This window comes from Pseudoalteromonas sp. P1-25 (assembly GCF_001401805.1).
Lineage (GTDB): Bacteria > Pseudomonadota > Gammaproteobacteria > Enterobacterales > Alteromonadaceae > Pseudoalteromonas.
In genome coordinates this window covers 173015-288357 of sequence record NZ_LKDW01000001.1, presented here as the reverse complement: position 1 = coordinate 288357, position 115343 = coordinate 173015, and the positions used below count along the sequence as shown (strand labels likewise).

At 39.6% G+C, this 115343-nt stretch carries 106 protein-coding genes (2 of these 106 running past the window's edge); 63 read left to right on the top strand and 43 right to left on the bottom strand.

Annotation, left to right across the window (positions count from 1 at the left end):
* The 3 genes from AN393_RS01330 to rluF form a co-directional block, all read left to right on the top strand.
* Positions 1-1049, top strand: partial view of an EAL and HDOD domain-containing protein gene (locus tag AN393_RS01330; protein ID WP_055017120.1) — the 3' portion only. The gene continues 166 nt to the left of window position 1, outside the view; only the last 1049 of its 1215 coding nucleotides appear in the window; its start codon lies beyond the left edge, outside the window; its stop codon occupies positions 1047-1049.
* Between the two features lie 34 nt (positions 1050-1083).
* Positions 1084-2163, top strand: a complete 1080-nt coding sequence (locus AN393_RS01325; RefSeq protein WP_055017119.1) for a DUF418 domain-containing protein — start codon at positions 1084-1086, stop codon at positions 2161-2163.
* Between the two features lie 76 nt (positions 2164-2239).
* Positions 2240-3226, top strand: a complete 987-nt coding sequence (rluF, locus tag AN393_RS01320) for a 23S rRNA pseudouridine(2604) synthase RluF (protein ID WP_055017118.1) — start codon at positions 2240-2242, stop codon at positions 3224-3226.
* Between the two features lie 9 nt (positions 3227-3235).
* Here the strand turns inward: rluF and AN393_RS01315 are convergent, their stop codons facing one another.
* The 4 genes from AN393_RS01315 to AN393_RS01300 all read right to left on the bottom strand — a co-directional run bounded on the left by AN393_RS01315 (position 3236) and on the right by AN393_RS01300 (position 8335).
* The gene (locus AN393_RS01315) at positions 3236-3820 is read right to left on the bottom strand and encodes a hypothetical protein (RefSeq protein ID WP_055017117.1); all 585 of its coding nucleotides are present in this window, start codon (positions 3818-3820) and stop codon (positions 3236-3238) included.
* An 8-nt stretch (positions 3821-3828) separates the two neighbouring features.
* On the bottom strand, positions 3829-4089 hold the full coding sequence (locus AN393_RS01310) for a hypothetical protein (protein ID WP_055017116.1): 261 nt from the start codon (positions 4087-4089) through the stop codon (positions 3829-3831).
* Positions 4090-4169: 80 nt separating this feature from the next.
* Positions 4170-7250 carry an efflux RND transporter permease subunit gene (locus AN393_RS01305; RefSeq protein WP_055017115.1) on the bottom strand — a complete coding sequence of 1027 codons (3081 nt, stop codon included), beginning with the start codon at positions 7248-7250 and terminating at the stop codon, positions 4170-4172.
* 2 nt (positions 7251-7252) lie between these two features.
* Positions 7253-8335 carry an efflux RND transporter periplasmic adaptor subunit gene (locus tag AN393_RS01300; RefSeq protein WP_055013681.1) on the bottom strand — a complete coding sequence of 361 codons (1083 nt, stop codon included), beginning with the start codon at positions 8333-8335 and terminating at the stop codon, positions 7253-7255.
* Between the two features lie 123 nt (positions 8336-8458).
* On the opposite strand from AN393_RS01300, the gene AN393_RS01295 reads away from it, so the two are divergent.
* Complete coding sequence (locus AN393_RS01295) at positions 8459-9355, top strand: LysR family transcriptional regulator (protein WP_055017114.1); 897 nt, start codon at positions 8459-8461, stop codon at positions 9353-9355.
* Positions 9345-9656, top strand: coding sequence for an MGMT family protein (locus AN393_RS01290; protein WP_055017113.1), 312 nt, complete (start codon positions 9345-9347; stop codon positions 9654-9656). The genes AN393_RS01295 and AN393_RS01290 overlap by 11 nt, the downstream gene beginning before the upstream one ends.
* Positions 9657-9910: 254 nt before the next feature.
* Here AN393_RS01290 and AN393_RS01285 read toward each other — a convergent pair whose 3' ends face one another.
* Together AN393_RS01285 and AN393_RS01280 are read right to left on the bottom strand one after the other, a co-directional pair.
* Positions 9911-10240 carry a hypothetical protein gene (locus tag AN393_RS01285; protein WP_055017112.1) on the bottom strand — a complete coding sequence of 110 codons (330 nt, stop codon included), beginning with the start codon at positions 10238-10240 and terminating at the stop codon, positions 9911-9913.
* A 231-nt stretch (positions 10241-10471) separates the two neighbouring features.
* Entirely contained in the window at positions 10472-11101 is a 630-nt protein-coding gene (locus AN393_RS01280) for a hemolysin III family protein (protein ID WP_055017111.1), read from the bottom strand.
* A 167-nt stretch (positions 11102-11268) separates the two neighbouring features.
* On the opposite strand from AN393_RS01280, the gene AN393_RS01275 reads away from it, so the two are divergent.
* The 16 genes from AN393_RS01275 to AN393_RS01200 all read left to right on the top strand — a co-directional run bounded on the left by AN393_RS01275 (position 11269) and on the right by AN393_RS01200 (position 23136).
* Positions 11269-11628: a hypothetical protein gene (locus AN393_RS01275; protein ID WP_055017110.1), complete on the top strand. Its 360-nt coding sequence runs from the start codon at positions 11269-11271 to the stop codon at positions 11626-11628.
* 226 nt (positions 11629-11854) lie between these two features.
* Positions 11855-12133: a hypothetical protein gene (locus AN393_RS01270; protein WP_055013675.1), complete on the top strand. Its 279-nt coding sequence runs from the start codon at positions 11855-11857 to the stop codon at positions 12131-12133.
* Between the two features lie 223 nt (positions 12134-12356).
* Positions 12357-12938 carry an LON peptidase substrate-binding domain-containing protein gene (locus AN393_RS01265; RefSeq protein WP_055013674.1) on the top strand — a complete coding sequence of 194 codons (582 nt, stop codon included), beginning with the start codon at positions 12357-12359 and terminating at the stop codon, positions 12936-12938.
* Positions 12939-13007: 69 nt separating this feature from the next.
* Positions 13008-13631 (top strand): sigma-70 family RNA polymerase sigma factor, encoded by a 624-nt coding sequence (locus AN393_RS01260; RefSeq protein ID WP_055013851.1) that lies wholly within the window; start codon positions 13008-13010, stop codon positions 13629-13631.
* Entirely contained in the window at positions 13624-14304 is a 681-nt protein-coding gene (locus AN393_RS01255) for a ChrR family anti-sigma-E factor (RefSeq protein WP_055017109.1), read from the top strand. Before AN393_RS01260 ends, AN393_RS01255 begins: the two co-directional genes overlap by 8 nt.
* Positions 14305-14312: 8 nt before the next feature.
* Entirely contained in the window at positions 14313-15266 is a 954-nt protein-coding gene (locus AN393_RS01250) for a DUF523 and DUF1722 domain-containing protein (protein ID WP_055013672.1), read from the top strand.
* Positions 15266-16660, top strand: coding sequence for a deoxyribodipyrimidine photo-lyase (phrB, locus tag AN393_RS01245; protein ID WP_055017108.1), 1395 nt, complete (start codon positions 15266-15268; stop codon positions 16658-16660). The genes AN393_RS01250 and phrB overlap by 1 nt, the downstream gene beginning before the upstream one ends.
* A 1-nt stretch (position 16661) precedes the next feature.
* A complete protein-coding gene (locus AN393_RS01240; protein ID WP_055013670.1) occupies positions 16662-17090 on the top strand; it encodes a nuclear transport factor 2 family protein in 429 nt (142 codons plus the stop codon).
* Positions 17091-17092: 2 nt separating this feature from the next.
* Complete coding sequence (locus AN393_RS01235) at positions 17093-17803, top strand: SDR family NAD(P)-dependent oxidoreductase (protein WP_055013669.1); 711 nt, start codon at positions 17093-17095, stop codon at positions 17801-17803.
* A complete protein-coding gene (locus AN393_RS01230; RefSeq protein ID WP_055013668.1) occupies positions 17800-19056 on the top strand; it encodes an NAD(P)/FAD-dependent oxidoreductase in 1257 nt (418 codons plus the stop codon). Before AN393_RS01235 ends, AN393_RS01230 begins: the two co-directional genes overlap by 4 nt.
* Positions 19049-19786: a DUF1365 domain-containing protein gene (locus AN393_RS01225; protein WP_055013667.1), complete on the top strand. Its 738-nt coding sequence runs from the start codon at positions 19049-19051 to the stop codon at positions 19784-19786. Before AN393_RS01230 ends, AN393_RS01225 begins: the two co-directional genes overlap by 8 nt.
* A 53-nt stretch (positions 19787-19839) precedes the next feature.
* Positions 19840-21102 carry a cyclopropane-fatty-acyl-phospholipid synthase family protein gene (locus AN393_RS01220; protein ID WP_055017107.1) on the top strand — a complete coding sequence of 421 codons (1263 nt, stop codon included), beginning with the start codon at positions 19840-19842 and terminating at the stop codon, positions 21100-21102.
* Positions 21077-21589 carry a DUF2878 domain-containing protein gene (locus AN393_RS01215; protein WP_055017106.1) on the top strand — a complete coding sequence of 171 codons (513 nt, stop codon included), beginning with the start codon at positions 21077-21079 and terminating at the stop codon, positions 21587-21589. The genes AN393_RS01220 and AN393_RS01215 overlap by 26 nt, the downstream gene beginning before the upstream one ends.
* A gap of 11 nt (positions 21590-21600) precedes the next feature.
* Complete coding sequence (locus AN393_RS01210; protein WP_082422650.1) at positions 21601-22113, top strand: chalcone isomerase family protein; 513 nt, start codon at positions 21601-21603, stop codon at positions 22111-22113.
* 1 nt (position 22114) lies between these two features.
* On the top strand, positions 22115-22654 hold the full coding sequence (locus tag AN393_RS01205; RefSeq protein WP_055017105.1) for a DUF3833 domain-containing protein: 540 nt from the start codon (positions 22115-22117) through the stop codon (positions 22652-22654).
* A gap of 206 nt (positions 22655-22860) precedes the next feature.
* A complete protein-coding gene (locus tag AN393_RS01200) occupies positions 22861-23136 on the top strand; it encodes an HU family DNA-binding protein (protein ID WP_004586404.1) in 276 nt (91 codons plus the stop codon).
* 109 nt (positions 23137-23245) lie between these two features.
* On the opposite strand, the gene ilvN is transcribed toward AN393_RS01200, so the two are convergent.
* The gene (gene ilvN / locus AN393_RS01195) at positions 23246-23743 is read right to left on the bottom strand and encodes an acetolactate synthase small subunit (RefSeq protein WP_004586403.1); all 498 of its coding nucleotides are present in this window, start codon (positions 23741-23743) and stop codon (positions 23246-23248) included.
* The gene (locus tag AN393_RS01190; protein WP_055017104.1) at positions 23743-25467 is read right to left on the bottom strand and encodes an acetolactate synthase 3 large subunit; all 1725 of its coding nucleotides are present in this window, start codon (positions 25465-25467) and stop codon (positions 23743-23745) included. Before AN393_RS01190 ends, ilvN begins: the two co-directional genes overlap by 1 nt.
* A gap of 444 nt (positions 25468-25911) precedes the next feature.
* Here AN393_RS01190 and AN393_RS01185 point away from each other — a divergent pair, with 444 nt between their 5' ends.
* Positions 25912-28911: an immune inhibitor A domain-containing protein gene (locus AN393_RS01185; RefSeq protein WP_055017103.1), complete on the top strand. Its 3000-nt coding sequence runs from the start codon at positions 25912-25914 to the stop codon at positions 28909-28911.
* Positions 28912-29112: 201 nt separating this feature from the next.
* Here AN393_RS01185 and AN393_RS01180 read toward each other — a convergent pair whose 3' ends face one another.
* The 6 genes from AN393_RS01180 to AN393_RS01155 form a co-directional block, all read right to left on the bottom strand.
* The gene (locus AN393_RS01180) at positions 29113-30120 is read right to left on the bottom strand and encodes an isocitrate dehydrogenase (RefSeq protein WP_055013662.1); all 1008 of its coding nucleotides are present in this window, start codon (positions 30118-30120) and stop codon (positions 29113-29115) included.
* Between the two features lie 189 nt (positions 30121-30309).
* Entirely contained in the window at positions 30310-31998 is a 1689-nt protein-coding gene (locus tag AN393_RS01175) for a hypothetical protein (RefSeq protein ID WP_055017102.1), read from the bottom strand.
* A 6-nt stretch (positions 31999-32004) separates the two neighbouring features.
* Positions 32005-32391, bottom strand: coding sequence for a DUF3192 domain-containing protein (locus AN393_RS01170; RefSeq protein ID WP_055013660.1), 387 nt, complete (start codon positions 32389-32391; stop codon positions 32005-32007).
* Positions 32392-32460: 69 nt separating this feature from the next.
* Positions 32461-33234, bottom strand: coding sequence for a flap endonuclease Xni (xni, locus tag AN393_RS01165; protein WP_055013659.1), 774 nt, complete (start codon positions 33232-33234; stop codon positions 32461-32463).
* Positions 33235-33244: 10 nt separating this feature from the next.
* A complete protein-coding gene (gene ppnN, locus AN393_RS01160) occupies positions 33245-34588 on the bottom strand; it encodes a nucleotide 5'-monophosphate nucleosidase PpnN (protein WP_055013658.1) in 1344 nt (447 codons plus the stop codon).
* A gap of 79 nt (positions 34589-34667) precedes the next feature.
* On the bottom strand, positions 34668-36203 hold the full coding sequence (locus tag AN393_RS01155) for a GGDEF domain-containing protein (RefSeq protein WP_055013657.1): 1536 nt from the start codon (positions 36201-36203) through the stop codon (positions 34668-34670).
* Positions 36204-36406: 203 nt separating this feature from the next.
* Between AN393_RS01155 and AN393_RS01150 the strand changes: the two genes are divergently transcribed.
* The 5 genes from AN393_RS01150 to AN393_RS01130 all read left to right on the top strand — a co-directional run bounded on the left by AN393_RS01150 (position 36407) and on the right by AN393_RS01130 (position 44050).
* The gene (locus AN393_RS01150) at positions 36407-38188 is read left to right on the top strand and encodes a M61 family metallopeptidase (protein ID WP_055017101.1); all 1782 of its coding nucleotides are present in this window, start codon (positions 36407-36409) and stop codon (positions 38186-38188) included.
* Positions 38189-38339: 151 nt separating this feature from the next.
* Positions 38340-40409: a bifunctional diguanylate cyclase/phosphodiesterase gene (locus AN393_RS01145; protein WP_055017100.1), complete on the top strand. Its 2070-nt coding sequence runs from the start codon at positions 38340-38342 to the stop codon at positions 40407-40409.
* 103 nt (positions 40410-40512) lie between these two features.
* Complete coding sequence (locus AN393_RS01140; protein WP_055013654.1) at positions 40513-41784, top strand: O-acetylhomoserine aminocarboxypropyltransferase/cysteine synthase family protein; 1272 nt, start codon at positions 40513-40515, stop codon at positions 41782-41784.
* Positions 41785-42041: 257 nt separating this feature from the next.
* Complete coding sequence (locus AN393_RS01135; protein WP_055013653.1) at positions 42042-42422, top strand: BlaI/MecI/CopY family transcriptional regulator; 381 nt, start codon at positions 42042-42044, stop codon at positions 42420-42422.
* 11 nt (positions 42423-42433) lie between these two features.
* Entirely contained in the window at positions 42434-44050 is a 1617-nt protein-coding gene (locus AN393_RS01130) for a M56 family metallopeptidase (RefSeq protein ID WP_055017099.1), read from the top strand.
* Here AN393_RS01130 and AN393_RS01125 read toward each other — a convergent pair.
* The 11 genes from AN393_RS01125 to hisG form a co-directional block, all read right to left on the bottom strand.
* Positions 44045-44842: a glycosyltransferase family 25 protein gene (locus AN393_RS01125; RefSeq protein ID WP_055017098.1), complete on the bottom strand. Its 798-nt coding sequence runs from the start codon at positions 44840-44842 to the stop codon at positions 44045-44047. The two genes, AN393_RS01130 and AN393_RS01125, sit on opposite strands and share 6 nt — an antisense overlap.
* 63 nt (positions 44843-44905) lie before the next feature.
* Positions 44906-45091: a DUF1289 domain-containing protein gene (locus AN393_RS01120; RefSeq protein ID WP_024031736.1), complete on the bottom strand. Its 186-nt coding sequence runs from the start codon at positions 45089-45091 to the stop codon at positions 44906-44908.
* Positions 45092-45586 (bottom strand): lipoprotein, encoded by a 495-nt coding sequence (locus AN393_RS01115; RefSeq protein WP_055013649.1) that lies wholly within the window; start codon positions 45584-45586, stop codon positions 45092-45094.
* Between the two features lie 123 nt (positions 45587-45709).
* Positions 45710-46324, bottom strand: coding sequence for a bifunctional phosphoribosyl-AMP cyclohydrolase/phosphoribosyl-ATP diphosphatase HisIE (gene hisIE / locus AN393_RS01110; protein WP_055017097.1), 615 nt, complete (start codon positions 46322-46324; stop codon positions 45710-45712).
* Positions 46315-47094 carry an imidazole glycerol phosphate synthase subunit HisF gene (gene hisF / locus AN393_RS01105; protein WP_055013648.1) on the bottom strand — a complete coding sequence of 260 codons (780 nt, stop codon included), beginning with the start codon at positions 47092-47094 and terminating at the stop codon, positions 46315-46317. The genes hisIE and hisF overlap by 10 nt, the downstream gene beginning before the upstream one ends.
* The gene (locus tag AN393_RS01100; RefSeq protein WP_055017096.1) at positions 47076-47810 is read right to left on the bottom strand and encodes a 1-(5-phosphoribosyl)-5-[(5-phosphoribosylamino)methylideneamino] imidazole-4-carboxamide isomerase; all 735 of its coding nucleotides are present in this window, start codon (positions 47808-47810) and stop codon (positions 47076-47078) included. The genes hisF and AN393_RS01100 overlap by 19 nt, the downstream gene beginning before the upstream one ends.
* A gap of 33 nt (positions 47811-47843) precedes the next feature.
* Positions 47844-48434 (bottom strand): imidazole glycerol phosphate synthase subunit HisH, encoded by a 591-nt coding sequence (hisH, locus tag AN393_RS01095; protein WP_004586382.1) that lies wholly within the window; start codon positions 48432-48434, stop codon positions 47844-47846.
* Complete coding sequence (gene hisB, locus AN393_RS01090) at positions 48431-49492, bottom strand: bifunctional histidinol-phosphatase/imidazoleglycerol-phosphate dehydratase HisB (RefSeq protein WP_055013646.1); 1062 nt, start codon at positions 49490-49492, stop codon at positions 48431-48433. Before hisB ends, hisH begins: the two co-directional genes overlap by 4 nt.
* Positions 49489-50598, bottom strand: coding sequence for a histidinol-phosphate transaminase (hisC, locus tag AN393_RS01085; RefSeq protein WP_055017095.1), 1110 nt, complete (start codon positions 50596-50598; stop codon positions 49489-49491). The genes hisB and hisC overlap by 4 nt, the downstream gene beginning before the upstream one ends.
* Positions 50588-51889 (bottom strand): histidinol dehydrogenase, encoded by a 1302-nt coding sequence (gene hisD / locus AN393_RS01080; RefSeq protein ID WP_055017094.1) that lies wholly within the window; start codon positions 51887-51889, stop codon positions 50588-50590. Before hisD ends, hisC begins: the two co-directional genes overlap by 11 nt.
* A 5-nt stretch (positions 51890-51894) precedes the next feature.
* The gene (gene hisG, locus AN393_RS01075; RefSeq protein ID WP_055013643.1) at positions 51895-52794 is read right to left on the bottom strand and encodes an ATP phosphoribosyltransferase; all 900 of its coding nucleotides are present in this window, start codon (positions 52792-52794) and stop codon (positions 51895-51897) included.
* Between the two features lie 434 nt (positions 52795-53228).
* On the opposite strand from hisG, the gene AN393_RS01070 reads away from it, so the two are divergent.
* The gene (locus AN393_RS01070) at positions 53229-53477 is read left to right on the top strand and encodes a hypothetical protein (protein WP_055013642.1); all 249 of its coding nucleotides are present in this window, start codon (positions 53229-53231) and stop codon (positions 53475-53477) included.
* A gap of 79 nt (positions 53478-53556) precedes the next feature.
* Here the strand turns inward: AN393_RS01070 and AN393_RS01065 are convergent, their stop codons facing one another.
* Positions 53557-55494 carry a cytochrome c/FTR1 family iron permease gene (locus tag AN393_RS01065; RefSeq protein WP_082422649.1) on the bottom strand — a complete coding sequence of 646 codons (1938 nt, stop codon included), beginning with the start codon at positions 55492-55494 and terminating at the stop codon, positions 53557-53559.
* Positions 55495-55621: 127 nt separating this feature from the next.
* The gene (locus AN393_RS01060) at positions 55622-56905 is read right to left on the bottom strand and encodes a sodium:proton antiporter (RefSeq protein ID WP_055013641.1); all 1284 of its coding nucleotides are present in this window, start codon (positions 56903-56905) and stop codon (positions 55622-55624) included.
* Between the two features lie 330 nt (positions 56906-57235).
* Here AN393_RS01060 and AN393_RS01055 point away from each other — a divergent pair, with 330 nt between their 5' ends.
* The 3 genes from AN393_RS01055 (at position 57236) to AN393_RS01045 (ending at position 60264) form a co-directional block, all read left to right on the top strand.
* Positions 57236-59152, top strand: a complete 1917-nt coding sequence (locus tag AN393_RS01055; RefSeq protein WP_055017093.1) for an ATP-dependent DNA helicase — start codon at positions 57236-57238, stop codon at positions 59150-59152.
* A gap of 9 nt (positions 59153-59161) precedes the next feature.
* The gene (tsaB, locus tag AN393_RS01050; RefSeq protein WP_055013639.1) at positions 59162-59866 is read left to right on the top strand and encodes a tRNA (adenosine(37)-N6)-threonylcarbamoyltransferase complex dimerization subunit type 1 TsaB; all 705 of its coding nucleotides are present in this window, start codon (positions 59162-59164) and stop codon (positions 59864-59866) included.
* 68 nt (positions 59867-59934) lie between these two features.
* Positions 59935-60264, top strand: coding sequence for a hypothetical protein (locus tag AN393_RS01045; protein ID WP_055013638.1), 330 nt, complete (start codon positions 59935-59937; stop codon positions 60262-60264).
* Positions 60265-60328: 64 nt separating this feature from the next.
* On the opposite strand, the gene AN393_RS01040 is transcribed toward AN393_RS01045, so the two are convergent.
* Positions 60329-61618 (bottom strand): alkaline phosphatase, encoded by a 1290-nt coding sequence (locus AN393_RS01040; RefSeq protein WP_055013637.1) that lies wholly within the window; start codon positions 61616-61618, stop codon positions 60329-60331.
* A gap of 577 nt (positions 61619-62195) precedes the next feature.
* On the opposite strand from AN393_RS01040, the gene AN393_RS01035 reads away from it, so the two are divergent.
* The 3 genes from AN393_RS01035 (at position 62196) to rnd (ending at position 65997) form a co-directional block, all read left to right on the top strand.
* Positions 62196-63047: an alpha/beta hydrolase gene (locus AN393_RS01035; RefSeq protein ID WP_055013636.1), complete on the top strand. Its 852-nt coding sequence runs from the start codon at positions 62196-62198 to the stop codon at positions 63045-63047.
* Between the two features lie 115 nt (positions 63048-63162).
* Entirely contained in the window at positions 63163-64815 is a 1653-nt protein-coding gene (gene fadD / locus AN393_RS01030) for a long-chain-fatty-acid--CoA ligase FadD (protein WP_055013635.1), read from the top strand.
* A gap of 51 nt (positions 64816-64866) precedes the next feature.
* Positions 64867-65997 (top strand): ribonuclease D, encoded by a 1131-nt coding sequence (gene rnd, locus AN393_RS01025; protein WP_055013634.1) that lies wholly within the window; start codon positions 64867-64869, stop codon positions 65995-65997.
* A 26-nt stretch (positions 65998-66023) separates the two neighbouring features.
* Here the strand turns inward: rnd and AN393_RS01020 are convergent, their stop codons facing one another.
* From AN393_RS01020 to minC, 4 genes are all read right to left on the bottom strand, one after another.
* Positions 66024-67697 (bottom strand): RluA family pseudouridine synthase, encoded by a 1674-nt coding sequence (locus AN393_RS01020; RefSeq protein ID WP_055017092.1) that lies wholly within the window; start codon positions 67695-67697, stop codon positions 66024-66026.
* A 180-nt stretch (positions 67698-67877) separates the two neighbouring features.
* Complete coding sequence (gene minE / locus AN393_RS01015) at positions 67878-68141, bottom strand: cell division topological specificity factor MinE (protein WP_004586362.1); 264 nt, start codon at positions 68139-68141, stop codon at positions 67878-67880.
* A 1-nt stretch (position 68142) separates the two neighbouring features.
* Positions 68143-68952, bottom strand: a complete 810-nt coding sequence (minD, locus tag AN393_RS01010; RefSeq protein ID WP_024031716.1) for a septum site-determining protein MinD — start codon at positions 68950-68952, stop codon at positions 68143-68145.
* A gap of 5 nt (positions 68953-68957) precedes the next feature.
* Positions 68958-69668: a septum site-determining protein MinC gene (minC, locus tag AN393_RS01005; protein WP_055013632.1), complete on the bottom strand. Its 711-nt coding sequence runs from the start codon at positions 69666-69668 to the stop codon at positions 68958-68960.
* A 155-nt stretch (positions 69669-69823) separates the two neighbouring features.
* Here minC and AN393_RS01000 point away from each other — a divergent pair, with 155 nt between their 5' ends.
* Together AN393_RS01000 and AN393_RS00995 are read left to right on the top strand one after the other, a co-directional pair.
* Entirely contained in the window at positions 69824-70111 is a 288-nt protein-coding gene (locus tag AN393_RS01000) for a YcgL domain-containing protein (RefSeq protein WP_055013631.1), read from the top strand.
* Positions 70104-71120 (top strand): lytic transglycosylase domain-containing protein, encoded by a 1017-nt coding sequence (locus AN393_RS00995; RefSeq protein WP_055017091.1) that lies wholly within the window; start codon positions 70104-70106, stop codon positions 71118-71120. Before AN393_RS01000 ends, AN393_RS00995 begins: the two co-directional genes overlap by 8 nt.
* Positions 71121-71169: 49 nt before the next feature.
* Here the strand turns inward: AN393_RS00995 and AN393_RS00990 are convergent, their stop codons facing one another.
* From AN393_RS00990 to AN393_RS00980, 3 genes are all read right to left on the bottom strand, one after another.
* Positions 71170-71721, bottom strand: a complete 552-nt coding sequence (locus AN393_RS00990; protein WP_055017090.1) for a GbsR/MarR family transcriptional regulator — start codon at positions 71719-71721, stop codon at positions 71170-71172.
* A 155-nt stretch (positions 71722-71876) separates the two neighbouring features.
* Positions 71877-74294: a TonB-dependent siderophore receptor gene (locus AN393_RS00985; protein ID WP_055017089.1), complete on the bottom strand. Its 2418-nt coding sequence runs from the start codon at positions 74292-74294 to the stop codon at positions 71877-71879.
* A 211-nt stretch (positions 74295-74505) separates the two neighbouring features.
* Positions 74506-75777 (bottom strand): amidohydrolase family protein, encoded by a 1272-nt coding sequence (locus AN393_RS00980; RefSeq protein ID WP_055017088.1) that lies wholly within the window; start codon positions 75775-75777, stop codon positions 74506-74508.
* A gap of 152 nt (positions 75778-75929) precedes the next feature.
* On the opposite strand from AN393_RS00980, the gene AN393_RS00975 reads away from it, so the two are divergent.
* The 16 genes from AN393_RS00975 to asd all read left to right on the top strand — a co-directional run bounded on the left by AN393_RS00975 (position 75930) and on the right by asd (position 95098).
* A complete protein-coding gene (locus AN393_RS00975; protein WP_055017087.1) occupies positions 75930-77771 on the top strand; it encodes a DUF885 family protein in 1842 nt (613 codons plus the stop codon).
* Between the two features lie 96 nt (positions 77772-77867).
* Positions 77868-78380 (top strand): YcgN family cysteine cluster protein, encoded by a 513-nt coding sequence (locus AN393_RS00970; RefSeq protein WP_055013625.1) that lies wholly within the window; start codon positions 77868-77870, stop codon positions 78378-78380.
* Positions 78380-78892, top strand: coding sequence for an RNA methyltransferase (locus AN393_RS00965; protein ID WP_055013624.1), 513 nt, complete (start codon positions 78380-78382; stop codon positions 78890-78892). Before AN393_RS00970 ends, AN393_RS00965 begins: the two co-directional genes overlap by 1 nt.
* Positions 78893-78981: 89 nt before the next feature.
* Positions 78982-79875: an ABC transporter substrate-binding protein gene (locus AN393_RS00960; RefSeq protein ID WP_055017086.1), complete on the top strand. Its 894-nt coding sequence runs from the start codon at positions 78982-78984 to the stop codon at positions 79873-79875.
* Between the two features lie 78 nt (positions 79876-79953).
* Positions 79954-81207, top strand: a complete 1254-nt coding sequence (gene fucP, locus AN393_RS00955) for an L-fucose:H+ symporter permease (RefSeq protein WP_055013622.1) — start codon at positions 79954-79956, stop codon at positions 81205-81207.
* Positions 81208-81834: 627 nt separating this feature from the next.
* On the top strand, positions 81835-82938 hold the full coding sequence (locus AN393_RS00950) for a GGDEF domain-containing protein (protein WP_055017085.1): 1104 nt from the start codon (positions 81835-81837) through the stop codon (positions 82936-82938).
* A complete protein-coding gene (locus AN393_RS00945) occupies positions 82931-83545 on the top strand; it encodes a DsbA family protein (RefSeq protein ID WP_055017084.1) in 615 nt (204 codons plus the stop codon). The genes AN393_RS00950 and AN393_RS00945 overlap by 8 nt, the downstream gene beginning before the upstream one ends.
* 231 nt (positions 83546-83776) lie before the next feature.
* The gene (locus AN393_RS00940; RefSeq protein WP_055017083.1) at positions 83777-84529 is read left to right on the top strand and encodes a DUF3450 domain-containing protein; all 753 of its coding nucleotides are present in this window, start codon (positions 83777-83779) and stop codon (positions 84527-84529) included.
* 10 nt (positions 84530-84539) lie between these two features.
* Positions 84540-85907, top strand: a complete 1368-nt coding sequence (locus AN393_RS00935) for a MotA/TolQ/ExbB proton channel family protein (RefSeq protein WP_055017082.1) — start codon at positions 84540-84542, stop codon at positions 85905-85907.
* Positions 85908-85910: 3 nt separating this feature from the next.
* A complete protein-coding gene (locus tag AN393_RS00930; RefSeq protein ID WP_055017081.1) occupies positions 85911-86438 on the top strand; it encodes a MotA/TolQ/ExbB proton channel family protein in 528 nt (175 codons plus the stop codon).
* A 51-nt stretch (positions 86439-86489) separates the two neighbouring features.
* The gene (locus AN393_RS00925) at positions 86490-86903 is read left to right on the top strand and encodes a biopolymer transporter ExbD (RefSeq protein ID WP_055013616.1); all 414 of its coding nucleotides are present in this window, start codon (positions 86490-86492) and stop codon (positions 86901-86903) included.
* A 12-nt stretch (positions 86904-86915) separates the two neighbouring features.
* Positions 86916-87521, top strand: a complete 606-nt coding sequence (locus tag AN393_RS00920) for an energy transducer TonB (protein ID WP_171042071.1) — start codon at positions 86916-86918, stop codon at positions 87519-87521.
* Between the two features lie 33 nt (positions 87522-87554).
* Positions 87555-88877, top strand: coding sequence for a lipopolysaccharide assembly protein LapB (locus AN393_RS00915; RefSeq protein ID WP_055017080.1), 1323 nt, complete (start codon positions 87555-87557; stop codon positions 88875-88877).
* A gap of 300 nt (positions 88878-89177) precedes the next feature.
* Complete coding sequence (locus AN393_RS00910) at positions 89178-90779, top strand: hypothetical protein (RefSeq protein ID WP_055013613.1); 1602 nt, start codon at positions 89178-89180, stop codon at positions 90777-90779.
* Between the two features lie 95 nt (positions 90780-90874).
* Positions 90875-93592 carry a TonB-dependent receptor plug domain-containing protein gene (locus AN393_RS00905; protein ID WP_055017079.1) on the top strand — a complete coding sequence of 906 codons (2718 nt, stop codon included), beginning with the start codon at positions 90875-90877 and terminating at the stop codon, positions 93590-93592.
* Between the two features lie 366 nt (positions 93593-93958).
* Positions 93959-95098, top strand: a complete 1140-nt coding sequence (gene asd / locus AN393_RS00900) for an aspartate-semialdehyde dehydrogenase (RefSeq protein ID WP_055017078.1) — start codon at positions 93959-93961, stop codon at positions 95096-95098.
* A gap of 57 nt (positions 95099-95155) precedes the next feature.
* Here asd and AN393_RS00895 read toward each other — a convergent pair whose 3' ends face one another.
* Positions 95156-96316 (bottom strand): GGDEF domain-containing protein, encoded by a 1161-nt coding sequence (locus tag AN393_RS00895; RefSeq protein ID WP_055013610.1) that lies wholly within the window; start codon positions 96314-96316, stop codon positions 95156-95158.
* 434 nt (positions 96317-96750) lie between these two features.
* On the opposite strand from AN393_RS00895, the gene AN393_RS00890 reads away from it, so the two are divergent.
* Positions 96751-97866, top strand: coding sequence for a DUF748 domain-containing protein (locus tag AN393_RS00890; RefSeq protein WP_055017077.1), 1116 nt, complete (start codon positions 96751-96753; stop codon positions 97864-97866).
* A 206-nt stretch (positions 97867-98072) separates the two neighbouring features.
* Here the strand turns inward: AN393_RS00890 and AN393_RS00885 are convergent, their stop codons facing one another.
* Positions 98073-98900 carry an ion transporter gene (locus AN393_RS00885; RefSeq protein ID WP_055017076.1) on the bottom strand — a complete coding sequence of 276 codons (828 nt, stop codon included), beginning with the start codon at positions 98898-98900 and terminating at the stop codon, positions 98073-98075.
* Positions 98901-99000: 100 nt separating this feature from the next.
* Between AN393_RS00885 and AN393_RS00880 the strand changes: the two genes are divergently transcribed.
* From AN393_RS00880 to AN393_RS00855, 6 genes are all read left to right on the top strand, one after another.
* Positions 99001-99213, top strand: a complete 213-nt coding sequence (locus tag AN393_RS00880) for a hypothetical protein (RefSeq protein ID WP_055013607.1) — start codon at positions 99001-99003, stop codon at positions 99211-99213.
* A gap of 3 nt (positions 99214-99216) precedes the next feature.
* Entirely contained in the window at positions 99217-99498 is a 282-nt protein-coding gene (locus AN393_RS00875) for a hypothetical protein (protein WP_055017075.1), read from the top strand.
* A gap of 59 nt (positions 99499-99557) precedes the next feature.
* Positions 99558-99752, top strand: coding sequence for a YwbE family protein (locus AN393_RS00870; protein ID WP_055013605.1), 195 nt, complete (start codon positions 99558-99560; stop codon positions 99750-99752).
* Positions 99749-100264, top strand: coding sequence for a DUF4240 domain-containing protein (locus AN393_RS00865; protein ID WP_055013604.1), 516 nt, complete (start codon positions 99749-99751; stop codon positions 100262-100264). Before AN393_RS00870 ends, AN393_RS00865 begins: the two co-directional genes overlap by 4 nt.
* A 189-nt stretch (positions 100265-100453) precedes the next feature.
* Complete coding sequence (locus AN393_RS00860; RefSeq protein ID WP_055017074.1) at positions 100454-106750, top strand: M4 family metallopeptidase; 6297 nt, start codon at positions 100454-100456, stop codon at positions 106748-106750.
* 172 nt (positions 106751-106922) lie between these two features.
* The gene (locus AN393_RS00855; RefSeq protein WP_408003042.1) at positions 106923-107363 is read left to right on the top strand and encodes a hypothetical protein; all 441 of its coding nucleotides are present in this window, start codon (positions 106923-106925) and stop codon (positions 107361-107363) included.
* 1 nt (position 107364) lies between these two features.
* Here the strand turns inward: AN393_RS00855 and AN393_RS00850 are convergent, their stop codons facing one another.
* From AN393_RS00850 to AN393_RS00840, 3 genes are all read right to left on the bottom strand, one after another.
* Positions 107365-108624 carry a Y-family DNA polymerase gene (locus AN393_RS00850; RefSeq protein ID WP_055017072.1) on the bottom strand — a complete coding sequence of 420 codons (1260 nt, stop codon included), beginning with the start codon at positions 108622-108624 and terminating at the stop codon, positions 107365-107367.
* Positions 108612-109025: a LexA family transcriptional regulator gene (locus AN393_RS00845; protein ID WP_055017071.1), complete on the bottom strand. Its 414-nt coding sequence runs from the start codon at positions 109023-109025 to the stop codon at positions 108612-108614. The genes AN393_RS00850 and AN393_RS00845 overlap by 13 nt, the downstream gene beginning before the upstream one ends.
* 81 nt (positions 109026-109106) lie before the next feature.
* On the bottom strand, positions 109107-109526 hold the full coding sequence (locus AN393_RS00840) for a MarR family winged helix-turn-helix transcriptional regulator (protein ID WP_055013600.1): 420 nt from the start codon (positions 109524-109526) through the stop codon (positions 109107-109109).
* 123 nt (positions 109527-109649) lie between these two features.
* Between AN393_RS00840 and AN393_RS00835 the strand changes: the two genes are divergently transcribed.
* From AN393_RS00835 to AN393_RS00825, 3 genes are all read left to right on the top strand, one after another.
* The gene (locus tag AN393_RS00835) at positions 109650-110393 is read left to right on the top strand and encodes a siderophore-interacting protein (RefSeq protein ID WP_055017070.1); all 744 of its coding nucleotides are present in this window, start codon (positions 109650-109652) and stop codon (positions 110391-110393) included.
* A gap of 141 nt (positions 110394-110534) precedes the next feature.
* Complete coding sequence (locus tag AN393_RS00830; protein ID WP_082422648.1) at positions 110535-111524, top strand: LLM class flavin-dependent oxidoreductase; 990 nt, start codon at positions 110535-110537, stop codon at positions 111522-111524.
* Between the two features lie 282 nt (positions 111525-111806).
* Positions 111807-112802, top strand: a complete 996-nt coding sequence (locus AN393_RS00825; protein WP_055013597.1) for a patatin family protein — start codon at positions 111807-111809, stop codon at positions 112800-112802.
* Positions 112803-112868: 66 nt separating this feature from the next.
* On the opposite strand, the gene AN393_RS00820 is transcribed toward AN393_RS00825, so the two are convergent.
* The 3 genes from AN393_RS00820 to AN393_RS00810 all read right to left on the bottom strand — a co-directional run bounded on the left by AN393_RS00820 (position 112869) and on the right by AN393_RS00810 (position 115038).
* On the bottom strand, positions 112869-113726 hold the full coding sequence (locus AN393_RS00820; RefSeq protein ID WP_055017068.1) for a DMT family transporter: 858 nt from the start codon (positions 113724-113726) through the stop codon (positions 112869-112871).
* A gap of 95 nt (positions 113727-113821) precedes the next feature.
* Entirely contained in the window at positions 113822-114532 is a 711-nt protein-coding gene (locus AN393_RS00815) for an AraC family transcriptional regulator (protein ID WP_055017067.1), read from the bottom strand.
* Between the two features lie 74 nt (positions 114533-114606).
* Positions 114607-115038 carry an Lrp/AsnC family transcriptional regulator gene (locus AN393_RS00810; RefSeq protein WP_054201566.1) on the bottom strand — a complete coding sequence of 144 codons (432 nt, stop codon included), beginning with the start codon at positions 115036-115038 and terminating at the stop codon, positions 114607-114609.
* A gap of 167 nt (positions 115039-115205) precedes the next feature.
* Between AN393_RS00810 and AN393_RS00805 the strand changes: the two genes are divergently transcribed.
* Positions 115206-115343, top strand: the start of a protein-coding gene (locus AN393_RS00805) for an ornithine cyclodeaminase (RefSeq protein WP_055013848.1). 945 nt of this gene lie beyond the right edge of the window; the window shows 138 of its 1083 coding nt (coding positions 1-138); the start codon lies at positions 115206-115208; the stop codon falls past the right edge of the window.

The window sequence follows — 115343 nt, the reverse complement described above, 5'->3', positions numbered from 1 at the left end:
ACATCACCTCAGGTAAAACGGCACTGATAAATATAGGCCCAGACTCTTTAAAGCACAATTTATGTGACTTTTTACCCTGTAAAGATGTGGTCATTGAGCTATTAGAAACCATTGAACCCACCGACGATAACTATCAGCTTTGCAGAGAGCTTTTTCATAAAAACTATAAACTCGCATTAGATGACTTTGTTTATAACGAACAATGGGAGCGATTTTTAAAGTTTATTAAGCTAGTAAAGTTTGATATTGCGCAAACGCCTTTATCAGATATTGCTGAGATTGTAGAAAAGTTAAAACAGCATAAAAAAATTAAAATATTAGCTGAAAAAATAGAAACCCAAGCCGATTATCATCAAGCCCATAAAATGGGGTTTGATTATTTCCAAGGCTACTTTTTTGCTAAGCCCACAATGCACGAACAGCAAGACATTGATTATAACTATGCGTTAGTTGTGGCTATTTACGCGCAAGTAATGAAATCAAGCCCAGATATAAAGCAAATTACTGCGTTATTTGAAGCCGATGCAGCCCTGGCTTATAAGCTTATGCGGCTAATTAACAGTGGTGTTTTTCCTATTCAAAGCAAAATATCATCTATTAAACAGGCGTTAGTGTATTTAGGGCATGAGCGTTTAAAAAAGTTTGTTAGTTTAATTGTTACCGCGCACACCGCGGGTAAAAAGCCAGCAGAACTAATGCAAATGTGTGTAGTTAGAGCACGCTTTTGTGAGCTAATAGCAAAGCAGGTGTCTAAATCGCTTGCGGGTGAGGCGTTTTTAACCGGCTTGTTTTCGTTACTCGATGCAATACTTGATCAACCCATGAGTTTATTAGTCGAAAAATTACCTTTTCCTGATGACATTAAAGCGGCATTATTAGACGAAAAAAACACCCTATATTATATCTTAAATGTAGTACAAGCGTACGAAACAGGTAGCTGGTGGACATTAGAAAAAGCCGTTATATTACTTAATGTTAAAAGTGATGTGCTGCCAGGGTTATATAAACAAGCCGTAGATTGGGCAGATAATTATAAAAATAATAGTTAAAGGACAGTAACCGCTCATTATGCGAAATTATAATATGGACTTTATTCGTGGCATTGCTGTGCTTTGCTTAGTGTATATGAATGGCTATGCGTTTGGCTTAATGGACTATAGCTATATTCCTTTATCTACCCCGCCTTTTAGCGACGCCCTTATCCATGCTGTGAGTACTTTTTTTGTGGATGGCCGATTTAGAACGCTGTTTTGCTTATTGTTTGGTGCAGTGCTGTATATTCAATGGCACAAAGTTAAATCAACAGCCCCTTTAAAAGCGCGATTGCATTGGCTTATCATTTTTGGTTTGGTACATGGTTTTTTACTGTGGGCTGGCGACATTTTATTTTTGTACGGTGTATCTGGCTGGTTTACCCTAAAATATTTGCAAAGTAATAACCAACTACTTTTAAAAAGGGCGGGGGAGTTTCTTTTAATTGGTTGTGTAGCCACGGCGTTGGTACTTTTTAGTGTACCAGATGAGGTAATTTATCGTGACACAGCGCAGTATATCGATTTATATAGCCCGCATTACAGCGATTACTTTTTGAGTAATCTAGGTATGAATGTATTAATGCTGGTAGCTGTTCCTATCATGATCATGTGGCTGTGCGTAGGGCTAATGCTGATTGGCATCTATTTATATAAAAATGAGGTTTTTAATAAAGGTTTAACCAAGCCGTACCTTATTGTTTGTATAGCTGGTGCTTTTATTTTTTCGGGCATGAGGCTGTATGCGTCACAGTTTACAGGGGGAGCAGGTTACGCCATACAAGAGTTTATAAATACCTTTGCCGCGTTGTTCATGGCTGTATTTTATATTCATCTTATCGTTAAATTTTGTAATAACCGTGCCCATGTAGGGCGGCTTATTCAGCAGGCTGGACGTTTAGCGTTTACCCTATATATAGGACAAACACTTATGCAGCTGCTGCTTTATAAAGTATTGTATCCGCAGTGGGTATTGAGTTTTAACCGCATAGACTATTGGTTAGTCGCGACCGGCCTGGTTACTTTGCAGCTATTGTTTACAGCTTTATATTGTCGCTATTATGAGCAAGGGCCGCTGGAATATGTTTGGCGTAAGTTAGCTCAAGCAAAAATCGCAAAAATTAATGCATAAAGGTTTAAATTAGGGGCGAAAAATAATTGCGTGTGGTTTACACTAGTCGCCTTTAAAATTAGGACCATTAAGTGCCATGACCGAATTAAAACGTTTAAATAAATTTATTAGTGAAACAGGTTTTTGTTCACGCCGTGAAGCCGATAAATATATTGAGCAAGGTCGTGTAACGGTTAATGGTAATACGCCTGAAATGGGCGTAAAAGTGGCAGATACTGATACTGTTTTAGTAGATGGAAAACCGCTGCGCGAAAAACCAAAGCGTGTTTACATTGCGTATAATAAGCCAGTGGGTATTACCTGTACCACCGAGAGTAAAATTCAAAGTAATATTGTAAAAGCTGTTAATTATCCCACCCGCATATTTCCTATCGGCCGTTTAGATAGACCTTCTGAAGGATTGATTTTTTTAACTAACGAAGGCGACATCGTTAATAAAATTTTGCGAGCAGGTAATAACCACGAAAAAGAATACGTGGTGACAGTTGATAAACCACTAAACCGCCAGTTTGTGAGCAAAATGGCCAACGGTATTCCTATTTTAGATACCGTCACAAAAAAATGTAAAGTGACACAAACAGCGCCGCAAGAATTCAAAATTGTGCTTACGCAGGGGTTAAATCGCCAAATTCGTCGTATGTGTGAATACCTAGGTTATGAAGTGGTGACCCTTAAGCGTACCCGCATTATGAATGTAACGTTAAAGGGTTTAAAAGTAGGCCAGTGGCGACATTTAACTGACGTAGAAATGGCGCAAATTAATGATTCAATTGCTGACTCGGGTAAAACGCAAGAGCACTCGGTTGATACTAATAAGCAAAATGCCAATAGCAAAGGTGAGCCTAAAAAGCGTAATTTTCAGGGTGAAAACTCACGTGCATTTAATAATGAGCGAGGCACTCGCACTCAAAGAAGTAACACGGCCTTTCAAAAGCGTTCAACCACCTATGTAGGTAAAGGGGGCGTAGTTATAAATACTCAAGGCGATAGCAAAAACGCAAACAACAAAAAGTCATCAAACGGTAAATCGCGCTCATCTGGTACGTTAAGTTTAAAAAAATAGCGTGTGCACTTACCACTGTATTTGATGCACAACGTAACCGAGTGGGCTTTTAACGCCCACGATGTTTATTTTTTCATTTTTTAACCGTTTTAGTTTTTGCTTATCTAAATACCATCTAAAAGAGCGTTTTCTATAAGTGTGTAAATCAAGCACAACCAGTTTTGCGCAGCTGTATTCGTAATCACGCGGGCAGGCCTCTACAGCCAGTAGCTGGTACTCTTGCTGCCAGCTATTCTCGCTATAATAATAAGTCCAAAGCTTTACAGAAATACAAAAACTAGCCCACAGCCATAAATAAACTAAAACCGGTATAAACAAAATACCCAGCCAGCCCCTAAGCTTTCCATCGTGTTCTAAATAATCTTTAAAATTTGATTTAAACGTTATGCATGCGTTGTACTTTTTGTATCCGTACATACCTGCTGCAATACTAATTACTACTGACAAAGCAGGAAGCAGCTTACGTGTTAAAAAATCATAAGCAGTATTGGCAATAAAGGGGGGATCGAGATTTTCATCCCAAGCAATAAAAAATAGGGGAGGGAGTAGTAAGCTCGCGGTAATTATTATTCTAAAAAGTTGTTTTGCTGTCATTTGAGGGGTTATTTATAAAACACAACGCCAATATAAAGTAAAAAAAGCCCTAAATAAACGGCTAATGCAGATACGCTGTTTTTAGAGCGCAGCTGTTTAATTAAATCATAAGTACCGTCAAACATGCCCGTTATTACCAACGCAATACCGCCCGTAAAACGGTAGTTGTTTAAATCTACATTGCCATTTTCGTCGCTTATAAAGCGAAAATAGCCAAAGAGAATACATATACAGCCTAGTATTAGTATGAGCGTGCTTATTATGTCCATCTTTAACCTCGGTTTAAATAATAAAAAACGCAGCTACGGTGAGGTAAGCTGCGTTTTAAGCGTCCTGTAAGGCTTTTAAATTACTTTCTAGGCTCGTAGTCTATTCTAAATACAACAGTATAAAGCACAGGCACTACGATAAGCGTAAGTATGGTCGCAAAGCCTAAACCAAACATAATCGTTACCGCCATTGACTGGAAGAACACGTCAAATAACAGCGGGATCATACCTAAAATAGTGGTAATAGCCGCCATGGCTACAGGGCGTACACGGCTAACGCCCGATTCAAATACAGCTTGATAAGGCGATTTACCATCGCGAAGCTCAAGGTTTATTTGATCAACCAACACAATACCGTTTTTAATTAGCATTCCGCTTAAACTCAGTAATCCAAGTAGCGCCATAAAGCTAAATGGTGCATTCATTATTAACATGCCTGCACTCACACCTATAATGGCAAGTGGCACTGTAGCCCAAATAACTAAAGGTTGTTTAAGTGAATTGAACAGCAGTACGGTTACCGCAAACATTGCTAAATAACCCAGCGGTAATGAGCCAAATATAGCGGCTTGCGCATCCGATGACGACTCATACTCGCCGCCCCATTCTAATTTATAGCCACGTGGTAACTCTATTGCTTCTACAGGTCCGCGTATGCGAGCAAAAAGCTTGGCGGCAGTTTCATCACCTAATACGTTGTGATCGGCCATAACCGTTATTGTGCGCTTTCTGTCGCGGCGCATAATTAGGCTGTCTTCCCATTCAACTACAAATTCGTCAACCACTTGTGTTACTGGTACAAATACCCCCAGTACTGGGCTGTATATTTGTAAATCATGAACGCTTTCTACATTTAGGCGCTCATTTGCCGGTGAGCGAGCAATTATTGGCAGTAGTTGTGTACCATCGCGGTATACACCCACTTGCTTGCCCGAAAGACTAGTAAGCAGCACATCATCAAGGTCCGACTTACTAATACCTAAGCGGCGCGCTTTTTGTTCGTTAAATTGTGGGCGAATCATTTTAGTACGTGCGCGCCAATCATCACGAATATTATAAGCGCCGTCGTCTTGTGCGATAACTTCTTCAGCTTGGGCGGCTAATTGTCTCAGTATTACCGGGTCTGGGCCTGTAAAGCGAGCTTCAATTTTAGCATCGGTTGAGGGGCCAATTTCCATTGGCTTAATTTTAAGCTCAGCTGAAAGGGGTGTACTTTGAGAGTACTCTCGCACTTTTTGCATTACTACAGCTACCGCCTCGCGGTTTTTTACTCTAATAATGAGCTGCCCGTATGACGAGTACGACTTTTGCGGTGCATAAGTGAGCATAAAGCGCGGAGCACCTTGACCTGTAGTACTGGTTATTTCTTCTACTAGCTCTTCTTTTTGAAGGTAGTTTTCAAGCTTTTTAATTCCCTCGAGCGTTGCTCTTATGTCAGAGCCTTGTTGCTGCCAGTAATCTACGTAAAACATAGGCGTGTTAGAGGCAGGGAAAAACGATTGTTTAACTGCACCAAAACCAACCACTGCCGAGCAAAGGAGTACAACCATAAGCACAAGCGTGGTTTTACGATAATGCATAGACACATCTAAAAGTGCTTTATAGCCGGTAAAAATAAAGCCTTGGTATGGGTCGTCGTCTTCTTCTTCGCCCTCAGCATTTTTACCTTTTTTAAACTCATCTTGTTTAAACATTAAATTTGCAAAAAATGGTGTAAGCGTAATGGCGGTGATCCAGCTTAGTAAAAGCGATATAAACAACACCCAAAATAAGCTACCGGCAAATTCACCGGTCGCATCAGAGCTTAGGCCAATAGGGGCAAACGCAGTAATACCAATAACTGTAGCGCCTAGTAGCGGCCATTTAGTTTGTTCTACAATATTAACCGCCGCTTTTAACTTAGTTTGGCCACGCTTTAAATTTATTAATATGCCTTCGGTTACTACTATGGCGTTATCTACCAGCATACCAAGGGCAATAATCAGCGCACCCAAAGAAATACGTTGCAGGTCTATGGCAAACAGCTTCATAAATATAAAGGTGCCTAGAACGGTTAGTAATAAAATCCCGCCAATTAAAATACCGCTTTTTAACCCCATAAATATAAGCAGTACCACAATTACAATGGCAATCGCCTCTACTAGGCTGACAATAAAGCCATCTACCGATTTTTCTACTTCTTTAGGCTGGTTATATACCGATTTTACATGTATGCCGTGGGGGCGCTGGTATTCAAGCTCTGCTAAGTGTTCGTCAATACGCTTACCTACATCGACTACGTTCACGCTATTCATAAACGAAACGCCAATTAAAAGTGCTTGCTCTGAGTTGTAGCGAATAACATTGTTGGGTACTTCTGCGTATTCTCTAAATACTTTGGCTACATCACCTAGGTAAATAAGCTCGCTAGCACCGGGTTTTGATATAAGTAGGGTTTCGAGCTCTTTAACATCTTTAAATTCGCCGGTTGGGTGAAAGCGTATAGACTCATCGCCCACTCTAATTTTACCTGCGTTAGAGACTGTATTTTGAGATTGCAGTAAACCAAAAATATGGCTTGGGGCAATACCGAGCTGCGCTAACTTGCGGGTCGACACTTCAACCATAACTTGTGGCTGTTGTTCACCTGCAATGGTTACTTTACTCACGCCTTTAACAAGTACGAGTTCACGCTTTAAGTAATCGGTGTAATCTTTAAGCTCATCATAAGAGTAGCCATCGCCGGTAACCGCATACATAACGCCGTATACATCGCCAAAGTCATCTAAAATAGTGCTCGGGTAAACACCACTTGGGAGTGAAGGCGCTAAATCGTTTATTTTACGGCGCATTTCATCCCAAATTTGGCGCAGCTGATCTTTGCGGTAGGTGCTTTTCATTTCTACCGATATTTGCGACTTACCATTTGACGAAATAGAGGTTACAAAATCAACGTAAGGGAGTTGCTGAATTGCATTTTCAATTGGGAAGGTGACTTCTTCCTCTACTTGTTGTGGTGACGCACCTGGGTACATAGTAATAACCATGGCGGTTTTAAGCGTAAACTCTGGGTCTTCTAGTTGGCCTAAATCAAAGTACGACACACTCCCGCCAATTAACAGCAGTAGTGCAAACATCCAGCTAATTACTTTTTTCTCTATAGAGAGTTGTGCAAAGCTCATAATTATAAGCCTCGCTCTTTATTCCATGGGCGTACTTTCATGCCTTCATCTAATGAATGCACGCCAGCAGAAACGACAATTTGGCCTTCTTTAACGCCGCTCAGTACTTCAATGCCGTCACGGTGTACTTGACCGACTTTAACAGCTTGCTTGTTAACAACGCCGGTTTCGGGGTTGTATATCCACACATAAGCGTTATCTGACACGCTTTCTTTAGCTTCAGAAAAAACCGACTCTATTGGTAAAATAGTGTAAGCCACTTGCGAGCTGGTTACTTTAGATAAATCAATAAATACACGCCCGGTCATTCCTGCAAGGAGGTTAAAGTCTTTAGGAACAGGCAATGAAAAAACAACTTTGTAAGTGAGCGTTGTCGGATCCGCCTGCGTATCCCACTCTTTTAAATCTAAGGTGTATTCTTTGTTAGTAAAACCATCGAACACAACGGTTGGGTGGTAGTCGCTGCCTTTTTTGATACGCGCAATGATTTTTTCAGGAACTTGGATCTCAACATCCATTAAATCACGTGTTTCTAAGCGTAATATGTTTTGTTTGGCTTGAATGTTTTCAAAGTTTTTAACAAATACTTTGGCAACAGTACCAGCAAATGGAGCGCGCAATTCGCTGTATTCTAGATTAGTTTCAGCAATCTTAAATGCTGACTCTGCCACTTGCATATTTGCCAACGCTTCATCGTACTCTGATTGGCTCGCTATTTTTTTCTCGTATAGTTGCTTAATACGACTAAGTTGCGATTTAGCAAGTTCATAACGGGCTTTTCTATCGTCGTACTGTAATTGAAAATCTTCTGGGTCGAGTTTTGCTAAAAGCTGGCCTTTCTCAACTTCTTCACCTGCTAAAACAGGAAACTCTACCAATTCACCATTAACTCTAAACGCTAAGTATGAGCCTTGGTTAGCAACCACTTCAGCAGGAAAACTGCGCACATTTGTTTGCGAATCATGTCCTATATTGAATAACTTTACAGGCCTAATGGGCTCTTCTTTTACTTGCTGCTCTGGCTCTGAACAGGCCATTAAAGTAAGTAAAGTCGTAGTAAGTATACATAGACGAAAGAGTTTCATGTCTTCTCCGTGGCAATGATGGGCAAAATAATTAAGTGCAGGATACGCCGCAACCATATAAAATAAAATTCATTAAATTTTAGAAACATAATAAGTTTTATTTATGATCATGTTGAGCGCAGTATGAAGCTGAATCAATTACAAATTTTAGATGCCATTGTACAAAGTGCAAGTTTAAGTGGCGCGGCGCTTAAATTACATAAAACTCAGCCTGCACTTACCTTAGCAATTAAAAACTTAGAGGCAAAAATTGGCTTTGAATTACTTGATAGAAGCAAGTACCGATTACAGCTAACTGAAAAAGGGCGTGTTTTTCACCGCGAAGCACAACAACTATTGCATGCCAATGACGAGTTAGCACAGCTTGCCAAAGAGCTTGCACTCGGTAACGAGCCACAATATCGCATTTGCTACGAACAAATATGTCATAAAGACAGTTATAACGAGATCATAAGTAATACTTTTAGATTATTTAAGCGTACAGAGTTTAATTTAACCAGTGGCAAACGCTTTGTTTCTTTAGAGCAAGTAAATAGTGGGCAAGTTGAGCTAGGCATAGGCCCATGGTTTGATTTGTTTCATGCAACAGGGCATTTAGAAAGTTTGCCTATTGGTAAACTAAATATTGGTATTATTGCATCTACTAATAAATACCCTAAGCACATGACCTTTAACGAGCTACAAAATTACCCGTGTTTGGCCATGTTTGAAAGCGACTTAAGCATAGACAGCGACAAGCTTTCTTACTCAAAAGGTTCTGCCTTAATGAAGATTGACGATGTAACTAATTTAAAGTCGTTTTTGCTTGCGGGTGCTGGCTGGGCAATGATGAATATAGACTATTGCGCCCCTGAAATAGAAGCGGGGCTGTTGCAGCAAATACATATAAACGACAGAGAAGATCAGTTTGGTATAGAGGTACGTGCATTTAGGCGTGATGCAATACACCATGGCCCTGTTGCGCGCTCTATTTGGGAGCAATTTAAAGTACTCAGTGAGGCGTACGTGAATGAGCGCTGATATCGATAAAGAAACCCTCATCTACACCATCATTGCCAGTATACCTGCAGGTTTTGTAGCAAGTTATGGGCAAGTAGCAACGCTTGCCGGTTACCCGCAAAATTCACGTCTAGTAGGGCGGCTTTTAAAGCAAATGCCAAATGACTCTGTTATACCGTGGCACAGAGTAGTAAACAGCCAAGGTAAAATATCGTTTCCTTCAGGTAGTGATAAATACCAAGAGCAGCGCCAAAAGCTGTTATCTGAAGGGGTTAGCTTTAAAAACGATAAAGTAAATATGCGCGAGTACAGGTGGGAGTGATAAGACCACTTCGGGCAGATTAATTCTAATGTAGGTCGGATAAGCGAAGCGCCATCCGACACAGTAAAATACCTAGCCAATTATAATCAATATTTTATGTTGTCGAGTGGCTGGAAAGTGCCATAAGCGGACGGTGGTAACGCCCGCATAACGGGCAAAAACACGTAGGCTACAATACCAAGCGAAGCGCAGGGAGCCTACGTGTTTTTGTCCCTAGCGAGCGCAGCGAGTGTTAATGCGTTTGTTAGGTGCAACTAGCCGGCAAGCCATAAGCTTAACATTAACGAAAACCATGTGAGCACGTACATTATTATGCTTGGATTTTTAGATTTTATATTTAAGTGAATGAACAAAAGAGTAAAAGCTAAGCCAACGATACCAGATAAAATGCTACTTGCAGCAGATTGGTCGGCGTTACCAAAGATTTTGATAGGCAAAAGAATAAGTAACCCCAATACAGCCATATAAATAGACCACTTAACAATTTGCTCTCGAAGTAGATCGTCGGGATCAACAAACTCGTTGTTTTTATTACGAAACAACTCCTTGAGTATATCTATAATTTCCTTGTCAGCTTCCGTCATACTTCCTTTGCACCTAACAACTTTATCAGAGGACACTTTCCCTTTTTTAGCGCGAAAACGTCCTTATTTTATGAACTTATACTAATAGCAAATAGTGTAAGCTATTGCCAGCTATAAATATTATAGTTTCTGTAGCTTATATAAACATGTAAAAAAGAGGAAAGTGTCCTCTTATTCTTACTAAGTTAATGACGACTCACCTGAATGACAGCTATTCGCTCTGAGCTGCCATCAATAAACATATTTACTAATTGAAATGTAATGGCAAACACATCCAGCGATCACAAACAAATGCCAAATAGCATGGCTGAATTGAGTGCTTTTAGCATTATAAAACAAAGTACCTAGGCTATAAAAAATGCCACCGGCCAGTAACCAGTAAAGTGCTTTTACATCAATATTTAAATAAAGCGGGTATACAATAGCGAGGGCAAACCAGCCCATAAGTAAGTAGGTAGCCAGCGATATTTTTTTATTACCATTTTTAACCAGCACTTTATAAGCAACGCCGCTAATTGCTACGGCCCAAATAAAGCTCAGTGTGCCCCAAGACCACCATCCATTAAGAGATAGCAATAAAAATGGGGTGTACGTACCGGCTATTAATACGTAAATAGCGCAGTGATCACACTTTTTATAAAAAGCGCGTATTTTTGGCTGCACACTGGCGTGATAAAGTGTGGATGATAAAAACAATACAAATAAACTAGCCCCATATACAGCGGTGCTAATATAAGCTTTTATGCTGGTGGCTTGTTTAAATAAATCCCACATTACAAACACAGCAAAAAATATACCCAGTGCATGACTTAGTACATTGAGTTTTTCTTCTTTGCGAGAATAGGGTGCATCTATAGTCATACTAGTCCTACCACTTATTAATTGAACTTGAGTGTACAGGTGTACGCTCAATGTTTCAATACCATCACTGTTACTGTAAATTAGTCTGGTTACTTTTATTGATTTTAAAAGGAATTAATCGGTTATAGTGTGGTCGTATAGTCTCAATTAATTAAGGCACGTTTATTATGAAAAAAGAGCTTAAAGCCGTTTTACTTACTGCCATTGTGTATCCTGGGGCAGGGCATTTTTCGCTTAAAAAGCATTTAATAGGCTGCATTTTTGCAGGTGTATTTACGCTACTTTTGTTTATGACATTAGGTGATATTTTGGCTGTAGCGCAATGTAGTGCAAATGAAATTTTAGCAGGTAAAATTCCGATGACGGCTTCTGGCATTTTACAAGCTGCTCGTAATCCATCAGGTGAATGTGCACAGCTTGGGGAATATCAATACCTTCCTTTAATGGTGGTTATATGGTTATTAAGTATGGTTGATGCCTATCGGTTAGGTAAAAAAGTGAAACTAGCTAAACACACAAAAGAGTAACGCAGGGAGTTACTTTTAGTTGTGAAGAGTTAAACTTTATTTATTTGCTAATAATTAGTCAAAAAATTAAAAAGGTTAGTTAAATTAACCAGCACTGAACGCTGCCTATTTTTAATTAGTCTAATTAAATTCTTAAATATCAAGTGTTTACTTTTTATTTTTCTGTTGGCACAACCCTTGATTATGTTATTGCGTCTAAACAATATACATAACAAGGAATACCATTATGAAACATTCAATTAAAATCGCTATGGCAAGTTTATTAGTATTAGGTTCTTCGCAGGCACAGGCGAGTGAAGTGGACCTAGATGTAACTGATATTATAACGCAAAACGTAACAAGCTATATTAACCAAGTAACGGCAGAACTCGAGCAATCAATTTCGCAGAGCCTTAGTTTTGATGCCAAAGCAGCTCTTGAGCAATTAGTTAATCAAGCGCAAGAACAAACTGACGTTACCACGCAGTCTACAATGGTGGTAACTACAGAAGTTAAAGCTAAATAAGTGTAAAAGGATAAGACGATGAGCAACGAATTAGGATTATTTGCACTTATGTTGGCGCCTGTTGTAAGCATGATGAGTGTTTACTATATGGTTCAAGTTATAAAAAGTATGGGTAGTTGGATTAACTTTTAAATAATGGGTAGATAATTCGATTTAGGTAAGCTGATCGACTTAGTAAAAGCGCACGTAAATAAAGGCAGTGTAATTTAAAGAAGTAGACTTTATGAAACGTGCGATTTTCCCATTACCAATATTTGTGTTACCTGAAGGCTATACGCGTTTACGTATATTTGAGCCTCGGTATTTAAACATGGTAAAAACCGCACTACAAAATAATGTCGGTTTTGTACTATGCACCTATCAGCACGACACGCCATTTAATATTAGCGCTCAGGGCTGTTTGGTCGATATTATCGACTTTGATCAAGACCCTAGCAATATGCTACTCATTGATGTGTACGCTGCTAAAAGCGTGCAAATAAATGATGTATACCAAGATGAAAGTGAATTGCGCCACGGCTTATTAAGCGATTGCAATACGCCGTATTGGTACAATGACTCACACAGTGATATTTCGGCTGATAATCAACGTTTGTCTGATTCTTTGCAGGACATATTTTTAAACAATAAAGAGCTCTCTAGTTTATATAGGCAAACCAAGTTTGATAATTTAGCCTGGGTTGCCGCGCGCTGGCTTGAACTATTACCTATATCTATTGATAAAAAACAGCAACTTGCGTTCGAAAGTAACTTTGCTAACTTACTAAACTTCCTCCATACTGTGATTAACAATGAATTTGCCTAAAATAATGTGATCTGCGATAAATTGCTTAGCGTATAGATGTGTACAAAAGCATACACGGGATTAATTATTATGGTAAGTCAACAACCCTCACAACGTTGTGAACCTAATACAGGTAAATATACTGCCATGCCAGAAACGCCAAGTGCAGAGCTTATGCAAGCTTTGCTTGATGTAGCTACTTCGCGAGACAAGAGAGCGTTTGCTTACTTATTTGAATATTTTTCGCCAAAAATCAAACGCTTTGGAATAAAGCAGTTTGGTTCAGAGGCACAAGCAATGGAGCTTGTACAAGAAACATTAACCTCAGTGTGGCGTAAAGCGCATTTGTATCATAGCGATAAAGGGGCTGCAACTACATGGGTATACACCGTGATGCGTAACGCTTCATTCGATATGCTTCGTAAAATGAAAAGTAATAAAGAAGAAAACATAAGCGAAGATATTTGGCCACTCATTAACGAATCTCAAGACACAACACTTGAATTTAGCGACCATTTGGAAGACCAGCAAATAAAACGCTACCTAGATAAATTGCCAGCTGCACAGCGAGAGGTAGTCAGAGGTGTTTATTTCCAAGATATGTCGCAAGAGCAACTTGCTCAACAACTTAATATTCCTGTAGGCACGGTAAAATCACGATTGCGTTTAGCCTTGCAAAAATTACGTAATGAAATGGGAGATCAGCATGATTAAACATCACCCTAGTGAATCTTTACTAGCACAATATTGTTCAGCGCAGTTACCTGCATCGTTAAGTGTTGCGGTTTCTATTCATGTTGATATGTGTCCGGTTTGTCAAGCAAAAGTAGCAAAGCTCGAAGCCGCCAATGCAAATGATGCCTTTAGTGAGGCGTCAGATGTGTCTGATGAATTAAACCTGAGCAATGATTTACAAACATCTGACTTTGCCACCGACATGTTAGATTTAATCACTGCTGATGCTAGCATTGACGAAGTTTACGAAGTAGAACCAGTAACTGTACAAGTCAATGAGCACAACTATGAATTACCTCGTGCTTTGACACGCATTTCCCATGGGCGTTTTACCCAAGTGGGTAAGCTTGCTCGCTCGCGTGTTGCTATTGATGATGGCCCGCTGCGATCAAGCCTTTTACATATTGGTGCAGGGGGAGAGATCCCAGAGCATACTCATACAGGCTTTGAAGTAACCCTGTTACTTGATGGCGAGTTTAGTGATGAAGAGGGTAGTTACGTGCCTGGTGACTTTATTTGGCAAGATGGCTCTCATCAACATACTCCACTTACAAAAGATGGCTGTTTATGCTTTACAGTAGTCAGTAGTGCGCTACATTTTAATAAAGGGCTCAGTAAGTTACTTAATCCTATAGGTAACTTGATTTATTAAGAGAATTTATGCAAACAGACACAATAAAAATAGGTATTAGCGCCTGCCTAGCAGGCGAAAAAGTACGTTTTGATACAGGCCATAAAAAGTCTAACTTTTGTATGGATGAACTTGGAAAACATGTAGAGTACACGCGTTTTTGCCCAGAGGTAGCTGTTGGTTTACCAATTCCTAGGCCAACCATTCGCCAAGTTCGTGTGGGCGATACAATTAAAGTATGCCGCCCTGATGGCACTGGCGATGTTGGGCCTAAGCTAACTGAATACGGTAAAAAAGTAGCCACTGAGCAAGCTAAACATTTAAGCGGTTTTGTATTTTGCGCTAAAAGTCCAAGTTGTGGCATGGAACGAATCAAAATTTATAACGAAGCGGGTACCGGTAATACATCTGAAGGCGTTGGTTTTTTTGCTGAGCAAATAATGAAGCACAATCCATTATTACCTTGTGAAGAAAACGGTCGCTTAAACGACATGCACTTACGCGAAAACTTTGTAATGCGGGTGTACGCTTACAAACAGTGGCAGCTATTAGCTTCTGAACCGCTTACAGTACATAAGCTTACTCAATTTCATTCTCAATATAAGTACTTATTGATGGCTCATAATTATCAAGCCTACCGCGACTTAGGTAACTTACTTGGTACTTACAAAGGCGATGATATTAACGCTTTAGCAGATGAGTACATTCTGGGGTTAATGAATGGCCTTAAGAAGCCTGCATCGCGTAGGAATAACTGTAATACGTTAATGCACTTGCAAGGTTACTTTAAAAAAGATTTATCTAAGATTGAAAAGCAAGAATTGCGTGACGCAATCGATGAATACCGTCAAGGTTTAGTTCCTTTATATGTGCCACTTACTTTGCTAAAGCACCATCTTAAAGTACACCCTAATGAATACTTAGAAAAGCAGGTGTTTTTTAATCCTTACCCTAATGAACTAAAATTACGTTACGGCATATAATGAATACACTTTTTTGGTTTAGGCGCGATCTGCGCCTTTTTTCTAACGAAGCGCTTATTGAAGCGCTAAATAATGGCGCTAAAAAGGCCATTTTTTTTATCTGCGAAAAACAATGGCAACAACACAATGCCGCTCCCATTCAAATTGACTTACTGAAAAGGCGTCTCAATTATATACGTGAGCAGCTTGCGCAGTACGCGATAGAGCTTCACATTATTGATGCACCTTACTTTGCTGATTGTGAAAGTGCGCTTTTATCGTTTTGCGATAAACATCAGGTAGAACATGTAATTGCTAATAAAGAGTACGAGTTAAATGAAGTCAATCGCGATGCGCAAATTCTTACAAAGTGTGATGAAAAAAATATCACGTTTACGCTTTATGAAGGCGATGTAATAGCACCTGTAGGCACTGTTAAAAATCAAAGTAACGAAATGTATAAGGTGTTTACGCCGTTTAAAAAACAGTGGCTTAAACAGTATCAAGATACTCACTTTAGTTTACTACCGTGGCCTTTAAAAAAGCTGGCAGAAGGTAAAACCAATTCACCGGTTTTAAAAGGCGATGGTAGCTCAGAAAAATGGCCTGTTGATGATGACAGCTTAGCCACCATTGTTGATAATTTTATTTGCGACAAATTAAGTAGTTACGACGATCAGCGTGATATACCTAGTATCAAGGGCACTTCGGGTTTGAGCCCGTATTTAGCGCTGGGTATTATAAGCCCAAAGCAGTTACTCGTTAATATTCAAAACCGCTACCCAGATATTTTAACTACCTCTAAAAGTAAAACTTTTACTTGGATAAACGAGCTAATTTGGCGCGAATTTTATCGTCATTTAATTGCGCAATTTCCTAAGCTTTCTCGTGGTGATAACTTTAATGAAAAATACAATAGCGTAACATGGCGTAAAAACGAGGCTGACTTTAAAGCCTGGTGCGAGGGAAAAACAGGTTACCCACTCGTTGATGCTGCAATGCGGCAGTTAGTTCAAACTGGGTGGATGCATAATAGATTAAGAATGGTGGTTGCCAGCTTTTTAACCAAACATTTATTAATTGACTGGCGAGAGGGCGAATCGTTTTTTATGCAGCATCTTATTGATGGTGATTTAGCCTCTAACAATGGCGGCTGGCAGTGGGCTGCAAGCACAGGCTGTGACGCGCAACCTTATTTTCGCGTGTTTAATCCTATTACTCAAAGTGAGCGCTTTGATCCTAATGGTAAATTCATACGTAAATATTTACCAGAGCTTGAAAAAGTGCCAGATAAACATATCCATTTTCCTCATGCTTACTTAGGCTCAATAGGGGGGGGTAAGCACTGTTACTGGCCGGCAATTGTTGATCATAAAGCAGCTCGCGAACGTGCAATAGCTGCATTTAAGGTGTGATATGGAAACAGCATTACCGCTAGAAAAATTTGTAGAAATATATCAACAACTCGATAAATCAAACTTGCATTTGCTCCATGATATATACAGCGAGCAAATTAAATTTAAAGACCCAATGCACGAAATAAACGGGTTAACAGAGCTTACCCGATACTTTTCTAACTTATATAGTAATGTTAAGCATTGTCAGTTTGATATTAGCGACACCTACGAGCGTGATGACAAAGCATTTTTGTATTGGACTATGCATTACGCTCACCCAAAGCTGGCTTCTGGCAAAACTATATCGGTAGAAGGGCACAGTAAGTTGGTATTTAAAGAAGGTAAAATTATAAATCACCGCGACTATTTTAATGTAGGTGAAATGCTATACAAGCATATTCCTATTTTGGGTGGCATTATAAATTACATAGATAAACGAGCAGGGTAGCGATGAATATTTTAATTACAGGTGCAACCTCAGGTATTGGCGAGCAACTGGCAATAAAGTACGCCCAGCAAGGTAACACGGTGATTGCTTGCGGTAGAAACCTTGAAAAGCTAGCTGAGCTTGAAAAACATACCAACATTAAAGCTTGTCAGTTCGATGCCACAGATCTCAAAGATATAAAGCAAGCAACCCTTGGGTTTACTGCTTTTGATAAGGTTATTCTTAATGCCGGTAACTGTGAATACGTTGATGATGCCCGCAACTTTGACAGCGCCCTGTTTGAGCGCGTTATTTCGGTTAACTTGCTAGCAATGGGCTATTGCCTTGAGGCTCTTTTGCCAAAAATTAGCACAGGCGGACAACTTGTACTGGTTAGTTCAAGTGTTACATATTTACCTCTGCCACGCTCAGAGGCTTATGGTGCATCTAAAGCCGGGGTAAGCTATTTAGCGAAAAGTTTAGCAATCGACTTAAACGACGTTGATGTTACTTTAGTGCACCCAGGCTTTGTAAAAACCCCTCTGACCGATAAAAACGATTTCCCAATGCCTATGGCCGTTACCGCAACTGAGGCTGCCGATTACATGATTAAGGGAATTAATAAACGCCGTAAAGAAGTTCACTTTCCTTATCGGTTTACACTTATTTTAAAAGCATTACGAATCTTACCGTTACCACTTTGGTTACGTTTAGCAAAAGGACTAGCCCGTTGAAAAAAATAGCAATAATAGGTTCTGGCGTATCGGGTTTAACCTGTGCTCATTTACTGCATAAACATTACGATATTACCGTATTTGAAAAAAACGATTATATTGGTGGTCATACCGCAACAGTAGAAATATCTGATGCTGGAGTTAAACGCGCAATAGACACAGGCTTTATAGTATTTAATGACCGTACTTACCCGTACTTTGAAAAACTACTCGCGCGCATTGGCGTAGATAGACAAGAAACGCAAATGAGCTTTAGTGTTCACAATCAAGCAAGCGGTTTTGAGTACAACGGTCACACTTTTGCCAGTTTATTCGCCCAAAAAAGGAATATATTTAGGCCCAAGTTTTGGCGCTTGTTAAGCGATATAGTTAAGTTTAATAAATTATGTAAAGCAATGCACAGCGAGCAAAACTACCCTAAAAATCAAACGTTAGGTCAGTTATTGGATACACACGGCTTTAATGACTTTTTTAAATACCATTACATTTTGCCTATGGGTGCCGCTATCTGGTCAACCAGCATTAAAGAGATGCAAAATGTTGGCGTAGAGTTTTTTGTAAACTTTTTTTACAACCATGGTTTACTAGATATTACAAATAGGCCGCAGTGGTATGTAATTCCAGGTGGCTCCAAACAATATATTAAGCCACTTATCAAAGGGTTTGCAGATCAAATAAAACTAAATACCGACATTGAGACGGTTACTCGTGTAAGTGATAAAGTAATCATAACCCTAAAAAATGGGGAGCAAGCTGAATTTGATAAAGTGGTATTTGCGTGTCATTCTGATCAGGCACTAGCGTTACTTGGCGATGCTACTGAGCAAGAGCAATCTGTATTAGGTGCAATTCCATACACAGAAAATTCGGTAGTTTTGCATACAGACACTAGTTTGTTACCCGATAGAAAAGCAGCTTGGGCAAGTTGGAACTATTTACTAAATGAAAATACAGATAAAGCAGCCGTTGTAACCTACCAGATGAATATACTGCAAGGTATAGACTCTGATACGCAATTTTGTGTAACCCTTAACCACTTAGAAGGGATTAACAAAGCGAATATATTACGTGAGTTTACTTATCATCACCCTGTGTTTAACGAATCTTCCATTGCCGCACAAAAACTTAAACACACTGTTGATGGCCAAAACAATAGTTATTTTTGTGGTGCTTATTGGTATAACGGTTTTCATGAAGATGGCGTACGCAGTGGGGTTGATGTCGCTAGGCAGTTAGGTGTTGAATTTGAATAGCGCTGTTTACTTAGGCGATGTGAGGCATCGCCGCTTCTCTGAAAAAAGTCATAAGTTTAAATACCCTCTCTACATGATGTGGATTGATTTAAAAAATCCTTTATTGCTTAACAACATTCATCCTATGTTGGGTACATTTGGTTTTAAAGTATTGCGGTTTAACCAGGCTGATTATTTAACTTTACAATCTAATTCAGAACCACTCAGCATTTTTGAACGTGCACAATGCCAAATAGAAAAACTAGGGGTTAAAGAATCGTTTTCGCATATTTATATGCTTGGCCAACTTAGGTGTTTGGGCATTTATTTTAGCCCTGTAAATTTTTACTTTTACGGTAATAGCGCCGACAATTTTGAATATATGGTGGCTGAGGTGAGTAATACACCCTGGAATGAACGCCATTATTATTTGGTGCCCTTACAAAAAAAAGTGAACTTTAAAAAAGCTTTCTCCGTATCACCCTTTATGAATTTAGATATGGACTACCATTGGCAGGTACAACATACTGCCGATAACACATTAATTCATATAGAAAATAAACGTGGAGATGAGTTGTTATTTGACGCGTCTTTACGATTAAAGCGAAGTCAGTTAACTAAGCAAGAAGTTACTAAATTATTAAAAAAATTTCCTGCGATGACTTTGTCTATTTTCAAAGGTATTTATGTGCAAGCACTTAAGTTGTTTATAAAAAGGGTTCCTTTTTTAGGTCATTCAGGAAAACCTTAGTATAGTTAAACTAGCTTAGTTGCGGGTAGTGACAAAATTATAAAGGGTTTAAGATGGAAAAAGTCTCGAGTATAAACTGCCAAGAGCAAACTGGATGGTTTACAAATTTATATAAAAAGCTAGTCACCAAAGCCTTTGCAAGTATTGAAATAGGCCAAATAGTGTTAGTTGAGAACAGCCGCTCAACAGTATTTGGTCATCAGCATTCAGACTTAAAAACCACTATCACCGTTAACGACACTGCCATGTACAAGGCATTTGCTATGTCTGGAAGTGTGGGGGCTGGTGAGTCTTATATTCTTGGGCAATGGTCGTGTGATAACTTGACCAAACTTATCGAAATTTTTGCTATAAACCAAAAGCAACTTGATGCATTTGAAAAAAAATTCTCTTTTTTTAGTGGCCTAGCCCACCGATTTAAACATCTTAAAAACAGCAACTCAGAATCTGGTTCGAAAAAGAATATTGTTGCCCATTACGATTTAGGAAACGATTTATATGAGTCATTTTTAAGTGATGAAATGCTGTATTCCTGTGCTGTTTATCCAACAAAAGAGGCAACCCTTGAGGACGCTCAACAAAATAAGCTTAAGCAAATTTGTGAGCAAGTAGAAATAAACGAAGGCGATACAGTTATAGAAATTGGTACAGGCTGGGGTGCGTTTGCCATTTACGCAGCGACTCACTATAACTGCCATGTGACCACAACAACGATTTCGGATGAACAATATGCTTATGTTGAAAACAAGGTTAAACAGTTAGGCCTTGAAAATAACATAACATTGCTTAAGCTCGATTATCGTTTATTAGAAGGTCAATACGACAAGCTCGTATCAATAGAGATGATAGAAGCAGTAGGGCATGAATACCTACCTAGCTTTTTTAAGCAGTGTAATAACCTACTTAAAGAAGACGGTGCAATGCTTATTCAAGCAATTACTATTGGCGATCAGCGTTATCAACATTATTTAAAAAACTCAGATTTTATTCAGCAGTATATCTTCCCTGGAGGTTGTTTGCCTTCACTTAATGAGATGAGCGAGCAAATTAAAAACAACACCGATATGGTTATTCATACGGTAAGTGACATAGGCGCGCATTATGCTAGAACACTCGCTGATTGGCGTACTCGCTTCATTGATAACTGGCACACCCTAGACAGTGACAAATTTGATGAGCGTTTTTACAGGTTATGGTTGTTTTACTTTGCTTACTGTGAAGGCGCTTTTAGAACGCGAGCAACCAGTACCGTTCATTTAACGGCGCGTAAACCACGTTTCACTAGTCAAAATGACGAAATTGCCTTTAATTATTAATTTTGTACTTTTTCAAACGGTGTGGTTTTTATCGCTGTTTTTAGAAGCCCAATCTGTATTATACACCTCTGTTATTGTTGTGCTTATGTTCGTTTTATCGAAGCAACATAAGCATGACGCGTTGCTTCTAGCTAAAGCTTTACCTATTGCGCTGTTATGTGAATACACGGCTGTGCAGTTAAACCTTTTGGAATTTAAAGTATCACCTTTCCCGCTTTGGTTAGCCTTGCTATGGGCAGCATTATTGCTTTGCATAAACACATCAATGGCGTTTATTACTAAACTAAAATTTTGGCAAGCCTATTTTGTGTGCTTAGTCTTTGCGCCTATTAGTTATTATTCTGGCGCTCAATTTGGCGTGCTTAGTATTTATACACCTGTATGGGCATTTTGGCTTCTGTACGGCGCACTATGGGCTGCAGCCTTTACACTTATACTTTTTATCAACCAAAAAATTAAAGCGTTTTTGAATATTAGCAAGCAATAACAGGAGCTTGTATGATTAATACCGCAAAAAAATGTGCAATAACCGCTACAATGATTATGGCAACTTTGTTTACCCCTTTGAGCTTTAGCGAAGAGCAGGCTGACTTTAAAAAAGTGGGCGAGGCGCGTATGGAATATTTATTCTGGGATGTTTACGATGCTACATTATATACCCCTTCAGGGACTTACAAACAGGGAGTGCACCCAGTTAAATTTACGCTCACCTATTTGCGAGACTTCGCAGCAAAAGACATTGTTAAAGCCACTAAAGAGCAATGGCTGCATTTAGGTAAAAGTGATTTATCAGCTAAGTATGCTGATAAATTGCTCGCTCTTTGGCCTAACATTAAAAAAGGCGAATCGTTGAGCTTACAAACATCACCAAGCGGTCAGGCTACTTTTTATCATAATGATAAAAAATTAGGTGAGATAACAGACTCACAATTTGCCAACCAGTTTTTAGCTATTTGGCTAAGCCCGAACACCTCAGAGCCAACACTTAGAAAACAATTATTAGGAAATTAGCATGCGCAATATAAATAAATTTAAACAGCTATGTATTTTAATGGCTGCATTATTTTTAGTGAGCTGCTCCGCGCCAAAAGTAGAGCACTACAATAGCAGCACCCCAGAATTTGATTTTAAAGCGTTTTTTAGTGGTGATTTAAAAGCATATGGTGTTGTGCAAGATTATAAAGGCGAACTCACACGTAAACTTGTGGTTACTATGAATGCGCGCTGGGAAGGCAACGAAGGCGTTATAGAGGAAGACTTTGTGTATGACGATGGTGAAACGCAAAAGCGTATTTGGTATGTCACTCTTAATGACGATAATAGCTTAGTGGGTCGTGCTGATGACGTGCTTGGTATTGCAACCGGTAACAGTGCTGGCAGTGTGTTTCATTGGAACTACAATGTGGCTTTACCCTATGACGGCAGTACGCTTGAGGTAAACTTTGATGATTGGATGTACCTGGTTACACAATCACGCTTGATAAACCGTACGTCTATTGTTAAGTTTGGTGTCGAGGTTGGGGAAGTGACCTTAGTTATCGAAAAAATATAGAGCAGTGTGTTATTTAAAGTGTGCCTTTTGTGTACTTAAATTAAGTTTTAGTTAACCCAACACGCTGTATTTTACCGAGAATTATTAAAATTTTACGCATTTTCGAAGTATTTAAGCAAAAAATGCAATTTGCTGTTGCTAACTCCTTAAAAATGCATAAAGATAGGTTTTGCGAAGGCAAAATAATAACGAATAGGAATCTAACAATGAATAAAGCTCAATTAGTTGAAAAAATCGCTACTGATGCAGAAATCTCTAAAGCTGCTGCTACACGTGCACTTGATGCGTTTACTGGCGCTGTAACTTCTTCTTTAAAAGAAGGTAATTCAGTTGCATTAGTAGGTTTTGGTACTTTCTCAGTTAAAGAACGTGCAGCACGTACTGGCCGTAACCCACAAACGGGTGCTGAGATCCAAATCGCAGCGGCAACTATCCCAAGCTTTAAAGCAGGTAAAGGTCTTAAAGACCAAGTAAACCCTTAATTGGCGCTTTACAGAATTTTTTAAAAAAGAGCTATTTAGCTCTTTTTTTTTGCCTGCAAAAAAGCCACTAAATAGTGGCTTTTAATTTAAAAATTTAGCTGTTTAACCTTTATGCTTTTAGAGCCTTATCACCACGGCCAATACCTACAGCGCCTGAGCGCACAACTTCAATAATGTCGGTTTCATGGCGTAGGGTGTCTAAAAATGACTCAATTTTGTCTGTGCTGCTCACTAGTTGTAAGCTGTAACTTTGGCGGCCCATATCTAAAATAGCACCTTGAAATACATCAACAACACGTGTAACAGCTGCACGTGTGGTTTCGTCTTGGGCAAATACTTTAACAAGTAATAATTCACGTTCAATGTGACTCATTTCGGTCAAATCAATAATTTTAAGTACATCTACTAGTTTGTTTACTTGTTTAGTAATTTGCTCAACGATTCTATCATCACCCATAGTAGTAATGGTGATACGCGACAGTGACTCATCATCCGTAGTGCCTACGGTTAAGCTATCTATATTGTAGGCGCGCTGTGAAAAAAGCCCAACAATGCGTGATAAGGCTCCTGGTTCGTTTTCTAATAAAATAGATAATATACGACGCATTATGCTTTTACTCCTTTACGTAACCACATCTCATCAATGCCACCTAGTTTGATTTGCATTGGGTATACATGTTCTTTCTCATCAACGTTAATATCTAAAAATACTAAACGGTCATTAATGCTCATAGCTTTATCTATAGCAGGTTGTAGCTCATCTAACGTATCTACTTTTATGCCTACATGGCCATAACTTTCAACAAGTTTTACAAAGTCAGGTAATGAGTCCATATAGGAAGATGAATGACGCCCACCGTAAATCATATCTTGCCATTGGCGTACCATGCCCAATGAGCGGTTATTCAACGAAACTACTTTTACAGCCAAGTTGTACTGTAAACATGTCGATAGCTCTTGAATATTCATTTGAATTGAGCCATCGCCAGTTACACATACTGACTCTTTATCAGGAAAAGCAAGCTTAACCCCCATCGCTGCTGGTAAGCCAAAGCCCATGGTGCCTAAGCCCCCTGAATTGATCCATTGGCGAGGGTTTTTAAATGGATAATATTGTGCTGCAAACATTTGGTGCTGACCGACATCAGAGCTTACATAGGCGTCACCATTAGTGGCTTTATACACTGCTTCTATAACTGCTTGTGGTTTAATTTTATCGCCATCGGTGTTGTAACTTAGGCACTTTTGCTCACGCCAGCTAATAATTTGTCGCCACCAATCTTCTTGGGCACTGCGATCAATTTGAATGCTACTTTTATCTATGCCCGCTTGTAGTTGCTCCATTACAGTGGCTAAACAGCCCACAACTGGAATATGGGCTTTAATGGTTTTAGAAATAGATGTCGGATCTACATCTACGTGAACGATGGTTGCATTGGGGCAAAACTTTTGCACGTTATTGGTTACACGATCATCAAAACGCGCGCCCAGTGCTAAAATCACATCGGCATTTGCCATTGCTTTATTGGCTTCAAGCGTGCCGTGCATGCCCAGCATACCCACGTAATTTGGGTGAATACCCGAAATACCGCCTAAGCCCATTAATGTATTAGTGATAGGTGCATTTAGCGATTCAACTAAGCGGGTTAATTGCTCAGAGGTGTTAGATAGAATAATGCCGCCGCCTGAGTAAATTACCAGTTTTTTAGCTTCTAAAATTGCGGTAACTGCTTTGCGAATTTGTTTAGAGTGGCCCTTTGTATTTGGGCTGTAGGTTCTAAGCTCGGTGGTTTTAGGAAAGTGGTACTCAAACTTAATAGCAGGGTTAAGCATATCTTTTGGTAGCTCAACAACAACGGGTCCTGGGCGGCCAGTACTTGCAATGTAAAACGCTTTTGCCAAAATAGCGGGAATTTCTTCAGCACTTCTGCAGTTAAAACTATGTTTTACAACTGGGCGAGAACAGCCAACAATGTCGGTTTCTTGGAATGCATCGTCACCAATTAAGCCTGTAGGTACTTGCCCCGATAAAACAACCATCGGGATTGAGTCCATATAAGCGGTGGCAATACCTGTAATACAGTTAGTTGCGCCAGGGCCAGAGGTAGCAAGTACAACACCCACTTCGCCAGTAGCTCGGGCATAACCATCAGCCATATGGGTTGCGGCTTGTTCGTGACGCACTAAAATATGTTCAATATCTTCTTGTTGAAAAAGTGCATCATATAAATCTAAAACCGATCCACCTGGGTAGCCAAAGATATACTTAACCTTTAAATCTTTTAATGCCTGAACAACTAATTCAGAACCATTATATTCTTGTTTGCTCATCCTCATTCCTCTGTGCGCTGTTTATGCATAAAAAAACCCCCGCGTAATGCGAGGGTTTTTAAAAAGCAATTTCACTTTTTAATACATCCCCGCTGGGCTTATCACTAAGACCACTACGAGTACGATTAAAAGGTGAAGTTGTTTTTTCATAATTGTCACTTTATAAAAAGCAAAATGCTGCTTTAGATTAAAAATTCTATATGGGGTTATTTTTAAGGGTTTTACGTGCTCGTGTCAACCTTGAAAAGGTTTTTTTGGATTAAAATTTCAAATTAATTTATTTTAATACTAAAAAATTGCACGGTATTTGTAGTTACATAAAAAATATGAAGAAATTATGCTAATTTTCATGAGTAAGCATAGTGAGTGAATAGATGATTTGAGCACTGTGCTTAATACATATATTAGGTATGATAGAGCAATAATTTATCTGGGGAAGATACAGTGAAAAAAATAATAGGGCTTGGTTTATTCCTTTGCAGCCTAAATCTTAACGCAGCAAATACCAGTGCGCATGACCCAGGTATTATTAATAAACAAAGAATAGAGTATTGGTTAAATAAACGCGCTGATACCCAACAAGCCAGTAACAAGCCAACGGTTGAAAGCTACTTAGCGAATGCTGCAAGTTTTAGCCCTTTACAGCTAAAATCTATTTTGGCTATGAAAGCCCGCTTAACAACTATGCAGGCCAATAAGCAGCTGTATTATGCAAGTGCGGCTAGCCCTAACAACGGGCTAAATGAAGTTAAAGTGCTGGCTATTTTAATTGATTTTCCTGATTTAAAGCACGATGACAACCAGCTTGTTGATGCTGATACCGACATGTACTATGAAAACTATACAAAGGAGCATTACCAACAATTACTTTTTAATAAAGGTGGTTTTGCCGGGCCCAATAACGAAACGCTCAGCAGCGTATACGATTATTATTACGACGCATCAGGTGCAAGCTTAACGTTTAGCGGGCAAGTATATGGATGGGTTAGGGCAGATAGCAATGCAAAAACTTATGGAGAGCGAGTAGGTAACACACGCGATATAAATGCCCCCGCACTGATAAAAGAAGCGGTAGAAAAAGCCACTGCACAATTTGATATTGATTTAACGCAATATGATTTAACAGATTTAGATGATATTGACGGCGATGGCATAATCAACGAGCCGAATGGAATTATCGACCATGTTATGGTTTTTCATTCCAGTATTGGTGAAGAATCCGGCGGAGGCTATTTAGGCGTTGATGCAATTTGGTCTCACCGCTACTACGTATTTGATGAAAACAGTGAACCTGTTAGTATTTCTGGTAGTAATGTTAAGTTATCGGGTTATACGATAAACCCTATAGATGCTAGTATAGGTGTCGTTGCGCATGAATTTGGTCACGACTTAGGGTTAGCAGATGAATACGACTTACAATCAAATACGGTGGGTGAGCCTGTATCGTCTTGGTCAATAATGTCTACGGGTAGCTGGGCTGGCGGGCCTAGGGGGTCACAGCCCGTTATGTTTAGTGCGCAGGCGCTTGAGTATTTACAAAACAGATACCAAGGCAATTGGGTTAACCAGCTTAACCTAACCATGGAGGAAGTGAACAGCCAGCCTCAACAGTTGCTTGTTTATACGAGCTCACTTTCTCAGCAGCAAAGCCAAATTAAAGTGTCACTTGCGCAGCAGCTAGAAAAGTTTAAACCCCCGGTAGAAGGTGATTTTCAATTTTACTCTGGTACAGGTAATAACCTTAAACACACGCTCACACAAACTGTGACCTTACCTGAGGCGGCTACACCAGTGACTTTTAGCTTTTTAGCTTACTACAGTATTGAGCGCGATTATGACCTTGTACAAGTAAAGGTAAATCAAACCCCTTTAGCTGGTAATTATACAATCGAGACAAATCCTTATTATGGCGATATAGGCCCGTATATAAGTGGTGATTCGTTTTTACATACTGATGCGCAGCAACCTAATGGGTTTTTAATGCATGAATTTGATTTAACACAATATGCAGGACAGACCATTACACTAAGTATTGAGTATATTACCGATGCAAACACACAGTATTATGGATTTGTAGCCGATGATTTAAAAATAACACACAACAATGCTGTGATTTGGCAAAATAACGCAGAGCAGTCAGAGTCTACCATAGCGTTAAATGGTTTTAGCCGCGTGAGTAGTTATATTTATACTAAAGCAGCCCACTATTATTTACAGCTACGTGCACACAAAGGTGTGGATGCCGGCTTACAAGCAGAGCAATATTCACCGGGGGTTTTACTGTGGTATAGCAATAGTGCACTGGATAACAACAACACAACTGAGCACCCAGGCGGCGGTTTTAACTTAGTGGTTGATGCGGATCAAAAGCCAATTTTTCGCGGTACAAGTAGCAGTTCACTTGCAGATACACCCATACAAGTACGCGACGCTGCATTTAGTTTATATCAGCAAAGTGCAGGTTTAGGCGATCAAGACTTAGCGGCCATTAGTGAGTTTCGTGATCATTTTGATTACAGTTTTTCGCAGCAGCCTGAATCAGGGGTGGTGCTTACTCCCCAGGGGTTTAACTTTGAAATAGTCAGTCAACATCCTGAAAGTGAAACTGCAGAGCTTTTACTCAGCTATGACGCGCTACAACAAATAACCACTACAATAAACGAGGCAACTGTTAGCTTTAAGGCAGCAGGTTTAAAGTTGACCCCCACAGATACTTTTTTATGGGATTTTGGTGATGGGCAAGTGAGCACTGATCTAAGCCCTACACATACCTATGCAGATTACGGCACCTATAGTGTGAGCTTTACGGCAACGGGTGAGACGGCTACGCAAACACAAACTACACAAATTACCATCACAAAGCCGCTAGAAATAGAAAGTTTAGAGTATCAATTAAGCGGTGCGACTTTATCTGCTCAAGCAATCGTAAGTGGCGGTGAAGCACCTTACAACATACGCTGGCTTATAGATGGTGAACCTGTATCGAAAACTGAAAACCTAGATTACCAATTTAGCTACTCTGGCGATTATACCCTCGCGTTAATAGTAACCGATACGCAAGGGATAAGTGTTAACCAACAACAGGCTTTGAGTGTTAACGCACCGCTGCAATTAAGTACACGCCATACGACAAATAACTTAGCGGTACAATTTAATAGTTCACCATTAGGGGGGACTGGTAATTATACGTATAGCTGGGATTATGGCGATAGCAGCCCACTAGGTACAACGCAAAACCCAAGTCATAATTACCAAAGTGCAGGTAGTTATATAGTAAAACTTGTGCTCACAGACAGTCAAACTAATGAAGTTATAAGTAGTGAGCTAACAGTCTCAGTACAAGAAGTGCAAAGTGAATCGTCATCAAGTGGTGGGGCAATAGGTTATTTAATTGCGCTATTAGTGATAAGTGGGTTTCATCGGCGCATGAGTAATCATGTTTAATCATTTTTGGATTAAAACGATTCGACTTAACTGTCTAAGAACTTAATACAAGTGGTATAAAAAGTGATGCTCGGAGTATTGAAATTCTTTTATAATTAATGGCTTAGTTATGCCACGTGATGTAATTAGCTAAGGTTAAAACACAAAAAAGCCAGCTAGATGCTGGCTTTTTAGGCTTAATACAAGATTTACTTTGTTAAATTATAAACGGTCGATTACTGATTGAGTGAAATCAGTTGTACCGTGGCTGCCGCCTAAGTCACGTGTTGTGCGATCGCCAGATTTAATTACATCAGCTACTGCGCTGCGAATACGCTCAGCCGTGTCACCCATATTTAAGTGCTCAAGCATCTGGATAGACGCTAAAATTACAGAAGTAGGGTTTGCTAGGTTTTTGCCAGCAATATCTGGTGCACTACCGTGTACTGCTTCAAAAATTGCAGCGTCTTCACCAATGTTTGCACCTGGTGCCATACCTAAACCACCAACTAAGCCAGCACAAAGATCTGATAATATGTCGCCAAATAAGTTAGTCGTTACTACAACGTCAAACTCTTCTGGTGTCATTACTAGCTTCATACATGTTGCATCAACAATCATTTCAGTTGATTCAATTTGCGGGTAACGCTCAGCAACTTCACGTGCAACTTTTAAAAATAAGCCAGAAGTAGATTTTAAGATATTTGCTTTGTGTACTGCGGTTACTTTTTTACGGCCTTCACGTACTGCTAACTCATAAGCAAAGGTGATGATTTTCTCAGCGCCTTCGCGAGTAATTACAGATTTAGCTTCTGCTTCGTTACCGTCTTCGCTTACAACTTGACCTAAACCTGAGTACATACCTTGGGTATTTTCACGAATAGTAATGATATCGATATCATCGTAACGTGCTTTAGTACCAACAAATGATTTAACAGGGCGCACATTCGCGTATAAACCAAACTGCTTACGTAATGTAACGTTAATAGACGTAAAACCTTCACCTACCGGAGTTGTTAATGGGCCTTTAAGCGTGATTTTGTTTTTAGCGATTGTATCAATTGTTTCTTGAGGAAGTAGCTCGCCAGTTTTTTCTAGTGCAGCAAGGCCTGCATCAACAAATTCATAATCAAAATCGCAACCTGCGGCTTTTAATATTTCAAGTGCTGAGTCGATAATGCTCGGACCGATGCCGTCGCCTTTGATCACTGTGATGGTTTGTTTGGCCATTGACTTTTCCTTTAAAAGAATAAAAAACGCACATAAATTATTACTGAAAATAGTAACTGCTTGTTAGGTCATTTATGTGACGTATGTGGATAAATTTTGAGGGCGCATTTATACCAACTTATTGCCCATTTTGCCAGTTTATACTATAAATACAGGGTATAACCTCTGTTTATAGTGAGCATAAGTGACTTAAATGCTGTTATACAGCGATAAGCCTTGCAGTTGCGCAAAAAAGTCACCCTTAGATTTAAATCCTTGTGCTTTTAATTGCGCATTTAAAGTGTGTTTTTGCCAAGGGGTCAAGGGTAAGGCGGGTTTGAAAACACTTTGCGCCACAACCTTTAAACTAATCCATAATTTGTGCTGCTCATTTAGCTCTTTTTTGGGGTGTTGCTCAGCATCGAGCAGTGGCTTAGTCCATGGGTTATCACTCAGTAGCTGTGCTAATTCAGTATTTAAATGCTCATTATTAAACGTTTCAACCCCAAAAAAGGCGGCTAAGGGTGCACTATAGGTTTGGTTAGGCGCACTATTTATACATACTTTTGCACAGAGCTGCGCACTACAATGGGTTAATAAGTAGTGCACGTAACCATAAATAGGCAAAGCTATTTGTTCAAATTGCTGTTTAGGGTTATTACTTACCATTAAAGCTAAAATACGAATAAAGCTGTTAAGCTTATTCAGTACAATGTGTTTGTGCGGATGGTGCGATGTATCAACTAGCTGCTCAAATATAACCCGCTGAATAATCGCCGGTGCATTATCGTACCCGACCATCGACAAGCTATGGCGTAAATCTTTGGCGGCTTGGTGCTGGTTGTTATAGGGTCTGACTGCTTGGCAGAGCTTTTGTGTTATTTCATTAAAAGGGGCCAGTAACTTATCTAAGCCTTTAAAACTGTATTCATGCGCTACTTTTATATGGCTCACTAATGCGATTAATTCGGCCTTAGAACTTATTTGCGCCGGGGCTTTACGTACCAAGTGCTCATTGTTCCAGGCTAAAAATAATACCCGCTTATCAGTACATAGCCATTGCAGTGGCTGATCTTTAAGTGAGGCTTTAACCTTGTACCATGCTAGTTTTTTCTCATTATTGGCATTAATAAGTATATGTTTATTAGTCTCATCACTTGCGAGATAAACCATTGCTTGGTCGCTGTAAACAATTTTACTGCCTGGGAGGTGTGGGCCTATATGCGCTATTAAATCTTTAACTAACCTTTGCGCAAATGGGTTAGTTGTTTTGACATATAATTCACCCAGCGCTTTATAAAAATTTAATGGATTCTTTTTGGGTGTATAAGTGATGTTCATCGCTATAATATTACTTAATGCACACAAGGTTATGGCATTGTCGTATAGCATGATGTCGCTGCTGCTCAATAAAGCTTGTTTATATTTATTTAATTTAGCCAACATACGCACGCTATTTTGAGTAGGGTGCTGCCCACTGAGCAGCATTTTTGCTGCTAGCTGATGGCGAAAACGCCATATTTTTTTATCGCTGAGTGTAAGCATTTGCTGCTGCGAAATTTTATTATGCTGTGCTACAACACAGCAATGCTCTACTAAAGCAACGCCAACATAAAGCTCGGTTAGCTCGTCATCAAACTGTTGGCTAGCGCACAGCGCTGTGCTAATAACACATTGGTTAATAACGAGGTTTGTAGCAAAGTCGTAGTGACTGGTGTACAAACTCAAACGCGCTTGTAACGCATGCGGATGTTGCTGATATAAAACACGATAGTGCTGGGCTGTTTGCGCAACAAGCGGATAAAGATGTTGCCACTGCGTTTTGTCATTATAAATTGTCAGTATTTGCTGTGTGTTATGCAGTAACCGCACTAACTGTTTTGAAATAGGCTCATCCATTGGCCATCACCTGATCTTTTCCTGGTAAGTTGTATAGGCGCTGGGGCCCCATAAAAATAACTCACCATTTTTAAATAATAAGCCGGTGCATTCATCCATTGTGGTTATGCCATCTGAAGTTTGGTGCTGAGTACGGTAAAAAACAATCTGCCATACTTGGTCTTTATTGCGCTTGGCATAGGTTAAATCCGGGCTGCCTAAATAATCGAGTACACTGTTTAACGTAACTGCCTCATCAATTGAGAGCTTTTTGATGTAGCGTTCATTAAAGGCCTCACGGTCTTGCCAAATCATTGCTTGCGGGTCATCTTTATAAAAGGTGATCACTAAAGTCGCAATGAGCGCGTATAATCCTAGCCCTAATATTAAGTACCTTATAAACTTTTTAATCATTTTTCACTCATGCTCGCAACAATATTGAGAGTATAAATTGTGAGCGTAAACAGTGCTATCAACATGCGACTAATGTAACCTTAGCTGCTTTAAACTAAAGCCTAGCTGTATATCTGTACGTAAAGTGACTAATTGCTTAGAAATAACATACATGTCTTTTTGCTCAACTAACTTTTTTTGAATACTGCTTGATAGGGCGTCGTCTTCTATGGCCTTATCTATATTTTCGTAGGTATTTACAATAAGTTGAGCCGATTTAGTCCCTATGCCCTTAACGCCAGGTACATCGTTAGTTTTATCGCCAGCTAAGGCCCAAAAATCAATTAGCTTACTTTGCTCAATGCCAAAACGCTGCTCGATGCTGTTGTTATCTAGGTAGCATTTTTTAAAATAATCGTACACACAAATATAGTCGTTCAAAAAGGGTAAAAATCCCTTATCTGTAGAAACAATAGTACTGTTTATCTTATTTTTAGCAGCTTTGTAGGCTAAGGTGGCTATGATATCGTCAGCTTCATCGTTAATCGGTTCAAATACAACGATACCCGTTTGCTCTATAGCTTGTTTAAAATTGTGCAGGGCATTTTTGAGCGTGTCGGGCATGGGGGCTCTAGAGTGTTTATATTGCTTATAAAAGTGATAGCGCCAGCTTTTATCTCCATCAAAAACAGCGATAGCGTGAGTGGCATTTGTTGACTGTAAAAGCTTTTTGCACGCGTGTGCAACGCGGGCACAACTGGCCTTTAGCATGTGCTCTTCACTATGGTGTGTTTGGTTGGCGTCAACTGCGTAAATGCGCCTAATTAAATTAAGCGCATCAATTAAAAGTAAATGGGGTTTCAAATAGTCAAACTCATGCTTTTATTTCATAACAAGGGACGTACTTACTACCGGGTAACTTCATACGACCTTGGTCTACAAATGCCTGTAATAGTTTATCCATATCTTTCATTAACTCAGGCTCACCGCTTAACACATAGGGTCCGTGTGCTTTTATGGCGCGTAGGCCCTCATCTTTTACATTGCCAGCAACAATACCTGAAAACGCTCTACGTAGGTTAGCCGCTAAATGTTGCTTAGGCTGTTCTAGGTGTAAATCTAAACTGGCCATGTTTTCGTGCGTAGGTGCAAAAGGTTGCTGAAAGTCGTTATCGATTTTAAGTGTCCAGTTAAAGTAGTAGGCATCTCCTTGGCTTTTACGGTAATTACGCACACTTGCCATAGCAGATTTTAATTTTTGCCCTACTAAAGCAGGATCATCAATGATCACCTCAAACTTATCAAGGGCTTCTTTGCCTAATGTTAGCTCTACAAACTTACATAACTCGCTAAAGTACGCTTCGCTTTCTTTAGGGCCAGTTAAAATAACAGGCAAACACTGTTTTTCGTTATCTGGGTGCAGCAAAATACCTAATAAATAAAGTAACTCTTCTGCAGTACCTGCACCACCAGGAAATATAATAATTGCGTGCGCCGTTCTAATAAATGCTTCAAGGCGCTTCTCAATGTCGGGTAAAATTACCAGCTCATTTACAATAGGGTTTGGCGGCTCTGCGGCAATGATACTGGGCTCAGTTAAACCAAGATAACGGTTTTCGCTAATGCGCTGTTTAGCATGCCCAATAGTGGCACCTTTCATCGGGCCTTTCATCGCACCTGGGCCGCAGCCAGTGCATATATTTAAACCACGTAAACCAAGCTCGTAACCTACTTGCTTAGTGTATTTATATTCTATTTCGTTAATTGAATGTCCGCCCCAACATACAATCATATTTGGTTCACTGTTAACACGCAGTGCGCCGGCGTTTCTAAGCATATCAAATACCATGTGGGTAATGGCTTTTTGCTGTTTAAGATCTTTTTCGTATTTTTGGCAAATAAATAAAATATCGCGGATCACCGAAAAAATATGCTCGTGAATACCGGTAATTATTTCACCATCAACAAAGGCGGTTTCGGGAGGATTTTCTAACTCAATTTTAATGCCACGTTCGCGACTGACTAGGCGTATATCAAAGTCTTGGTATTTGTCGTAAATTTCATTACTAGCATCTGTGTGGCTGCCTACGTTTAGGACGGCTAAGGCACAGTTTCTAAAAAGTCGATAACGTTCACTGGCTGAAGATTGCTCTAATAAATCAACTTCCAATTGTGACAGTAAATCTAAAACCCCAGTCGGGTTTAACTGTATTAACATCGGCATTCTCCTTGTTGCTTAAAATGTAAAAACTGCATGTCATTTACTTTAGCACTCAAACTAATTGAGAATTATGACATTATTTACTCATACAAAGGCGATCCCGACCCGTTTTTTTTGCTTCATAGAGGGCGTCATCTGCTCTGTCAAATGCTTTGAGCGGTGTATCGCCTTTTTTAAATTGTGTAGCACCTAACGAAATAGTGATTTCTATTTCTTTTTCTCTAAATTTAAAAGGAATATTTTTAATCACTTTTCTTAGCTTTTCTAGTGGTTGTGCTGCATGCGACAACGAAAGCCCAGGCATAAGTAAAACAAATTCTTCTCCGCCGTAGCGGGCTATAAAATCTGACTGGCGGACTGATTTTTGTAGCGCTTTTGCAATAACTTGCAATGTTATATCGCCTGCAGTATGCCCAAACCTGTCATTAATTGACTTAAAGTGATCAACATCAATAACCACTAGGGTAACATCCGAAGCCTGCACATTAAATAAGTGAAGCTCATGGTTGTAACGCTCATCAAAGGCTGCTCTATTTGGAAGTTTTGTAAGGCTATCGAGTAAACTTTTAAAGCGTTGCTCGTTTAGGCGTTTTTTATATTTAGTTAGTTTGCCTTCTAAGCTACCAATTCGATCGTTTATTTCATCAAAACTGGCAATCAGTGTTTCGCGGTCTTTTCTTTCTAGCTGCTCTTTAGCAATAAAGTCTTTACTGAGCGATCTTAGCTCGTTGTCTACTAATTCTTTTAATGAGGAAATAGACGTAGCCGATTGGGTTTGCTCGTTTAGGTGCTTTATTTTCCCTTCAATACGTTTGTTGAGCGTATCGAACTCTTCACCCATTGATTTAGAGTGTTGGCTGGTAGATACAATAGATGAGTGCAACTCTTCTAAGGTTTGATTAAGCGAGACTAAAAAGCTTTGAGCCGATTGGCGCTCTTTACTAATATTTTTAACCACAACGCTAATTATATTTAAAGCGGCTTGCAACAGCGCTTCTACATTATCGTTTTCGGTAATCGCATTTTTTATTTGTTTAATTTGCTCTGTCGATTCATCCTCTAATACCAGCTCATTTGCAAGCTCTAATAACTTTTTAGCCATACGAGGAGAGGCATTAACGCTTGTTTCATCCGTGGCTGATAGCTTGCTCTGTAAAGCATGATGATAAAAGTTTATTAGCTGATTTAAAATCGGAATGTAATCGTGCGTAGACTGTACATTATTAATTTCGTGGTCGAGCAAATGTCTTAAGGTGCGACGGGTATCGTCTGGCAAGCCTTTGGTTTTTTGTAAAAGCTTACCGGCTGTTTGTACGCTCGAAAACAGCTCTCGTTGATGGGCAGCTTGTAACGTTTCTTGGTTTTGTAATAACAATAATATGTCATCTATTAAAGGCGATAATACTTCAAACCCAACACCTTTATTTAGCGAATTTCTAAATTTAGCGAGTTTATTATCAAGCTCAATATCAAGCCCTTTGCAGCTTAAAGACAGCTTTGCAGTTAGATTTGATAAAGTATCAACTTGGAGCTTACGCGCATTTTCAATGGCTATCCTTGCTTCAATTGCTTGCTTTAACTTTTTATCTACAGCGTTAGAGTTTTCAGACACCTAAGCATACCGCCATCGTATTAATTACATTACCTTCAGTTTACAACAAAATCATATTAAGTGTAGTTATCTAATTAAAAACTTAGCATTTTTACTTAGACCCTGCATGTAAACTGAGCTATTAGGTTGTTTATCGTTTTTAATTCACTTTTAATTTATGCCTTGTTAGGCTTATTTCAAATAATAAGTAACTTTGAGTCATTATGAAAAAGCGTTTTGTCCTGTCTATGTTAGCGGCCTGTTGTGCTGCCCCTGCGTTAGCTGATGTTAACTACTCATTAAGTATTACACAGCCTCAACACCATTTAGGCAATGTGAGTGTAGAATTTCCAAAATCGGCGCAATCGCATATCGATGTTAAATTGCCTGCATGGCGCACTGGGCGCTACGAAATATTAAATTTAGCTAATGGGGTACGTTATTTTGCGGCCACAGACGACAATGGCAATGCATTAAAATGGGAAAAAATTAACCACAGCACATGGCGTGTGCACTTAGTTGAGCCAACACAGGTGAATATTGATTATCAAGTATATGCAAACGAGTTAGGTAAACGTGCACGCCACATAGACGATAGCCATGCCTTCATTGATGCATCTGGCTTTTTCATGTTTAGTGAATCGTTTCGCCAAGAACCTGTTACCGTAGATTTAAAGGTGCCTAAAGCGTGGCGCTCTGTATCTGGTATGGAAAATGGTAGTAATAAACACAGTTTTAAAGCCGCAGATTACGATGTACTGGTAGACTCACCAATAGAAACAGGAATTAACAAACTTCATAAATTTGAAGTAGATGGTCGCCAATACGAGCTAGTAATATGGGGCGAGGGCAACTACGATGAGCAACTAATGCTGACTGATTTAAAAAAATTGGTGACCACAGGTAATGTTATTTGGAATAGCTACCCGTATGAGCGTTATGTATTTATGGTCCATGCTACATCAGGTGCCGGCGGAGCAACTGAGCATTTAAACTCAACCATTATACAGCGCCCAAGAGATCGGTTTGGTAGTCGCGAAGATTATTTAGGCTTTATAAGTACCGCCGCGCATGAGTTTATTCATACCTGGAATGTAAAAGCCTACCGTCCTAAAGGGTTGGTACCTTATGATTACACTAACATGAACTACTCTAATTTATTATGGATTTCGGAAGGTTCCACTAGCTACTTTGAAGATCACTTATTGGTGCGCTCTGGCATAGAAACCACCGATGAATTTTTTAAAGTGATGAGTAAAACCATCAACCGCCATTTACAAACACCAGGGCGAGAAGTACAAAGTGCCAGTGAAACAAGCTTTGATAAGTGGATAAACCAAGGCGGTGACCACGCGCGAAATTACAGCACCAATATATATTTAGAAGGCTCATTGCTTTCTATGTTGCTTGATATACATTTATTAGAAACAACCAAAGCAAAAGTTAACTACCGCCAAGTACACAATGCTTTATACAATAAGCACAGGTTACCACAGGGATTTACTGAGCAAGATGTACTTACCATATTAAAAGAGCTCACAGGTGAAGACTATACAGCTTGGTGGCACGATAACGTAAGCACCCCAGCTGATATAGATTTTGATGCGTTATTGGCCAAAGTTGGCTTGAAACTAACCCGCCCCGAGAACGCTAAGCCACTAGCAAGTATTGATGCCACTGCAAAAAATAGTGGTGAATTATTAACGCTTACTCATGTGCGCAGAGGGGGCGCAGCATGGCAAGCTGGTTTAACTACTGACGATAAAATTGTGGCTGTAAACAAGCAACATGTAGGGAAAGATTTAAAATCGAGCTTAGAGGTGTTTAAAGCGGGTGAAAAGGTGACTATTGATTTTATTCGCCGAGATGCACTTCAATCAACAACCCTGGTTTTATCGCAGGATTATGATAAACCTAAAAAGGTGGTTGCTGATAAAAATGCCACTTTATCTCAACGCGCCTTATTTAAGGCGTGGGTCGGGGTAGAGCACCCAGCTAATATGTAAGCTAATTAACTGTAATAACATTTAAAAAGGAGCTTTGGCTCCTTTTTTTATACCTTATGCAAAGGTATATCAGTTAAAAACCAACCTAAAAGTGTTAATTTAAAAAGTACGTCCTATTATTTAGTTAATAAGTTCTTTAGGTAACGTATAAATGAAGTCATTAAAAACGGTTCAAACACTGTCACACCAATTTGTACTGAACGATCCGCTTCATCAGTTATTTGATGCGATACACAGTATTTCAGTTCAAGGATACGATGAGCAACGACGCGTTATTTACTGGAATAAAGGCAGTGAGCTGCTTTATGGCTACACAAAAGAGTATGCAACTGGAAAAAAACTTGAAGATTTAATTATTCCACCACCTATGCGTGATGCAGTTATAGCCGCCCATAGTGAATGGCTTATAAATGATATAGAGATACCTGCCGCAGAGCTTACATTAGTTCATCAAAATGGGGGCAATGTAACAGTGTTTTCAAGCCATGTTATGTTTACAAATCAACATGGTGTAAAGCAAATGTACTGCATTGACATAGATTTGAGCGAGGTAAAGCAGGCACAAGCACAAGCCATGGATAAACAGCAGATGCTTGAAAAAGTATTTGAAGCTATCCCTGACCTTTATTTTTTGCTTAAACCCGAGGGTACCATAGTTGATTATCATGCTAATGATTTTAGTAACCTTCATTTACAACCAGAACAATTTTTAAATAAGTCGATGTTTAGTGTGTTACCCAAAGGCGTAGCTAAAATATTTGAAGAAAATATTAAAGAACTTCTAATAAATAAAGGCATTGTATGCTTTGAATATGAACTTTTAGTCCCAAAAGGTGTGTTGTATTTCGAGGCAAGGGTGAGCTATTTACATCATTCAAATCAAATCATGGTGATAATACGTGATATCACAGAGCAGCATGAGTCTAATAAACTTATACGCAAACAAGCCTATTACGATAGCTTAACACTACTTCCTAATCGTTTTAATTCTTTAAAACGACTAACTCAGCTAATTAACACTGCAAAAGAAAAAAACACCTTAGCCGCTGTTATTTTCATAGACCTAGATGACTTTAAAAAAGTAAACGACACACTGGGGCATGAAATTGGCGACTCATTACTTATTAGCGCTGCGGATAAACTTAGTCAAATAGTTAATGAAAACGCGACCGTAGGCAGATTAGGAGGTGATGAGTTCATTATTTTACAACCAGATCTGAAGAGTAAAAAACAAGTTGATGAGATTGTTACACGCTTACTAAAAAGCTTTAGAAATCCCTTTGAAATAGATGGTCGCGAGCTATTATTAACACTGAGTATTGGCGTGGCTTTATACCCAGATAACGGGGGAACGGCCTCCGATTTATTGCGCCATGCAGACACAGCCATGTACCAAGCAAAAGCACTTGGCAGAAATACCTACGCTTGTTTTACCAACGAGATGAATACAGCCATAAAAAGGCGTTTAGCAATCGAAGAGCAGATGCATGTTGCATTAGAAAAAAACGAATTTGAATTGTATTTTCAACCTAAATGCAATGCTAAAACACATAAAATAATCGGAGCAGAGGCATTATTACGCTGGGACAATAATGTGCTTGGTAAAGTTATGCCCGATGAGTTTATTCCGTTAGCAGAGCAAACAGGTTTAATTATTCCTATTGGCAAGTTTGTTATTGAGCAGGCATTAGCATTTTTAACACGGTGGCAGGCAAGCTCTCAACAAAACTACAGCATGGCTATTAATTTATCACCAAGCCAGTTTAGAGATTCAGAGCTGCTATGTTTTATAGCAAGCACGTTAGAAAAAACTGGCGTGAGTGCGAAAGATGTTGAGCTTGAAATTACCGAAGGTGTGCTAATGAGTGTACAAACAAATATTACAGAGTCTTTGCATGCACTTAATAAGCTAGGTATTAAACTATCCATGGATGACTTTGGCACAGGTTACTCATCGCTTAGCTATTTAAGGCAATACCCGTTTGAGGTATTAAAGATAGATCGCAGCTTTATCTGTGGTATTACCGAAAACAAAGAAGACTACAGCTTAGTTAAAGCCACCATTGCAATGTCGCATAGTTTAGGCTTAAGTGTGGTCGCTGAAGGCGTAGAAACATCAGCACAACAACAATTACTTGCTAAGCTAGACTGCGATCTGATTCAAGGTTACTACTTTAGTAAACCGCTGCCCGCTTCGCAGTTACTATGTTTTAAAGGTTGAGTTATTTAAATTTAATCAGTTCAACACCCTTTAATATATTTCATGTGCATTTTATAACCTAAAAATGCTAGGTTTAAGAAACACAATATTAAAGGATATAAATATGAAATTAGAGTCATTAGCACTGCACCATGGTTACGAGTCTGAAGAAACCACTAAATCTGCAGCGGTGCCTATTTACCATACCTCATCTTACACGTTCGATAACACACAGCATGGCGCTGATCTATTCGACTTAAAAGTACCAGGCAATATTTATACTCGTATTATGAACCCAACAAATGCCGTGCTTGAGCAACGTATTGCCGCAATGGAAGGGGGCATTGGTGCACTTGCGGTCGCCTCGGGTATGGCAGCGATTACCTATGCCATTCAATGCTTGTGTGAAGTTGGCACTAATATTGTGAGTACCAGCCAATTATATGGCGGTACATATAACTTATTTGCTCATACGTTACCGCGCCAAGGTATTGAGGCTCGTATGATTAAAGCTGATGACTTCACGGCATTTGAAAAGGCCATTGACGATAATACTCGCGCAGTATTTTGTGAGTCAATTGGTAACCCAGCTGGGAACATTGTTGATATTGAACGGCTAGCAAAAATTGCACACAGTAAAGGCGTGCCTTTGATTGTTGATAATACCGTTGCTACCCCGTATTTATGCCGCCCATTTGAACTAGGCGCCGATATAGTGGTTCATTCACTGACCAAGTATATAAACGGACACGGTACAGCTATTGGTGGAATGATTGTCGATTCTGGTAAATTTGATTGGAAAGCCAATGCCACGCGTTTTGCAATGATGAACGAGCCTGACCCGTCGTATCACAACGTGGTGTATACCGATGCCTTTGCTGAAGCGGCTTTTATTGGACGTTGTAGGGTTGTACCTCTTAGAAATACAGGCGCAGCGCTTGCCCCTAAAAATGCTTCTGACATTTTAATTGGCCTTGAAACTTTAGGCTTAAGGATGGATCGCCACTGCGAAAACGCTCAGCAGTTAGCAGAGTTTTTAGAAAGTCATCCAAAAGTGCTTTGGGTTAATTACGCAGGGCTTAAATCAAGCCCGTATAATGCAATGAGCCAAAAAATTACCAGTGGTAAAGCATCCGGTATTTTAAGCTTTGGTATTGCGGGCGGCCTTGAAGCAGGCACGCGCTTTATTGATGCACTAAACATGATTTTACGCTTAGTTAATATTGGCGATGCTAAGTCGCTTGCATGCCATCCTGCGTCAACTACACACCGCCAATTAAACGATGAAGAGCTGGCTAGTGCAGGCGTAAGCCGTGATTTAATTCGCTTATCGGTAGGGATTGAAAATATTGCCGATATTATTGCCGATGTGAGCCAAGCGCTCGATAAAGCATAGTTACCTCACTACCTTTCATAAAAAGCTTAAAACATAAAAAGCGTTAGTTGAAAATATACTCTCGTTTTTTATGTTTTTCTAAAATCAATTAATAATTATACCTACTTGTTTCATATGTCTTTATTTTAAAACCTTCCTAAGGCTTTTATATTTCTACCGTGTGTTTTTTATTCATATGTCAATTTTGTATTGACACTAAGATTTCTAACTACTACATTTGTAACAGTACCACTACAAGTGTAGTAATAGGAGCGACAATGAAACTTAGTGATTTTGAAATGGATATTATGCAGCTGCTCTGGCAGGAAGAACCCTGTACTGCGAGTCAACTACATAAAGTGCTTTTAGCTGATAAGCAAAAAGATAAACAAGTAGCCTATACAACAGTCAAAACTATTGTAGATAGGTTAGAACATAAAGGAGCGATTGAGCGCTGTGGACATGAAGGGCGAGCCATTGTTTTTAGAACAATCGTGACACAAGACGCGTTATCGGAGCAAGCTATGCCTAGTTTTATGCAACGATTTTTTAAAGGTAATTCTCGTAGTTTAATTGCCCACTTTATCAAAGAAGAAAAGCTAAATGATGAAGATATAGAATACTTACAAACGCTTTTAAAAAATAAGAAGTTAGATTAAAGGAGAGGGTAATGAGGGATTATTTACTAACTTGCACGCTCATTAGCTTATGCATTTTACTTACAGTAAAAGGATTAAAAAATGCCCCAGCACGATTAAATTTTTACATTTTAATGATTGCCTTGGCATGTTGGTTTATCCCTTGGCAGTACTTTTCCCAGCTACCGTTATTTGAAGGGGCAAATCGTTACACATTCAACGTGACGCAATTGATTCCCGATGTTAAAGCATTAATACCAAACGCTGAACAAATAGCAATTAAGGATCAATTACAAAGCGATATGAGTATATGGGACTTATTGCCATCACTTAGTATTGTTTTTACGGTTTTAGTTTTAGCTGGTTTTGGATTGTTTTTATTACGCATGGGCTTATATGTAAAGCTTATAAAAAATTTATACATTAACTCAAAGCCTAGTCCTGAACTTAAACACATCAATAATCAGTATTCAATTAGACTAACAACCCATACAGAGCCAGCTTTTGCTACAGGATTAATAAAGCCTGTTATTTGGTTAGAGTCGACGATGGTAAATCGTGAAGAATTAGATTCAGTCATTCAGCACGAGGTAACCCATTTACAACAAGGTGATATTTATTGGACGTGGCTTATTTGTTTTATAGAAAGCGTTTTTTGGTGGAATCCTATTTGCTTAAAGTTAACAGGTTTAGCAAGAGAGCAACTCGAACTTAGCTGTGATGAGTTGTGTATGCAAAAGCTAAAAGGTAAATACCAATTGGATTTAGCTAGTTTATTGCTACAAGAGCAAAGTGCTAAAAGCTCGCCTAACTTTTTTACCCCCCCACTTTTGAATATTGCTCATTCTAAGAGTTTTAATATTCAGAGGATCAAAATGTTAAACAAGGAAAAAACAATGAAAAGTAAATATTTGGTTATGGTTGCGGCGGCAATGTCTTTTAGTGCTTTAGCTGCAGCGCAAATTGTAGATGGTAGTTCAGATAACAAGCAGCAAAGTAATAATACGTCTCAGGCTCCTGTTAAAAGTGAAGAATATAATCAACAACTTGCACAGCTTCTTAAAAGTGCAGCAGGGGCAAAAAGTGATAACCCTGAACTTTTAAACCAAGCTGCGCAAGGCATACAACAATGGCACTTAAATAGAGATAAACTTGCTGGTTTTGAAGAAGCAGAAATTAAACTACAAAGCTTTAGGCTGCTAGATCACGTTTACTCTAAACTTGAGCAATATGAAGATATACTGAGTGCTTACGAAAAATGGTATGAGCCTGGTAGTAACCCGCCTTACTTTTTAAAAAATTCACTAGCAACCGCGTATATACAACTAGGGCGTTATGAGCTTGCAGTTGTAGAACTTGAAGATTTATCAAAACAGCTTGAAGGGAAGCTACATGTTGGCTCTGCTGATAACTTAGCACTGGCATACATTTACCTCGCTGATTACGATAAGGCATTAAAAACACTAGAGCAGGTTGATGCAAAAGATGATGTATACGGAAATATCCTTAAATACTATGTTTATGATAAACAAAATAACCGAAAAAAAATGAACGAAATCAAAAGTAAAATTCCAGAAGTATTTGCAGTTACCCCCGCATTATTACCGCAAACGGGCATACCAAGTTCTCAACTTTTAAGGATGTTATAAACGTTGAGTAATTAAACTTGGAGCCTTTGAGGCTCCTTTTTCATTCTGTTTAAATTTTTTTGCAAAGGCGCTTGTATAAACCTTATTAAAAATACAGCTTTTAATTTGTTGTGCTTTACGCCTCAAAAATGCTTTTTTAACCTTAGTTTTAGAATCGCAGCTTGCAATATCGCTTTGTATGTCTGTATTTTGCGAAACAGGGTATGGCATTAGTGAAAAACCATTTACTTGGGTTTCCCAAATATGTTGTAAGTCGCAATCTACAGGGCGCCCAAATTGGGCTGTGGCTTTAAGTAATTGCTTAGCCCCTTCATAGCTTATTGCCGTAGCACAACAGCCAGTCATTAGTTTTTTATGTATGACTAATTGCTGGTGGTTATTTAGGTTTTGCTGATAGGCAATAGGGCGGGTGCGGTTTTCATACGCGGCGAGTTTAATAAGTTGCCAGGGTTGGTTTAGCTGCTCAATATTTTTAATCGCATCATGAATGCTGTCATCAATATAAAAATCATCTTCTAGCACAATTGCGTATTTTAATTTCTCATCCACTATCTTTTGCCATGCTTTACGGTGGCTTAAATAGCAGCCAATTTGGCCATTGCTGAGCGGGTAGTGATACTTTTGTTTGTTTAATTGTAAGCTGTAATGCAGAAATTTTTGCTCTGTACTCAATTGTGCGCCATCTACGGCGTCAATACGTTCAAATGGCAAGTTAACCCGTGCAAGTTGCATTTGAGTATTTGCTAGTCGCTGCGTTGAGCGCGCTAAGTTTATTACAAATATTGCCGCCATGATGATCACCCCATACTTTTTTTAGTAATACTAAAGGGGGGCTGTTACACGCAAGTGGCAAATTTATGGCTTTTTTAAGTCTGCTCTTGGCTGCGCTAAAATTGCGTTTTTTTCTTCTTGGCTGAGGATGATCCAATCAAATATTTCTTCATTAGTTCGCCCGCAGCCAGTGCAATAACCGCTGCGGCGCTCACATATGCCTAAACAGTCTGTTTTTAACTTAGTGTTTGAGTGTGTGGGTTTTTGCATTTAATTTCCTAGCGGTGGAGCAATTTCAAAACGGGTAATATAGCGCGTTCTGCTTTGAGAGGTAAATAAGGTGATAACTGGATGAGCTTCATTCAAAACAAAGTTACTACTCATTGAAGTTGCTGACTCTTTGGTATTTTCGTACCAGCCTTGTGACGCTAAACATTGACGTATTTTATCCACTGTTTGTATATGTAGATGTGTGGCATGGGCTTGTTTGCTTTCACTCGTGCATTGATAACTAAACTGTTTATTATGTTGAGTAATGGTGCAGGTATTGCCTATAAAATGAGTATTAGCATGCCACTGGTTTATAAAATCATTACCCACTTTATTTGCTTTTACTGCATTAAAGCCATTAGTGTGCGCATTAAGTAATGTGTTTAGTGGACTACATGTGTTTTGTGTTTTTACTAGTTTAGGCGCAGGGGCTTTTTGGCTTACACAGCCTGTTAGTACCAATAAGGATAAGGCTGTGATAATTGATTTATTCATAAGCAACGCTAAAAGAAATAGTTAAGCTGCACCATACGCAACCTATGTAAAAAAATAAATACCATAACGTAAAAAGGCCCATAAAATATGGGCCTGTAAATGCGCTAAAACAAAGCAGGTGTATTATTTATGGCGACCTTGTAGGCATTTTACAACGTCTTCTAGGGCTAAGCCTTGGCGTTGAAGCAATACAGTAAGGTGATAAATTAAATCAGCTGATTCATTAGTTAGCTCATCGTTATCGTGTTTCATTGCAGCAAGCGCTACTTCTACACCTTCTTCGCCCACTTTTTGACAGCTGCGGCTTAAGTCTTTAGCAAACAATGAAGCGGTGTAGCTTTTAGATGGGTCGTCATTTTTACGCTCAACAATCACATCTTCTAATTGCGCTAAAAAGCTCAGGCTAGGTTTAACATCATCGCCAAAGCAGCTTTGTGTGCCTAAGTGACACGTTGGGCCTTCTGGATTAGCCAGAACTAAAATTGAATCGTAGTCACAATCGGTATGAACCGATACCACATTTAAGTAGTTTTCCGATGACTCGCCTTTGGTCCATAAACGCGATTTAGAGCGCGAATAAAATGTCACTTTGTTGCTTTCAAGGGTTACCTTAAGCGCTTCGCTGTTCATAAAGCCTTGCATTAAAATAACACCAGATCGGGCATCTTGAACAATCGCAGGGATCATTTCGCTTTTAGCAAAATCTACTTGAGTTTGGTTCTGTTGTGTTACTTGCATAGCCTTGCTGCCACCTGGTTATCTGTTAAAAATTGTTTTAATTCGCCAATGTTAATCACATTTTTGTGAAAAACGCTCGCTGCCAACGCGCCATCGACTTCACTTTGTTTAAATACATCAACAAAGTCTTGCATGCTGCCTGCACCGCCTGATGCGATAAGTGGGATATTACATAATGCGCGCATTTTACTTAGCTGCTCATTGTCGTAACCGTTACGTACGCCATCTTGATTCATACAGTTTAAAACAATTTCGCCTGCGCCTAAGTCTTGTACGCGTTTAATCCATTCCTCGGTTTTATAACGTGTACGGCTTGATGCATTAGGATCGCCGGTTAATTGATACACTAAGTATTCACCGGTCACTTCATCGTAAAAGCTATCAATTCCTACCACAACACATTGTTTACCAAATTCATCGTGAAGCTCTTTTATAAGCTCAGGGCGTGCAATCGCAGGGCTGTTAATACTTATTTTATCGGCGCCACGCTCTAGTACACGTGCTGCATCGGCGACCGATTTAATACCGCCAGCCACACAAAATGGAATATCAATATGGCGGGCAATGCTCTCTACCCAATTTACATCAAGTAAGCGTTTTTCAACACTTGCGCTTATTTCATAAAAAACCAGTTCATCGGCACCGGCATCGCTGTAGGCTTTTGCCATTGTTAAAATATCACCAACAACTTCATGGCCTTTAAATTTAACGCCTTTTACTACTTGGCCGTCTTTAACATCTAAACACGGGATTATGCGTTTTGATAACATGCCAACGCCTCCTCAACACTAAATGCGTCATCAAGCAGTGACTTACCTAAAATAACGCCGCCTACGCCAAGCTCTTTAAGTTTTTTAATGTCATCAAGTGAACTTACGCCACCTGAAGCTTGCACTTTAATAGTGCTGTTGTGACGAGTTAAATCTTCGTAAAGCTCAAACGATGGACCTGTCATGGTGCCATCCTTACTGATGTCCGTACATAAAAAATCAATAACGCCTAAGCTTACATAAAAATCAACAAGCTCTAGTAAGCCAAACTCAGATTCACTTAACCAACCGTGCGTAGCAGGTGCCCAGCCAGTGGGTGTTTTATTTACATCAAGGGCAATAACAAAGTGCTCTGCACCAAATTGTTCAATCCAGGCTTTTACTTGCTCACGTTTTTCTACCGCCATTGAGCCAATAACAACTTGATTAGCACCGGCTTTTAGCCAATCACTTACATCTTGCTCTGAGCGAATACCGCCGCCCACTTGGTACGGTACATTAAGCGCTTTAGTTGCGGCTTGAATATGTTGCCACTGTTTTTTACTCGGATCGCGTGCGCCTTCTAAGTCTACAAGGTGTAGCTTACCTGCGCCGCTGTCGGCGTATTCTTTTAAACGTGCACCAAGCTCAAAAGGGTAAAACTGAGCGGTGTCGTATTTACCTTGGTATAAACGAACAATTTGATTTTGTAATACGTCTAATGCTGGAATAATCACAAATAATCTCTTTATTGTTGGTCAATGGGCAGTTTATAGCTGCCAATCAACAAAATTTTGTAATAAACGTGTGCCTACTTTTGCACTGCGCTCAGGATGAAATTGCATACCAGCGTAGTTGTCTTTTGCAACTATGGCTGAAAAGGTTTGGCCGTATTCGCCGCTTACAAGTGTTGCATCGTTTACGGTGTGTGCAAAGCTATGTACAAAGTACACTTGCTCGTCTTGTGTTAACCCTTTAGTAAGTGCATGCTCTTTATTTACGCTTAAGTTATTCCAACCCATATGCGGCGACGTTAAGTTGCCTACATCAAGCGCTTTTACTTGCCCTGGTATTTTACCTAGGCACTGTACATTACCTTCTTCGGTGCTTTCGCACAGTAACTGCATACCTAAACAAATACCCATAAGCGGGCGCTGGTATTCATTTATAGCTTGTTGCCAGCCGTTATCTACTAGGCGTTTCATGGCAACCGATGCATGGCCAACACCTGGCAATATAGCGCGCTCAAAACCCGCTAATTGCTCTGGTGAAGTAATTACTGTTGGCGTTTGGCCTAGGCGTTCAAACGCAAAACGTACTGAATTTATATTGGCACAACCTGTATTAATTATGGCAATCATAAACATCCCTTAGAGCTGGCCGTTTGTTGGCTCGTGTCTTGTGCTATTGCCATACGAAGGGCGCGTGAAAACGCTTTAAATAAGCCTTCTACTTGGTGATGACAGTTACCGTCGCTTACCGATAAAATAAGGCTAATAGCGGCATTATCGCTTAAGCTTTTGAAAAAGTGCTCAACCATTTGTACGTCTAAATCGCCTGCTTTTTCGCGGCTAAAGTTAGCGTTTAATACAAACGAAGCGCGACCCGATAAATCAATTTGTGCCTCTGCTTTACATTCATCCATTGGCAGTGCAAAACCATAGCGCGCTATTTGCGATTTAGTGCCAAGCGCTTGTTTAAGTGCAACACCTAGGGCAATACCAATGTCTTCAACAAGGTGGTGCTCGTCTATGTGTAAATCGCCTTTCGCTTTAATGTTTAAACCAATGTTGGCGTGGGTGCGAATTTGATCAAGCATGTGATCAAAAAAGCCAAGGCCTGTATCTATGCTACCGTTTTTAGTTTGATCTAGGTTTATGGCTACATCAATTTGGGTTTCTTTGGTGTTACGCGTAACACGACCTTCGCGATTGGCAGTTGTAAGCTTAGTAACAATGGCTGGCCAGCTCCCATCGTATAAAATGCCTTCACAACATAAATTTTGTGCAAGGCCAATATCTGTTTGGCGATCGCCAATTACATATGAACGTGCTAAATCAACTTTGCCAGAGCGCATAAGCTCAGTTAATAAACCTGTTTTAGGTTTACGGCAATCACAGTTTTGCTCATCAAAGTGTGGACAAATTAATACTTCATCAAAGCTAATACCTTGGCTTTGCATTATGTCCATCATTTTATCTTGTGCTATATCAAAGTCAGCAGTCGGGAAGCTGTCTGTGCCTAAGCCATCTTGATTCGATACCATTACTAAACGGTAACCGGCGGCTTGTAATTGTAATAAAGCTGGGATAACACCAGGTAAAAAGGCAAGCTTTTCAAGGCTGTCTACCTGTTTGTCGGTGACTGGCTCTTCAATAATGGTGCCGTCACGGTCTATAAATAAATAGGGGTTACTCATGATACTTCGTTTCCTGCTAATGGTGCTGCGGCAGTTGGCGTTTTTAAGCCATCTAACCAAATTTTTACTTGTTCGAGCTCTTGTTCACTACCAATTGAAATTCGTAGCCAATCGTCTTCACCGTATAGGGTAAACGCGCGCATTACTAAACCTTGCTCAAGGGCGACTTTAAAGGAGTTTTTGTTGGCTAATTTTAAGGTAACAAAGTTACCTTCACCAGTGAGAATTTTTAATGCTGCAGGGGAGGCGTTTAGCCAATCTACCAGCTTAGCTTTTAAGCTATTTAAAATAGTCACTTGGCGGCGCATTGATGTAATTGCATCAGGTGCAATTGCTTGCGCTGCAATACTTGCCACCACACCCGATACCGGATACGGCGCAATTACTTTGCGAATTGGCGCAAGTACACTTTTTTGTGCAAGTGTAAAACCGGTTCTAAGGCCTGCAAGTGCAAACGCTTTTGATAAGGTGCGCAGTACCACTACATTATTAAATTCATTTATAAGTGCGGTGGCGCTTTGCTCTGGGCAAAACTCAATATAGGCTTCATCAACTATAACTAAGGCCTTACCCGCAAGCGCTGTTGCAATTGCTTTTACTTTATTAAGCGGTGTTAAACTACCCGTTGGGTTATTTGGATTACAAATAAACACCAGTTTTGAGCTGCCAACAGCCTTTGCTATTTCATCAACACTGCCATCAAGTAATAGCGCTTGCGTTAAGCCATTGATTGCAACGTTATGGGTATCAGCCGTTACTTTGTACATACCGTAGGTTGGCAAAAATAGGGCAATGCTGTCTTTTGCTGGTTCACAGTAAGTGCGTACTAAAAGCTCAATGCCTTCATCTGCGCCGCGCGTCATTAATACGTTTTCGCTTTCAAGCTCTGTATACGCAGCGTAACGGTCAATCACCAGTTGCGGTTGTGGATCTGGGTAGCGATTTAAATCTTCAATACTCAGTTCAAGGTTTTTAGCGTACGGGCTTTCGTTGGCATTTAACCACGTTGTTCCTGTTAACTTTTCACTTTTAGCAGAGCTATAGGCAGCAAGTGCTGCAATATTTTGTGGTAATAAGCTTGTCGCTTGTGCGCTCTTATTGCTCATTTTTAATTGCCTCTAAACGAATTGAAACCGCATTTGCGTGTGCATCAAGGCCTTCTGCATCTGCTATTGGTAAAATAGCTTTTGACAGCTGTGTTAAGCCACTTTTAGTTATAGTTTGTACTGTGTAAGTGCGGAAAAAATCAAGCAAGTTTAAGCTTGAATACGTTGCGCTGTAACCGTAGGTCGGTAACACGTGGTTAGTACCCGATGCATAATCACCCGCTGATTCTGGTGTATAGTCGCCTACAAATACTGAGCCTGCATTTTTTACTTTATCTAAATAAGGTGTTGAATCTGCTAATTGCAAAATTAAGTGCTCAGGACCATATTGCGCTGATACCTCAAATGCTTGTTCAACAGAGTCCACTAAAATTAGTGATGAATTAGCCAGTGCTTGCTCGGCAGTCTCTTTTCGGCTTAAGTTTGCAAGTTGGCGTGTAAGCGCCTGCTGCGTTTGTTCGATGATACTTTCGCTGTTGCACAATAAAATAACTTGCGAGTCTGCGCCATGCTCAGCTTGCGAGAGTAGATCGGCCGCTATAAATTCTGGATTTGCACGCTCATCTGCTATTACTAATACTTCTGATGGGCCTGCTGGCATATCGATTGCCATGCCAGGAATAGTTTGCGCAACAAGTTGTTTGGCCATCGTTACAAAGCTGTTACCCGGGCCAAAAATTTTGTTCACTTTAGGCACTGATTCCGTACCGTAGGCCATTGCGGCTATAGCGCCTGCGCCACCACTTTCAATTAAGGTCGTAATGCCACACAGTTTTGCTGCATATAAAATAGCAGGGTTAATGCGTTCATCACATTGCACTGGAGTTGCAAGTACAACGGTTTTAGCACCACTTAATTGTGCTAGTACACCCTGCATAATAACCGATGATGGCAGTGGAGCACTGCCACCTGGTACATAAATACCCACAGCTTCGATGGCCTGATATTTCAGTTCACATTCAACGCCTGGTTGAGTTGATAACTTAATATCTTTAGGCAATTGCGCTTCGTGGAAACGTTTAACGTTTGCATAAGCGTTGTCAATTGCGTATTTAAGCTCTGCGCTTAGTGCTTGCTCTGATGCATTTATTTCATCAAGGGGTACACGTAAACGAGGGTTAGCTCTATTATCAAACTTTTTAGCCATATCAAGTAAGGCTTTATCGCCTTGCTCTTTAACATCGCTCATAATTGTTTGGCATATTGCTTCAACCTTTGCGCTGGCAGAAACCGCAGGGCGCATTAGCGCCGCTGCTTGTACTTGTGAAGATTCCTCATTCCAACGAAGCATGGTACTTACTCCATCATTTTTTCAATTGGCATTACTAAAATAGAGTTAGCGCCTAGGGCTTTAAGCTGCTCCATGGTTTCCCAAAATAATGTTTCGCTGCTTACCATGTGAAGCGCTACATACTCTTCATTACCAGCAAGTGCCAGCAGAGTTGGTTGGCCAGTGCCTGGTAAAAGCTCACATATTTCATCAAGTTTAGCTTTTGGTGCGTGTAGCATAATGTATTTGCTTTCTTTTGCTTGTTTAACACCACGAAGGCGCGGCATAAGCTTATTGATTAGCGCTAGTTTCTCTTCATCTTGAAGGTCTTTATTTTGAATTAAACACGCGTTTGATTCTAAAATTGTATCACCTTGAATTAGGCCGTTAGCTTCAAGCGTTGCGCCGGTAGAAACCAAATCACAAATTGCATCTGAAAGACCTGCACGTGGAGCCACTTCTACAGAACCTGTCAGCATGACAGTGCTTGCGTTGATGCCTTCGCGTTTTAACCACTGCGTTAAAATTTCAGGGTAAGTTGTTGCAATACGCTTGCCTTCAAACCAGCTTTTATCGCGTGGGCCAAGCTCTTGCGGCCATGCAAGTGCAAGGCGACAGTAACCAAAATCTAGTTTAGCTAGTTTGCTAACTTCGCTTGGTACACCTTGGCGCTCACGTTCAGCTTGTACTTCAACTAGTACGTTTTCGCCAACGATACCTAAATCACATACACCGTCCATTACTAAGCCCGGAATATCGTCATCGCGCACACGTAGTACGTCAATTGGCATATTAGTTGAATGTGCAATTAAGCGTTGCTCACGTAGGTTTAATTTAACACCTAGTTGCTTTAGTAAATCTTGACAATCTTTAGACAGGCGACCGCCTTTTTGGATGGCGATACGTAGACGATTTGTGTTATTCATTATTCATTTTCCTTTAATTTAAAAACTAAAAACCCCGAGGGGAACCTCAGGGCGAAAATGAATCAATGTGTTTTGAATCGCCAGAGGTTCCTTTTAGGAATAACCTCTCAGCGAAAGACCTGACAGGTTATTCCGGTGAATGGTGGTGATGATGTACTGTTGTCAGGTTTAAGCGCATTTTTTATCCTATTTTGCTTAGCGCTATTTAGTGAGCGTTAAGCTTTAATCTGTTTCAATAAATTTCGCATTCATAAAAACATAAACCGCCTAACTAAGGCAAGCTTTTTTTTGCCAAATTAAAGCATATCTTATAACTGCCGATAATATTGAAAGCTAAACAGTATTTATAGCTGTTTTAATGCTTAAATTGTAGGCAAATTAACCATTATGAGACAACTTATCTAATTACTAATAAACAGGTTAAGGAGGGGAGTATGGATATAATGATCCCTTTTTTAGGGAAAATTTCACGGTTAGAGCTTGAGCCAAAAAGGGCATTTCATATTGCTGGTGTGCAAAATATGCCGCAAGCGCAAAAAATTAAGCTTGAGAACGAAAAAAAGCAAACGCTCAACAAAAAAAGGTTAGCGCAGGCTCAGGGCAACAAAAGCGCAAACACCGATAATGAAAAAGCGATTACCGTAGATGATGAAGGGAATAAACATTTAGATACGTGGGCATGATCTGAATGAATAATAGTAAAAAGCCACGAATGACTTTTTACTATTATGGGCGTGTTGTTCTTTACGCCTTATCTACTTGTTAGTGCTTTTTTGCTTTAAAAATATAAAAACTAAATATGGCTACAACAGCAATTTGCGCTATAAAGCCTTGCCACGTAGATTTTAAACCAAGTAGTGCAATATCAAAGTTTATCGGCATTGAGCTTATAGCAACTATATCAGCCTCTTGTAATGCAATGACAGCTTTACCCATTAATACAAAGGCAAGTGCAAATAATAAGTACGTTGTATAGGCAAAAAACTTTGCAATAGGTAACTTAATCGAATATTTGACTAACACCCATGCAATAAGTGCTAATAAAGCGACACCCAGTCCAAATCCAGCAGCCACGGATGAATACTGCGTTTGAGAGCTTTGCGTTAATAACGACTGATAAAATAATACCGTTTCGAAAACTTCACGGTATACAGCAATAAAAGAAAGCCCCGCTAATCCCCATAATGTACCCGACTCAAGACGCTCATCAATATTGTCTTTTATGTATTTTTGCCATTGTTGTGCACTGGTTTTACTGTGCATCCATACGCCAACGTATAGCAAAATAATAGCTGCAAATAGGGCGCCTGCACCTTCCATAACTTCGCGGCTTGCACCGCTTATTTGTATTAATGTTTGCGCTGCTGCCCATGTTAAGCCGCCTGCAATGAGTGCCATAACCCAGCCAATATGAACGTATTTAAGCGCATCTTGGCGGTGCGTTTTTATAAGCACAGTCATGAGCGCAATAACAACTAATAATGCTTCTAAGCCTTCGCGTAGCAATATAACTAAACTTGCTGAGAGGAGTGCACCATCAGTTAACTTGGTTTCGTTTAACAAGCTATCTGCTTTAGCAAGTTGAGTTAGCGCTGCACTTACTTTTTCGTCAACGATGGCAGCATCTTTCTCATTTTTGAAGGTTTGGCGCAGGTTCATCAGTTGTATTTCGATGTTTTTACGCAAAGTTTCGTCGTAAGCATTTAAGTTATTTTCAACAAGCTCAAAGCCATCTAGGTAGGCGCTAATTGCTAAATCACTCGCCTGAGAGTAATTGCCTTTAGCATGCGCTGTCTGTGCTGCGAGTAATTGTGTACGGGTTATAGTTATCGGGTTCTTTTTAGTGGTAAATAATTGCGCTGGATTAGCGCGTAACCATTTTACATAATGCGCCTGTAAATCACTTTGACCAGCAGAAAGCTGCGCTGGGTTTAGGTTTACAATTTGCGAAGCGGTAACATTTTCGAAAGGCCCTTCGGGCTTTTGTATATCTTTAAATGCCAAGCTCCCTACATAAAAGGCGAGTGACCAACGCTGCTGCTCATTTAACTGTGTAAAAGCAACCATGGGTGTATCGTTAATACCATTTGTAACAGCATCATATAAGCCCATTAGCGACCGGTTAGTTGCGCGCTCTTTGTCAGTAAAATTGGTTGGCTCTGGTGTTAGGTTTTTAGCAAGCGGGCCATTACCTTGTCCACTTAAGCCATGGCACATAGAACAATTAGCAGCAAAGAGTGCTTTTGTTTGTTCAATTGGTAAAAGTGTTGTGGGTAAAGATAACTGAGGCATAAAAGTAAGTAGTGATTCGCGAAGCGCAGAACTTGCCTTTCGTACCTCTACTACACTCGCTTTATTAAAAATTGCTGTATGCAGCGCTTGTGCATTTGCTTTGACGGTATCAAATTTATTTGTTTGATTTGAAAGCTGGCTTGCTTGCTCAAGAATAACATATGAAAACTCGCTCATTTCTTCATATTCATCAGCATCGAGTATTTCACCATTGCCTACAGCGGCAACGTAATCTACCCCAACATATTCGGCGAGTTGAGCAATTTGTTTAATTTTCGTTTGTTCAAGAGGGGGTGATGCGAGTGTTGAAAAGCAAAAAAAACTAAGTAATAACACAGGAAAGAGAAGAAACTTATGAGGCTTAACGCCATAAAATAATGGAAAAATACTTTTAAACTTACTGGACATAATTAGCCCTATAAAAATTTTAAAAAATCAAAACTATTTTTATTACGCTTATATAAAACTGTATTAAAAATAGTACCCTAAAAATAACTAACCCACAGTTAATACACTGTGGGTTAAATATAGAAAGTTAGTGAGTGTGTTTGGTAGATTTTATACTGCTTTGAATAAGTGGCGAGATAGTTAAACCCTGCACAATAATGGAAAATATAACCACAACATACGTTACAATAACGATTAAATCGTGCAGATCGCTGCCAGATATAAACACTTCATCACGTGGGATAGCAGCTGCCATAGCCAATGCTAACCCCCCGCGTAAACCACCCCAGGTCAAAATTTTAACACTGTGCTTATCGTAATTTCTAAAGCGCTTAAATATCACAAACGGCGCGCCTACACTAATAAAGCGCGCTAATAAAATAGCGGGCACCATAACTAGTCCAAGGCCAATTTCACCCATTGTTACTGGCATTGTGACAATCAACATACCAATAATTAAAAACAATAGCGCATTCAAAAAGCTATCTGTAGCGTGCCAAAAGTCTTTTATATAGCGCGTATTTTCGGGGCCAGTGCGCTCAGTTGCTTTTGCTCGGGTAATATTTCCTAAAATAATACCACTTGTCACCATAGCTAAGGCACCAGATATTTCCCATAGATTGGCAGCAGCAAAGCCAGCGGTTGGAATAGTTAAGGTAATTAATAAACGTATGTTTACGTCTTTACAGTTAATTATTAAAAAGTGTCCCACTAAAGCCATTGCTAAACCAAATACGATTCCGCCTATAGCATCAACAAAAAATAGCTTTGCAATGTCAGCTGGGTTAGCATCTGTGCCAAAAAATGCTACAGAAAATAAAGTAGTAAAAATGACCAAGCCAATACCATCGTTAAATAAAGACTCACCTTCTACTTGGACCGAAATACCTTCAGGGGCGCGTAATTGTTTGATAATTGCCAGTACCGCAATAGGATCGGTTGGGCTTATTAACGCACCAAAAAGTAAACAATATATAAAAGGGACGGGCCAGCCCAGCGCGGCAAAAATATAAAAACTTAAATAGCCAATTAAAAAAGTAGACACCACGGTTGAGAATAAAACTAACGCGGTTATTTCCCATCGTTGCTTGCGCAGTGCCAGCAGGTTAATTTCTAACGCACCTGCAAATAACAAAAATCCAAGCATGCCTTTTAAAAGCAATTCATTAAAATTAATACTGGCGACAATTTGCGTCATTTCTAATGCGGTAGTATCGCCAAGTAATTTCACAGAAAAAATTAATAGCAATGATATAGCTACAGAGCCTGTGGTTATAGCAATGGTGGTTTGCATTTTAAGAACATATTGGTTTGCATAAGCAATAAAAATAGCAATAGCAGAGAGAAAACAAATGAGATACCAAGCATTCATTGGCTAACCTTAAATTTATTTTAAAGAACAAAAAACAGCGAGTTTAACGGGGCGTATATTACTCCTGTGATGTGGATGTGTCACAGTATTTATGGGGCTTTTAGTACTTAATTTATGTGTTTAAGAGACAGTTAGTTAATGCAAATTTACTGGTGTTATTGCTTGTAATAAAGAGATTAATACAAGGTGACTGAACAATCTTTATTTTTAATTTTTAATTTTTAAATTTATTCAATTTTAGCCTTACCCTAAATATGCGTGCCCTTTAACTCCAATAGGCTTGCCCTTAAAGTCATGCTTACGTAAAATCGCGCTATTATTTTTTATAAAGTGACTGGTATTATCAAACAGCTGTTTAGTGCAACCGGGCCGTTAGCGTTATCTTTAGAGGGATACACGCCTCGCCAACCTCAAATTGATATGGCCGTTGCCGTTAACGATGCATTAAAAAGTTGCACGCAGTTAGTGGTTGAGGCGGGAACGGGTACAGGTAAAACGTTTGCTTATTTAGCGCCTGCACTTAAATCTAAGGGCAAAACGATTATCTCAACAGGCTCTAAGGCCTTGCAAGAGCAGTTATATCACCGCGATTTACCGCAACTAGTAAAAGCACTTAACGCATCTAAAAAAACCGCCCTGTTAAAAGGGCGCGCAAATTACTTATGTACTTATAGGCTTAACCAACATGTGGCCCATGTACCTACTGACGATCCTGATGTTATGCATCAGCTTGCAATGGTTGCTAAATTTGCAAGTGAGACACACTCGGGTGATTTAGCTGATTGTATTGGTATTGAAGAAGATGCCAAAGTACTGCCCTACGTTAATTCGACAGCTGATAACTGTTTAGGTAAAGAGTGCCCTGACTTTCAATCGTGTTACATACGTAAAGCACGCCTAAATGCAGCTGAAGCGGATGTAGTTGTTATAAATCATCATTTGTTTTTTGCTGATATGGCGGTAAAAGACTCTGGTTTTGCTGAGCTGATGCCCACAGCCGACGCCTATATTTTTGATGAGGCACACCAGCTTAGTGAAATTGCTAGCGACTATTTTGGGGAAAGCATTAGTACTAAAAAGCTGGTGGATTTAATTAACGATTTGCGTGCAATATACCGGGCTGAAATTCCCGATATGCTGCAACTAGGAAAAAGCCTAAATAAGCTTGAAACCAGTGTGGCTGATTTACGTTTACAGTTTGGTGTAGATGGTAGCCGAGGAGATTGGCGTGAAAAACTCAGCGACAAACTGATTTGTGCGGCGCTGCACCGAGTAATTAGCGATTTAGACTTTGTTTATCAAGTATTAAAACTCTGCCTAGAGCGAAGCGATAAAATAGAGCACCCGTTTGAACGTACATTAGCGTTTAAAGGTCAGTTGGAGCGTGTTTTTGATACCGCTCAAACCGGATTTAGTTATTGGTACGAAACCACGAGGCGTTATTTAACGGTTAATATTACGCCGCTTAATGTCTCTGCTAAATTTGCTCAAATGATGAAAGACACTGGCGCCGGGTTTGTTTTTACCTCAGCCACGCTATCGGTTGATAATAAGCTCGATCACTTTAACGCCAGCTTAGGTATTACCCCTGCAAAGAGTATGATGGTTGACAGCCCCTTTGATTACCCTAATCAGGCGCTTTTATGCTTACCCCGATATTTGCCAGAATCGCACGCAGAGAACATGCCTCATGCAATTATAAAATTAACTCTAGAGTTAATAAAATCGGCAAAAGGGCGCTGTTTTGTGCTGTTTACAAGTTATCGGATGATGCATTTGGTGGCTGAGGGATTAACCACACAAATGGACTACCCAGTTTATATGCAAGGGCAAATGTCTAAGCGTATAATACTCGAAAAATTTACGCGCCATGGTAATGCTGTATTATTAGGCACAGCCTCTTTTTGGGAAGGCGTTGATGTACGTGGTAGCACGCTAAGCTGTGTTATTATTGACAAGTTACCTTTTGCAGCACCGGATGACCCATTACTGCAAGCCAAAATGCAAGATTGCCAAATGCAAGGTAAAGACCCCTTTGCGCATATACAGTTGCCGCAAGCAGTTATTGCGCTTAAACAGGGTGTAGGGCGTTTGATACGAGATAATAAAGACAAAGGCGTGCTGGTTATTTGCGACAATCGTTTAGTAACACGCCAATATGGCCAAGTATTTTTAAAAAGCTTACCGCCGATGCGTCGCACGCGAAGCTTAGAAGATGCAAACACATTTTTAAAACACATTAACTAGAGTACTAAAATGATTAAAAGTAATATTCTTGCCCTAGACGCCTCTACAGAAGCGTTATCTATAGTTTTACACTTCGAGGGCCAAACATTTCATCATTTTGAAGAATGCCCGCAGCAACATAGTCAAAAAATACTCCCTTTAGTTGATGAGCTTCTTAATAAAGCACAGTGTAAATTAAAAGACTTAGACGTTATTGGTTTTGGCCAAGGGCCAGGGAGTTTTACCGGAGTACGCATTAGTGTTGCTATTGCACAAGGGTTAGCTTATTCGGCCAACTTACCATTAGTGGGTGTATCTACCTTGGCCATTATGGCCCAACAAGCGTACGAACAAGTGCAGGCATCAGTAGTGTACTCTGCAATAGATGCACGCATGGGGGAAATTTATTTTGCGCAATACCAAGTAAATAACGCCCATATGCAATTGGTCAATGAAGAGTGCGTTATAAAACCTGAACTATTAAGCGAAGAACACATAAGTTGTGAAGAGCAACACGCGATTGCTGTAGGCACGGGTTTTAAAAGTTACCCTGATGCACTTAAAAACACGAGCAATATAACCATAAATACAGATATTACATTGCCAGATGCTCGCTATATGCTTAACCATGTAGACACGGCCTTTTTAGCCGGAGACGTTGTAAAAGCAAGTGATGCACAACCTAAATATGTGCGCGATACAGTAACATGGAAAAAACTACCGGGTCGTGAATAAGCTCAAAAGTTGCATATTGAATGTTTTTAAATCATAATTTTTAAACTGTTTATTGTTGGAAGTTATTTATGACTTTGCCAATTGGTGCTGGTTTTTTTACGGGTGATATCCCTGCAAAGGTTACTTCTACAAAAATTATACCCTCTAAACCACAAGGTTTAGCGGACGATAGCGCCAGTAATAAAACAAATACGGACTATGTAAAAAGTAGTAAAGCGGGTGTAGAGCTTGCTAATCAATACTTTAGTCAAAATACTACTAATGCAAAGTACAGCCAAACTATTTATGACCAGCCAAGCCCAACAGTGAGCAAAGCGATTTCTACGTATACTGAATTTGCAAACTTAGAGCGCAGAGCAGAAGTACAAGATTTAATTGGCGTTGATATTTACGCTTAGCCCAATAATAGTAAAAAATAAAAAGCCCGAACACAGGTTCGGGCTTTTTTATGTTTGCTGATGGCTACTGTTTAATAAAGCCAATTAGTTTATCAGCAATATCGGTATTATTTTGAGCACCACTAAAGTGCTCACTGCCTTTACCGTAAGCAAATACTTGTACATCTACAGCGGTGTGCCCGCCTGTTGTCCAGCCAGTAAAGCTGGCGTCGCTAATAATACTTTTAATGGCTAAATTAAGCGCTGTTTCGCCCATTTTTTTCGCTTGTTCAAGTTTTACCTTGTTAGCCGGTGTGTATTCAATATTTGTGTTGGCGCGCCAAATAGGCTCAAGGTTATCGGCAGCGAGTAATTGCTTGGTCAGCTCGCTAGCAGTTGCTTTTACCCCTTTAATAACGTCTGTATCCCACTTATATTGTCCGTGCGCACCGAGGGTTAAACCACCAGTTGAATGATCAGCTGTAACAACCAATAAAGTATCAGGGTTTTTATCAATATAAGCTTTTGCTTTTTCAATCGACTGTGCAAAGTCATCCATTTCTGCCATCGCACAGGCTACATCGTTTGCATGGCCGCACCAGTCTATTTGACTGCCTTCAATCATGACAAAAAAGCCGTCTTTATTTTGTCCATCGAGTAAATCAAATGCTTTAGCTGTGAGCTGTGTTAAGTGATTTGAGTTAGCATCAAGCGCATAAGGCAAACCAATTGGGGCGTACAAGCCAAGTGCAGGTATTTGCGTAATTTGGCCAAGATTTTTTATATCGTCGTTGTATTGATAGCCCGCAGCTTTAAATTCATCTACTAGGTTACGATCTTCTCTAATAAAGTACTTCGTACCGCCACCTAACATTAAATCAACAGGCAGTTTTCCGGCAATTTTGTTATCTATATACTCATTTGCAATCGCATCGTAATTACGACGTGATTCATTATGAGTAGCAAAACTGGCAGGCGTGGCATGATTAATTTGCGAAGTAGCCACTAACGCTGTTGTCATACCGCGCTCTTTTGCTATTTCTAACATGGTTTTTACAGGCTTTTTGTCAGTGTCGACAGCAATAGCGCCATTATAACTTTTATGGCCACTGCTCAGAGCCGTTGCACCTGCAGCACTGTCGGTAACATATGTATGATCGTCAGGGTAAGTACGCGCCATGCCTGTTAAAATAGTATCAAATACGGTCGTTTCAATCTGCTTGGTGGTTGGATCATCTTTAAAATAACGATAAGCGGTTGTATAGGCAGGACCCATTCCGTCACCAATCATATAAATTACATTTTTAGGTGCATCGCTTGCATAAACACTGCTAGATGCACATAAAAGCGCTAATAAGCTAAGTTGGTTTTTCATTTTTATCCCTATGAATGTGCTTTTAAAACAGCACCACAATTGTATATGGTTAGGGCGTGTTGAATTTGCAGCAAAATCACTAAACATGCGCTGCATAAACGATTTTATCAAAGGCGACTAAGGTTTATCGCTAGGTATTTTAGTCAGGTTGGTAATTAAACTCTCAGCGTGAATAAACTGACCCAAGGTTAAACAAGTTCAACCCGTAAAATTCAACATGCGCTTGTATAATAATGAATTGAAGTAAGAATAAAAAGCGCAGTGTACAATTCGAGCTGATTAACTGTCATTAAATTAATACAGCCATTTTTTTTATGTATGTTAATTATAAAGAAGCGAATATAGTGATACGCATTGCAAAGACGAAAAAAATTCGTGCTCATTTCATGTTGTTTTGTTTAGTTGGCATAACGGTGATGGTGATAACTAATTGATAATAAATGTAATTATTAAAAAGGGTAATAAAGCTTTATGGTAGATGAGTCTTTATAAATACAAAAAATACAAAATATTTTCGTATTAGAGGTCTGACAACTAGTATGTTATAAATAATGTCGCACGTTAAAAGAGGTGTCTTTTGCAGCCATTTGAAATAAAAACAAGAAATATAACCTTACGTGGTTTACAAAAGGGACGTGGTGGTGAGCTAGTTATTGCTATGCATGGCTGGCTAGATAACAGTAATAGTTTCACACCTATGCTTGATAAGGTTAATCCGCAGCATACTTGGTATTGTATTGACTTTGCAGGGCATGGATTATCTGATTGGAAAAGCAGTGATGCGCATTATTATTTTGTTGATTATATTGATGATGTGTACCAACTTATAAAGGCCTTAGGAGCAACGAAGGTGCACTTAGTCGGCCACTCGATGGGAGCAATGGTTGCAGGTTTATTTGCTAGCTGTTTTAGTGAATACGTGTATTCGGTTACCTTCATTGAGGGGATTGGTTGTGTTACGACTCCATCTGACGAGGTCTGTCAGCAATTAAAAGGGGCGATACTCAATAGAGAGCGTGTTAACAATAAAAAGCAGCGCATTTATAAATCCGAATCCGCAATTATCGAAGCGCGAGCAAGTACAACAGATTTAAATAACGAACTTATCTCATTGTTGATGAGTCGTAATATTAAGAAAAGTGAACTAGGGTATGTGTTAACGACAGACCCTAAGCTTAAAAATCACTCAGGTTTTAGGTTTAATGAAGCGCAATGTATTGGTGCAATAAAGCAATTAAAAGCACCAAGCCAATTAATTTTAGGTAACCAAGGTTATTCATTTGTAAAACAAAATTTGGCCAAGTATATTAGCTATTACAACAACTTGAAGGTAATTAATGTAGATGGTGGGCATCATTGCCATATGCAAAGCAGTGGGTTATGTTTTGAGCATATTCAAGCCTTTATGCTGCAAAATGGTGCATGTTAATTGTAAATTAGCGCCAAATGTGGGATTATTCCTTCATTAGAGTATTTGCTCAATTGTTAAAGTGCCTTACTTAGATTAAGGTTAATAAAAATATAATTATAAACAGGGGCTAAGAGTGGAAAAAATCTGGCTTAAGCGCTACCCAGAAGGTATGCCTGAAACAATCGATCCTGAGCATTACAACTCGTTACTCGAAGTGTTTGAAAAAAGTTTTACCGATTACAAAGATTTACCTGCATTTACTAATATGGGTAAAACATTATCGTATGATGAAATAGATACAGCGACACTGCGTGTTGCTTCGTATATTCAAAATGACTTAGGTCTCAAAAAAGGCGACAAAGTTGCTGTGATGATGCCTAACTTATTGCAAACGCCTATTGCTATTTTAGGTATTTTACGTGCAGGGTGTGTTGTGGTTAACGTAAACCCCCTTTACACAGTTCGTGAGCTTGAGCATCAGCTAAAAGACTCTGACGCGTCAGCTATTTTTATACTGGCTAATTTTGCAGACACGCTTGAGAAAGCCCTTGCTAAAACAGATGTAAAACACATTGTAGTTACCCAAGTGGGCGACATGGTCGGTGGTATTAAAAAGCATATCGTTAATTTTGTGGTTAAATACATAAAAAAAATGGTGCCTAGCTATAACCTGCCAAATACCATTAAGTTTTCAGATGTATTAGCCGGTGACCCTGCAAAGTATACGCGTCCAGAAATGAACTTATCTGATCTGGCCTTTTTACAATATACAGGTGGTACAACTGGCGTATCTAAAGGGGCAATGTTAAGTCATGGCAATATGGTTGGTAACCTTGAGCAAGTATCGGGCTGTTTAGATAAAGTATTAGACCGTGGTACTGAAGTGGTTGTTACTGCATTACCGCTTTATCATATATTTGCGTTAACGGCTAACTGCTTAACGTTTATGAAATACGGCGGTTTAAATGTATTAATTACAAACCCACGTGACATGCCAGCGTTTGTTAAAGAGCTTAATCAGCATAATTTTACCGCTATTACCGGTGTAAATACCCTATTTAATGGGCTACTTAATACACCAGGGTTTGCAGAGCTTGACTTTAGTCATTTAAAAATGTCATTAGGCGGTGGCATGGCGGTACAACGTCCCGTAGCCGAAAAATGGCAAAAAGTGACTAATTCTAAATTAATGGAAGGTTATGGTTTAACCGAGTGTGCACCACTTGTGACAGTAAGCCCTTATGATTTAGAAGGTTACAATGGCTCAATTGGTTTACCTGCTCCTAATACTGAAATTAAGTTAATGCTTGAAAACGGTGAAGAGGCAGCAAAAGGTGAACCCGGTGAACTATGGGTTAAAGGTCCTCAAGTTATGTTAGGTTACTATAATCGCCCAGATGCAACCGCAGAATGTTTGCAAGATGGCTGGTTCGCCACTGGTGATATAGCCACATACGATGATGAAGGTTTCTTCTATATTGTTGACCGTAAAAAAGACATGATCATTGTATCGGGCTTTAACGTGTTCCCAAATGAGATAGAAGAAGTAGTTGCTATGCATGATGGCGTACTTGAAGTCGCCGCTATCGGCATTCCACACGATGTAAGTGGTGAACAAGTTAAAGTTTTTGTTGTTAAAAAAGACCCTTCTTTAACTGAAAAAGATATAATAAATCACTGTCGTGATAATTTAACTAATTATAAGGTTCCTAAACTCGTTGAGTTTAAGGATGAATTACCTAAAACTAATGTAGGTAAAATTCTCAGAAGAGCCCTAAAAGATTAGTAAACTATAAAAGAGCCGGCATTAGCCGGCTTTTTTATTGTAGGAGATTAAGTGCAATACAAATTGATCGAAACACAAAATCAACTTAATACCTTTGTTGAACAAATAAGAAACAAGCCTATTTTAGCCATAGACACTGAGTTTATGCGTCGCCGTACTTTGTACCCTGAAGTTGCACTTATTCAAGTATATGATGGTGAGCACCTCGCGCTTATAGACCCACTTGCAGAACTATCGCTATTTGAATTTTGGCAAATATTAAAAGATCCATCCGTACTAAAAGTGTTGCATTCGCCTTCAGAAGATATTGAAGTTTTTCAAAAATATGCAGGCTTTGTACCTGCTCCATTATTTGATACACAATTTGCTCTTCAGCTGTTAGGCGAAGGCAACTGTATGGGCTTTGCGCTAATGGTAAAAGAGCTATTAGGCATAGAAATAGACAAAAGTGAATCACGTACAAATTGGCTACAGCGCCCATTAACTAAAAAGCAGCTCGATTATGCAGCCGCTGATACCTTTCATTTATTGCCTTGTTTTGGACTAATAATTGAGCGTATCAATAAAGCTGAGTTATTTGATATTGTAATAAATGAGAGCGAGTTAATTGCAAATAAACGCGCCTTTCAAACCCCAGATGAGCTGCTTTATAAAGATATAAAAAACGCATGGCAACTAAAACCACATGAGCTAGCGGTATTAAAAGAATTAGCTGTATGGCGTCGTAATAAAGCTATTCGTAAAAATTTAGCGCTTAACTTTGTGCTTAAAGAGCACAACATGACGGAAATTGCTAAGCGTGGGCCTTCGAGCTTAAATACGCTAAGACAAATTCCGGGTGTTGAATCGATGGAAGTAAATCGCTCAGGGGTCGAAATTCTAAAGTGTATTGAAAAAGCCAAAGCCCTGCCAGTTGATCAGCATCCACCTGTGCTTAAACGTTTAATCGATTTTCCGGCTTATAAAAAAGTGGCTAAAGACATTAAACAAAAAATCACTAAAGTAGCGAAAGAGCAGGGCATACCAGAAGATGTAATGGCGTCTAAAAAGCAAATTAATCAGCTTATTAGCTGGAATTGGAAACTCACCAATGACCAAAAGGTAAATCATATTAAACCTGATTTACTTAATTCTTGGCGCTACAGTTTTGTTAAAGATGTGCTTAAAGAGTGGGACAATTAAACCCACTTCTTAAGCTACAGGCTTTGTTAAAAATCGGGCGCTATGCTAAATGTTAAACGCTTATGGGTAATAGGGTGATCTAGCGCCAAATACTCGGCATGTAAATGTAACCTGTTGGCTTTTTTACCATAATGTGTGTCACCGATAATAGGCGTATTCAGCCCTAAGTGATGAGCGCAGTGTATCCTAAGTTGGTGAGTGCGCCCTGTTTTAGGATAGAGCTGTAGGCGTGTAATATTGTTTTTACGTTCAAGCACTTGCCATGTAGTAAGTGCAGGTTTGCCGTTTTTATAACACACAAGTTGGCGTGGCTTATCGTCAAAATCAAGTCGTAATGGTAGTTCTATTTTGCCACTGTCTTGTGGCACTTTACCATCAACTAACGCAATGTAACGTTTATCAATGGTGCGGGCAATAAATTGCTTTTGGAGTGCTTTGTGGGCGCGTTTATTAAGGGCCACAACGAGTAAACCTGATGTAGACATATCTAGTCTGTGGACAATTAACGGGCCTGTAGCGTGCGGAAATTGCGTTTGAATACGCAAATACACTGAATCTTCAATATTGACACCTGGTACAGATAAAAACTCGCTTGGCTTATTTACAATAACAATATCATCGTCTTGATAGACTATGGGCAGCGTTTTACCTTCAGCAGGATTAACGAGTAGTGGGTTATCTTCTATGCTAAGGCCTTTTAACATATGCGATAAAATAGGTTGGCATTTACTGTAGCAAGATGGGTAATAGTTTTTATGTTGGCGTACCGCCGATTTTGGAGCGCCGCCCCACCAAAATTCGGCCATGGCTAGCGGCTTTAAATTATTAAGATAAGCGTATTGTAATAGCTTGGGGGCTGCGCAATCGCCCGCCCCTGATGGCGGAGTATGCTCTGGCAAAGCTGCAAATATAGCGTTGAGATCTTTAATCTCATGATTGGCATTTAAAAATTGATACTGGGCAAATAACTGTTTTTGTAGGTTTTTAGATAAAACTTTACGGCGTTTTTTTAACTGTTTTATTTCATCGTAAAGGGTATAAAGCGCCTGCTGTTGCTGAGTTATTTTATCGCGCCAGTGATCTTTTATGCTTTGATAGTGTTTTTTATCTTCTATGCTTTGCTTTGCCAGTTCATTCAAGCTTGCTTGTTGTTCAGGCGTTATTGCATCGCTGTGCTCAATCGCAAGTGCACTGCGCGCCTCTTTACGTGCTTTTCTGTTGGCTTGCATTACGCTTTGTTGCGCTTGTAACTGCTGCTCAAATTTTTCTGTATCTCGACTTAACGATGCCGATAATTTATTTAATGTACTGGCATTTTCAAGGGCATGTATCTGTGTGTTTATTTCGTTAATTATTTTACTTTCTTTCAAATAACCCACATCCTCCAATGCCATTGTAGATACATTAGGCACACATTTTATCTCAGAACTTAAATTTTCAACTTGCCCTGAATAAGCCGATAAAAAGCCAATTTGTTTTTGTGGGTTTTGTACAACTAGTACACCGAACATCTTTCCGTCACCATGGTGATTATTTTTATCATAAGGTAGATGCGTTGCCAGCTGCTGCTGTAATTGCTTTGATGCCAAAACGCTAAGTTCGTGGGGCTGATAATAAAATGGAAACGTAAATTTCTCTGGCAGAGCTATATTATCTATTGATTTAGAAAACGAGGTAAAACAGGGCGGGGGATTAAACATAGCAATTGCGAATACATAACGAAATAGTGGCTACATATTACCACATTCATTGTTTATAAGTGATCAAAAGCGATTATCAGCTTAAATATTCTAAACACACGCGCTCACTAACCTTTCTATAAACGTAAGGTTTAGTTAAAAATGAAAAAAGCGGCAGTTTAAATGCCGCTTTTTGCTGTACTACTTTTTTTCTTCGTCAGGCAATGTCACATTGAGCTCAAGTACCGCTAAATCATCTTCGTTTTGATCAAACTGTACTTGCACTGCATCAGTGTTTACGTTCACGTATTTACGGATCACATCTAAAATATCTTGTTTTAATTGTGGTAAGTAATCCGGCGTTCCGCGTTGAGAACGTTCGTGCGCGACAATGATCTGCAATCGCTCTTTTGCTAATGACGCGCTGTTTTTCTTTTCTGAGCGGAAGTAGTCAAGTAAAGACACATTAACCTCCAAAAATCCGTTTAAATAAGCCTTTCTTCTCAACGTCTAAGAAGCGAAAATCGACTGTTTCACCTAATAAGCGATTAATTGCATCAGCGTAAGCTTGCCCTGCATCTGAATCACCATCAAGTATCACCGGTTGCCCCGAGTTAGACGCACTTAATACCGCTTGCGACTCAGGAATAACACCAAGTAATGGAATCGATAGAATATCTTTGACATCTTCTACCGATAACATTTCACCTTTTTCAACACGCTCAGGGTTGTAGCGTGTTAATAAAAGGTGCTCTTTAATATTTTCTAGGCCTTCTTCAGCACGTTTAGACTTGCTGTGTAAAATACCTAAAATTCTGTCTGAATCTCGAACAGAAGACACTTCCGGGTTTGTTGTAACAATTGCTTCATCAGCAAAGTACATCGCCATCATTGCACCGGCTTCTATACCTGCAGGTGAGTCACACACAATGTAGTCAAAGTCTTCTTTTAATTCGTTTAATACGCGCTCTACGCCTTCACGGGTAAGGGCGTCTTTATCACGTGTTTGTGATGCAGGTAGTAAAAACAATTTTTCAACGCGTTTATCTTTAATAAGCGCCTGATTTAAATTGGCTTCGCCATTTATTACGTTTACAAAATCATAAACTACACGGCGCTCACACCCCATAATTAAATCTAGATTACGTAAGCCAATATCAAAATCGATAATAACTGTTTTATAGCCTTTTAAAGCTAAACCGGTGCCTATTGCAGCACTTGATGTTGTTTTACCAACACCGCCTTTACCAGAGGTAACGACAATTACTTTTGCCATGAGATTTATCCTTTAACCAAAGCTGAAATTTCTAATGATTCGTTTTTTTGTTGTATTTGTACTGCATTGCCCCAGTGCTCACCTTGTAATGAGTCGCTGATCCAATAATTGCCATCAATTGAAACTAATTCGGCTTCAAGTTTTTGGCAATAAATGCAGGCGTCTTTTGTCCCTTTAGCACCTGCAATAGCGCGCCCGCGTAGGGTGCCATAAATATGCACATTTCCATCGGCTATTACTTCTGCGCCATGACTGACCGCACCGAGTACAATTAAGTCTCTATCTTTTGCATAAACTTGTTGCCCTGAGCGCACCGTACCTTTAATTACTTGCGCAGGCAGGTATACGTTTTTTTCAACAATAGAGGTATTGGGTGCCTCTTGTTGTTTTACAGGGGCACTTTTAGCATCTTGAGAGTAATTAAGTACAGATAGGCCGGCGGCTTTAGCTTGGGTGTGTTGCTCATCAGAGCCATTACATACACCTACTGCATTAAAGCTCATACGCTCAATGAGAGACTTTAAATGGTCAAAATCAAGTGAGCTGTTTTTAATTTCTTCTAAATTAACAACAATAGGCGCTCCTTCAAAAAAACGAGGAGCTTGGGCTATTTTTACATACAACTGTTCTGCTAAAAGGGCAATATCAGTGCTATAAAGATGCAATACTGATAACGTAAAAAGATTCCCTTTTAGTTCAAAAATTTGTTCCGACATACACGCTCAATTGATTTGTCTGATTAGAAATTAATTTTAGATAAACGTAGGCTGAATAAGGCCTTTAATGAAATTTCTAATCTAATTTTTCTAACTTATTATTACTCTCATGTTATAGTGTGCGGCAATGTTAAGCAAGATTAAATAGGGCCATTATGCTCACTGCGGTATATAAAAGTAAGAAAAAAGCGGATACCTTCTTATTTGTTGAAAAAAGAGATGATTTTAGTAAAGTGCCTGAACCATTACTGGCAATGTTTGGTCAACCTATTTATGTAATGATCATTAACTTAGCAAAGCGAGATCATTTAGGCGGTGCCGACCTTGAAACTGTAAAAGAGGCTTTAGCCGATCCCGATAAAGGCTACTATTTGCAAATTCCACCGCCACAAGAAAATTTACTTAGCCAATTACGAAAAGAAAACGGAGTTGATAGTGATTAAAAAGTTAGCCGTAATTTTATGCTCAGTGTGTTTAAGTGGCTCTGTAGTCGCTAAAACACAGGCCGAATTTCAAACTTATTTAAGTGATTTAAAACAAGAGGCCATTGCTAAAGGGTACGATAGCAAATTAATAGACAAGGCATTTGCCACTGCGTCTTACAAAGAAAAAGTCGTATCGGCTGATAAAAATCAGCCAGAGGTAAAAGAAACCCTTGAAACTTACTTACCAAAACGTGTACCACAATGGAAAATTGATCGTGCTCGTAAGCTTTACGCAGAAAATAAAGACGTACTAGAGCAAGTAGCTAAAGAATATGGCGTTCAAGCACGCTTTATAGTGGCATTATGGGGCCTTGAAAGTAACTTTGGCACAATCCAAGGTGGCCATAATGTTATTTCATCACTTGTTACGCTTGCCTTTGACGGACGACGTGAAGCACTTTATAAGCGCCAGCTTTGGGCTGCATTAGATATTTTAAAATCAGGCCATATTACGCTTGATAAATTTAAAGGCTCTTGGGCAGGGGCTATGGGGCAGACGCAGTTTATGCCTACCTCGTTTAACGCCTACGCAGTTGATTACAATAACGACGGCCGAAAAGATATTTGGACCACCAAAGAAGATGCATTTGCATCAATTGCCAATTATTTAAAACAAGAGGGCTGGGATGACTCACTTACTTGGGGTCGCCAAGTAAAGCTACCTGAAAACTTTGACAGTCAATATGTTCTTAAGCGTGGCACTAAAACGCGCAAGCAATGGTTAGAGTATTGGAACGATTCTGAGCGCTCGTTAGCTGAGTGGCAAGCTTTAGGTGTTCGCAGAGCCGATGGTTCAGATTTACCTAATGTAGATGTACGTGCCGCACTGGTAATGCCAGACGATATTAATGGGCGTATGTACTTAGCGTATGATAACTACAAAGTGTTTATGCACTGGAATCGGTCGTATTACTTTGCCACCAGCGTGGGTTACTTATCAGATAGAATTGGTTATCCAAAAATATAACTTATACGCTGCTATGTAATAAAAAAAGCCGCGATGCGGCTTTTTTTGTTTAATCATGATCTTTTTTAAAAATTTTGTCTTTCAAATCGATCACCTTGCCAATGCCAGAGCCTAGTTTCATAAGTTTATTTAGTTGCTCAGGGCTTAAACGTTGTAATTCTGACGACCACTTAGTAACTGTTTCCAGCAAGTTATGGATTTCACTCATTTGCTTTTGTGCGTATAGCTCTTCTTCATTACTGGCTTCATCGAGTAAGTTATCCCGAAGAAGACTAAGTGTAGGGTCTATTTCACGTTTTTTACGCTCTTCAAATACACGGTTTGCCATATCCCAAATTTCACCCGCAGGGGCGTAATACTCTTTACGATCGCCAGGTATGTGGTGTACTTTTATTAACTGCCAAGATTGCAGCTCTTTAATACCCATACTCACATTACCACGAGAGATACTTAATGCATCGGCAATTTCGTTAGCGGTCATTGGCTCTTTGGTGATGATCAGCAAACCACACATTTGACCAATCGTACGATTGAAACCCCAGCGGCTGCCCATCTCACCACAATGCATGACAAAGGCTAAATTTTTTTCAGATAGACTCATAGCTTATTAAGTTTCAGTAAATTCAGAAAGTAATGCTAGCACGCTTATAAATTATAGCAACGCTTAGCTAGCTATCTTTTTAGAGCACTAAATGGGGAATAAGTTTAATTTACTCCTACTTATTTTAGTAGGAGTAAATTAATTGCCTGGATGGGTTAAAGTGTGAAGCTAAAGCTTAGTTTAGCGTTACGCTCTTCGCCTGGCATGCCACCTAAAAACATGGCTTTAGAGTAGTACTTTTTATTAAACAAGTTGTTTAAATTAAGCTGCATATGCCATTTATCGGTCGTGTAAGATACCGCAGCATCGTAAACGGTGTAGCTTGGCACATAGCCATCAGGAATACTAAATGAACTTGAGTTCGTGCTTCTGTTATCTACAAATGTAATACCACCACTGATATTAACAGCCTCTGGTAAATTAAACATATCTGCGTAGTAGGTAACCCACGTACTTGCAGTTACATATGGCACACCTTTTTGACGCGTATCGTAGCTGCTGCTATTTGGATTAGATTTATCGCGTGCATCTTGGTATACACCGTTTATATTTACTTTCCATTTCTCATTTAAATGTGCATTTAAATCAAGCTCTACACCTTTAGTTTGTTCTTCGCCATCGTAGTAGCTTTCTACTACATCAGGGCCTGATACACCGGCTTCATAAAGTGGGTTAGCGTATTCTAAATTAGTCCGCGCGCTTTCAAATATCACAAGTGATGCTAACAATTGATCATCAAATGCTTTAAATCTAAAGCCTAAATCGTTACTGATAGATTCAGAGTCTTCACGGTCGGCTTCATTGCCTGCTACTGAACCAAGTACACTGTAAGCAGTGCGTCCTTTAGCATGGTTAATAAATACCGAAAAGTCTTCAGTTGGTTGATATGTTGCGCCTAAGTTATACGTTAAGCCACTGTCAGATGTGTTTGCTTCAGGCGTTGGCTCAGCGCGGCTTGAGCTGTAACGCTCATCTACACCAAAGTGCTCATACGTTTGCTTGATACGATTATACGCCACACCTACACGCGTAGTAAGCGCATCAGTTATGTAGCCTACATGTTGAATACCTAAACCCCATGCCTGTACTTTTTTATTATAGTCACTGGTTTTAAGTGGGTCGTAGTCATCAAAGTTACCTGTTGGCCAATTTGGCGAGCGCATATCATAAATATACGGTAATGTGCCTTGGTAAAGTACTTCGCCTTCGCTGTCATAAATAACTTTGTCTGCATCGTAAATAGAGTACTGCTTAAAGCGAATGTCTCTGTCTTCGTAGTTTGCATTAACGAGTAGTTCGTTATCAATGTCACCAAGCATAAAGTCATAGCGTAAATCTAAAAAATACTGCCATGATTTTTCATCAGCTTCTACTTGGCGGTATTCTTGGCGACGAGCAGCAAATGGGTATAACTCGCCGTCTTCTACTAATGGGGCACGTGGGTCATTATTAATAATGCCACTACGTGTTGAATACACGTAGTTAAACGCACCCGTTTGACGCGCAAAGCTTGATGTGTAATTACGGTATTGTAGTTGTTGATTTAAAAATAAATCATCTGTAACGAAGTAATTATGCGTTAGCTTAAAGCGAAGCTCTTCACCTTCATTGTCATCCGCCATTGGAGAAATGATACCGTTAGTACCAAAATCATATGGTGTAAGTCCGTCGGTTGCTGAAAGTGAATTAGCAAGTTGTTCTTGTTGCGCGGCAGTGAGTTGTACACCGTTGCCTGAAGGATCATTTGCTAAATCGGCACCGGTTACTTCACCCGCAGTTAACCCATTGGCGGTCTCTGCGTTATAAATTCGAATAGGGTGGCCGATAGAGTCAACCGCGATAGAATCTTTTATATAAGCGGCAGAGAGCATGATATCTTGCTTGTCACTAAGCACATACTTAAGTGAGGTATACAGCTCGTCTCTGTCTTCTTTTAAATCACGAAAGCCATCGCTTGAGGCCGTTTTAGCCATTACGCGGTAGGCTAAGTCATCAGTAATTGCATTGGTGCTATCAAAGGCAAGTGAATAGCTATCCCATTGACCAAGCTCAGCAGAAATTTTATGTTTTTCTTCAAATTCTGGCTTTTTTTCAATTAGGTTAATCACACCGCCCGCACTACCAATGCCATATAAACCCGTAGCAGGGCCTTTAAGCACCTCAACCGACTCAACATTAGTAAGTGAACGCGTTGGGTTGAATGTATTTCCTAAGCCGGCACCGCCGTACATGCCATCGTAAGTATAGTTAGCATCAAGGCCACGAATAACTAAATTGTCGCCTATACCGTAGTTATTACCAGCTTGAGTTAAACCACTCACGTTACGTACAAGTTCTTGGAGGCTATCTACACCTTGTGACTCTATGAGTTCACGGTCAATGATTACAACCGGTGCCGGTGTTTCCATTAACGACATATCAGACTTCGTAGCAAGGCCTGAGCTCATTACAACTTGATTTTGCTTTTCGTAAACACTAATGCGTTCTATGTCTTTTTCAGCTGTTGTTGCAGCAACAGCTAACGATGAGTTTAAACACGCAAGTGTAATAAGAGAGTATTTGAATTTTTTCATGTTGATAATAATTCGCATTTATTGAAGTGTGCGAATAGTAATAGTTATTATTCGTTAAGTGAATAAAAAAGTCTAAAAAAGTGAAATTAATTGCGAGTTAGGTGGGTAATTGTTCAAAAAAGTAAATTTAAGGTTAACTTTTATGCGGAAAATAAAAAAGCATGGGTCTAGAAACTTCCATGCTTTTATAAATCAGTACACGTATTAGTAACTACTTTTTATAAACAACGCCCGCTTTCATAACAAAAGGAATGTGCTCAAGCACAGAAATGTTCTCAAGAGGATTACCGTCAACTGCAATAATGTCGGCTGCAAATCCTGGTTTTAACTGACCCAGTTTATTCTCTATTTTTAATAGTTTTGCACTATTAATCGTGGCAGCCTGAATAGCCTGTAGTTCGCTCATGCCAAATTTAACCATACGGCTAAATTGTTTGGCGTTATCGCCATGAGGATAAATAGCAGCATCGGTACCAAATACCATATTTACACCTGCGTTTACTGCGCGTTTAAAGCTATCACGCTGCTTTTTAGACACTTGACGTTCTTTATTGAGATTTTCTTCATCTACGCCATTTTGCTTACCAAAGCTTAGTGTATATTCGGTATTATAAATATCCATAGAAAGCCAGGTGCCATGTTTTTTTGCAAGCGAGATGGCTTCATCATCTAAAAAGCTGGCATGTTCAATGCTATCTACGCCAGCTTTTATGGCGGTTTTAATACCACTTGTGCCATGTGCGTGAGCCGCTACAGGTAGGTCGCGCATATGGGCTTCATCAACAATCGCTTTCATTTCTTCAAATGAATATTGCTGTACACCTACTTTTGTTCCTTTAGAAAAAACGCCCCCTGTGGCACAAAACTTAATCGCATTAGCGCCATACTTTATGTTTTCGCGCACTTTTAAGCGTGCAGCCCATGGGCCATCAGCTACCCCTGTTGAAGTATATTTTAGCTCAGGCGGTAAACGGTTATTGTCACAATGTCCGCCTGTAATACCAAGAGATGGGCCCGCCGCCCAGATTCGAGGGCCTATAATATCGCCAGCGTTAATCCCGTCACGTACTGCAATCACACTGTAGCCTTGTGCACCTACATTTCTAAGGGTGGTAAAACCAGCAAGCAATGTTTTTTTAGCAAAATGCGCGGCTTTAATAGCCATGCGCGGTACCGACTGACTTAAACGCTCACTTCGCGATACTGTTGGGTCACTCGTTAAATGAACATGCATATCCATAAGTCCCGGCATTAAAGTAAGCTCGGGTAAATCAATATGCTGATCATCTTTGGTTATTTTTGGTTTTTTGTTTGGTGTAACCTCGGTTATCACCCCATTATCTATTGTGAGCAGGGGGGAGTGAATAACCTCACCTGTTTTTACATCTATTAATGCTTTAGCAGTTACATAAGTAAGGGCTTGCGCGTTAAAACTTCCTAAACACATAAGTGCAATGGAGGCGCTGAGTAGCTTTTTTTTCATTGTGTTTTTCTTCTGGTGGCGGTTCATTAATTAAAATGTAACAACCTAATATAAAAGTGTAAATATAATAGGTTAATCCCCATTTATCGTAATTACTTTATTAACGCAGGTTAAATGCGCATAATCGGCTGACGATACTAAAAAGGATTATCATGAAATCAATTAAACTTGCCTTAGTTGCTAGTGGCGTTATGTTTGCATTAAGCGGCTGTATGAACACACAAACCAGTAATAACACAGGTAGTAGTGCACAGCTAAACACGTCAAACGCACCCGCAGCTATTGTTTCAGAGCTTTCTTATGAGCAGCAATTAGATGTGCTTGTAGCCCAATATTATAACGAGTTACTGAGCTTTAAACCTATTAATGCAACCTACAGTGGTCGCAGTGAATTCAACGATAAGTTTACCCCAGAGATTTCATCTAAAAATCGAGCTAAAAAAACCGCTTTTTATAAAAAGTACCAGCAGCGCCTTGCTCTTATTGATAAATCGCAATTAACAGGGCAGGCACTTTTAAGTTACGAAATACTAGCGCGAGATTTGGCGCTTAATTTGGAAGGCATGCAATTTCCATCTTACATGCTACCAATAAACCAAATGGCAGGCGCGCATAATACCTTTGCGGGTTTTGGCTCAGGGCAAAGCGCACAACCGTTTAATACAGCCGAAGATTATAGTCATTTTATAAAGCGCAGCGAAGGTTTTGTAGCTTGGCTTGCAAGTGTTCAACGCTCAATGGGGGAAGGTTTAAAGCAAGGTATTTCTTTACCAAAACCTTTAGCTAAAAAACTACAGCCGCAATTTGCAGCGCATGTTGTTAAACGTGCTGAAGACTCTTTATTTTGGGGACCGATTAAAAACTTCCCTGAATCATTTACCTCAGATCAAAAAGAGACGATCACAGCGCAGTACCGCTCACTTATTATGACGCAATTAGTACCTGCTTATAAAAGTATGAGTGATTTTTTAGTTAATGAATACATTCCTAATAGTCGTACAACGGTTGGCTATAGTGATTTACCAAATGGTAAAGCATGGTATGAATACCAAATTAAAAAAAATACCACATTGAGTTTATCTGCGGATGAAATACACGCCATTGGGTTAAGTGAAGTGTCACGCATTTTAGATGAAATGAAAAAAGTAAAACAGGATGTTGGATTTAATGGGTCATTGGCTGAGTTTTTTCAGCACTTACGTGATTCAGATGAGTTTTATTACGACACGCCAAGGGCATTAATAACTGCGTATGAAGATGTTAAGCAAAAAATAGATGCACGTGTTCCTTTATTATTCGATATTGCCCCTAAAGCCCCCTATGTTGTTAAAGCGGTTGAACCATATCGAGCGCAATCTGCTGCGGGCGCATCTTATGCGGCCCCAGCACCCGATGGTTCACGCCCCGGTATTTTTTATATAAACACGTTTAATTTAAAAGCACAGCCAAAGTTTTTGCTTGAAACACTTTCTATACATGAAGCTGCACCGGGTCATCACTTTCAAATTGCCCTACAGCAAGAAATAGAAGGCTTACCCGACTTTAGAAAGTTTGGTGGCTACACCGTATTTGCTGAGGGTTGGGCATTGTATGCAGAAAGCTTAGGTAAAGAACTTGGCTTATTTACCGACCCTTATATGTGGTATGGGCGTTTAGCGGATGAGCAACTTAGAGCGATGCGTTTGGTGCTTGATACTGGCTTTCATGCAAAAGGTTGGACTCGTCAGCAGGGGATTGATTACATGCTAGCTAATTCATCTATGGCTAAAAGCGATGTAATTGCAGAGGTTGAGCGTTATATAGCATGGCCTGGCCAAGCTCTTTCGTACAAGTTAGGTGAGTTTAAAATTAAGCAGCTGCGTGATTACGTTAAAAAGGCGCTAGGCGATAAGTTTGATATTAAAGCCTTCCACACTCAAATACTGATTGACGGCGCACTACCAATGCCAATTTTAGAAGAAAAAATTAAACGTTGGGTTGCTACGCAGAAATAAAACAATACACGAACGCCCGTGTTGATAAAAGCACGGGCTTTGCGCGTATAGCTGCAATACGTTAGAATGCGCGCTCTTTAGGGGCGCGAGTAAATTATGTTTGATCAAGAATTAGCAAATACACAGTTTTGGCTTAAAAAAAGTTTAGCCGATATGAACCAAAACGAATGGGAAGCGATTTGTGATGGTTGCGGAAAATGTTGTTTAAACACCTTTATTGACAGTGAGGATGAAGACGAGTTTACCGCTACGGATCAATTACGCGAAGGTGAAGAGCTTATTTTCACTAACATTGTTTGCCAATATCTTGATAACAACACTTGTGGTTGTAGCGAATACGAAAACCGCCAGACGCTTGTTCCTTCATGTGTAAAGCTTACCAAAGCCAACCTTAAAGATATCTTTTTTATGCCGCAAAGCTGCAGCTATCGCCGATTACACGAAGGCCGTGGTTTAGCATCGTGGCACCCGCTTTTAAACAATGGCGAAAAATCACAAATGCATGAGTTAGGTATATCCGTTAAAGATAAAACAGTAAAAGACTGTGACGTAAAGCTTGATGACTTTGATTTATACATAGCTGAGTGGCCCACTAAGGATTGCGATTAATGAGCAACTTAAAAGCTAGCATAGGTCTAATAAACCCTAAAAGCCCTACAAATGTAGGCGGTGTTTTACGTGCTGCGGGTTGCTACGATGCAAAGCAAGTTTTCTTTACCGGTAGCCGTTATTTAAACGCTAAAAAATTTCATACCGATACTAAAAACGTTGTTGAGCGGATCCCCTTAAATGCCACTGATAATCTACAAAGCGTAAAACCAGAAGGTGCAACTGTTGTGGTTATTGAACTCATTGAAGGCGCGACACCTTTGCCTGATTTTAAGCACCCAGAAAATGCATTTTATTTATTCGGCCCTGAAGACGGCTCTATACCAAAAGATGTTTTAAAATGGTGTGATGAAGTCGTGTACGTGCCAACTATTGGCTGTATGAACCTTGCTGCTACTTGTAATGTCGTATTGTACGACCGTTTAGCAAAGCTCGGTGGTGTAGAGAGCAGTGATTCAACCATTATTAATTCGCGCGATACCAATAATAAAATGAAGTGGGATAAAACCTAAGCTTCGAGCAAAACTATCTTAATAAAATTTCTTTTACTTTGCGTACTTAGTTCTACACTTTAGGGAAATATTCCAAATAAAGTGTAACTATGCGCATATTGTTAGTTTTGTTTTTACTTTCACCTTTTTGCTTTGCTCAGGTCCCTGTGACTTACATGCAGGACGATACATCCTACACTGTAACAGGTGAGCGCTATAAATCAGGTTATTTATTTAGCGCACCTAACAGCACTAAAACTATTCACGTTGTTACTGAAGATTGGCCGCCTTACATAGGTAACAAACTGTGTAATAAAGGGTGGGTGTATCAATTTACCGTATCTATATTTAACAGTGCTGGCTATAGCGTTTACATTGAATTTGTACCGTGGGCAAGAGCTGTTCGTGCCGTTGAACTAGGTAAAGCAGATATATTAATGCCAGAATACTTTATCGAAGATACCGCACCTTCTGATTACGTACCACACCAAACTCGTCGAAAATTACTTGGCCTTTCTAATTCGTTTGAAGGCGGCAATATAGGCTTTTTAAAACGCAGAGGCGAGCCCGATAGGTTTAATGGCAATTTAAAGTCATTAAAGGGCTCGCGTATTGGGGTAGTTAGAGGCTATCAAAATACGCCTGAGTTTGATGCCATGATGGATAATAACGAATTTATTATTATTAACGCCGTTGATGATTTACAGCTTGTAAAATTACTGGCGGCTGAGCGTGTGGATTTAATTATAGGCGATCCCGCTGTACTGATTTACTCGGTTAAATATGCCTCTTTACCCGATAACGAGAAACAGGCATTACTCAGTGCTATTGAACCAGAAAGTCACCCAATTCAGTTTAACCCCCTCTACTTTGCTATTAGCAAAAAAACGCCTAATTGGTTATCTATTCTAGAAGATATTAATACGGCTTTGTACAAGTTTAAAAATAGTGGCGAAACACAAAGGCTCAAAAAAACCTTAATGAATGAATGTGGTTTATTGTAACGTTCCAATTATTTTGTGCTTTTAATATGCCTTAAACGTGTAAAATCATTTTCAACTTGTTAATGGAGTGAAAATGACGTGAGTGAAATAAATACCAATCAATCATTTGCGGTCAAAGAGCAACAAAATAAAAATTACCTGTTACCGCTGACTGCAATGACCACACTGTTTTTTTTATGGGGTTTTATTACTGTTTTAAACGACGTACTAATTCCTCGTCTTAAAGGCGTTTTTGACCTAACTTACTTTGAAGCAATGCTGGTACAGTTTTGCTTTTTTGGCGCCTATTTTATTGTCTCTATTCCGGCTGGAATATTGGTTAAACAATTAGGTTATAAAAAAGGCATACTAACCGGCCTAGTGGTTGCCTCAATTGGCTGTATGCTGTTTTACCCTGCAGTAGTGGTGCATGAATACTGGTTGTTTTTAGGTGCATTATTTGTACTTGCTGCCGGTGTAACTGTTTTGCAGGTTTCTGCTAACCCGTACGTAGCTGCTTTAGGGCCTGAAAAAACCGCGTCATCAAGGCTAAATTTAGCGCAAGCGCTTAATGCTTTAGGTACAACAGTAGGCCCGTATGTTGGGGGAATACTCTTTTTTGGTACAGCGGGAACACTAGCGGCCAGTGCCGCAAGCGCTGAATCTGTAAAAGTCCCTTATTTAATGTTAGCAGCGGCCTTACTGATTATTGCGATTGTGTTCGCCTTTATTAAATTGCCTGACATAGAAGGGCATAAAGAAGAAAATAACCCAATTAATGAAACTCGTTCATTAACACAAGCACCCCATTTAACAATGGGTGTACTGGCTATTTTTTGCTATGTAGGTGGTGAAGTTGCTATTGGTAGTTTTTTAGTTAACTTTTTTGGTGAAGCGCATATAGCAGGGCTTGAAGAACACGCTGCTGCCGCACTAATCAGCTACTACTGGGGCGGAGCTATGGTTGGTCGCTTTATTGGCTCAGCTTTACTGCAAAAGATAGCGCCTTCAAAAGCGTTGGCTTTTAATGCCTGTATGGTAATTGCCTTATTACTTGTGACTATATTTACACAAGGTAATGTTGCGCTGTACGCGGTTCTTGCAATTGGTTTATTTAACTCAATTATGTTCCCAACTATTTTTTCTGTTGCTATAGAGCGCTTAGGATCATTGACTAGTAAGGGGTCTGGCTGGTTGTGTTTGGCAATTGTCGGCGGGGCATTGGTGCCTTTATTACAAGGGTACATTGCTGATGTTGTTAATATACAGAAAAGCTTTTTTGTTCCGCTAGTGTGTTACGTATTTATTGCTTGGTATGGCTTGAACGTGGTTCGTTTAGCTAAAAAATGGTAAATACGCTTGTATGTAAGAGCGACTGAATACGTATTCAGTCGCTTTTTTATAACAAATTTGTAGGAACGTTCCAATAAATTTAGTTTTGACCGCAAATATTGTCGTATATTCAATATGTATCATCAAATAGCTGGTTCTTTATTCTTATTTTAAGTTCAAATAGAGCTTATCTAACTTGTTATTAGCGACACACCTTTAAATATTTGTTAAAAATACACGCTATAACAAATAATTAAAAAAGGCGTTCATGCTGTACTCACCCAACTTTAACTCGCACCGTATTGTTTCTTTGGCCTTATCAATAAATAATTCCTCGAAATCGGCTTCGGCCAATTAAATAGGCATTGCTTCAAAAATTACATACAAGTGGTTAGCAGTGCGCCGTGTAAATGCAAAAAATTGTATTGATAAGTTTGGCAACTATTCACCAGTACAAAACCATTATCGGATCAGTGAAACAAAGTTTGATTAGTTATAGTGGGCAAAAATCAGTGCTAAAAAGCGTTTTTAAGTATTAAGCTTTGGCCGTCGCTACCGCACAAAAAATTTAAAAAAACACTTATACTGAATGTACTAAACTTAAGTTGCAATTTAGCACACGTGGTTCAAAAGTTTAGAGTTTAAAATATGGCAAAAAAATCAGTGTCAGGACAAAGTTGGTTAAGCCTTATCAACATCGATAAGGTGTATAGCTCGGATAAACAGCGCCAAGCGTTTTCGTTATTTACCATGATAGCCATTGCTATTATTGTTATCTCCATGTTGGTGGTGTTTAACTACAAGGTGTATTCGCCCATACTCACTGTTTCGTTAATAGCGGTAAACATTACCCTTATTAGTGGCGCTTTTTATTTTATAAAAACGGCCAAACTTGAAATGGTTGCATTAATAAGTATGTGTATTGTATTTATCATGTGTGTGGCATTGACTTACACGGGAGGGAAAGAAAATACAGCGCTTTATTGGCTTATGTTTTACCCAGTGGTGTGCTTTGCAGCATTAGGCGTAAAGCATGGCTGTAGGCTTGGCTTAGGTTTATTATTGTGTTGCAGCGTTATTTTGTACGGACCTGATTTTGGGCAAGTTGCTTATGGTAGCGTTGAAAAGTCTCGTTTTTTAGCGTCGTTTACGCTTGTATTTATTTTTTCGTTTATTGGCGAATACTTTCGGTTTAAAAGCCACTTGGCCATTGCCGATATAACGCTTGCACAAACGCAAGATGCCTATACTGATCAGCTTACGGGTGGCGCGAACAGGCGTTTTATCTCTGCTCACTTTTTAAAATTAGCCGCTAAAACGCCTGAAAAATACCTGCCGTTTTCTATTTTGTTACTTGATTTGGATTTCTTTAAACGACTAAATGACACCTATGGCCACGATTTTGGTGACATTGTATTGATTGAGTTTACAAAATTACTCGACTCACAATTTCCAAGCTCTGCAGTCAAAGCACGCTATGGCGGTGAAGAATTTGTGGTTATCTTACCTAAGGAAACGGCCTCAGCAGCTACAAAAATAGCCGATAGTTTTAAACAGTGTGTCGCAAAGCAAGCTATCTTAACAGATGATAATGAGCGGGTATTTATTACCTGTAGTATAGGTGTGGCACAGGTGGATAACGTGGAACATTTTAGCGCAGCACTTAAACAGGCAGATGAATACTTATACCTTGCCAAAGAGCGAGGCCGAAATCGAGTTGTATCAAAACACACGCAGGAGCCCTATGAGTAAAACTAAACTTATTTATGTACATGACCCTATGTGCAGTTGGTGTTGGGGCTATAAACCAACGTGGTTAAAGCTAAAAGCTGCGCTGTCTTCGCAGCTGACAATAGAATACAGAGTAGGGGGGCTTGCGCCAGATAGCCAAGAGCCGATGCCAGAAAATATGCGCGCCATGCTCCAAAGCACGTGGCATAAAATTAGTGCGATGTTGGGAACACAGTTTAATTTTGATTTTTGGCAGGTTTGTCAGCCAAGGCGCTCAACTTATCCAGCCTGCAGAGCAGCAATTATTGCCAGAGCGCATAATAAAGAGCCACAAATGATAGAGGCAATTCAACATGCTTATTATCTGCATGCTCAAAACCCATCTGATGAAAGTACCCTCATTACCTTAGCTGAAAAAATCGGCTTAGATAAACAACAGTTTTTTGAAGAGCTTTACTCAGAGGCTTTGAATCAGAAATTACATGCGGAGTTAGCATTTAATGCAAGTTTGCCAATACAAGGCTTTCCTTCGTTAGTATTAATAACTGATAATAAAGCCATTGCAATTAAAATAAATTACACCGACCATCAGCAAACCCTAAACACGATTAATAGTTTATTGGCCTAATGGGCTAACACGTTACATCTATTTACTGTTTTACCCAGTATATATCGCCTCAATACTCGCAGTGAGTCTGTTTTGTTACAGCTGTAATAAAACAGACTTTTTTGCGCAACATGCCTGTCATTATTCCTCTATACAATTTCACTCATTGAAAATCTTTAGCCTAAAAGAAGTCAGTTTAGGCTAAAAAAACAAACTAGCAAATCCGCTAATTAACGAGTAAAGGTGTATGCGATGAAAGGCGTTAAACCATTGATCTTAGCAGGTATTGTAGCAGCAAGTACTGCAGTGCATGCCAATGATTTAGAAAAGGTTATCGATAAAAGCAGTGAAATAAATAAATCAGCTGCGCAATCACAAACAAAAATAGACAAGATTGCTGATTCAATGCAAGGACGTCTTCAACAGTTTAAAGTCCTCAATAAAGAAATCGATGGCTTAACTGTTTATAACGCGCAATTAACTAAACAGTTAAATAATCAAATTGAAGAAATGGAGTCACTTAATCTATCAATGGATCAAGTCTCTATTATTGAACGCCAGATCACCCCACTAATGCTGCGCATGATTGAAGGGCTTGAGCAATTTGTAGCCCTTGATGTGCCATTTTTGCAAGAAGAGCGCACTGAGCGTATTCGCTCTTTAAACACCATGATGGACCGTGCAGATATTAACTCAAGCGAAAAATTCCGCCGCGTATTAGAAGCATACCAAGTAGAAGTTGATTATGGACGCACTATTGAAGCCTACACCTCACTGCTAATGGTAGATGGTAAAGAGCGTGAAGTAGACTTTTTACGCATTGGCCGCTTAGAGCTTATTTATTTAACACGTGATGGTAAGCAAGCTGGTAGTTGGGATAACGACACTAAGTCGTTTTCTACTTTACCAGATTCCACAATTAGTCAAATTAATAAAGGTTTACGCATCGCGCGTAAGCAGCTTGCCCCAGATATGTTAACTCTGCCAGTACACGCAGCAGAATAAGAGGTTGAAGATGAAACTGTTTACTCAAATGACAAAAATGGCCCTTTTTGCTGCAAGCCTAAGCTTTGTAGGCGCAAGTGTGGCAGATGAGCCTATGAATTTAGACTCACTATTAAAAACACTTGAAGAAGGCAAATCGGCTCAAAGCGCGCAAAACAGGCAACGCGAACAAGAATTTATGGCGCGCCAAAACGAACAAGTGCAAATGCTTAACAATATACAAGCAAAGCGTAATCAAATGCTTGGCGAGTCTGAGCGCTTAGAAACACAGTTTGAAGAAAACGAAATTAAACTTGCTAACCTAACAGATACACTGTCTAAACGAATGGGTTCTTTAAAAGAGCTATTTGGCGTGCTTCAGCAAGTTGCAGGGGATTCTAGCAATAAGTTTGCAACTTCTGTGGTATCAGCTGAAATTGCGGGGCGTAGTACTTTTATGGATGAGCTTGCTCAAAAAATGGGTTCTACTTCAAAGCTTGCCTCTATCGAAGATATTGAAAAAGTATGGTTTGAGCTACAACGCGAAATGACAGAGCAAGGCAAAGTTAGTCGCTTTACTACCGATGTAATTGTACAAGGTGGTGAAAAAGCACAACAAGAAGTGGTGCGTGTAGGTGCTTTTAACTTAATCTCTAACGGTAAATACCTAGAATTTAACCCAGTAACAAATACCTTAAGCGAGTTAAATCGCCAGCCTGTAGCACGTTTTACTGCAACTGCACAGGAATTACAAAATGCTAAAAGCGGTGTCGTACAGTTTGCGCTTGACCCAACGGGTGGCTCAATTTTAGGCTTATTAGTGCAAGCACCCGATACGCAAGAGCGTGTACATCAAGGTGGCACAGTCGGTTATGTTATTTTGGGTGTAGGTGTCATTGCTTTACTTATCTCACTTGAGCGTTTTTTCTCATTACTGGTTATTGGCGGTAAAGTACGTCGTCAGCTTAAAGATGATGTAGCACGCGATGACAACCCACTTGGCCGCGTAATGAAAGTAAAAGATCAGTTTCCTGATGTGGCCCACGACACATTAGAGCTTAAATTAAGCGAGGCAATTTTACGTGAAATGCCAAAAGTAACGCGTAATTTAACGCTTATTAAAATTATTTCAGTAGTGGCACCGCTGCTAGGTTTACTCGGTACCGTTACCGGTATGATCAACACTTTCCAAGCAATCACATTATTTGGTACAGGCGACCCTAAACTAATGGCTGGTGGTATTTCGCAAGCATTGGTAACAACGGTGCTAGGCTTAGTTGTCGCAATTCCTACGGTATTTTTATATACCCTACTTAATACCCGCGCTAAAAACATTTTGCTTACTATTCAAGAGCAAAGCGCAGGTATTATCGCACAGCGAAGCGAGAAGGGAGCATAAACCATGGTGCTATTGATTGACTCAATCAATGCTATCCGTGATTTTCTCGACACTGGTGGCCAAGTCCTCTTGGTCATCGGGGTGTTAATCTTCGCGATGTGGTTATTGATACTCGAGCGATTTATATATTTTTTCAAAGGTTTTAGTCGTTACAAGCAAAAGCTAAAAGCGCAGTGGAAAAACCGTGCTGAGCGTAATAGCTGGAATGCTGAACAAATTCGCCAGGCAATGATCTCTCGTGCCTCAATGCGTTTAGACACCAACTTAGCGCTGATAAATGTAATGGTTACATTGTGTCCGCTACTTGGCCTGCTAGGCACAGTAACCGGCATGATTGAAGTATTTGATGTAATGGCAATTACCGGTACGGGCAGTGCGCGCTCTATGGCATCAGGTGTTTCTAAAGCCACTATTCCAACCATGGCAGGTATGGTGGGTGCACTTTCGGGTGTATTTGCCTCTACGTTTTTACAGCGCAAAGCCAAGCGCGAAGTTGAACTACTACAAGACAGCATGGTTTTAGACCATTAAGTAATATTTTGATAAGCGGCTTATAGAGTCGCTCATCCTAGGAGAATAATGATGAGAGCCCCATTAGGAAATCTATTTCAAGAAGATGACGCAGAAGAAATTAACATGACCCCAATGCTAGACGTTGTATTTATCATGCTTATTTTCTTTATTGTTACCGCTTCATTTGTAAAAGAAGCCGGTATTGATGTAAACCGCCCAGAAGCCGCAACAGCGGTTAAAAAAGAACGCGCTAATATTTTAGTGGCTATTTCTGATAAGGGCGAAATTTGGATTAATAAACGTCAAATCGATGTACGTGCAGTGCAAGCGAATATTGAGCGCTTAAAAGCTGAAAACCCACAAGGGAGCGTGGTCATTCAGGCTGATAAAAAAGCCACCACTGATATGTTAATAAAAGTAATGGATGCGTCGCGTGCTGCGGGTGCATTTGATGTGTCAATTGCTGCACAAGATGCGTCTTAAGGGTTAGTCATGTTGCGATATTTAGTAGCATTAATAGTGGCGGGTGTAGTGACCTTTATGCTGTTTTTGGGCATGCAGGCACTGATCACCGGTGGTGAAGGTGCCATGTCGGAGCCAGTAAAAGGAAACGTTTTAGACTTTGTACGTTTGAAAAAAGAAGAAACCGTACAAAAGAAAGAACGTAAACCACAAAAGCCACCCACTCCAAAAGAGCCACCACCGCCTATGGAGTCACCGCAAATGCAAAATAATGATGCAAACGCGGCCAGCAATAATTTTGATTTTGGTGCCGATGTAAGCAGCGATGTTGATTTAGCAGGTGGATTAGCGCTTGAAACAAGTGATGGTGAATACCTACCCATTGTAAAAGTAGCCCCTGTGTATCCGCGTCGTGCGTTATCGCGTGGTATTGAAGGCTATGTCATTGTGGAATTTACAGTAACTAAGCAAGGCACAGTGCGCGACCCTCAAGTAGTAAAAGCGGTTCCCGAGTCACTCTTTGATAGAGCTGCGATGGATGCTGCACTTAAATTTAAATATAAACCGCGTGTAGTAAATGGTGAAGCCGTTGAAGTAGCCGGTGTTCAAAACAAAATATCTTTCCAAATTAATGGTTAACATATCTTAATTGGATGAAATAGCGAGGCGATTATGAAATTACTACCTACAGCTAAATTTTTAAAAATAATGTTATTTTGTACTGCTGCAGTGAGTACAAGTATTGTGGTGCCAAGTACACTCAGCCTTATGCCTGGGCTAAACGTAGCCATTGCCCATGCTGAGCAAAAAACAAAACGTGTCCCCGCACTGCGCGAAAAGGTATATAGCCAGCTCGCTCGTGCGCAAAAGCTTGCCGACGAGGGCGATGTAAAAGGCGGCCTTGAAGCACTTGATAGCATTCAAGAGCGAGCGTCTAGTATGAACTCGTACGAAATTGCGATGATGCATAACTTTTACGGCTTTATTTATTACAACGAAAATGATTTGCCAAAAGCGATTGCCTCGTTTGAAAAAGTGGTAGCCGAGGAGGCTATTCCTGAATCATTACGTTTAAGCACCACGTTTAGCTTAGCGCAGCTTGCAATGGCGAATGGTGAGTATAAAAAGGTAATTGCGTTTTTAGATAAGTGGGATGAAATAAATACCAAACTGATTACTGAAGGGTATTACCTACTTAGAGCGCAAACTTACTACCAGTTAAAAGAATACTCAAAGGGGCTTGAGTACATCAATCAAGTGATTGCGCTTAGTGACAGCGAAGGTAAAACCCCTAAAGAAAACTGGCTTGTATTACAACGTGCTATGTATTACTCACTTAATCAAACTGACAAAGTAGTCGCTGTGCTTGAACGTATGGTGAAGCTATACAATAAACCAGAGTATTGGGTTCAGCTAGCTGGTATGTACGGAGAAACCGGCAAAGAAAAAGAGCAACTCGCCGTAATAGAAGCGGCGTATCAACAAGGCTTTTTAAAAACCAAGTCTGACTTGAGGCAGTTATCGCAAACTTACCTTTATAACGGCCTGGCATATAAAGCAGCTAAAACAATGAGTGATGCGATAGAAAAAGGCCTTGTAGAAAAATCAGCGAAAAACTATGCCTTTATTGCAGAGGCCATGATTCAAGCTAAAGAAGATGAAAAATCGATTAGCTACTTTGCAAAAGCGGCTGACCTATCAGAGCATGGTAAGTACGATCAACGCCTAGCTGAAGTTTACGTTAACACCGAGCAATACGAAGAAGCCGCTGATGCTGCGCGTAAAGCGCTTGATAAAGGCGGTCTTGATTTTGAATCAAATGCTTACGTTGCGTTAGGTATGGCGCAGTACAACATGCAAAATTTTGATGCGTCAATTTTAGCGTTTGAACAGGCTGAAAAACATAAAAAATCTCAGCGTTTGGCACAACAGTGGATCAAATATGTAAAGCGTGAAAAAGTGCATGCAGAAACTCTCAAAACAGCTTTATTGTAAATTTTAAAGCGCTTTACTCATTAAAAAGTAACGCGTGCAAAACTATTTCATAATCGCAACACCAAAACCGCCTTAGGGCGGTTTTTTTCGTTGCTAAAATATTTAAGTTTTTGAATTTTAATTAATTACTATTGTCATCTTATGGTTACTAAAGTGTAACTGCTTTGTCATATCCCTACAGTATCTTATTTGCATCCGATAACTCAGGTCACCTTAATGCATGAGTATCGTGCCTTAAAGTGACTTAAGTTTTTACTTAATGCACTAACAAAATAATTAAATACTTTAACGGAGTGAACAATGAAATTATCTGATTTATTTAAGGTCAGCCTAGTAGCAACTGCAATGACACTAGCTGGCTGTGGTGGCGATATCGAAATTACACCTACTGTAAACGATAACAGCTCAACAACAGATAACAGTGTTAATAATTCAAACAATACAACTGGTTCAACAACTGAAGAAGAAACTGTTTGTGCAAGCTACGAATCAGATGCAGGTACGGTAACAGGCGTAGTAAGTGGCATTGATTGTTTATACAACGACTCGTTTGCAAGTAAAACAATTTCTATCACAAGCAACATTACTTTCGCTGAGCTACCTGATGGCGGTGTTCACGTTTTTGAAGATGCATTACAAATTGGCGAAGACGGCAGCACTGTAGATGGCTTTGAAGTACCAGCAAATGGTCCAACAATGACTGTTGAACCAGGTGCCGTTTTAGCATTTGGCTCAGGTGAAGCAATTGTACGCATTGCACGTGGTGCAAAAATTCAAGCAGTAGGCACTGAAGAAAAGCCGGTTGTATTTACTTCTGCAAACGCGTTTGACCGTTTTGATACAGCAGGCGAAGGCGCACGCTACGCAGATTGGGGCGGTATCATCATTAATGGTAACGGCATTACTGACCAATGTACTGATGCAGAGCGTGACGGTGGTACGTGTAACGTAGCCTCTGAAGGTATTACAAGTTACTTTGGTGGTAACGATAATGCAGACTCTAGCGGTAATATTAAATGGGCTAAAATTTGGTACGCAGGTTCAGGCCCTCGCGTTGGTGGTGAAGGCGATGATTTGAATTCACTAACACTCAATGCAGTTGGCTCTGGTTCTGAGTTTGATTACCTACACATTCACCAAGGTTTTGATGACGGTATTGAAATTTTTGGCGGTGCTACAACGCTTAAACACGTAGCGGTAACAGATACACAAGATGATTCGTTTGACTTTGACGCAGGTTGGCAAGGTAAAGCTCAGTACTTATTTGTTCAACACGGTACTGTAACTTTAAATGACGGCACTGTAGTTAACATGGGTAACAATGGCTTTGAGTCTGATGGTGTTAAAGGTTCTTCTACCGATCAAGTGTCTCCATCTAACCCAACGGTGGCCAATGTAACGGTTGTAACTACAGATGGTAACTCGGTACGTGATGACGACCCTTCACAAGCTTACAAGTTTGATGACCAATTTAATTCAAGCATTTACAACACAGTTATCGTTAAGCAAAACGCAACTAACACGCAATGTATTGAGTTCTCGGGCGATGGTGAAGCACAAGCAGATAAAATCTCATTCACAAGCTCTGTAATGGCGTGTTCTGCAAACTTTACTGATACAGATACGTTTGCAAGCGGCCCATTAGAAGGTCAAACAAAAACAGCGTGGTTTGAAAATGATGGTGCTAACCAAATCTTAACTGATGATGTTGCAGTACTTGCAGATAACGGTTTTGCAACGAACACCGCGGCGAGCGAAGTAACGGTTACTGCAACAGACTTAAGCACAAGCGATTCATTTTTTGAAAGCGTAAACTACATTGGTGCGGTATCGGATCAGGATACAGACTCTAGCTGGTATAAATGGGTTGAAGCGGCTGTTACAGCAGCAAATGCTGACTAAATAGCACCCCATTATAACCTCTGATTAAAGGCGCCTTGTGGCTTGTTATTTAAGCGTCAGGCGCCTCTTTTGTATAACCTGATTAGGATTATCTCATGTCTAAAAAGCATAGACTCAATCATATTACCTGGGCAATTAGTTTAGGTTTAGTCGCTCATTCGACTAGCTTAATTGCTGCACAAGCCGATGAACAGTTAACAAACGAACAAGAAATAGAAGAAGTTGTTGCTGTAGGTACGCGTTTACAAGGGAGCGCTGCGGCAGTTGTAGAAGAACGTAAAAACCAAGCCTTTGTTGCCGATATTTTAGGCTCTGAACAATTATCACGCACGGGCGACAGTGATGCAGCATCTGCGCTTCGTCGAGTAACAGGCCTAACACTTGTTGATGGTAAGTTTATTTACGTTAGGGGCCTTGGTGAGCGTTACTCTAGTGCGCGTTTAAATGGCGCTTACATACCAAGCCCAGATTTAACCCGTAACGTTATTCCGCTGGATATTTTCCCTGCCAGTATTATTGAAAGTATGGCTGTTCAAAAAGCTTACTCTCCAGACATGCCAGCAGCGTTTGGTGGCGGTAATATAGATATTAGAACTAAAACCGCCCCGAGTGAATTTACCGCAGGCATTGAAGTAGGTGCAGGTTACGATACGGCATCAAGTGATGGCTTTACCTACAATCGTAACGAAAGTGGCATTCCAAGTGAGTTATCACAGGCTATTTCAACATACCGTGGTGATTTTAGTATTGGCAATATTGTTAGTCGTGAAGGCTTTGAAGATGGCGATTTAACACGTGCAGAACAAGCAACCGCTGTTAATAACGCACTTTTAAAGTCGCTTCCTCGCGATTATGAGTTAAAAGAAGAGTCGTTAGACCCGCGTTATAATATTAAAGCCCATTATGGTGATAGCTTTGAAGAGAGCTATTTTGGTGGCAAGGTTGGGTTTTTACTGGCAGGTGCTTACAAAAACGAATGGGATTTTGAAGAACGTTTTAGCTCAGTTATCACCCAAGATTTGGAAAACGAAGAAGGCAATGTAGATTGTACAACCTCGTTAGCGACCAGTGAAGATGTGAGTAACTCGTGTTACAACACAGTCAAAAATTCGCAAGTGACAACGGAAACCGAAAGTTATAACGGTTCATTAAGCTTGTCATACCGTTTAGGTACGCACAGTATTTCTGCTCAACAGCTTTACATTATTGATAATGAAGATGAGTCTGAAATTGCTATTTCGCAAAGCCCCGCGGGTAGTTCTACGTTTAGTATTGCGGGTGATGGGATTGCAAACCGTAATCATGAGTTTAATTACGAAGAACGCCAATTGAACATTACTCAAGTTATGGGCCAACATACCTTTTTAGATTATTTTGGTATTGGTGCCGATTGGCAGTACACCGAAGCTAAAGCAACGACTGATATACCTACCAGTGCCGATTTTGAGTTTCGTGACACTTATAATAGTGATGGCAGCTATGCCGGCTCGACTATTACAGGCGATGATAACCGTGTAATTATGTCATACACCAATATGGAAGAGCGTGTTAAATCGTACGGTGGTAACTTAACGTTGCCGCTTAGCTTTGAGTCTATGGAAGTTGAGTTTAAAGTTGGTTACGATTTTTCTGACAGAGCCCGGATATTTAATACCTCAAGCTTTGCTATAAACAATAGTGGTGGCTCAGGTATTTCAATAAACGATGGTAGCAATGATGCGCTTAATAATAGTGGCTTTTTAACTGACGATTTTATTGATAATAACGCTGTGTTAGTTGATTTTAATGAGCCAACAGCCCCAGATGCTGATGATTACGTTGCTGCGCAAAAGGTGGATGCAGGTTATGCGTCGTTTGATGTGTTTTATGATCAATGGATAAGAATAAGCGGTGGTATTCGTTATGAAGAATTTAAACAATCTTCTATCGGTACATCGAGCCTTATTTTTGATGAAGAAGATTTAAATACCTTTTACGATCCAGACAAAATTCAAGCAGGCTCTGTTATTTCCGATGATTGGTATCCGGCACTGTCTGTTACCTATATAGGGGGCGATGATTACCAGGTGCGCTTAGGTTACGGCGAAACAGTAGTACGCCCTGATTTTCGTGAAGTAGTGCCAGTTACATATTACGACCCATTGACCGACATTAGAACGTTTGGTCGCACAGGTATAAAAAGTAGCCCAATTAAAAACTACGACTTACGTTATGAATATTACGGACAAGCTGGTAATTCATTTAGCGTAGCGGCGTTTTATAAAGATATTACAGCGCCAATAGAAACAGTTTTAAACATTGGTGATGAAGATTACTCAGCATCGTTTATAAATGGTGAAACAGCAAAAGTTTATGGTATTGAAGCTGAATGGCTACAAGACTTAACCTTTGTAAGTGAAGGCCTATTTACTAGCGGTAATATCACATTGAGTGATTCTGAAGCGTCTATTGACCCAGCACTTGCGGGTACATTAACTAATCCTAAAAAACGTATGACGGGCCACTCTGAATATGTAGTTAATTTACAATTAAACTACGATTCATTAGATGGCATGCACAGCAGTTCATTAGTTTATAACGTATTTGGTGAGCGAATTTTAGCAGCCGGTGTTGCTAATAGAGATGATGCGTATGAGCAACCATTTCACTCACTGGATTTAGTTTATACTTATTACCCTGATTTTAATTCTAAGATTAAGTTTAAAGTTAAAAACTTACTCGATGAAGATCAAGAGGTAACACAATCAGACATTATAGTGCGCTCAAAAGAGCAAGGTGTAACGTTTGATTTAAGTTACAGCTACGAGTTTTAATTTTCTTCCCAAGGAAGGGGGTATAATAAAACCTAACTACCGATTAGCCCTGTATTTAATACAGGGCTTTTTTATGACTATGAAAAATATTTAAGTTTCGCTTTATTCACTAGTTTTAGGGCGCTTGGGGTGGTAGGTTAGCTCTATACTAATCAACTTAAATATCTAGTTATTCTAGTGTGCTAAATAAAACGTGAACGGCGTTATAAATTTTTGCTGTATAACAGCTACATATAAAAATTTATGCCTTGTTATCTCGCTATTAATTTACCGCTATAAATGATTAATAACTTAATATGATTGGTTTTAATAAAAATTAATTCTCACGCAATGAATTTTAATTTTTAATGTATTAAGGCATCTTTTATGAATCAAACAGTGGAAAAAACAATGAAAAAAGTAGGATTAGTCGGTTGGCGTGGCATGGTTGGCTCTGTGTTATTAGAACGTATGCAACAGCAAAGTGATTTTGCTCATATCGACACCACCTTTTTCACCACCTCACAAGCTGGGCAACTCGGCCCAGATATTGCGGGCGACGCAAAACCGTTATTAGATGCAAGTGATGTAAATGAACTTGCTAAGATGGATATTATTGTTACCTGTCAAGGTGGTGATTATACCAAAGCGGTTTACCCTAAATTACGCGAATCGGGTTGGGATGGTTACTGGATTGATGCAGCTTCTGCACTTCGTATGGTTGATGACAGCATTATTGTACTTGACCCTGTAAATAAAGATGTCATTGAACAAGGTTTAGCGCAAGGCGTAAAAACTTTTGTGGGTGGTAACTGTACCGTATCGTTAATGCTACTTGCTTTAGGTGGTTTGTTTGAGCAAGACCTAATTGAGTGGGTAAGCCCAATGACTTACCAAGCGGCCTCTGGTGCCGGCGCTCGTAATATGAAAGAACTTATTGCACAAATGGGCGCTATTCATTCAAGCGTTGCCGAGCAACTAGATAACCCAAGTTCAGCTATTTTAGAAATTGATAAAATAGTGAGCGAAAAAATGGCTTCAAGCGATTTACCACAAGACCAATTTGGCGTGCCGCTAGCCGGTAGTTTAATTCCTTGGATTGACGTGCCAATGCCAAGTGGCCAATCTAAAGAAGAGTGGAAAGCTCAAGTTGAAGCGAACAAAATTTTAGGCTCCTCTAAACAGCCAGTGCCCATTGATGGTTTATGTGTACGTATTGGTGCAATGCGTTGTCATAGCCAAGCGATGACCATTAAATTACGTGAAGATATTAGCGTAGAAAAAATTGAAGAAATTTTAGCGTCGCATAACGAGTGGGTTAAAGTGATTCCTAATGAGCGCGAAATTAGTGCTACCGACTTAACACCAGTTAAAGTTACGGGAACATTAAGTATTCCTGTTGGGCGTATTCGTAAACTTGCTATGGGCCCTAAATACATCAGCGCATTTACTGTGGGCGATCAGCTGTTATGGGGTGCGGCAGAGCCACTTCGTCGTATGCTGCGCATTATTGTAGATGGTGAATAACTGCTGCATTATAAGCTGGTATGTTTTAAAAAAGGGTTAGCATATTGCTAACTCTTTTTAGTTAAGTGGCATTGCATACGCTACTTTATTTTTCCCCTCGTGTTTTGCTATATACAACGCTTTGTCTGCTAAATCTATTGCTTTATCAATTGGCGTGTTAACAGACTTAATGCTGATCACCCCAAAGCTTGCCGTAACATTTATGCATTGCTTTTCGTATTCAATAGGCTTACTCGCAAGAGTTTCTCGCAGTTTATCAGCAAACTGCTTTGCTTTTAGTTCTGAGTCTCTAGCTATGAGAATGACAAATTCTTCTCCGCCTAGTCGAGCAAAAATATCGTCTTTTTGTAAACACATTTTTATACGCTGAGTTGCTTGGACTAGCACTTCGTCTCCTGCGGCGTGTCCATAGTCATCATTTATATTTTTAAATGAGTCTATATCCCAATATATAAGGGATACATGCTGTTTACAGCCAAGTTGAGATTCAATTTTTTGTTGGCCAATGTCGTAAAAGCCACGTCTGTTAATACACTGTGTGAGTACATCAGTCATGGCCAGTTTTTGCATTTCTTGGGCTAAGTCTGAAGCCATTATAAAAATAATAAACACCGCCATACCGACATGCGCAGTCGGGACTGTGATAAAATTAATGAGTGTGTATAAATCTAAATAAGCTTGGTTTACTTGGCTGCCTTGCATAAGTGCAATCGTCGCAGCAATAAATAAACACACTCCACACACAGTGTAAGTAATGGCAGCTCCAATTTCGGCAGGTAGCGATTTAGCTTTATGTTTTATGATGATGACGGCATTGATCAGTAGCAGTAAAATATCGTAATAAATATACAACGACATGGATAAGCCTATATGAACATCTACGGCTTTATAATAATAAACTGAGGCCAAGGTAATTACAGCTAATGCTAATAAATACCTTAAATTAATAGGACTTCGAGCTCGAATAGCGTGTCCCCAAGTTCCCAAAATTACAGACCCCATAGATAAACTGACCCCTGTCATCCAATAGAGGGTGTCTGAGTCGAAGTGAGACCGCAATAAAATAGTCCCCCATTGGCATGCAGAAAGTATAAACGCGCCAGCCCAAAATAAAGCATACGACTTTTTACCTAGTGTAAACCACGCCATTAAAAATATAACAGACCAAATAATGCTGGTTAGCAAAAGAGTAATTAAAATAAAAAATATTGGGCTCATAGAGTCTATGTTCTTGTGTAAGTTATCTTTTACTGTAGTTGAGCTTATAAGTTTATTCGAGTGGGTTAGGTGTTTTTAGCCGTCGCTTTTGTAAATGTTTATGTATTGAGTGAATTTAGCTAATACTTATGTATTGTGCCTCGTGGTATGCCTTTTGCTCACAGTTTTGTGATATACCTTTATTCGTTCGGTTTCAGCTTTTTGTGAGTATTTAATTCACTTTTGCAGGTATTTTTTACTTAAACCGAGTTATTTATACCAATTGCTTTAATCAACTTATCTCTTTGAGAGTGAGCACATGTTCTCGGCGATGCAAAAACGCGTTATTTAATTTTTTCTAATTAAAATGTTAACGCTTGTAGCAACATCTATCGCTCAGCAAATTGATTGAGTCTTTATAGCGATTGGTATGAGCCTTCACATAAGGAAAGATAATGGCTTCAACTTTTAAAAATTCACGCGCAAAATGGTTTTATGCCTTGGTGGTTACTGCCTTGCTGCTAATCTTACTCAGAGCAATAGCCCCTTATGCCGTGCAATATTATGTAAATCAGCAACTTGAGCAAACCCAAGGCATAACAGGGCATGTTGGTGATGTAGATTTATATTTATACAGAGGCGCTTACGCTGTTGACGATGTAGAAATTTACGCGGTAGATGCCACGCAGGTTCCTAAGCCGCTACTCTCTATAGATACGCTCGATTTTTCGCTCGCGTGGTCTGCTTTATTGAACGGTAATTTTGTCACCAACATGGCTTTTACCCGCCCAGAAATTGTTATTTACGATAAGGACCCTGCTACTGCTGAACAAAACCAACAAGTTAAAGACGAAACAACGTGGATAGGCCTTGCCAATGATCTGGTACCGTTTTCAATCGATATGCTTCGTATAGAGAAAGGTAAAGTAACTCTAGTTAATGCCACCAGCGAAGGAGAGCAGCCTACCTATATATCAAATATAAACGCTAATATTAACAACATTACCAATGCACAAAACCTCTCTAAAACCTTAGTTACGAGTTTAAAAGTAGAGGGGCAACTAATGGGTGAAGCTAAGTTGTCTTTAAATGGTAAATTAGACCCCTTTACCGATAAGGCTAACTTTGATTTTAATGTTGAAGTGCAGCGTTTTGCGGTTAAAAACCTTGAAACTGTTTTTAAAGTGTATACCCCATTTGATATTGAAGCCGGCGGCATAGATGGCGCAATGGAGTTGGCCGCTAACAATAATAACTTAAATGGATATGTAAAAGCCGGTGTTCATGACTTAAGTGTTTTTTCGTGGCGTGAAGATATAGAAAAAGATGATGACGGCCTATTTACCGTTATTTTTGAAGGCAGTATTGATTTACTCGGTGCGCTATTAGAAAACGACGAGTCAGAGCTGGTGGCTGCTCGGGTGCCCATAGATGGACAGCTAGACAACGCTGATGTATCTACTTTTGAAGCCGTGATCTCGGTATTAAAAAACGCGTTTTTTGAAGCATTTAAAATGAAGGTTGACAATGTGATTTCATTTGAAAGCACACAAGAGCAACAAGACGAGTAACACAAATTCACTTAATTAAGCTCTTTATTTTAAGAGGGAAAACGTTTAGGTAGCAGGTAAAAAAATTCGTTATTAGTTGTTCTAATTGAGTGAGTTTTAACTCAGGTTGCGACACGTTTAACCCCGCAAAATGAGCAAGTTTTATTTCAAATTGGTATTCCATACAGCCCTTTGTATTAACTCAGTACAAAGGGCTTTTTGAGCTTTTAGCTAGGTGTATTTTTATTTTCTGATGTTATACTTAATAAGGTTTTTAGCTCAGCTATTTGCGCTTGTAGCTCTAGCACTTGTCCCTGCGTTGCAGGCAGTGAGTTATTATCTGCTTTTAGCTCACGGGCACTGCGATGTTCTTCGCTCATTACTTCTAAAATAGCACCTACCATCATGTTTAAAAATACAAACGCAGTTAAAAAGATAAACGTGAGGTAGTAAATCCAGCTCAGCTCGTACACCGCCATAGTTTCGTACATAATGTCGGTCCAATCTTCAAAGGTGGCTATTCTAAATAGCGTAAGCATTGAAATGGATACATCTTGCCAAAGCACTGGGTTAATATCAGCAAACATCATACTGCCCATGGCTGCGTAAATATAAAAAATAACAAACATTAGCAGCGCTATATAGCCCATTTGCGGAATGGCTTTTAGCAAGGAATTAACTAATAAACGCAGCTCAGGGATCATAGATACTAAACGCAGTACCCTAAATATACGTAGTAATCGGGCAAGTAACATGGTTGATCCTGCAGCAGGGTAGAGGCTACCAAGTACAATAATGGTATCGAATATATTCCAGCCCTTTGAAAAGAAGTCTTTTATACCTTTACTTGCAATAAAGCGAATAATTAACTCAATTAAAAAGAAGGCAGTGATCCCAACATCCATCCAATTAAGGGCAAATTCTACAGTCGGGTGAAGTGAGTAAGTGTGAGCACCTACCGTAAGAGCAGAAACAACAATAACAGCAATAACAAATGATTGAAATATCTTGCTTTTGTCTATACGCTGAAACAACTTTTGTAACTGCGACATCATAATTATGAATCCTATGCAAAGTAAGGTTTTATGGCGCTAATATACAATAATATTGTTGTGATTTAACCCATTTTTATCACTAAAAATGTAAGGAAATTTAATGATAATCAGTCAAATAACTAAAAGTGCATTGCTACTTGTGGGATTATCGGTACTTGCAGGGTGTAGCTCTGATGCCCGCTTTCACGAAATACAATCGGCACGTCTTGATGAATGTAATTATAAAGCTGATAAAGAGTATTATGAGTGCCTTGAACAACAAGATAAAAATTTCGAAGAATATAAAAAACAGCAAAACGAACAAACACAATAATCTATGACTAAAACACAAAAATTGCGCGACAAACAAATACGTCAAGCTCTCACTCACGCCTGTGAGCAAATAAAAGCGACTCATTATGGTTTTGCCTATTTAACTCACACCATTGATTTAAATAATGAAGCTAAGTCACTAAAAATAAGCTGCTATTTTGAAGATGATATAGCCTATCACGATGCCGAGGCGCATTTTTCTCAGCTAGTCAATATTATTAACGCTGAACTTAGCAAAATTAGCTTACCAGTAGCGGCTAACCAAATAACGTTTTTAGTTGATTAACATTGGTTTGCCAAGCTATGGACGGTATAATTACCAAAATTATTTTTAGGATGTAAGGCATGGCTGTTCCATCGCGTTCGCAAATCACACCAGGTACAACCGTAAATATTGTATTAAAAGAAGATCAACGCAGCGGCACATTAACACAAGGTGTAGTCGAGCGTTTATTGACTAGATCACCTAATCACCCGCATGGTATTAAAGTACGCCTAGAAGATGGTCAAGTTGGTCGAGTGAAAGAGATTTTAGAATGACAGCGTTAACTGAGCAGGAATTTTGGGACTTAGTAACTACTCCCGACCTTGGGCTCGACCCACAAAGTGTAAGCGAAAACTTAAAAGCTAAATTGAGCGAGCTAACTGATGAGCAGCTTATTGCTTTTGATAAGTTTTTTGGTATTCACATGCGCAAATGTTTTACCTGGGATTTATTTGGCGCTGCATTTGTTATGGCCGGTTGTAACGATGAATACGGCTTTAGCGAATTTAGGTGTTGGCTCATCTCCCGCGGAAAAACAGTATTTAACAATGCTTTAGATAACGCCGACTCACTTGCACAGTGCACCCCAGTGTATTATTTAAATGAGCAACCTTACCCTTATATTGATGAGTATGATTTAATTGCGGGTTTACTCTATGAAGAGCGTAACGATGACGAATTACCTTTTGTACCCTCAGGGGAGCAACCTACAGGTAAGCGCTTTAAAGACAAACCCAAGTTTTTAAAACAAAGCTATCCGCAATTATTTGCAAAATACTGGCAGTAATACTCAACGCTACTAACATTCAAGATGGTTACATTTAGTGTCATCATCTTGAATTTTCCTTTCACAGTTGTTCACAATCGTACCTATTTATACATTTTTTAAATGACTCTATGTTAATTGTTATGTTACATTAGTGTGTTTTAAAATGAACAAACACTGAATAATAACAATATACGACATAGGAATGTTATGTATAAAACACTCTCATCAGGATTGATAGCGTTTTGCTTTTTAAATTCGCTAAGTGCACACGCGGCGGTTTCGCAACGAGTAAACAAATCATCTTTATCAGAAGTTAACTTACTTTTAAATCAAAGCGTAGGTTTAACTAATAGCTCTTCTAACCACGCTTATTTTATTGAGTTAGATACTCCTCAAGCCTTCAATTTAAAACAAACTCGGTCATCAGCTAAAAAGATGCAGCAGTTTTTTGCAGGCGTGCCAATTTGGGGGCAGCAAATACGAGTGCAGCCTAGCAATCACCACATAAGTGGTTTTTTTGCGAAAAACATTGATGCTGTATCTTTAAATAAAACGGCTAATAGTCAATTTGATGAAACTACTGCGGTTAAATCTATTTTAATAAAAGCCAAGCTTGATGAATCGACGGCTTATCAAATAACGAACAACCAACGGTATATTTATATTGATAACGGAGTCGCACATTTTGTTCGCTTAATTGAATTAAACGTGTTTGAAAATGGCATTGAAAAAAAGCCTATAGCTTTAGTAAGCGAATCTGGTTACAGTGTATTTAAACAGTGGGATAATATTAAAAATGCCCACGGTACAGGCCCTGGAGGAAATGAAAAAACAGGGCAATATGAATACGGCACTGATGTTGAAGCACTGGATATTACGCAACGTGGTGAGCTGTGTTTCTTAGAAAATGATAAAGTTAAAACTGTCACCATGGAGTCTGGCTTTGAGCCAAGTGAAGCATACTCGTTTGCCTGTGATAGGAATACTTACAAAGAAGTTAATGGCGCTTATTCCCCATTAAATGATGCTCACGCCTTCGGTACTGCAGTATTTGATATGTATCAACAATGGTACAACACAGCACCGCTTACTTTTCAATTGTTAATGCGTGTTCACAGTGGTAACAACTGGGAAAATGCAACTTGGAATGGTCAGGCTATGACCTTTGGCGATGGCGCTGATAGGTTTTACCCGTTAGTTTCACTTGATATCGTCTCTCATGAGGTAAGCCATGGTTTTACTAGTCAAAACTCTAATTTAATTTATGCAGAACAATCGGGGGGGATAAACGAATCTTTCTCTGATATGGCAGGTGAAACAGCAGAGTATTTTTTGCGCTCAGAGACTGATTGGTTATCTGGTGCTGATATTTCAAAAACAAGCCCGGCACTACGTTATTTTGAAACGCCATCTCTAGATGGCGTTTCGATTGATCACGCAAGTGATTACTACTCAGGTATGGATGTTCACTTTAGCAGTGGTGTGTTTAATCGTGCTTTTTTTCTTCTTTCGAATACTCAGGGGTGGGACCCTAAAAAAGCGTTCGAAATAATGCTTTTTGCAAATCAAAATTATTGGGTTAATTCTAGTGATTTTATTGATGGTGCCTGTGGCGCTATAAACTCTGCCATTGACTTAAGATATGAAGCTAACGATGTTATTGCAGCATTTAATGAAGTAGGTGTTACTTGCGATAATATTCAGTTTATAGATGCCGATGCAGACTTAATGGATGATAACTGGGAGTTATTTTACGGGTTAGATCCAAGTACTGCTGATGACGCTGGACTTGATTTAGACCAAGATGGTTTAACAAACCTAGAAGAATACTTAGCCAATACTTTCCCAAATGCAATGGATACCGACTCAGATAATCTATCAGATTATGATGAAGTTAATGTATACCTTACTAAACCTAACAATGCAGACTCTGACTTTGACCGCATGCCTGATGGCTGGGAAGTTTCGTTTTCACTTAACCCGCTAAATGCAGATGATGCCCAGCTTGATTTAGACTCAGACACATGGAGTAATGTAATTGAGTTTTTTGGCAACAGCGATCCTTCAGATGCGAGCTCTGAGCCAACCTTTTTTCCAGAAACAACCTTCAATTTTGATGATGCTCAAGTACCCAGTTTGTTTATTTCGTCGAATGTGCAGACACCTTGGTTAACAACTGAGTTTGATGGCCGCTCTGGCTTTGTGATGACTAATAACGACATTACAGACAACCAATCTACCAGTGTTGAGTTTAGCTTTTTAAGTGGTGAGCAACGCTATGTAAACTTTAGCTATGCATTAGACACAGAAGGTGGTTATGACTACTTTAGTGTTCACATAAATGGTTCAATTGTTTTAGATGAGTCAGGAATAAGCGAGTGGAAGGACGCGTCTTTCCAAGTTCCTGCTGGACTAAATACTGTTAAATTTACCTATTCTAAAGATGTATCCGTTTCTACTCCTGAAGATGCTGTATATATAGATAATTTATACATAGGGCCTAACTTTCCTGATGCAGATAATGACGGTATGTCTGATTCTTGGGAATTACTGCATGGTCTTGATATAAATAACAGTGAAGATGCATCATTAGATGCTGATGCGGACGGCTTATCTAATCTATTAGAATTTCTAAATGCGGGTTTACCAAATAACCCTGATACAGATGGCGATACTATTCCTGATGGTTGGGAGTACAATAATAGTTTAGATCTAACCAGTTCGTCAGATTCAGCAGAAGATGCAGATAATGATGGGTTTTCAAATTTAACTGAGTATTTAGCAAATACTGACCCACAGTCAGATACTTCTTTCCCTGTTGCTTTAAATATTACTACGTCATTTGAAGGTTCTTCGCTACCTACTTGGATGGTTGAAGCTGAAGGCTCTAGTGCACCTTGGTTTATAACAAATGATTTTGCAACCGACGGTCTACAAAGCATTCGCTCAGGCGTTATTAGTGACTCACAATATAGTAGCTTTACCATAATAGGTTTATTTGAAGAGAGTGTACTGGCATTCGATTACAAAATTGAGTCTGAATTTTGCTGTGACTTCTTAAGTATTATTGTTGATGGGCAAGAAGTTTTTGGGCGTAGTGACCAAAATAATTCCAGTACCTTAGAGGCAACGTCTGTTTTGCTTAATTTAAATGAAGGGCTGCATAACATTGAATTTAAATACTTTAAAGATAGCTCCGTTTCAAATGGAGCAGATGCTGTATGGCTTGATAATTTTGCTTTATTTTCAGAAACTGATTTAACAGATACTGATAATGATCAATTGCCAGATTACTGGGAGTTAGTTCATGGGTTAAATCGTCTCGACGCAAGTGATGCTCTATCTGATGACGATATTGACGGTCTTTCAGCCTTAGAAGAATTTAACCTTGGAACTAATCCAACCTCAGGTGATACAGATAATGATGAGCTAAGTGATGGGTATGAGGTAAGTAACGACCTTTTACCTTTAGACGCTGCAGATGCTAATTTAGATTACGATGAAGATGGCTATACCAATATTCAGGAGTTTTACTCTCAGAGTCTAGCTAATGATGCTTCATCATTAGTGCAATCTTTCACGCAATTAAATGAAAGCTTTGAAGATGGACTTCTTCCGGCTAAGTTTACCGAACTTGCTGTTAACTCTTGGGGTTGGCAAGCTAATACAAGTTGGTCAACTTTGGACGATGCAAGCCTTAGCTTAGCATTAACGCCTACTAGCAAGGTGGGTGGTTTTGCCATTGCGGGGTTATTTGAAGCCGGTTTTATTAATTTAGACTATTTGGTTTATAACTCTTCAGCGTTGCAAATAAGCTTAAATGGTAGTCCTATAGATGTAAATCGTGGTAGCCAGTCTCGTTTATTGTTACCGGTAGATGATGGTTATAACATTATTAAAGTTAAATATGAGGACGCATACCTTCAGCAGCAACCGTTATCCGTTGATAATATAACTTGGAGTGCTGAAATTGACATTACCAGCGACTATGATTTGGACGGTATTCCTGATTTTTGGGAATTTGAATATGGGCTAAATGCTTTAGAACCCTACGACGCTAATTATGACGACGACTATGATGGTTTGACTAATTTACAAGAGTATCAACTTTCGGGTAATCCGCTTAGCTCAGATTCAGATGGTGATGGTGTTCAAGACAGTGAAGATAGCCACCCAGATGATGCAAGCCGCGGTGAAAATAGTCCGCCTGAGTTTATATCGAGTCTTGAGCCTATTACGCTAGAGGCGACCTCTCAAAATACTAATATTACCCGTCTATATACTCCAGAGGCTAGAGATAACGGTCATTTAGAGCCTCAAGTATACGCAAGCTCAGGGTCTTACTTGCCCCTAGGCGAGCACCAGATTACATGGATTGCACGAGATAATGTTGGTAACGAAACATCGGCTATTCAAACAGTCACACTTGTTGATACAACTGCCCCGATTATCCAACCGTATACTTTTAGTGTTTATGGCAGCACGATCACGGCTATAAAAAATGCACTTTTAGATAATCGTGTTATTTACGATAGTGTTTCAGCTATAACGCTTCTGGAAATTGATGATAGCTTTGTATTTAGAACGGGCGATGTATCTATTCCTGTATCTGCTGTTGATGAAGCTGGAAATCATGTATCAGGCGACGTAAGGGCTATGATTTTCCCTGAAATTAGTATTCAGCCTACTACGTATGTGTATCAAAATGGTAATGTGCTTGTAGATGTTTTTATTAGCGGCGCTAACCCATATGGTTACTCTAGCTTTCATTTACAAGCTAATAATAGCACCCAGTATTTTACTACTAATCAGTATGGACCTATTAAGCTTGAGTTAGAGCGAGAATTTGTAGGCAGCGCAGCAAGTATTAGTGTCCTATCTAATGGTAATGCGTTTATAGACAAAAATGATAACAGCCAGCTAGTGTACTTAAGTGAAGCGGCACAGGCGCAGTTTATTACTGATTTTTATCAAAATGGTAAAGCAGTTAATAAAACTATTCAGCGTTCTATACCTGACTTTAATGCCACCATTAAGTTAGTAAATTTACCTAGTACAGGTAGTGATGTATCCCTTGAGCTTATTGGCCCCGCAGGTGTTGATTCTTACATTTATAAAACAGGTGATTCACAGTGGGATGTTTCATTTAGTGCAAATCTTTCTGAGCAAACCAATAATATAGATTTAACTTTACGTGTAAAACAAGATGATGAACTACTAGCAACTAAGCAAACTAGTTTACGTCTTGTTGATAGCGTTATATTTGATGACCCTGAACTAGATACTGATGGCGACGGTATACCTGATATTGAGGAAGGAGTAGGTGATAGCGATAAAGATGGTATTGCTGATTACCTAGATAGCACTTCTACTACTAATACAGCTATCTTAGCTTCAGGTGATAGTGCTTACAGTATTGATGAGTTTAATCACTTAGCTGTAGGTAGCATCAAAGAGGCTCTAGCAGCGGGTTATATTGCTGATATGTCTATTTCTGAACAAGCGCTCAGCACTTATTTCTCAGATTTAGATATAATAGAACCTCACTTCCAAGCTAAAAGTGATGTAATTAACCTTCGTGTTACGTTATCTAATTCATCAAGTACCGCAGAAATTGCACTACCTGAGTACGTAAATGCAATTTTAAGCTCAGACATGCAAGTAAGAGTACTAACCGCGGCTGGTTGGCAGTCAGCCACTGTATTATCAGGTAATGTATATGAGCAGGTGTGTTCACGTTGCTTTAGCTTTGCAATCGAAGATGGTAGCGCATTCGACCTTGATGGAGAGGTTAACGGCGCTATTGAAGTTGTGGCAAAACTAGCTCAAGAGAGTCTAAATCAGGCGCCTGTATTAAATGTAGATATACCAGCCACAATAGAAGAACTTGCTACTATTGAGCTTGATGCTTCTGGCTCTACTGACCCTGATGGCGATACGTTATCTTACGAATGGCGTGTTGAGCACCCTCAGTTATCCATTACAGCTGAGGATACTCAAGGTAAAGCTGTACTTACCGTGGGTGAGCTTGAGCAAACAGTTGATGCGGATATTACGTTAGTGATATCAGATGGCTATGAGCAATTTACGCAAGTATACACCGTTAGCTTTTTACATGTTAATCAGCTTCCAAGTGTAGAATTAAGTACATCTGCGGTGTCGGTTAAAGAAGGTCAGGAAGTTTCAGTGACAGCGTCTGCAACTGATAAAGAATCCTCAGAGCTTTCTTTTAAGTGGGTTCAAACAATGGGCGTAGAAGTGGCGCTTAACGATGTTGATTCCAGCACACTTAAGTTTACAGCGCCGAGTGTGTCGCAAACTACAGAGCTGGGCTTCAAGCTTATTGTATCTGATGGTGAAGGTGAGACTGAGCAAAGTTTAGCAGTGACCGTCACTAATGCTAGCACAAGTAGTGAAAAGGGTAGTGGCGGTGGTTCATTAGCCTTCATGTTGCTGCTTTTAGCATTTTCTGTTGTGTACACAAGAGCGCAGAGCTTTAAGTAACACTTACTAATAAATATATTTTTATAGTGATAAAAGCCCCTTGGTGTATTCAAGGGGCTTTTTCTTTTATGAACCAAATGTATTTTAAGTAAGTATAGAGTTGAGTGTGTTATGCTATTTTTATTAGTAATGAGTTGGAATTTTAATGAGTTATCGTAAAATTTTATTATGTATGAGCTGTTTATTTCTAAGTAATGTACTTTTTGCTAAAACTGTTACGCCGAGTAATAAAAGCCGTTTTATACCGTTATTAAAAACAATGCTTGGCGATTACCAGGTGGTAACTGCTAACTCCCCCTTATGTGTGGATAGTCAGTTGAGTTTAATTAACCCCGTTTACCCAGATGCGGGTTTTAAATTAGGCGAGCATATTGCGTTTGAAAGCCTACACAACGGCACCCGTACAACTAAAAAGCCAAATTTTTGCTTTGTAACTAGCTCTTATAAGTACAAAAGTGATGGTGTTGATAACAGCTTAAAAATGAGCCGCTGTATTGACCCTAATAACGAAAAAACCATCAGACAAAGCATTAAGTTTACCAGTGTTACAACGCTCAAATATACGCAGAGTACCCCGGCAGTAGAGTGTACATTTACAAGACAAGTTGATTAATTTACTTGCACTGAATTTGCGGTATATCGTGCCAGCGCGTTGTGTATTGGGGCGATAAGTAATCTCTGTTCATATGCCAGCCTTGGTTTAATTTGCTGCTGGCTAGAGTGAGTATGCCTTTTCCGTAGCGGTTGTTTATTGTATCAAGACACTGCATTAATTTAGGGTTATCGGCACTTTGGCTAAATAAATCGTTTTGCTGGTACTGCACCGAGGTAAGCTCTAAAGCACCTACACCACATTTATAAAACCGTACACCTGGCTGGTAAATATGAGTAAATACTTCTGATACAGCATTGGCCATTACGCAGGTATCGTTAGTGGGGGTGGCAAATTTATATATAAACGACTTTTTACAATAGCGGTCTTCATGTTTGCCCGTGGCGGCAAATATATACAGTTGTTTTGCTAGTGAGCGCTGCCCTCGTAGTTTACTGGCAACCGTAGTTACGTGGTTAATAAGGGCAGTTTTAAGAGCTGTTGGCTCACTGATCCGCTCACCAAAGCTGCGAGTAGAATATATTTCTCGCTTATCTTGGCGTACATCGTCCCATGTTAAACACGCTATACCATTTAGCTCACTTACGGTACGCTCTACCACCACACTAAACGCGCGGCGCATAGTTTTAGGGTTTTGCTGTGCCAGATCCCATGCTGTATGTATGTTCATTGTGTTAAGCTTTTTAGCTAGGCGCTTTCCTATGCCCCATACATCGGCGCAGCTCATTCTTTGTAAAACTGCTTGGCGGCTTTGCTCGTTATTTATAACGGCCACCCCATCAAACCCGCTTAGCTTTTTAGCTGCATGGTTAGCGGCTTTAGCAAGCGTAGGTGTTGGGCCAAAACCAACACCCACAGGGAGTTTAGTTTCGCGCCAAACGGTACGCCTTATTGTATGCCCGTACTCATGCCAGTTTTGTATAAGGGGTGTGTAGCCATTAAAGTGTAAAAACGACTCATCAATACTGTATATATACTGTGTGTCGCAAAAGCGGCCAATTATGTTCATCATTTTGGCGCTTAAATCGGCGTACAGCTCATAGTTACTCGAACGTACAACCACCTTGTGTTGCTCAAGCAGGTGCTTAACTTTAAAATAAGGGCCAAATTTAGGAATGTTTAAGTGCCGAGCAATAGGGCATACCGCACATACGCAGCCATCGTTATTAGTTAAAACCACCACAGGTTTAGAGCGAATAGCAGGGTCGAACACTTTTTCGGCACTGGCATAAAAAGCAACGGCATCGACTAAGGCGTACATTTTAATAACTCAGGGCTTGGGCGGTGCATTCTAATTGATAGTGTAACCACGCCCTCTAACTGAAACTCATCAGCTGGGGTTAGTTGTACCGGCTTATGTAAAGGCGATGCTGAAAGTAACCGCGCATTGGTTTTATCAAGTAACTTACACACAAATAAACCATTTAAGTTGGCAACAATAACATCGCCGTTATCGGCTTGCTCAGCACGGTCTACTACAAGCAAGTCGCCCTCAAAAATCCCCACTTCTTGCATGGAGTTACCCGATGCAATACCAATAAAGGTGGCGTCGGGGTGCTTTATTAATAGCTCATCAAGCGAAACACCAAGCTCGGCGTATTGCGCCGCGGGCGATTCAAACCCACACACACCGGCTTCTATATAAACGGGAATAACAAACATAACACAACCTAAAACGCATATACTGTATAAGTGTACAGTATATGCGTTTTATGTAAGTTATGCCAAGAAATGAAAGACAGATCACGCCATGTTTTTGATCATTTGTTGCGCGGTATCTAAAAAGTCTTTGATTTGCTGCGGGTTTAAGTTTTTACACATTTGCTCATTTATTTGCTGCTCAGAGGCTAATAACTTATCAAACAGTGTGTTGCCTTGTTCAGTGAGCGACAAAATAAAGCATCGTTTGTCGTGCTCACTGGCTTGCTTATTAATAAGGTTTAAGGCAATAAGATCTTTAATTAATCGGGCAATTTGTGCTTTGTCGCGCTGTGTTTTAGTCACAATGTCGTTAGCGGTACAGTTAGATGTACTGGCAATAATGTGTATACAACGCACGTGCATAGCATTAATACCAAGGTCGCCTGCGTTAATGGCCTCGCGTATTGTTACGCGGTAATTTTGCATCAGCTCAAATAGGGTATTTGATAAAAGCGTGTTCATAAGCTCTCTAATGGTTGACAATATCAATTAGTTTGTTATAGTTGATTTTATCAACCAGTTGGGCGTTGTGCAATGCTTGCTTTAAAAAGCAGTTAACTATTTTGTTAAACGAGGTGATTTTAAATGGGTAAACAAGTTCGCAAAGCTACGGTACTAAGTACTGAACAAATAACACCGCATTTACAGCGCATTGTTGTAGGCTCTGATGAGTTTTCGGATTTAACACAAGCGCATATTGGTTGTTATGTAAAAGTGCTTATCCCCCAAAATGGCAAAGTTGATTTTAATTTAAAAACCGCGTGTATGCGCTCTTACACAATAAGAGACATTGAAGAGGCAAGCGGTGCAATAACGCTCGACTTTGTAATAAATATGCACCAAGGCCCAGCTACGCAATGGGCTGTAACTGCAAAAGTTGGTGACAACGTAGGCATAGCGGGCCCTGGCCCTAAAAAGCTTGATAATTACCAGCATCCGCATTATGTATTGTTAGGCGATTTAACCTCAGTTAATGCAATAAAGGGCTACATGCAGCAGTTACCAGCCAGCGCAAAAATTGACGCCTTTGTGCATGCCCCTACAGCGCAAGACATAATTAATCTACACACGCAGCGCGATGTTACTTGGTTAATTACAAATACCCCCGAGGCCGATATGCTCAGCGCGCTTAACAATTTAACCAGCACAAGTGAGCCTCCTATCGTATTTATGGCATTAGAGGCAGGATTGGTACGTAAAACCAAAACTTTTCTTACGCAGGAGTGTGATATACCGCGCTGTAATATAGTTTCTTCTGGTTATTGGAAAAAAGGCCTGAACTCAGAGAGTTATAAAAAAGAGCGCCAGCAAAGCCCTGAACTTGCGTGAATACCTTAAAGTAAAACAGTTAAACGCTATTTTTTCTTTTATCTGTTAGCTAACTTGAATTGAATAAATAGCAGACCCATTTAAGTGTTTTATGCTGATGATGAAGCCCATTGTTAGCGTGCATTTTAAGGAGCTGCTATTTTGTTATCTTCCATTCCCTTTTCGTTATTAGAGCTTGCCCCCATGATCAAAGGGGACAGTGTTTCTCATACGCTCAATAAAACCACTAAATACGCTCAGCGCGCTGACCAATTAGGGTTTAATCGCTTTTGGCTGGCTGAGCATCACAATATGCCCGGTATAATTTGTGCTGCTACTTCAATATTAGTAGGCCATATTGCAGGTAAAACTCAGCGTATACGTGTTGGCTCCGGCGGAATAATGCTGCCGAATCATTCGCCATTAGTTGTGGCTGAGCAATTTGGCACATTAGAGAGTTTATACCCTGGACGAATAGATTTAGGCCTTGGACGCGCTCCAGGTAGTGACCCGGTAACCAGCCGTGCACTGAATAATGATATGAGCCGCGCTGAAAACTTCCCAGAGGAGGTAACAGAGCTGCAAACATTACTAGGCCCATATAACGGTACTCACCCTATACGTGCTATACCGGGGGAGGACACAAACGTACCGCTTTGGTTATTAGGCTCGAGTTTATTTAGCGCGCAACTGGCCGCTAAAAAAGGGCTACCTTATGTATTTGCAGGGCACTTTGCACCGCGCTTTGTACACGATGCAATCGCACTATATAAACGAGAATTTAAAGCCTCAAATGTACTCCATAAACCCTATGTAATGCTTGCTATACCGCTGGTGGCAGCAGAAACTGACGAAGAAGCGCAATACCTATCTACCACCTCAAAGCAACGGGTACTTGAACTAATACGTGGTAAAGAGCTGTGGTTAAAACCACCGGTAGAGAGTATGGAAGGTTTATGGAGTGAGCAAGAGCGCGCTCATGTGGAAAACTTTTTAAGCTTAAGCGTTATTGGCGGGCATGTGAGTATAAAGCATAAATTACAAATGATAGCCAAAGAGCTAGAAGTGGATGAGTTTATATTTACAAACGACGTATACGACAGCGAAAAACGCCACCGAGCCCTAGAAATTTTAATGGAAATAAAGCACTAATTTAAAAAGGAGGTGTTTAGTTAAGCAAGCGTACACACAGGCCTTGCTAGTATATAGACATCATTAAAAGTGAATACAAACTTATTAGCTTTAAGTGATGTCTGAACAAACGATATCGACAATTAAATATACTATGAGTGCCAAGGACAAGGCCCGTTTAAAATTATGTATCGTTCTGTTTTATCAATCAAACTGATTTAAACAATCAATTTTAAGACATTGCTTTAGTTTTTTATAATGTAGTTATTAACCAAACATCATTAAATTAAAGGAAGGTACACCGTGAACGCTCTAACAACCGCAACGACTAATTCAGTTACTCATACAGCGCAGCCAAAAGTTGCACTGATAGCTGAAGGCGGCGGGCAACGAGGAATATTCACAGCCGGTGTACTTGATGCGTGGTTAGAGCAAAACTACGACCCATTTGATTTATTTATTGGCACTTCCGCCGGCTCGCAAAATTTAACTAGCTATTTAGCACGCCAAAAAGGTTATGCAAAACGTTTAATTAGAGGGCTTTCGCGTAACAAGCGTTTTTTTCAATTAGGCCGTGGTTTAATGGGTAAACACATTGTTGATTTAGATTGGTACTTTGAAAAAACCACCGAAGTAAACAGAGCTCTTGACTTTAAAACAGCTAAAAACAGTTTAGGTGAGCGAGAGTTGCTCATAACCGCTACAAACACTCGTGACAGAAAAGCTTATTACCTATCGCCAACAGGTGAAGGTAGGCAATGGCGAGATTTACTAAAGGCATCGAGCGCACTCCCTTTTTTGTATAAACAGGGGGTTAAACTAACGCCTTGGTTAGATACAAAAGCCGCAAACGAAGCACATTTAACTCAAGAGCAATCGAGTGAAGATTTTTATGTAGATGGTGGCTTAGCGGCACCATTGCCTGTACGCGAAGCTTATAACCGTGGTGCACGAAAAATTGTAGTAATAAGAACCGTTGATGAGCATTTTCAAGCGCAAACTGCATGGGTTCAAAAGCTTAGAACATTTGCATGTGCATCAGGTTACTGCCCAAAAACACTCGATTACTTGGTTCAGCACGAACAAGCATACCTAGACGAGCTGACGTTTATTGCTAATCCGCCTAGTGATGTAGAAATTATACAAATTTTTGCAGATGAAAAGCTGCACAGTAAATTATTAGGCAGCTCAAACGATGATTTACGCTTTGATCATAAGCTAGGTGTAAAAGCAGGCCGCGCTTATTTAAAAAGCCAAAATGCACGTATAGTAGATTACGCACATAGCTACGCCATGTAATTGGGTACCAACGCTTAAACTCTACTTAAGTTTAAGCGTTGGTAAAGTGCCTAAACAAAATTAAAGCTATGCTTTTTTTAAACTTATTGAAGGTTTTTTATTGCTAATAGCTGCACCTAATAAAATAAGCGCCAAAGCAATAAATACTGACCAACTAAAGGGAGCCTGCGAGGCAAGTATTAAAATAAAGGTAGAGAGCACCGGCGTTAAAAAACTGAACGAAGCTAATAGCGTTCGGTTACCAAATTTTAAACCATAATCCCATAAATAAAATGCACCGCCTACAGGGCCTAACCCCAATAAAATAGCGCCTAGCCATTGTGAAATAGATAAATTTATTACGGTTGTTTCAAAATAAAAATGTGCAAAAAGGGCAAGCACAGCCACAATAAGTGAAAGCCAGCCTATGTCATCTACATGGCTATTAAATTGCGACATTAAATAAGAATAACTCGACCATAATACTGCGCAGCATCCTGCAAAAAAATACCCTAAGTAATACTCACTATTGATAGATAACCCACTGCCATCGGTAATTAAACTAAGCGTGCCTAAAAAACCCAGTAATCCGCCCAATATTGATTTAAATTTAGCCCCTGGAGTAGCCACAAATACACCTAGCAATAATGGCCAAAGGTACACAATTAGGCTTACCTCGATTAAAGGACCGTATTTTAAAGCCATAAAATAACAAAAGTGAAAACCAAACAAACCAGTAACACCTATTATAATTTGCTTTTTAGAAAGCTTAGGCGGGGTTAATAATGGTTGTTTTGTAGCGACGCGTTTAACTAATAAAATAATAAAAGAGATTGAAAAGCATATAAAAAGTAACTCAAAAGCAGGCAGTGCTTTAGTTAAATTACCGAGTAATGCTAAAAGCCCCCACGAAAATATTGCTAAAAACCCTATGTGTGTTGCCATTAATTACCCTCCGTAAATACTATTTACTGAGTGTACCAATAGGCTGAAGGTTAAATATGCTAAAAAGACGGTGTTGTTGTTTGCTTAGGCGCAATTTACTGCTTTTTAAACGCCTTAGGTGGCTGCCCAAAGTATAAATTAAACCGACGGCTAAACGCTGAGGCATCGTTATAACCAATGCGATCACCTACTAAAGCGATTGGTAGGTCTGAATGGGTTAATAAGGCGCGCGCATGCTGCATTCGTAACATAGTGATATATTGCAGCGCACTCATGTTGGTGTTTCTTTTAAACACAGTTTTAAATTGCGTAACGCTTAAACAGGCAATATTGGCCAGCTCTTTTAACGTGTAGGGATACGCTAAATTTTGCTTTACCGTGGTTATGACATTATCTATACGCTTATCAATATTACTGTGGCTGCTTTGCTCACAAAGTAGTAAATAAAATAAATCAAAGGTTGAGCTAGTCAGCTTTTCATCATTAACAACAAGCAGTTGCTGCTCTATAAATTGTAAGTAACTTAATAAACGGCTATCTATAGAGATTTTAGGGCATAAAAGGTTTATAAGGTTATCAGGCAGGGCATCTAAATCTGCCACAATAAAACGCGCGGCTTCATCGGCAGTAAAGGCATGCACTACGTTTTTCTCTATAACGATACAACTGCCCGTACTCACGGTTGTTTTAAAGTCATTATTTAACGATATAAAAATTTCCCCGTGTAGAGGTAACACGAGTTGATGGTAATTGTGCTGGTGGCACTTTATATCTTGCGAATAATACCGAATCGAAAGCTTATTCAATCTATACTCCATTAGCTAATACATAAACCGAGTATTGCCTAAAATACGTTTAGTAAAACATCGCGTTAATAAACCTAAGTGGATGACAATAATATACTGGTTTCGCTATTTAAAATGCCTTCTATTTCGCGTACTTGCCTGAGTACGCCATCAAACTCACCTAAATTTGCTGCTTGTATTTCAGCCACTAAGTCCCAAGCGCCATTGGTAGTATGTAACTTAGTAAGTTCGGGTATACCACGCAAGGTTTTAATTACCTGCGAGGTCGATTTACCCACCACTTCAACCATCATAATGGCTCTTACAGCTTCGGTTTCTATGTGTTCGTGTACACGCACCGTAAAGCCCAATATAGCACCCGATGAAACGAGCCGGTCTAAACGGTTTTGGACTGTCCCGCGAGACACCTTTAAAACATCGGCTAGGGCTGAAATAGAAGCGCGGCCATCTTTTCTTAATTCGGCTATTAACGCGTTATCTAACGAGTCGTAAATATAAGGGGTCATAAAACGCCTTGGATTATGTGTTTAGTACAAATTACTAAATTTGTACTTTAATGCATAGCAATTTGCTAAAAAATACTATTATTTGTATAAAATTTTGGCATTTTAAGTGGCGTCTCTGGCCTATAAACTTATTTCAAATAATTTATTTAGTCATTAAAGAGGTATTTATGAGTCATTTTATCGCACAGCCTAAACAAGGTGTTCCATTTGTGAGCGTACAGGCAATGGCCAAACTTATAAATAAAATGGGCATAGAAAACGTGTTGCTAGAGCTTACTAAAAGGTTAGAGCAAGATTTTGCTCGC

Coding starts and splice junctions, on each gene's coding strand:
- phrB (WP_055017108.1), top strand. CDS start 15,266: ATGAATACACTTTTTTGGTTTAGGCGCGATCTGCGCCTTTTTTCTAAC.
- AN393_RS00875 (WP_055017075.1), top strand. CDS start 99,217: ATGACTAAAACACAAAAATTGCGCGACAAACAAATACGTCAAGCTCTC.
- minC (WP_055013632.1), bottom strand. CDS start 69,668: ATGTCGGAACAAATTTTTGAACTAAAAGGGAATCTTTTTACGTTATCA.
- AN393_RS01275 (WP_055017110.1), top strand. CDS start 11,269: ATGAAAAAAGAGCTTAAAGCCGTTTTACTTACTGCCATTGTGTATCCT.
- hisD (WP_055017094.1), bottom strand. CDS start 51,889: ATGCTTCGTTGGAATGAGGAATCTTCACAAGTACAAGCAGCGGCGCTA.
- ppnN (WP_055013658.1), bottom strand. CDS start 34,588: ATGTTAATACAGTTAAACCCGACTGGGGTTTTAGATTTACTGTCACAA.
- AN393_RS00810 (WP_054201566.1), bottom strand. CDS start 115,038: ATGACCCCTTATATTTACGACTCGTTAGATAACGCGTTAATAGCCGAA.
- AN393_RS00905 (WP_055017079.1), top strand. CDS start 90,875: ATGTCTAAAAAGCATAGACTCAATCATATTACCTGGGCAATTAGTTTA.
- AN393_RS00855 (WP_408003042.1), top strand. CDS start 106,923: ATGAGCTGTTTATTTCTAAGTAATGTACTTTTTGCTAAAACTGTTACG.
- AN393_RS00915 (WP_055017080.1), top strand. CDS start 87,555: ATGAAATTACTACCTACAGCTAAATTTTTAAAAATAATGTTATTTTGT.
- AN393_RS01150 (WP_055017101.1), top strand. CDS start 36,407: ATGAAAAAGCGTTTTGTCCTGTCTATGTTAGCGGCCTGTTGTGCTGCC.
- AN393_RS01270 (WP_055013675.1), top strand. CDS start 11,855: ATGAAACATTCAATTAAAATCGCTATGGCAAGTTTATTAGTATTAGGT.
- AN393_RS01240 (WP_055013670.1), top strand. CDS start 16,662: ATGGAAACAGCATTACCGCTAGAAAAATTTGTAGAAATATATCAACAA.
- AN393_RS01135 (WP_055013653.1), top strand. CDS start 42,042: ATGAAACTTAGTGATTTTGAAATGGATATTATGCAGCTGCTCTGGCAG.
- AN393_RS01265 (WP_055013674.1), top strand. CDS start 12,357: ATGAAACGTGCGATTTTCCCATTACCAATATTTGTGTTACCTGAAGGC.
- tsaB (WP_055013639.1), top strand. CDS start 59,162: ATGATTAAAAGTAATATTCTTGCCCTAGACGCCTCTACAGAAGCGTTA.
- AN393_RS01070 (WP_055013642.1), top strand. CDS start 53,229: ATGGATATAATGATCCCTTTTTTAGGGAAAATTTCACGGTTAGAGCTT.
- AN393_RS01250 (WP_055013672.1), top strand. CDS start 14,313: ATGCAAACAGACACAATAAAAATAGGTATTAGCGCCTGCCTAGCAGGC.
- hisG (WP_055013643.1), bottom strand. CDS start 52,794: ATGAATAACACAAATCGTCTACGTATCGCCATCCAAAAAGGCGGTCGC.
- AN393_RS01200 (WP_004586404.1), top strand. CDS start 22,861: ATGAATAAAGCTCAATTAGTTGAAAAAATCGCTACTGATGCAGAAATC.
- AN393_RS01000 (WP_055013631.1), top strand. CDS start 69,824: ATGCTCACTGCGGTATATAAAAGTAAGAAAAAAGCGGATACCTTCTTA.
- hisB (WP_055013646.1), bottom strand. CDS start 49,492: ATGAGTAACCCCTATTTATTTATAGACCGTGACGGCACCATTATTGAA.
- AN393_RS01175 (WP_055017102.1), bottom strand. CDS start 31,998: ATGGATGAGCCTATTTCAAAACAGTTAGTGCGGTTACTGCATAACACA.
- ilvN (WP_004586403.1), bottom strand. CDS start 23,743: ATGCGTCGTATATTATCTATTTTATTAGAAAACGAACCAGGAGCCTTA.
- AN393_RS01220 (WP_055017107.1), top strand. CDS start 19,840: ATGGAAAAAGTCTCGAGTATAAACTGCCAAGAGCAAACTGGATGGTTT.
- AN393_RS00935 (WP_055017082.1), top strand. CDS start 84,540: ATGAAACTGTTTACTCAAATGACAAAAATGGCCCTTTTTGCTGCAAGC.
- AN393_RS01215 (WP_055017106.1), top strand. CDS start 21,077: ATGACGAAATTGCCTTTAATTATTAATTTTGTACTTTTTCAAACGGTG.
- AN393_RS01235 (WP_055013669.1), top strand. CDS start 17,093: ATGAATATTTTAATTACAGGTGCAACCTCAGGTATTGGCGAGCAACTG.
- AN393_RS01140 (WP_055013654.1), top strand. CDS start 40,513: ATGAAATTAGAGTCATTAGCACTGCACCATGGTTACGAGTCTGAAGAA.
- AN393_RS01190 (WP_055017104.1), bottom strand. CDS start 25,467: ATGAGCAAACAAGAATATAATGGTTCTGAATTAGTTGTTCAGGCATTA.
- hisF (WP_055013648.1), bottom strand. CDS start 47,094: ATGTTATCAAAACGCATAATCCCGTGTTTAGATGTTAAAGACGGCCAA.
- AN393_RS00895 (WP_055013610.1), bottom strand. CDS start 96,316: ATGAGCCCAATATTTTTTATTTTAATTACTCTTTTGCTAACCAGCATT.
- AN393_RS01120 (WP_024031736.1), bottom strand. CDS start 45,091: ATGCAAAAACCCACACACTCAAACACTAAGTTAAAAACAGACTGTTTA.
- AN393_RS00985 (WP_055017089.1), bottom strand. CDS start 74,294: ATGAAAAAATTCAAATACTCTCTTATTACACTTGCGTGTTTAAACTCA.
- AN393_RS00945 (WP_055017084.1), top strand. CDS start 82,931: ATGAGTAAAACTAAACTTATTTATGTACATGACCCTATGTGCAGTTGG.
- AN393_RS01280 (WP_055017111.1), bottom strand. CDS start 11,101: ATGACTATAGATGCACCCTATTCTCGCAAAGAAGAAAAACTCAATGTA.
- AN393_RS00840 (WP_055013600.1), bottom strand. CDS start 109,526: ATGAACACGCTTTTATCAAATACCCTATTTGAGCTGATGCAAAATTAC.
- AN393_RS01295 (WP_055017114.1), top strand. CDS start 8,459: ATGAAGCTGAATCAATTACAAATTTTAGATGCCATTGTACAAAGTGCA.
- AN393_RS01325 (WP_055017119.1), top strand. CDS start 1,084: ATGGACTTTATTCGTGGCATTGCTGTGCTTTGCTTAGTGTATATGAAT.
- AN393_RS01290 (WP_055017113.1), top strand. CDS start 9,345: ATGAGCGCTGATATCGATAAAGAAACCCTCATCTACACCATCATTGCC.
- hisC (WP_055017095.1), bottom strand. CDS start 50,598: ATGAGCAATAAGAGCGCACAAGCGACAAGCTTATTACCACAAAATATT.
- hisH (WP_004586382.1), bottom strand. CDS start 48,434: ATGATTGCCATAATTAATACAGGTTGTGCCAATATAAATTCAGTACGT.
- minD (WP_024031716.1), bottom strand. CDS start 68,952: ATGGCAAAAGTAATTGTCGTTACCTCTGGTAAAGGCGGTGTTGGTAAA.
- AN393_RS00880 (WP_055013607.1), top strand. CDS start 99,001: ATGATAATCAGTCAAATAACTAAAAGTGCATTGCTACTTGTGGGATTA.
- AN393_RS00910 (WP_055013613.1), top strand. CDS start 89,178: ATGAAATTATCTGATTTATTTAAGGTCAGCCTAGTAGCAACTGCAATG.
- AN393_RS00890 (WP_055017077.1), top strand. CDS start 96,751: ATGGCTTCAACTTTTAAAAATTCACGCGCAAAATGGTTTTATGCCTTG.
- AN393_RS01115 (WP_055013649.1), bottom strand. CDS start 45,586: ATGAATAAATCAATTATCACAGCCTTATCCTTATTGGTACTAACAGGC.
- AN393_RS01065 (WP_082422649.1), bottom strand. CDS start 55,494: ATGTCCAGTAAGTTTAAAAGTATTTTTCCATTATTTTATGGCGTTAAG.
- AN393_RS01040 (WP_055013637.1), bottom strand. CDS start 61,618: ATGAAAAACCAACTTAGCTTATTAGCGCTTTTATGTGCATCTAGCAGT.
- AN393_RS00885 (WP_055017076.1), bottom strand. CDS start 98,900: ATGATGTCGCAGTTACAAAAGTTGTTTCAGCGTATAGACAAAAGCAAG.
- AN393_RS01205 (WP_055017105.1), top strand. CDS start 22,115: ATGCGCAATATAAATAAATTTAAACAGCTATGTATTTTAATGGCTGCA.
- AN393_RS01170 (WP_055013660.1), bottom strand. CDS start 32,391: ATGATTAAAAAGTTTATAAGGTACTTAATATTAGGGCTAGGATTATAC.
- AN393_RS00835 (WP_055017070.1), top strand. CDS start 109,650: ATGGGTAAACAAGTTCGCAAAGCTACGGTACTAAGTACTGAACAAATA.
- AN393_RS00970 (WP_055013625.1), top strand. CDS start 77,868: ATGTTTGATCAAGAATTAGCAAATACACAGTTTTGGCTTAAAAAAAGT.
- AN393_RS00960 (WP_055017086.1), top strand. CDS start 78,982: ATGCGCATATTGTTAGTTTTGTTTTTACTTTCACCTTTTTGCTTTGCT.
- AN393_RS01210 (WP_082422650.1), top strand. CDS start 21,601: ATGATTAATACCGCAAAAAAATGTGCAATAACCGCTACAATGATTATG.
- AN393_RS01285 (WP_055017112.1), bottom strand. CDS start 10,240: ATGACGGAAGCTGACAAGGAAATTATAGATATACTCAAGGAGTTGTTT.
- AN393_RS00965 (WP_055013624.1), top strand. CDS start 78,380: ATGAGCAACTTAAAAGCTAGCATAGGTCTAATAAACCCTAAAAGCCCT.
- hisIE (WP_055017097.1), bottom strand. CDS start 46,324: ATGCAAGTAACACAACAGAACCAAACTCAAGTAGATTTTGCTAAAAGC.
- AN393_RS00860 (WP_055017074.1), top strand. CDS start 100,454: ATGTATAAAACACTCTCATCAGGATTGATAGCGTTTTGCTTTTTAAAT.
- AN393_RS01310 (WP_055017116.1), bottom strand. CDS start 4,089: ATGGACATAATAAGCACGCTCATACTAATACTAGGCTGTATATGTATT.
- AN393_RS00940 (WP_055017083.1), top strand. CDS start 83,777: ATGAAAGGCGTTAAACCATTGATCTTAGCAGGTATTGTAGCAGCAAGT.
- AN393_RS01060 (WP_055013641.1), bottom strand. CDS start 56,905: ATGAATGCTTGGTATCTCATTTGTTTTCTCTCTGCTATTGCTATTTTT.
- AN393_RS00990 (WP_055017090.1), bottom strand. CDS start 71,721: ATGAGTCTATCTGAAAAAAATTTAGCCTTTGTCATGCATTGTGGTGAG.
- AN393_RS01130 (WP_055017099.1), top strand. CDS start 42,434: ATGAGGGATTATTTACTAACTTGCACGCTCATTAGCTTATGCATTTTA.
- AN393_RS01145 (WP_055017100.1), top strand. CDS start 38,340: ATGAAGTCATTAAAAACGGTTCAAACACTGTCACACCAATTTGTACTG.
- AN393_RS01180 (WP_055013662.1), bottom strand. CDS start 30,120: ATGGCCAAACAAACCATCACAGTGATCAAAGGCGACGGCATCGGTCCG.
- AN393_RS00870 (WP_055013605.1), top strand. CDS start 99,558: ATGGCTGTTCCATCGCGTTCGCAAATCACACCAGGTACAACCGTAAAT.
- AN393_RS00975 (WP_055017087.1), top strand. CDS start 75,930: ATGAAATCAATTAAACTTGCCTTAGTTGCTAGTGGCGTTATGTTTGCA.
- AN393_RS01020 (WP_055017092.1), bottom strand. CDS start 67,697: ATGTTTAATCCCCCGCCCTGTTTTACCTCGTTTTCTAAATCAATAGAT.
- AN393_RS01260 (WP_055013851.1), top strand. CDS start 13,008: ATGGTAAGTCAACAACCCTCACAACGTTGTGAACCTAATACAGGTAAA.
- AN393_RS01315 (WP_055017117.1), bottom strand. CDS start 3,820: ATGACAGCAAAACAACTTTTTAGAATAATAATTACCGCGAGCTTACTA.
- AN393_RS00820 (WP_055017068.1), bottom strand. CDS start 113,726: ATGGCAACACACATAGGGTTTTTAGCAATATTTTCGTGGGGGCTTTTA.
- AN393_RS00850 (WP_055017072.1), bottom strand. CDS start 108,624: ATGTACGCCTTAGTCGATGCCGTTGCTTTTTATGCCAGTGCCGAAAAA.
- AN393_RS00925 (WP_055013616.1), top strand. CDS start 86,490: ATGAGAGCCCCATTAGGAAATCTATTTCAAGAAGATGACGCAGAAGAA.
- AN393_RS01300 (WP_055013681.1), bottom strand. CDS start 8,335: ATGAAACTCTTTCGTCTATGTATACTTACTACGACTTTACTTACTTTA.
- rluF (WP_055017118.1), top strand. CDS start 2,240: ATGACCGAATTAAAACGTTTAAATAAATTTATTAGTGAAACAGGTTTT.
- AN393_RS01045 (WP_055013638.1), top strand. CDS start 59,935: ATGACTTTGCCAATTGGTGCTGGTTTTTTTACGGGTGATATCCCTGCA.
- AN393_RS00930 (WP_055017081.1), top strand. CDS start 85,911: ATGGTGCTATTGATTGACTCAATCAATGCTATCCGTGATTTTCTCGAC.
- AN393_RS00980 (WP_055017088.1), bottom strand. CDS start 75,777: ATGAAAAAAAAGCTACTCAGCGCCTCCATTGCACTTATGTGTTTAGGA.
- AN393_RS01255 (WP_055017109.1), top strand. CDS start 13,624: ATGATTAAACATCACCCTAGTGAATCTTTACTAGCACAATATTGTTCA.
- AN393_RS00950 (WP_055017085.1), top strand. CDS start 81,835: ATGGCAAAAAAATCAGTGTCAGGACAAAGTTGGTTAAGCCTTATCAAC.
- AN393_RS01305 (WP_055017115.1), bottom strand. CDS start 7,250: ATGAGCTTTGCACAACTCTCTATAGAGAAAAAAGTAATTAGCTGGATG.
- AN393_RS00865 (WP_055013604.1), top strand. CDS start 99,749: ATGACAGCGTTAACTGAGCAGGAATTTTGGGACTTAGTAACTACTCCC.
- AN393_RS01125 (WP_055017098.1), bottom strand. CDS start 44,842: ATGGCGGCAATATTTGTAATAAACTTAGCGCGCTCAACGCAGCGACTA.
- AN393_RS00845 (WP_055017071.1), bottom strand. CDS start 109,025: ATGTTTGTTATTCCCGTTTATATAGAAGCCGGTGTGTGTGGGTTTGAA.
- asd (WP_055017078.1), top strand. CDS start 93,959: ATGAATCAAACAGTGGAAAAAACAATGAAAAAAGTAGGATTAGTCGGT.